Source organism: Ignatzschineria indica, assembly GCF_003121925.1.
Lineage (GTDB): Bacteria > Pseudomonadota > Gammaproteobacteria > Cardiobacteriales > Wohlfahrtiimonadaceae > Ignatzschineria > Ignatzschineria indica.
The window spans coordinates 288,356-377,396 of the sequence record NZ_QEWR01000004.1 but is presented as its reverse complement, the minus strand read 5'-3'; the positions used below and the strand labels follow the sequence as shown (position 1 = coordinate 377,396).

The 89,041-nt window shown below is 41.5% G+C and carries 59 protein-coding genes, 4 tRNA genes, 1 rRNA gene and 1 riboswitch (1 of these 65 only partly in view); of the genes, 19 read left to right on the top strand and 45 right to left on the bottom strand.

All coding sequences use genetic code 11. The annotated features are described in order from the left end of the window. Positions 1 to 343, bottom strand: a 16S ribosomal RNA gene (locus tag DC082_RS09045); the annotation flags it as partial. A gap of 780 nt (positions 344 to 1,123) precedes the next feature. On the opposite strand from DC082_RS09045, the gene DC082_RS09040 reads away from it, so the two are divergent. Next, positions 1,124 to 1,978 carry a DMT family transporter gene (locus tag DC082_RS09040; RefSeq protein WP_109236680.1) on the top strand — a complete coding sequence of 285 codons (855 nt, stop codon included), beginning with the start codon at positions 1,124 to 1,126 and terminating at the stop codon, positions 1,976 to 1,978. Positions 1,979 to 2,176: 198 nt separating this feature from the next. Next, entirely contained in the window at positions 2,177 to 2,566 is a 390-nt protein-coding gene (locus tag DC082_RS09035; protein ID WP_109236679.1) for a hypothetical protein, read from the top strand. Positions 2,567 to 2,698: 132 nt separating this feature from the next. Here the strand turns inward: DC082_RS09035 and rhlE are convergent, their stop codons facing one another. Continuing rightward, positions 2,699 to 4,171 (bottom strand): ATP-dependent RNA helicase RhlE, encoded by a 1,473-nt coding sequence (rhlE, locus tag DC082_RS09030; RefSeq protein WP_109236678.1) that lies wholly within the window; start codon positions 4,169 to 4,171, stop codon positions 2,699 to 2,701. Between the two features lie 194 nt (positions 4,172 to 4,365). Between rhlE and brnQ the strand changes: the two genes are divergently transcribed. Further along, a complete protein-coding gene (gene brnQ / locus DC082_RS09025) occupies positions 4,366 to 5,718 on the top strand; it encodes a branched-chain amino acid transport system II carrier protein (protein WP_109236677.1) in 1,353 nt (450 codons plus the stop codon). Positions 5,719 to 5,720: 2 nt separating this feature from the next. On the opposite strand, the gene DC082_RS09020 is transcribed toward brnQ, so the two are convergent. The 4 genes from DC082_RS09020 to thiC form a co-directional block, all read right to left on the bottom strand. Continuing rightward, positions 5,721 to 6,986 (bottom strand): PIN domain-containing protein, encoded by a 1,266-nt coding sequence (locus tag DC082_RS09020; protein ID WP_109236676.1) that lies wholly within the window; start codon positions 6,984 to 6,986, stop codon positions 5,721 to 5,723. Between the two features lie 87 nt (positions 6,987 to 7,073). Continuing rightward, entirely contained in the window at positions 7,074 to 7,388 is a 315-nt protein-coding gene (locus tag DC082_RS09015; protein ID WP_109236675.1) for a type II toxin-antitoxin system RelE/ParE family toxin, read from the bottom strand. Between the two features lie 5 nt (positions 7,389 to 7,393). After that, positions 7,394 to 7,627 (bottom strand): type II toxin-antitoxin system ParD family antitoxin, encoded by a 234-nt coding sequence (locus tag DC082_RS09010; protein ID WP_109236674.1) that lies wholly within the window; start codon positions 7,625 to 7,627, stop codon positions 7,394 to 7,396. Between the two features lie 217 nt (positions 7,628 to 7,844). Then, positions 7,845 to 9,632 (bottom strand): phosphomethylpyrimidine synthase ThiC, encoded by a 1,788-nt coding sequence (gene thiC, locus DC082_RS09005; protein ID WP_109236673.1) that lies wholly within the window; start codon positions 9,630 to 9,632, stop codon positions 7,845 to 7,847. 208 nt (positions 9,633 to 9,840) lie between these two features. Then, positions 9,841 to 9,953, bottom strand: a riboswitch (TPP riboswitch). Between the two features lie 410 nt (positions 9,954 to 10,363). Here thiC and DC082_RS09000 point away from each other — a divergent pair. Both DC082_RS09000 and DC082_RS08995 read left to right on the top strand, forming a co-directional pair. After that, positions 10,364 to 10,834 carry a RidA family protein gene (locus DC082_RS09000; protein ID WP_109236672.1) on the top strand — a complete coding sequence of 157 codons (471 nt, stop codon included), beginning with the start codon at positions 10,364 to 10,366 and terminating at the stop codon, positions 10,832 to 10,834. 439 nt (positions 10,835 to 11,273) lie between these two features. After that, positions 11,274 to 11,882 carry a VOC family protein gene (locus DC082_RS08995; protein WP_229821702.1) on the top strand — a complete coding sequence of 203 codons (609 nt, stop codon included), beginning with the start codon at positions 11,274 to 11,276 and terminating at the stop codon, positions 11,880 to 11,882. A gap of 470 nt (positions 11,883 to 12,352) precedes the next feature. Here DC082_RS08995 and DC082_RS08990 read toward each other — a convergent pair whose 3' ends face one another. The 3 genes from DC082_RS08990 to DC082_RS08980 form a co-directional block, all read right to left on the bottom strand. Next, entirely contained in the window at positions 12,353 to 13,360 is a 1,008-nt protein-coding gene (locus DC082_RS08990) for a formamidase (RefSeq protein ID WP_109236671.1), read from the bottom strand. A gap of 1,106 nt (positions 13,361 to 14,466) precedes the next feature. Further along, positions 14,467 to 14,778 carry a monooxygenase gene (locus tag DC082_RS08985; RefSeq protein WP_275665823.1) on the bottom strand — a complete coding sequence of 104 codons (312 nt, stop codon included), beginning with the start codon at positions 14,776 to 14,778 and terminating at the stop codon, positions 14,467 to 14,469. A 150-nt stretch (positions 14,779 to 14,928) separates the two neighbouring features. Beyond that, positions 14,929 to 17,763: an FAD-binding and (Fe-S)-binding domain-containing protein gene (locus DC082_RS08980; protein WP_109236669.1), complete on the bottom strand. Its 2,835-nt coding sequence runs from the start codon at positions 17,761 to 17,763 to the stop codon at positions 14,929 to 14,931. Positions 17,764 to 18,755: 992 nt separating this feature from the next. On the opposite strand from DC082_RS08980, the gene lon reads away from it, so the two are divergent. The 4 genes from lon to DC082_RS08960 all read left to right on the top strand — a co-directional run bounded on the left by lon (position 18,756) and on the right by DC082_RS08960 (position 25,991). Further along, positions 18,756 to 21,143, top strand: a complete 2,388-nt coding sequence (gene lon / locus DC082_RS08975; protein WP_109236668.1) for an endopeptidase La — start codon at positions 18,756 to 18,758, stop codon at positions 21,141 to 21,143. A 630-nt stretch (positions 21,144 to 21,773) separates the two neighbouring features. Continuing rightward, entirely contained in the window at positions 21,774 to 23,027 is a 1,254-nt protein-coding gene (locus DC082_RS08970) for a porin (RefSeq protein ID WP_109236667.1), read from the top strand. Between the two features lie 329 nt (positions 23,028 to 23,356). Beyond that, positions 23,357 to 24,580, top strand: coding sequence for a porin (locus DC082_RS08965; protein ID WP_109236666.1), 1,224 nt, complete (start codon positions 23,357 to 23,359; stop codon positions 24,578 to 24,580). Between the two features lie 418 nt (positions 24,581 to 24,998). Beyond that, entirely contained in the window at positions 24,999 to 25,991 is a 993-nt protein-coding gene (locus DC082_RS08960) for an NAD(P)H-dependent glycerol-3-phosphate dehydrogenase (protein WP_109236665.1), read from the top strand. Positions 25,992 to 27,267: 1,276 nt separating this feature from the next. On the opposite strand, the gene DC082_RS08955 is transcribed toward DC082_RS08960, so the two are convergent. Continuing rightward, a complete protein-coding gene (locus DC082_RS08955) occupies positions 27,268 to 27,450 on the bottom strand; it encodes a hypothetical protein (protein WP_094567401.1) in 183 nt (60 codons plus the stop codon). A gap of 283 nt (positions 27,451 to 27,733) precedes the next feature. Here DC082_RS08955 and DC082_RS08950 point away from each other — a divergent pair, with 283 nt between their 5' ends. The 3 genes from DC082_RS08950 (at position 27,734) to DC082_RS08940 (ending at position 32,244) form a co-directional block, all read left to right on the top strand. Then, the gene (locus DC082_RS08950) at positions 27,734 to 29,191 is read left to right on the top strand and encodes a potassium transporter TrkG (RefSeq protein ID WP_094567402.1); all 1,458 of its coding nucleotides are present in this window, start codon (positions 27,734 to 27,736) and stop codon (positions 29,189 to 29,191) included. An 826-nt stretch (positions 29,192 to 30,017) separates the two neighbouring features. Continuing rightward, positions 30,018 to 30,731, top strand: coding sequence for a response regulator (locus DC082_RS08945; protein ID WP_109236664.1), 714 nt, complete (start codon positions 30,018 to 30,020; stop codon positions 30,729 to 30,731). Between the two features lie 202 nt (positions 30,732 to 30,933). Next, entirely contained in the window at positions 30,934 to 32,244 is a 1,311-nt protein-coding gene (locus DC082_RS08940; RefSeq protein ID WP_189363340.1) for an ATP-binding protein, read from the top strand. 72 nt (positions 32,245 to 32,316) lie between these two features. Here the strand turns inward: DC082_RS08940 and DC082_RS08935 are convergent, their stop codons facing one another. From DC082_RS08935 to rsmI, 4 genes are all read right to left on the bottom strand, one after another. Beyond that, positions 32,317 to 33,123: a phosphodiester glycosidase family protein gene (locus tag DC082_RS08935; RefSeq protein ID WP_109236662.1), complete on the bottom strand. Its 807-nt coding sequence runs from the start codon at positions 33,121 to 33,123 to the stop codon at positions 32,317 to 32,319. A gap of 232 nt (positions 33,124 to 33,355) precedes the next feature. Further along, positions 33,356 to 34,126, bottom strand: coding sequence for an inositol monophosphatase family protein (locus tag DC082_RS08930; RefSeq protein ID WP_109236661.1), 771 nt, complete (start codon positions 34,124 to 34,126; stop codon positions 33,356 to 33,358). A gap of 317 nt (positions 34,127 to 34,443) precedes the next feature. Further along, complete coding sequence (locus DC082_RS08925; RefSeq protein ID WP_109236660.1) at positions 34,444 to 35,754, bottom strand: MFS transporter; 1,311 nt, start codon at positions 35,752 to 35,754, stop codon at positions 34,444 to 34,446. Next, positions 35,751 to 36,599, bottom strand: a complete 849-nt coding sequence (gene rsmI / locus DC082_RS08920; protein ID WP_109236659.1) for a 16S rRNA (cytidine(1402)-2'-O)-methyltransferase — start codon at positions 36,597 to 36,599, stop codon at positions 35,751 to 35,753. Before rsmI ends, DC082_RS08925 begins: the two co-directional genes overlap by 4 nt. Before the next feature lie 54 nt (positions 36,600 to 36,653). Here rsmI and DC082_RS08915 point away from each other — a divergent pair, with 54 nt between their 5' ends. After that, positions 36,654 to 37,019 (top strand): YraN family protein, encoded by a 366-nt coding sequence (locus DC082_RS08915; protein ID WP_157957445.1) that lies wholly within the window; start codon positions 36,654 to 36,656, stop codon positions 37,017 to 37,019. Between the two features lie 103 nt (positions 37,020 to 37,122). Here the strand turns inward: DC082_RS08915 and DC082_RS11050 are convergent, their stop codons facing one another. From DC082_RS11050 to DC082_RS08820, 19 genes are all read right to left on the bottom strand, one after another. Continuing rightward, positions 37,123 to 37,254 (bottom strand): hypothetical protein, encoded by a 132-nt coding sequence (locus DC082_RS11050; RefSeq protein WP_268245785.1) that lies wholly within the window; start codon positions 37,252 to 37,254, stop codon positions 37,123 to 37,125. 191 nt (positions 37,255 to 37,445) lie between these two features. Beyond that, positions 37,446 to 38,810, bottom strand: a complete 1,365-nt coding sequence (gene dnaA / locus DC082_RS08910; RefSeq protein WP_229821701.1) for a chromosomal replication initiator protein DnaA — start codon at positions 38,808 to 38,810, stop codon at positions 37,446 to 37,448. Positions 38,811 to 38,918: 108 nt separating this feature from the next. Further along, positions 38,919 to 39,701, bottom strand: coding sequence for an MlaE family lipid ABC transporter permease subunit (locus DC082_RS08905; protein ID WP_275665822.1), 783 nt, complete (start codon positions 39,699 to 39,701; stop codon positions 38,919 to 38,921). Continuing rightward, on the bottom strand, positions 39,698 to 40,501 hold the full coding sequence (locus DC082_RS08900; protein ID WP_109236658.1) for an ABC transporter ATP-binding protein: 804 nt from the start codon (positions 40,499 to 40,501) through the stop codon (positions 39,698 to 39,700). The genes DC082_RS08905 and DC082_RS08900 overlap by 4 nt, the downstream gene beginning before the upstream one ends. Before the next feature lie 105 nt (positions 40,502 to 40,606). Then, positions 40,607 to 41,119, bottom strand: a complete 513-nt coding sequence (locus DC082_RS08895) for a disulfide bond formation protein B (RefSeq protein WP_109236657.1) — start codon at positions 41,117 to 41,119, stop codon at positions 40,607 to 40,609. Between the two features lie 339 nt (positions 41,120 to 41,458). Then, positions 41,459 to 41,534, bottom strand: a tRNA-Glu gene (locus DC082_RS08890). Positions 41,535 to 41,538: 4 nt separating this feature from the next. Next, positions 41,539 to 41,614 (bottom strand) — tRNA-Ala (locus DC082_RS08885). A 379-nt stretch (positions 41,615 to 41,993) separates the two neighbouring features. Then, on the bottom strand, positions 41,994 to 42,416 hold the full coding sequence (dksA, locus tag DC082_RS08880) for an RNA polymerase-binding protein DksA (protein ID WP_109236656.1): 423 nt from the start codon (positions 42,414 to 42,416) through the stop codon (positions 41,994 to 41,996). A 668-nt stretch (positions 42,417 to 43,084) separates the two neighbouring features. After that, positions 43,085 to 43,408 carry an aromatic acid exporter family protein gene (locus DC082_RS08875; protein WP_109236655.1) on the bottom strand — a complete coding sequence of 108 codons (324 nt, stop codon included), beginning with the start codon at positions 43,406 to 43,408 and terminating at the stop codon, positions 43,085 to 43,087. Between the two features lie 381 nt (positions 43,409 to 43,789). Then, a complete protein-coding gene (gene dapB / locus DC082_RS08865; RefSeq protein WP_109236653.1) occupies positions 43,790 to 44,542 on the bottom strand; it encodes a 4-hydroxy-tetrahydrodipicolinate reductase in 753 nt (250 codons plus the stop codon). A gap of 1,088 nt (positions 44,543 to 45,630) precedes the next feature. After that, positions 45,631 to 46,767: a hypothetical protein gene (locus DC082_RS08860; protein WP_109236652.1), complete on the bottom strand. Its 1,137-nt coding sequence runs from the start codon at positions 46,765 to 46,767 to the stop codon at positions 45,631 to 45,633. Between the two features lie 238 nt (positions 46,768 to 47,005). Further along, complete coding sequence (locus DC082_RS08855; RefSeq protein ID WP_109236651.1) at positions 47,006 to 48,052, bottom strand: YheC/YheD family protein; 1,047 nt, start codon at positions 48,050 to 48,052, stop codon at positions 47,006 to 47,008. Positions 48,053 to 48,278: 226 nt separating this feature from the next. Then, a complete protein-coding gene (locus DC082_RS08850) occupies positions 48,279 to 53,123 on the bottom strand; it encodes an autotransporter outer membrane beta-barrel domain-containing protein (protein WP_192875363.1) in 4,845 nt (1,614 codons plus the stop codon). A gap of 516 nt (positions 53,124 to 53,639) precedes the next feature. Continuing rightward, the gene (locus DC082_RS08845; protein WP_109236649.1) at positions 53,640 to 60,467 is read right to left on the bottom strand and encodes an Ig-like domain-containing protein; all 6,828 of its coding nucleotides are present in this window, start codon (positions 60,465 to 60,467) and stop codon (positions 53,640 to 53,642) included. Positions 60,468 to 60,987: 520 nt separating this feature from the next. Continuing rightward, positions 60,988 to 61,078: transfer RNA gene (locus tag DC082_RS08840), tRNA-Ser, on the bottom strand. 71 nt (positions 61,079 to 61,149) lie between these two features. Then, complete coding sequence (locus DC082_RS08835) at positions 61,150 to 61,869, bottom strand: L,D-transpeptidase family protein (protein ID WP_229821698.1); 720 nt, start codon at positions 61,867 to 61,869, stop codon at positions 61,150 to 61,152. A gap of 108 nt (positions 61,870 to 61,977) precedes the next feature. Beyond that, on the bottom strand, positions 61,978 to 62,763 hold the full coding sequence (locus tag DC082_RS08830; protein ID WP_229821697.1) for an inositol monophosphatase family protein: 786 nt from the start codon (positions 62,761 to 62,763) through the stop codon (positions 61,978 to 61,980). Between the two features lie 175 nt (positions 62,764 to 62,938). Continuing rightward, on the bottom strand, positions 62,939 to 63,835 hold the full coding sequence (gene glyQ, locus DC082_RS08825; protein ID WP_094567417.1) for a glycine--tRNA ligase subunit alpha: 897 nt from the start codon (positions 63,833 to 63,835) through the stop codon (positions 62,939 to 62,941). A gap of 107 nt (positions 63,836 to 63,942) precedes the next feature. Then, on the bottom strand, positions 63,943 to 66,228 hold the full coding sequence (locus DC082_RS08820; RefSeq protein ID WP_133243702.1) for a mechanosensitive ion channel domain-containing protein: 2,286 nt from the start codon (positions 66,226 to 66,228) through the stop codon (positions 63,943 to 63,945). Positions 66,229 to 66,418: 190 nt separating this feature from the next. Between DC082_RS08820 and xseB the strand changes: the two genes are divergently transcribed. From xseB to dxs, 3 genes are read left to right on the top strand one after another with little or no spacing between them, the layout of a single operon-like run. Further along, complete coding sequence (gene xseB / locus DC082_RS08815) at positions 66,419 to 66,646, top strand: exodeoxyribonuclease VII small subunit (RefSeq protein WP_229821696.1); 228 nt, start codon at positions 66,419 to 66,421, stop codon at positions 66,644 to 66,646. A gap of 15 nt (positions 66,647 to 66,661) precedes the next feature. Next, the gene (locus DC082_RS08810) at positions 66,662 to 67,537 is read left to right on the top strand and encodes a polyprenyl synthetase family protein (protein WP_109236647.1); all 876 of its coding nucleotides are present in this window, start codon (positions 66,662 to 66,664) and stop codon (positions 67,535 to 67,537) included. 9 nt (positions 67,538 to 67,546) lie between these two features. Then, a complete protein-coding gene (gene dxs / locus DC082_RS08805; RefSeq protein ID WP_109236646.1) occupies positions 67,547 to 69,475 on the top strand; it encodes a 1-deoxy-D-xylulose-5-phosphate synthase in 1,929 nt (642 codons plus the stop codon). A 221-nt stretch (positions 69,476 to 69,696) separates the two neighbouring features. Here the strand turns inward: dxs and rph are convergent, their stop codons facing one another. The 5 genes from rph to DC082_RS08780 all read right to left on the bottom strand — a co-directional run bounded on the left by rph (position 69,697) and on the right by DC082_RS08780 (position 73,548). Further along, on the bottom strand, positions 69,697 to 70,425 hold the full coding sequence (gene rph / locus DC082_RS08800; RefSeq protein ID WP_109236645.1) for a ribonuclease PH: 729 nt from the start codon (positions 70,423 to 70,425) through the stop codon (positions 69,697 to 69,699). Between the two features lie 259 nt (positions 70,426 to 70,684). Next, on the bottom strand, positions 70,685 to 70,903 hold the full coding sequence (gene infA, locus DC082_RS08795; RefSeq protein WP_094567422.1) for a translation initiation factor IF-1: 219 nt from the start codon (positions 70,901 to 70,903) through the stop codon (positions 70,685 to 70,687). Between the two features lie 26 nt (positions 70,904 to 70,929). Further along, positions 70,930 to 71,006 (bottom strand) — tRNA-Pro (locus DC082_RS08790). Between the two features lie 136 nt (positions 71,007 to 71,142). Continuing rightward, on the bottom strand, positions 71,143 to 72,747 hold the full coding sequence (locus tag DC082_RS08785; RefSeq protein WP_109236644.1) for an efflux transporter outer membrane subunit: 1,605 nt from the start codon (positions 72,745 to 72,747) through the stop codon (positions 71,143 to 71,145). 327 nt (positions 72,748 to 73,074) lie between these two features. Beyond that, on the bottom strand, positions 73,075 to 73,548 hold the full coding sequence (locus tag DC082_RS08780; protein ID WP_157957444.1) for a C40 family peptidase: 474 nt from the start codon (positions 73,546 to 73,548) through the stop codon (positions 73,075 to 73,077). A gap of 154 nt (positions 73,549 to 73,702) precedes the next feature. Between DC082_RS08780 and guaA the strand changes: the two genes are divergently transcribed. Beyond that, positions 73,703 to 74,947, top strand: a complete 1,245-nt coding sequence (gene guaA, locus DC082_RS08775) for a glutamine-hydrolyzing GMP synthase (RefSeq protein WP_109236642.1) — start codon at positions 73,703 to 73,705, stop codon at positions 74,945 to 74,947. Positions 74,948 to 75,360: 413 nt separating this feature from the next. Here guaA and DC082_RS08770 read toward each other — a convergent pair whose 3' ends face one another. Next, a complete protein-coding gene (locus tag DC082_RS08770; protein ID WP_109236641.1) occupies positions 75,361 to 75,900 on the bottom strand; it encodes a carboxymuconolactone decarboxylase family protein in 540 nt (179 codons plus the stop codon). 318 nt (positions 75,901 to 76,218) lie between these two features. On the opposite strand from DC082_RS08770, the gene DC082_RS08765 reads away from it, so the two are divergent. Further along, the gene (locus DC082_RS08765; RefSeq protein ID WP_094567427.1) at positions 76,219 to 76,770 is read left to right on the top strand and encodes an adenylate kinase; all 552 of its coding nucleotides are present in this window, start codon (positions 76,219 to 76,221) and stop codon (positions 76,768 to 76,770) included. Between the two features lie 101 nt (positions 76,771 to 76,871). Continuing rightward, positions 76,872 to 77,591 (top strand): hypothetical protein, encoded by a 720-nt coding sequence (locus DC082_RS08760; protein ID WP_109236640.1) that lies wholly within the window; start codon positions 76,872 to 76,874, stop codon positions 77,589 to 77,591. A gap of 81 nt (positions 77,592 to 77,672) precedes the next feature. On the opposite strand, the gene DC082_RS08755 is transcribed toward DC082_RS08760, so the two are convergent. From DC082_RS08755 to rpoB, 6 genes are all read right to left on the bottom strand, one after another. Then, complete coding sequence (locus DC082_RS08755) at positions 77,673 to 78,194, bottom strand: chorismate--pyruvate lyase family protein (protein WP_109236639.1); 522 nt, start codon at positions 78,192 to 78,194, stop codon at positions 77,673 to 77,675. Between the two features lie 165 nt (positions 78,195 to 78,359). Next, positions 78,360 to 79,109, bottom strand: coding sequence for a tRNA threonylcarbamoyladenosine dehydratase (locus DC082_RS08750; RefSeq protein WP_109236638.1), 750 nt, complete (start codon positions 79,107 to 79,109; stop codon positions 78,360 to 78,362). Positions 79,110 to 79,505: 396 nt separating this feature from the next. Beyond that, positions 79,506 to 80,084 carry a superoxide dismutase gene (locus tag DC082_RS08745; protein ID WP_109236637.1) on the bottom strand — a complete coding sequence of 193 codons (579 nt, stop codon included), beginning with the start codon at positions 80,082 to 80,084 and terminating at the stop codon, positions 79,506 to 79,508. A 412-nt stretch (positions 80,085 to 80,496) separates the two neighbouring features. Further along, the gene (nusB, locus tag DC082_RS08740; protein ID WP_094567432.1) at positions 80,497 to 80,943 is read right to left on the bottom strand and encodes a transcription antitermination factor NusB; all 447 of its coding nucleotides are present in this window, start codon (positions 80,941 to 80,943) and stop codon (positions 80,497 to 80,499) included. A gap of 80 nt (positions 80,944 to 81,023) precedes the next feature. Next, positions 81,024 to 85,133, bottom strand: coding sequence for a DNA-directed RNA polymerase subunit beta' (gene rpoC / locus DC082_RS08735; RefSeq protein WP_094567433.1), 4,110 nt, complete (start codon positions 85,131 to 85,133; stop codon positions 81,024 to 81,026). Positions 85,134 to 85,200: 67 nt separating this feature from the next. Next, positions 85,201 to 89,041, bottom strand: the 3' portion of a protein-coding gene (gene rpoB, locus DC082_RS08730) for a DNA-directed RNA polymerase subunit beta (RefSeq protein WP_109236636.1). It continues 290 nt past the right edge of the window; only the last 3,841 of its 4,131 coding nucleotides appear in the window; its start codon lies off the right edge, out of view; its stop codon occupies positions 85,201 to 85,203.

Here is an 89,041-nt window from a genome sequence, read left to right as displayed (position 1 = left end):
GAGTCTGGGCCGTGTCTCAGTCCCAGTGTGGCTGATCATCCTCTCAAACCAGCTAGAGATCGTCGCCTTGGTGAGCCGTTACCTCACCAACTAGCTAATCCCACATAGGCTCATCTCTTAGCGCAAGGTCCGAAGATCCCCTGCTTTAAACCGTAGTCCACATCCAGTATTAGCCACCCTTTCGGGTAGTTATCCTAGACTAAAAGGTAGATTCCTATGCATTACTCACCCGTCCGCCACTCGCCACCGAAGAGAGTAAACTCTCCTCGTGCTGCCGTTCGACTTGCATGTGTTAAGCATACCGCCAGCGTTCAATCTGAGCCAGGATCAAACTCTTCAGTTTAATCTCTATAATGTTTAAATCTTTCGATCTAACCATGTAACTTACGTTACTGCTCAATTACTGCTTCTATTTCCATTATAAAAAAATAGATGCTGGAATTGTTTGGTTAGACTTCTATTCTTTTGCTCACGCAAACAAATACAAGCCCCCATACAAACTTACTTAAGATTAATTTGTTAAAGAACTTTAGGGTTAGGCTAAAGTGAACTCAATCCTGAATCTCTTACCGCCCTAAGCAGACGAACTATATTACAGATGCTTTATCAACTTGTCAAACTTATTTTTAACTATTTTTTTGAGTTTTCCGATTTTGATTTCAGCTTGAATCTCAATTTCGAATCCTACTCAAATCCCCATTAGCAAGATGTTAAAAACTATATTAAAACCTGCTTAAAACTGACTACTAATAGGTTAAAGCTTTGACTGTCTCAGAAGCGCTGTGTCGTCTGAGGTGATGTATCTTACCCCTTTCATTTTTATTTGCAACTCTTTTTGATTCTTTTTTTGAAAAACTCTACCTAAAATGTGATTCTTACACTCTAAAAGTAGATCAACTCATTGAATTATATAAGAGTAAATAGAAGCAGATAAGAATGAATAAGAATCAATTAAAGCAAGTGGGAGATATCTAATTTGGAGCGATCCATTACTACACTATATTGCTATTAAGATAATATCCGTATAATTTGATATCTATATTAATGGATATCAATAATAGGTATCAGGATCATCACTTCATCATGCATTAACCTGCCTTCACTTTATAAATAGAGTCTCTCTATGCGCAATCCGCTACTACTTGGTATCTTCTTTGTCTTTATCTCTCAGATCGCATTTGCCCTAATGGATAGCTCCATCAAATGGTTGAGCAATGATATCTCGACGGCAACTATTATCTTCTTTCGGAATCTAGTCACTCTCTTTTGGGTATTGCCGGCATTCTACTACTCTGGCGAGATGCGAAACTCCATCAAGCGCTTACCTCTTCATGCGATTCGCTCCCTATCGGGCCAGATTGGCATGATCTTAATCTTTATCTCTTTAAAGGTACTTCCACTCTCTGATGCCACGGTTCTACGCTCACTTACACCGCTCTTTGTGCCGATATTAGCTTTTATTTGGCTCAAAGAGCGTCTCAATTGGGTCTTAATCCCGAGCTTTCTTTTAGCACTTGCCGGCGTTTGGATGTTAGCAGATGTGGATAAACCACAATTTACCGTACTCTCTCTTCTTCCGATTATTGCAGGAGTCTTTGTTGCGATGGCGATGGTGGCGATCAAAAGAGTCAGCCGCGTGGCTAAAGGAGAGGAGATTGTCTTCTACTTCTCTTTAACCGGGATAGTTTCCGCTTTAGGCTTAGCACTCTTTACCGAATTCAGCCTTCCCTCATCACTTGCCGTTTGGGGTGTTGTCTTATTGATGGGGCTCTTTGGATCACTCGGGCAAATTTGGGTAACACGCGCTAATACATTGACCGATGCTTCGATTTTAGCGCCCTTCTACTACCTTAATGCCGTATTTGGTGCTCTACTCTCCCATTTTATCTGGAATGAGACATTAGGTTTTTGGGGTTGGTTAGGCGCACTACTTGTTATTTTTGCAGGATTGCTTCTGCTCTTCGTCCCTCGAAAATAACGGGTATATCATACGTTCTATTTCTCTCTCTGAGATGAGAATGAAGATCAGATAGGTAGAAGATGAGATAAAAGATGAGGTAAAAAATAAGATAAAAGATGTAAGGTAGACGATGATGTAGTAATGAAAGATAGTAATATGATCTATTAGAGGCATGACTTAATCGCATGTGATAAAGATACCATTGAGGATATTAAGATGAAAAAATTAATCATGGCACTAACATTGCCGGCACTACTAACCACTCTTGCAATTGCGCAAGAAGATAACTCAGCAGAAGAAGCCATCGGTTATCGTACACCGCTTCAAGCCATCTTGGCAGAAAATAACTTTCTAGATCATGAGGAACTCTCCACAATAACCTTAACTCAAAAACCCAATCGTGTTGAATCTCCCGATGCGGTGATGATTACACTTACGGAATCAGGCTTGTTAGATGATTCTATCTCAGCAATCAGAACCACCTATATCGTTAAGCAATCGATCCAAGATGAGACCCCTATTTGGGGGATCGATGAGAAATTCACAGAGCAGAAGTGTCAAAGAGGTGAAGAGCCTCATACATTTACCAGTGATCTTTGCCCTTAAGAGCCCTTTCGCTCGGACTTATCACTATTATTGATGTTTTTTTGATGTTTTGATAACCTAGATAACAATAAAAAAACAGATCGAATAACATCCGATCTGTTTCCTTGTTTCTTATTAAATAGAGATAGAGAGTTATCTCTCTTCCACCTTCTTCACTCTACGGCGACGTCTTGGCCGATCCGCGGTTGAAGTACTTGATGGTTTGCTCTCACCTCGTCCGCTTCCGGCATTTCCTAAGTGATTACCGGCATTCTCGCCATTAGCTCTTCGGCGAGTTCTGCTTTTTGTGCTCTTTTCACTACTCTCGGTCTTCTCACCACTATTACGACCCTGTGGTGATTGGTCTCGTCCACGCCCTCTACCTGCGCTACGACTATTTCCATGACTGCTTCCCCGACCTCTGCCGCCACGCCTTGTTTCTATCGGCTCTGCTTTAATCGTTGGATCGGGCTCAAAGCCGGCAATAGTCACTTTAGGGATCTCTTTTTTCAGAAGGCGTTCAATATCTTTTAGGAGCTTCTGCTCATCGATGCAAACCAGTGAAACAGCTTTACCGGTTGCCGCTGCTCGCCCTGTTCGCCCAATACGATGCACATAATCTGCCGGCACACTAGGGAGATCAAAATTCACCACAAAAGGGAGCTCAGCAATATCGATACCACGAGCGGCAATATCTGTCGCTACTAAAACCTGAAGAGCATCGGCTTTGAAATCCGCTAAGGCTTTCGTCCTTGCTCCTTGACTCTTATTGCCATGGATCGCAGCCGCCACAATCCCTCTATTATTAAGATATTCTGTTAAACGATTAGCACCATGTTTTGTTCGGCAAAAAACTAAGACCTGTTGCCAATTCTCCCGCTCTATTAGATGGGATAAAAGTTCTCTTTTTCGTGTTTTATCGACAAAATAGAGTTCTTGAGTCACCTGCTCGGATGCCGGCTTCTCTCTTTCAATCTCAACTGTTGCAGGCTGATGCAATAACTTTGTTGCAAGGGTCGTAATCTCTGGAGAAAAGGTAGCTGAAAAGAGTAAAGTCTGTCTCTTTGCCGGTAGTTTAGAGAGAACGCGCCGAATATCATGGATAAAACCCATATCTAACATACGATCTGCTTCGTCTAATACAAGATATTCAACTTGAGAGAGATCGACCGCATTTTGCTGCTCTAGATCGAGAAGACGACCAGGCGTTGCTACTAAGATATCGACACCACCACGAAGTTTCATCATTTGAGGATTGATGCTCACTCCACCAAAGACCACTAGAGAGCGAAGTTTAAGGTGTCGGCTATAGATCACAAGATTCTCATGGATCTGCGCCGCCAACTCCCTTGTAGGAGAGAGGATCAACGCTCGAACAGCTCTTCTATTTTGTCTATTCTGCCCACTTTTCGCTACACCTGTTACGGATGTTTGACTCATTAATTCTAAAATTGGAAGTGTAAACCCGGCGGTTTTACCCGTTCCCGTCTGCGCGCAGGCCATCAGATCACGCCCTTTGAGGATGATCGGAATCGCTTGTTGTTGGATAGGTGTAGGCTCACTATATCCAGCGTCACTAATTGCTGTTAAAAGTTCATCACGTAAACCGAGGGAGTTAAAAGACATAAAGCGTGTACACCTATCTAAAAGAAAGGAGCACTATACACTAATTGGAGAGAATTTATCCGACATTCCATTTTTAACAACTTATAAAAAATTCAACAAGCTCTCGATTTTTTTAGTAAAGTCATCAACGTTTAGGCAAAACCTACAGGTTCATTTTGTCCCCAAAAGGGACGTTTTAAAATTCGAGATAAGATATGAAGAATAACAAACTCTCTCTAGCATCTTACATCACCGTTGGGTCGATGTTATTTGGTCTATTTTTTGGCGCCGGCAACTTAATCTTTCCGGTACATATGGGGCAAGAAGCAGGAGCTTCTACCTTAATGGCAACGATTGGATTTATTCTCACCGGGGTCGGTCTCCCCTTTTTAGGTGTTGTGGCGATTGGATTTTCCAAAAGTAATGGTCTATATGATCTAGCAAGTCGTATCACTCCGGCTTACGGGCTCTTCTTTACGATGGTTCTCTATCTCACGATTGGTCCATTCTTCGCCCTTCCCCGTACAGCAACTGTCTCCTTTGAGATCGGTTTAACCCCATTCCTAGGTGAAGATCAATATACCATTGCCCTCTTAATCTTTACGATTCTCTTCTTTCTACTTGCGTGGATCTTATCGCTCAACCCTAGCAATATTATGATGTGGATTGGCAAGGTTCTCAATCCGCTCTTTCTCCTCTTTCTTGCGTTCTTAATTATTAGCGCCTTTATTAAACCGATGGGGGAGATCGAACCATTAGCTATTCAACCGGCATATCAAGGAAGCCCTTTCTTTAAAGGGTTTACTGAAGGCTATAATACTATGGATGTCTTAGCTTCTCTCGCTTTTGGGATTATTGTGGTTAATGCGATCAAAAGTTTTGGAGTGACAAATACGACCGATATTGCCAAAGATACCTTTAAGTCGGGAATTATCAGCTTAATTTTAATGAGTGTGATCTATGGTTGTCTTGCTTATATCGGCGCGATGAGTCTCAATGCTTATCCGCTCTCTGAAAATGGTGGTATCGCTCTTGCACAGATCGCAACTTACTACTTTGGTGCCTATGGCTCGATTCTTTTAGCGATTATCATTACCGTTGCCTGTCTCAAAACTGCAATCGGCCTGATCTGCGCCTGTGCGGAGATGTTTAATCAGCTCTTTCCTAAGATCTCTTACCGCACTTTTGTTCATCTCTTTAGCTTGATTAGTATGCTGATTGCAAATGTGGGACTAACCGCTATTATCAGTATCTCTATTCCGGTATTGATGTTCCTCTATCCATTAGCGATCACCTTGGTCTTTTTAGCTTTTGCCTCACCCCTTTTTCATCACAAGAAGATTGTCTATCAATTTACAATCGGCTTTACCTTTATAATTGCGGTAGTTGAAGGTTTAAAAGCATCCTCTGAAGTGATTAGCCAAAACCCGATCATTTTTAGCATTACCTCATTTTTCGATAACTTACTCCCACTTTCCGATGTCAATATGGGCTGGATCCTCCCTGCAATTGCCGGCTTCGTGATTGGGTGGATTGTTAGCCTAATAAAAGGCTTACCTTCAAAGTAGAACTACAACCCTTCTTTTAATTCAGAAATTTCAAGATCAATGTTTTTTATTTGATCTTGAATTTCTTCAATATGCTTTTCAAGTTCAAGATATTCATCTAAAGAAATTGAGGCATTAGAGGCAATAAAAAGATCTTTTAAATGCATCTCTAATTGAGATTTTTCTACTATTTTTTTATCAATTTCACCATTCAATGCCTGAGACCTTAAATTATTAACAGTACTTATATGGTGCAGAGTTTTAAACAAGTCATTAGCCATAAGTTTTTTAAGCGGTTGAGGCACTATATTATTCAAATGATTAACTCTTTCATAAAACTCATGCAAATTAAACCTGACATCCTCAACAGAACCTTCAGCTATTTCTAAATCAAATACATTATTGCCATTTTCAATAAATTCATCAGAGCTATACACAGAAAATACTCCAGCCGGTTTTACTTGCGCATATTCATCAATTAGCTCAATTCTTGCGCCAATAACCTTATAACCCTGTGAGTTGACTCGATATACCCAATCTTCTTTTAAATCATCTGTAATGAATACAACATTATCTATATCATCTTGAAATTCCACATACTGTAAAATCTGTTTCCAAATAATAAGGTCACCAAACTTTCTTTTATAAATCAATTTTTTATATTGAAAGCTATCAGTTCCATCTAAGTCTTTATTTTGATCTTTATATCCAGGGGGAATTTCATTTTTATATCGTTCTTCCCCTTCTTTATATAATTCATCTAGCCATGTTTGATTTTCTGGAGCTTTCCCTAAGTTTCCGCCAAAAATTTCTAAAATATCCTCTCTAATACGATCTTGAGCCGTGACATGAAGCTCCTTTCGAGAAATATTTTTAATCTCCTCATCGACCTTAGCTTTCTGCTCATCAAAAGTCTGCAATATTTCTTGAAGCAATTTTGCAAGTGAAGGATGCTTATTAACAGAGCGACTATCTATTAACTTTTTAAACTTTTCATTATCCCAGCATCTTGCCAATTCAGATGAAAGCTTATTAATCTCGCTTCGATTTTCAATAATAGGTTTTAGTCTATTCCGATGATATTCAAGTCCCACATGATAGGGAATAAAAACACGATCCCTCAATGTTTTCACTAATTTAATAAAATCGTCTACTGTTTCTTTTTTATAACGGTACAAATTAATCAGAACATTCGTATCAAATACAAAGATCGTTTTATCATTTTTCCAGAGTTCTTTTACATCAAGCTCATTTTTAGATTGATAATACGCCTTAAATTCATTTTTCATCTTAGTACATATCAAAGTTTATTTATCATTGAATAAAAATATCATAAATCATTTTATTCCAAGGGAAATAATGTATTGCTAATACTATTATTTCATCCAGCTAGGAATATCCGAATGCGCATGCAACACGCGCCAAACATAAATGCTATTATCTTCTTCCATATAAAAAATTAGATAAGGAAAACGTTTTAATTGCCAGCTTCGCAAATTAGGAATGCCCAATTCATAAGCATAACGAGTTGAGCCGCTTGAGGGATGTTCACCAATATGCTGAATCGTTTTTTCTAAATCATCAATAAAAGAGAGCGCAAATCTTGCCGATTCTTCCATATAATAAAGCAGAGCATTTTCAATATCTTGCTCTGCTAATGTTGATTGAGTAATCTGTCTGTTGTCTATCATAAAAACTATTTAGAGAATACTCTGTTTCGTAAGTTCTGAAAATAGTGCTGATCTAAAGCTTGCTCAGAGCAAGGAGATCTTGCCCCTTCTAATAAAATATTTCGAAGCTTTTCACGCTCTAATTCCTTACGAATCAAATCTTTTACATATTCACTATTTGTACTATAAGTTCCATTTTGAACTTTATCTTCGACAAATTCTTTTAATGATTCCGGCAAAGATATATTCATCGTACTCATATTGCCTCCTAATATTTTGGCAAAAATTGCCAATTACTGAATACATTTTAGTCTATTCATAAAATCTTGGGCAATATTTTTTATATAACAATCACAAACCAATCAATAATCAGTCAAGCATGCATGCAAAAAAACTCCCCTGCCGACTCGACAAGAGAGTTTTCTAAAAATATTACTTAATACAGCAATTATCTCAACAAATTATTCCCAAGGGTAATTAACTATAAATCTGCTGCCCTTGCTCTTTAAACTCTTCTGATTTCTGCTTCATGCCTTCAATTGCAACACGTACTTCTTCCGGCGCTTCGGCAAGGTTTTTCGCTTGTGCTTCCCGGCGAATATCTTGAGAGATACGCATTGAACAGAATTTAGGACCACACATTGAGCAAAAATGTGCGACTTTTGCCGCCTCTTGTGGGAGCGTTTCATCATGATATTCACGCGCAAGCTCTGGATCTAAACCGAGATTGAATTGATCTTCCCAGCGGAATTCAAAACGTGCTTTTGAGAGTGCATCATCTCGTTTTTGTGCATTTGGATGCCCTTTTGCTAAGTCGGCCGCATGCGCTGCTAACTTATAGGTGATAACACCGGCACGTACATCTTCACGGTTAGGAAGCCCTAAATGCTCTTTCGGCGTCACATAGCAGAGCATTGCTGTACCATACCAAGCGATCTGCGCCGCACCAATTGCTGAAGTAATATGATCATAGCCCGGTGCAATATCGGTTGTTAATGGGCCTAATGTATAGAAAGGTGCATCATGACAATACTTCTCCTGCATCTCCATATTCTCTTTGATCTTATTCATCGGCACATGTCCTGGGCCTTCAATCATCGTCTGTACATCGTGCTTCCAGGCAATCTCTGTCAATTCACCGAGCGTCTTAAGCTCTGCAAATTGCGCTTCATCATTGGCATCAGCAATCGATCCTGGACGCAGACCATCACCAAGCGAGAAAGAGATATCATACTGCTTCATGATTTCACAGATCTCTTCAAAATGCTCATAGATAAAGTTCTCTTTATGATGTGCTAAACACCACTGCGCCATGATCGATCCACCGCGCGAGACAATACCGGTCACACGATTGGCTGTCATGGGAATATAGCGAAGCAGAACGCCGGCATGAATCGTAAAGTAATCGACCCCCTGCTCTGCCTGCTCAATTAAGGTATCGCGGAAAACTTCCCAGTTGAGATCTTCAGCAATACCATTCACTTTTTCGAGTGCTTGATAGATCGGCACCGTTCCGATCGGTACTGCGGAGTTACGGATAATCCACTCACGTGTTTTATGGATATCCTTTCCTGTTGAGAGATCCATGACATTATCAGCGCCCCAACGGGTTGCCCAAGTCATCTTCTCCACTTCCTCTTCAATATTGGAGGTGATCGCTGAGTTACCGATATTGGCATTGATCTTCACATGGAAATTTTTACCAATAATCATCGGTTCGGCTTCGGGATGATTGATATTTGAGGGAATAATCGCCCGTCCTGCGGCGACTTCATCACGCACAAACTCCGGCGTCATCCCCTCACGAATCGCGATAAACTCCATCTCCGGCGTAATAATTCCTTTACGCGCATAATGCATCTGCGTCACATTCATCCCCGGCTTTGCACGTAGCGGTTTACGCTTTAATCCTGGGAAGACACCTTCATTGATACGTGGATCATCTTCACGCTTGTAGCCATCATCACGCGCACTCTTTACACGCCCCTCATACTCCTCCACATCGCCACGCTCTATCACCCAATCTCTTTTGAGTGCCGGCAATCCTTTTGTAAGATCGACTTGATAATTCTCATCGGTATAAGGACCACTGGTATCATAGACGCGAAATGGTTCATTCTTCTCGATCACTTCCCCTTTTGGGCCAAGCGTATCGCTCAATTCAATCTCACGAAATGGCACTAAGATATCAGGTCGACTTCCTTCAACATAGACTTTGCGACTCTTGGGAAACTGCTTCATTAACGTGATTGATTGTTGTGGCATAAAAACCTCTCCTTTATTATCCTAAAAATAAAAGACGAGATTCTGGCATAGGCGTAAATTGGTACAAAAAAACCTGAGCTTCAACGATCATATCGCGAATAACTCAGGCCTAATCGACACAGTAGATACCTATTCTTCTTTAGCAACAAGCTGATTGATCCTTAATGAATCTCCAATCATCCGCCTATCTCTAACGCTTTACAGATCTACTATAGATTGTTTACTTCCCTACGCTGGTACTAGCCAGATCAGGTCCTGAGGGTTTAAGCATAATTCATGCTAATCTCAGCCCAACTTCATTGGGCACCCCTAGCGAAATCATCTGCACCTTTTATAGATGCAGACCATTACAGTTATAGCTTGTCTCCTCTTTAAAAGCAAATGGAGCAGAAGAAAGAAAAAAATAGTAATCCGAGAGATTCTCTCTGCCGAGATCTCTTTACAGAGAGAGAAAGTAACTGCTAAAAATCTATACGCTTTTCGAAGATTTGCTTTTACTCCCCGCTATTTCCCCCTATAATGCACCGTTCTTGCCGATCGATTTACTTCTCTTTCCAATACTCATAAAAGAGGGGTTCCTATCACTTCTTCGCATCTTTGCAGACGGGTGAGAGCATCGAACGGTACCCTTAAATCGTTATCATCAATAGTCGCTTCAAAAAAGCGATCTTTTATCCACTTCTCATCAAGAAGTGATAAGGTGAATAACATCGATAAAAAAGGAAATAGGAATGAAAAAACTAACAGCAATCCTGCTTGCAGCAGGCATAACAATGGGTGGCGCAATGGCAGATGATATCGTAAGAACAGCAGCTCCGGGTGGATTTCCCATCTCAACTGTCGTTGAAGTTCCAAGCGATGTAACAACTTACTACCTCAGCGGTGCAGTTCCACCAAAATTGGAAGATGGTACTTTTGCTCGTACAACAGAAGAGCAGACTGTCGGCATTCTCAACTCCATCAAAAAGACCTTAGAAGAGCAAGGTTTAACGATGGGTGATATTGTTAAAATGCAAGTCTACTTAGTCGCTGATCCTGATCTTGGTAAAATGGATTTTGCCGGCTTTATGAAAGGTTATGCGCAATTCTTCGGTGAAGGCGCTGAGACAAAAGTTCCAGCACGCTCAGCATTTGAAGTCAAAGGTTTAGCATTCCCAGAATGGTTAATCGAAATTGAAGTAATTGCTGCGAAGAAGAAGTAATCATCAGCGATAATGATTACAACTCACGTTGAACCTGCATCAAAAATGATACAACCCGAAGAAGATTCCTTCGAAAATAGTTCAACTAGCAAAACAAATTAAAGGTTTTAGCCTAAAAAACAGCAGAAAAGAGAATTTTTGCTAAAATAGGTGCAATAAAACCGATAAAACTCCCAAGCGTTATCAGCGTTTGGGAGTTTTTTATTTTAAGCTTGAGATCATTGATAAAATCAAGCTTTTAACAAAAAGAGCATGCGATATTCCATACATAACATTGCCTCTTTATTACTCGATTGATCGCTCATTGTTTGCAGAGTAAGAAAAGATCGTGCTATCTCTATTTGAGGTTTCAAAAAACACCCACTGTCTCACCTTGAGTGATCTCAAGAGACAAAAAATTACAACAAAAGATAACAATAAAAAATCAAAGGGGAAAGAGATGGAACATTCAAACAATAGACAACCGCTTAATAAAAGGGTTCAAAAGCGATTATTGCCGGCGATGGCATTATCCTTATCATTAATAACGGGAGGAGAGATGGTGATGGCAGAAAAAGCACAACTTCAGGTGAATGATCAAGTAGAGAGCCAAAAAGCGCAACGGCTTGCGGCAACTGAGAGTGGCACACCTTGGCTCGCTTCCCGCTTATTAGTTCCCCATCTAACAGTTGTTGATGTTGTGGAGAGTAAACGTTTCTATCAAGAGGCTTTCGGTTTTGAATTACGCTTTGAGGATAGACCGGGTGCTGAGAGTCAGCATGTGGAGATGAATTATTTAGGTGAGCTGATCTTAATGTTTGTTCCGCAAAATGTTCGTGGTTCCGATACTCGTGCGCCGATCGATTTTATGCCACAACAACAATTGACAAGCTACTTCTATCTCTATGTTGATGATGTTGATCAGACTTTCCGCAATGCATTAGATGCCGGCGGAACAGCTATTACAGAGCCTTACGACTCTGCATGGGGAGATCGCTTTGCCATTATCGCCGATCCTAATGGTTACCATTGGGGTTTGGCTAAGAGTCCAAAGTTGAGTTTTGATTAACGATAAAATCACCATCTGCCGGCGCGGGATTTGCGGAAAAACACGATAGTAAGATCCGGCAGCGTTCAGCTTTTTTTGTATCAATCAATAATTCTTAAGAAAATTTGTGGAGGTGCGGGATCCAACCATCTCGCTCTTTTTACCGGTGCATGCCCGCAGGACAGCATCTTTGGTGCCGGAAAATCATCACACTATTTTAGATGTAATTGCCGGCGATTTAATGACCACCAATTGAGATCACCCCTTGCCGGCGCGCAGTTTGCGGAAGCATGCGATAGTAAGATCCGGCAACTCATCAGCCTCTATTTTCAATCAAAAAATAGTAAAAGGCTGAATTCATCGGAACTCAGCCTCTATTACTATCTTACAGTTGAAGATTCTAACTTCATCGAACTTTAATCGATATTTATTCAACCTTTAATCGGTCTTTAAACACCCTTTAAACAATATCGATGAAGCGACTTTGAGAATTACTCCTCCCAATGCTTCTTCCCTTTTTCGGAGTAACCGTAGATCGAACCATCTTTAATCTTGATCTCATCATCCCATGGTAATTTATATTTTCCATTGGCAAGATCATGGATATAGGTTAATTCAGTCTCTGGATCTCCGCCGGGATCGCCTACATATGCACGACTTCCGAGGTTGTAGATATTATTCTCTAAGCCCCAAGTTCTTCGCGCACCATCGGCAAGGATCGGGTAGATCTCCCCGGTAACGATCTCTCCTGGAGAGCGAGTTCCCTGCTGTAATACCGTTCCATCAAAGTTACAGATCTGCCCTTCTCCAAAGTAGTAGAAGGTTCCATCATAACCTGCACAGTTTACAGAGATGGTGTACATCAAGTTATGCCATGCATTAGAACGATTCGTTAAAATCCACTGATCTTGTACCTGCGTACTATAACCGGAGATACGAATATAGACATTTGCCCCTTTATAAGCCGCTTCACGCGCAACTTCTGGAATCATTCCATCATGACAAATACAGATCGCTAACTTACTACCGCCAGGACCATCACAAACCGGCATGCCTAAGTTACCCGGTGACCAAGGCTCAATCGGCGTCCAGGGGAAAAGCTTACGATATTTAAGACAGATCTCCCCCTCTGGATTGATAATGATCGCCGTATCATAAGGGTTTTTAGTAGGATCGGGATTACGTTCAATAATAGAGAAGACGCCATAAACACCGGCCTCTTTACAAGCTTGTGCAAAGATATCGGTCTCTTTTCCGGGAACATCTAGGAGAAACTCCTCAGTTAACCACTTCTCTGTATTTAACCCTTGCGTACTATATTCAGGAAAGATAATCAGCTCTAAGCCCGGATAACCCGCCTTTGTATGATGAATAATGCGAACGATATTTTCGATCTGCTTATCGATATCTGCTCGACTATTCACAATCGGTACAGGATATTGCACCGCAGCTGCGAGAAAGCCTAATTCAGGTTTAGTCATACTACCAATTGAGCCCATAATGTAACTCCTTATAAAAGTTGTTGAGTACTTATTAAGTATCAAATGTACAGCTAACAACGCTCATGCTTTTGGCGTGAGATCATTAATGTACTCTTTCACTTTATAACATTTCACATTATTTTAAAATAATTATATTTAACTTTACAGATGTCAAATCTCTATTAAATTCTCATTAATATATTGTTAATCATTAATAGTGATCTCTCAAATTCCCCATTTTTACAATTGTCGATAAATATCCATTAGAAAAAATTTATGCACCTTGATTCTGAAAGGAATTTTAATCTCTCCCTAAAAATTTTAATTCTTTTTTGATCGAGTACGACAATTAAGAGGCTCTCTTTTAAAATCAGAGGTCATTAATCTTTTGATAATATCTCTATAATATTTCGAAATAAGCTCTAAAATAAACAATCATGTATAAGAAAATTTATGGAGGCGCGGGAGCCAACCATCTCGCTCTTTTCACCGGTGCATGCCCGCAGATCGGCATCTTTGATGCCGGAAAATTATCACTATTTAAAATGTAACTGCCGGCGATTTAATGACCGCCGATTGAGATTTGCTCTTGCCGGCACACGATTTGTGGAAGAACGCGCTAGTAAGATCCGGCACCGTTCAGCTTTTTTTGTATCAATCAATAATTCTTAAGAAGATTTATGGAGGTGCGGGATCCAACCATCTCGCTCTTTTCACCGGTGCATGCCCGCAAGTTGGCATCTTTGATGCCCCATTGCCGGTACATAATCTTTGGAAGAACACGCTAGTAAGATCCGGCACCGTTCAGCTTTTTTATATCAATCAATAATTCTTAAGAAAATTTATGGAGGTGCGGGAACCAACCATTTCGCTCTTTTTACCGGTGCACGCCCGCAGGACGGCATCTTTGATACCGGAAAATTATCACTATTTAAAATGTAACTGCCGGCGATTGAGACCATTATCTGCCGGCACGCGATTTGCGGAAGAACACGCTAGTAAGATCCGGCAGCGTTTAGCCTTTTTTGCCGATACATGCCCGTAATTAAAATCAAAAAAAAGAGTGAAGCTGATCGATCATCTTATCGATAAGATTCACTCTTTCTTCTCTATTGAAATGGAGTCTACTTAGAGGCCACCGTAAATTGATTAATGGCACTTAAAGGCTCATTGACGGAGAAATATTTCACGCTAATATTTTTTGCACCCATCGCTTCAACACGCGCACAATGCATTGCCACATAATTCTCGGCACTTTCACGATCTTTAAAGAGATAGATACCGCCACTCTCCGCTGTTTCACTATTTTCGATCCAGATTTTAGAGAGAAATCCCGGCTCTTGATTGATGCTCTCTGCCAGAGATTTCGCTCCCTCGGTTAATGCGTCCCCCATCATCTCGATGGGGAAATCGAAATTCATCTGTACTAATATCATTATGACTCTTTCCTTCTATTTAAATTCTTAAATCATGGATCACACCGATCACGCTATCGATCAAATCGATAACTGAAGTAGAGCGATAGAGAACGTGGCTGAAGCGATCCGACTTCTCTATCTACTACAATCTACTACCTAATAGAGATATTATAACGCACACTCATCAAGAAGCGCTTCGATACTCTTAAACTGCAATCCGGTATGAGTCGTTAAACCGAGCTGACATGTTTTACTCATCGATGCGCCGATCTCATAATCCTGTTTCACCGTTGCTGGCAGACGTTGAAGACTATTTTGATTGATCTCCGGCACGGTAAAGCCCTTCATTCCCCCAAAACCACAACACTCAATATTGGTGGAGACCACTTCCCTCGCACATTTTTGCGCTAACTTGAGGAGCATCTCTCCACCGCCATCTTTTGCCACAGAACAGGGCGTATGGAGAAGGAGTTTGTCGATCTTCGGCTTCATCGTCAATTTCGGCGCGACCTCTTTTAAGAGAAACTCTACAGAGTGATAGAGAATCAGACGCTCATCGAGCAGACCCCGTTTTTGTAGATCATGTACCTGCAAGGCACACGGCGCATTATCCACATAGATGGGAATCTCCCCATAGCGAGAGGCTTTTAGAAGAACCTCATTAAGATGACGCGCCATCTTATCCGCTTCTAAAGGCGCCTTTGCCGATACAAATGGCTGTCCACAACAGATGCCGGAGATCTTATCGGGGAAGAATGGGGTAAAGCCTGCTTTATGCAGTAGGCTGATCACATGATCAAAGGTATTTTCCGGCGCACCGCCCTTCTCTCGCTTGAGCTCCTGCATATTACGATTGACACAGGTGGTGAAGTAGACAACCGAGTTCTCAATTTTACTCGGCACCGGTAATGCCGGTAAGCTTGAAGAGACCTCCGGCATCGCCTTCGGAACAACAGGAATTCCCTTAAAGATCTTATGAGCCGCCTGCGTTAAATTGTGCGTACGATCGATCCCGATTTTATGCGCCATATTGACCGTAAAGCGCATCCGCTTCTCGGCTAAAGCAAAGTGATTGCCGGCAATACGAAGTAGCGCGCGACTATTAACGGGGCGAATCGATTTGATAAATTTCCCGGTATCGATCCCTAATGGGCAACGAAGCGCACACATTCCCGTCTCGGCACAAGTATCGATGCCGGCATATTGAAAGGCGCGATTCATCTTTGCAAAGAGCTTGCCGCTCTCCCCCGTTCTCGGCAATGCCTGCATATTACGGTAAGCGACAATACGCTGTCTTGGCGTTAAAGAGAGACCATCGGAAGGACATGCCGGCTCACAAAAACCGCACTCAACACAGTCATGAATCAACTTATCCGCCACCGGAATCTGCTTAAGGGAGGTGATATGGAGCTTCTTATTATCGGTAATAATCACATCGGGATTGAAGATCTTATCGGGATCGAAGAGCGCTTTAATATCGCGCATCACCTGATAGATCTCCTCGCCCCACTCCGCTTCAACAAAGGGGGCGATATTACGCCCGGTGCCATGCTCCCCCTTTAATGAACCGTTATATTTAACGGCAACCACCTCAGCAAGCTCATCCATAAAGGCATCGAACTGCTTGATCTTCTTCTTCGATGTCATCGTCGGCGCTAACATAAAGTGGAGATTCCCCTCTAATGCATGCCCCATAATAGTCGCTTCTGGGAAATTATGCTTCTCAAAGAGCTTCGTTAATGCCTGCACTCCCTCAACAAGATGCTCCATCGGAAAGACCACATCTTCCGGGATAATTGCCGCACCACTTTTACGCCCTTTCGCCACAATCGGAAAGAGCCCTTTTCGTGTATTCCAATATTGCGTTGTGATCTCAGGATCGGTCTGAAAGCCTGTGGCCTCCACCACATTGTAATCGGCAAGAACGGATTCGATCTTATCGATCTTTGCTCGCAGCTCAGAAGCGCTCTCCCCCATAGTTTCAATCAAGAGACAAGCACTATCCTTATTGAGAGGACGATAGAAGAAGCCAGGAAGATCGGGGATCTCTTCCCCCACAAGATGAAGCGTTCGGCCATCGAAGAGCTCCACCGCCTCCACCGGCGCATCGGCCCGTAGAGCTTTTACCGCCTCACAACACTCCCTTAAAGAGGTAAAATAGACAAAGGCAGAAGCTTTATGATCATACTCCGGCACCGTGCGATAGACCACTTCACTCACAAAGCCGAGCGTTCCTTCGGAGCCGACAATGAGATGCTTTAAGATATCGATCGGATCTTCATAATCGATCAGCGCATTAACGCCATAACCGGTAGTATTTTTAATACGATATTTTACCGCCACCTTCTCTTTTAAGAGCGGATTTTCAATAATTCGTTGGCGCAATTGAGCGAGATGCGTTAAAAATTTGGCATGACTTTGGCGAAATTGTGCCACATTCTCCGGATCACGCGTATCAAGTACCGTGCCATCATTAAGGACAAGTCGGATATCGGCCAATGTATGGTAGCTATTATGCTTTGTGCCACAACACATGCCGCTACTATTATTGGCCACAATCCCACCCACGCGCGCGACATTGATCGATGCCGGATCGGGCCCGATTTTACGCTGATAAGGTTTTAATGCCTTATTGACCATCGCCCCAATCACCATCGGCCCGACAGTCACAAGATCACCACCCTCGCTAATCTCTAATTTAGTGAAGGCATTTCCCAACATCACTAAGACAGAGCCACTCGATGTCTGTCCGGAGAGTGATGTTCCTGATGCACGGAAAGTGAGCGCCACTTGGCACGCTTTTGCCGCTTTGATCAGCTCGATCACTTCTGCCTCATCTCCTGCACGCACCACCACCTGCGGGATATAGCGGTAGAGACTCGCATCTGTGCCATACGCAAACCGATAGAAGAAGTCGGTATAGACAGCCTTCTCTCCGACAATCTCTTTCGCTCTCTCTGCAAACTTTTGATGCGCGGCATCAACGGGAATCTCTTTTAACATATCGTACTCTCCTACATCTATTTCTATCTCATGACGCTCTCTCAAGCGCACTTAGGGCGGCTCTTTCACGCCTACTATTCTTACTATTCTTACTATTCTTACTATTATTTGTCGTTACTATTATTATCGCGATGACGGATCATCTCTGGCGGATCATTTGTTACAGACCTTCGATTCAATATTGTAGATGATCGATAGCGGTCTTGAGGTGGTTTTGATCCGAGTCTGTTGCCTTATCTATTTTCGCTCTATTGACTCTGTTCCTTCGGTTCGTTCTGTTCTCTTTTTTCAACACTAACCTCTTCAGTCGCTACACTGTCCTCCCCTGACTCTTCGAGCAGGCTTTCGGCCTAGATTCACCGAATGCTAAAGGTTGATGATGAAGCAGTCGGCATCCATTGTTTCATGGGAAACATTTTTAATAGGATCCCGGCAGATCAAGTGATCTCGAAGCTAGATCGATACGGAGTTGATACCGAGAAAAGGAGAGATAAGTGATCACTAAAATCAATGATTCAAATTGATCATCTTGGTGACTGATCATCTTCGTAAAGAGAGAACAACAATTTTAATTCAATCCCTCTTTATGCCATTTTTCGGCAAATATTTCAAAATTATTCCGGCAATACCATTCTAACTTACCTCCTTAACAGAGCTAGTAGAGAACTTTTCCAGAGCTTCTACACAAGGTTATCGAGAGGTTACCCACAAAGTTATCCACAGGATAACTGCATAAGTAGATAATTGTAGATAATTGAGATAAGCGAAAGATGACTAAGAGCAGACTAAGGAAGAAGTAAGAAATGACATAGTATATATAGGGGCCATTACAGATCGATAACATTTCACCCATTATGGAGAAGAATCGAAACCGATAGAAAGCAATTTCTACGCAAAGTAAAATCTTCTCAGGAGGTTGATATCTTCTTTTTAACCCCCATTGTCCATAGCGATAACAGATATAAAAAAGGATTAAGGTATTAAGGAATCTTATGAGTGAAGATAAAAAAACGACACTTCCGGCGATTGACAGCGATGTCAAAGGGCATAACGAGGTCATTATTGAAGGGGATACCGTTTCAAACATTATCCATATCCTTCCGCTCAATGATCGTCCCTTCTTTCCGCCACAGATAGCGCCTCTCCTCTTAAATGAGGAGCCGTGGTTGACGACGCTCGATTCCATTATGGATAACCGCACTCGCGTTGTCGGCTTAGTTTTAACCGATCAAGAAGATCCTTCTACATTAAAGACCGATAACTTCTATGAGTATGGCACGTTAGTACATATTCACCATCCTCATAGAGAAGATGGTCGCGTGCAATTTATTGCCCAAGGTATTCAACGCTTTCGCATTAAGCGCTGGATCTCCAAAGAGATCCCCTTTGTGGCGCAGGTGGAATATTTTGATGAAAGAATGCTCACCAAATCGGAAGAGGTTCGTGCCTATTCGATGGCGGTGATCAATGCATTAAAAGAGTTGATCCCCTTCAACCCGCTCTTCTCTGAGGAGTTGAAACACTTTTTAACCCGTTTTAATAGTAGCGATCCGTCTCCCTTTGCTGATTTTGCCGCGAGTATGACCTCCGGCTCAAAAGAGGAGCTCCAAGAGGTATTAGCCACTGTGCCGCTTGTACCACGCCTTCGGAAGGTGCTCTCCATTATTCAGCAAGAGATTAAGGTAGCGAAACTCCACAGCTCGATCCGAGAAGAGGTAGAAGATCAGCTTACAGATCAGCAGCGTCAATACTTCTTACGTGAGCAACTGAAAGTGATTCAGCAAGAGCTTGGGCTCTCTAAAGATGATAAAGCCGCCGATATCGATAAATTTGTTGAGCGCTTAGCCGATAAGGTGATCCCTGAAGCGGCACAAGAGCGAATCGATGATGAGTTGGAGAAACTGCAAGTATTAGAGACCGGCTCGCCAGAGTATGGCGTTACGCGGAACTATCTCGATATTATTACCGATCTCCCGTGGGGCAATCAGAGTGAAGATAACTTCAATCTCCAGCAGGCGCGCAAGATCTTAGATCGTGATCATTTCGGTTTAGAGGATGTGAAAGATCGCATTATTGAGACCCTTGCCGTAGGGAAACGGAAAGGGGAGATCAAAGGGACCATTATTCTCCTGGTCGGTCCGCCGGGCGTGGGGAAAACTTCCATCGGTCGCTCCGTTGCCGATAGCTTAGGGCGTCAATTTTATCGCTTTAGCTTAGGGGGCGCGCGCGATGAGGCGGAGATTAAAGGCCATCGCCGAACCTATATTGGTGCGATGCCGGGGAAATTGATCCAAGCACTTAAAGAGACCAAGGTGGATAACCCAGTCATTATGCTCGATGAGATCGATAAGATGGGGCAATCCTTCCAAGGTGATCCCGGCTCTGCCCTACTTGAGGTGCTCGATCCGGCACAAAATAGCGACTTTTTAGATCACTATCTCGATGTGCGTTACGATCTCTCAAATGTACTCTTTATCTGTACCGCCAATACGCTCGACTCTATTCCGCCGGCACTCTTAGACCGAATGGATGTGATTCGCCTCTCAGGCTATATTTTAGAAGAGAAGAGTAAGATCGCCCGCCAATATCTCTGGCCAAGACAGCTTGAGAAAGCAGGTTTTGATAAAAAAGAGCTTCGCATTACGCCGGCAGCGGTTGATCGTGTGATTGATGATTATGCGCGCGAAGCGGGAGTGCGTCAGCTTGAGAAGCAGCTAGCTAAAATTGTGCGTAAAGCGGCAGTGAAATTTGAGACAGAGAACCTCGAATCCTTTACCGTTGGCGTCAATGAGATTATCCCCTTCCTCGGCAACCCTCGATTCAATCGGGAAAAGCCGATCCAAAATGTGGGCGTTGTTACCGGCCTTGCGTGGACTTCTCTCGGCGGTGTAACGCTCCCTGTGGAAGCGGTGAAGATTCATGAGTTACAAAGAGGAATTAAGTTAACGGGGCAACTTGGAGAGGTGATGCAAGAATCGGCCAATATTGCTTATAGCTATATTATGGCCAATGCGGCAAAGCTTGGATTACAGGAGAGCTTCTTTGAAAAAGCCTTTATCCATATCCATGCACCGGAAGGCGCAATCCCGAAAGATGGCCCCAGTGCCGGCATTACCCTTGCCTCCTGCTTGATGTCGCTTGCCCTCAATCAGGCTCCGAAAAATATCGCCATGACAGGAGAGCTCACCTTAATCGGCCAAGTTCTCCCGATCGGCGGTGTGAAGGAGAAGTTAATCGCCGCAAAACGCGTCGGCATTAAAGAGATCATCTTCCCGAAAGCGAACCAGAAAGATGCCGATGAGTTGCCGGAGTATCTTAAAGAGGGATTAAAGCTCCACTTTGTCGAGCACTTTACCGAAGTGGCGAAACTGCTCTTCTAGGTGAAAAGGTGCTATCTCACCCAACAAGAGTAATTTAATAAGATCAAGAGCGACCATCATTAAAGTGATGAGTCGCTCTTTTATTATCTCTTTAGATAACGCCTCACGAAACATTCAAGGTTATAATTCAATATTATATTTTGAATATTTAAAGTGATATTGAGAGTGATATTGAGATCTTATATAACGTATATATAGAGACTCTCTTCTTGTATTAAAAAAACAACAAAGAGAGTTCAAACACAATAGAGAACCTATTTAACCTTTAATCTCGATTGTAAACTAAGAACTTTATAATATCTGCCTCAAAATTTTAGCCTTACGAATATAAGCTCATTGAGTAGATTAATTTAAAAACTCTCTTTATAGTGCGACTCGATATAAATACCCTCTCATCTTATCAAAAGAGTAAAATCAAGGAGTTAAAGCTATTTCGATTATTCAATCGATCAAAATTAATTGTTGCAAAAAAACAACAATCGAAATTAAATTATCATTATTACCAAAAAATAGTTGCTTAAATGATAATCCCTCGTTAAAATGCGAATCATAGCGTGACAAAAGTCACTCAGTTTTAATCTGTTTATTGTAAAAGTGGTTCGGCCACCCAATTCCACTGGAGTGTATATTATGATGAAGAAAAGTATTTTCGCAGTAGCAGTCGCTTCTGTTTTAACATTAGGCGCAGCGCAAGCTGAAACAGTTCTCTACGGTTCTATCCGTTACGACTACGAGAGCAAAAAAGTTCAACCAATGAAATCCGTACATGAAGAAGAAGGCAATGCGGTAACTAAACGTGTAAAGCGTTTAACTAGTAACCGTGTTTCAAACCTTAATGACGCAGGTTCACGTATCGGTCTTAAAGGTTCAGAAGATTTAGGTAACAACAACGCTGTTATCTATAACCTTGAGTGGGGCTTCGATGGCATGGTTCAAGACGAAAGTAATGACAGCAAATGGACTACGCGTAAAGCAATCCTCGGTTTAACCGGTGATTGGGGTACAGTAACTGCAGGTCGTCAAGATAACCCATTCAAAGTTACAATCGTTGATGACTCTGTTACAGATGAGTTCAATGGCGGTAACGTGATCTCTTCAGCAGCACAACGTGCGATGACCACATCACTCTTAGCACAAGGCCTCTCTGGTGAGAAGCTTAATGATAAAGGGAAACTTGTTGAAGGTTCTTTTGTCAACACTGTAGACAGTGCTAAATTCTCGCGTGTTGGTAAAGTAATTGCTTATACAACACCTAACTTTGAAGGCTTCCAAGCAAACGCAGCGGTAATGATGGATGATAATCTCTACCCAACTAATAACCGTAAAAACGCTGACCTTTGGACTGTGAATGCACAATATGCATATGATGTAACTGCTGATGGCCAAATCCTTGCAAAATTAGGTTATATCCAAGGTAAAGTAGCAGGAGCTCCATCAGAAGGTTCAAAAAAAGATGGCATCATTGTTCCTAACAATAACGGTCGTTACTCTTCAAAAATCTGGGGTCTCTTCTTAGGTTATGTTTCTGATGAGCTCCGTGTAACTGCAGCATATGCAGATGGCACACATAAAGTACAAGATGTTGCTAATGCAGACTATCAAAATGGTCAAAAACAAAAATCGAAAGGTTGGGATTTAGGTGCGAGCTACTCATTTGGTCCTAACTACTTCAGCACTGTCCGTGCAGCATATGGCGAAAACCATGTGAAAGTTGCTGGTGAGAAAGATAAAGTTAAATCATGGGCGGTTGGTTTCGAGCAAAAACTCTCTACACGTACACGTGCGTGGGTTGAGTATGGCGCAACTGAAACTAAATTTGCTGGCAATAACTCAGATAAGCAAAAAGATAACGTAGTATCTATCGGTATGCGTCACGACTTCTAATTGAGCCTTGCACAGCAAGAATCATTAGAATTTAGACAAATAGTAAAGAGAGAGCCTCTACTCGCAACAGTAGAGGCTCTTTTTTGTTGCTAAATAGATGAATGCTGTAAAATAGTTGTTGTTTTTTTATCCTGATTGGCAACTTAGATCACTATTTTGCGCTTATTCTTTATCAAAAATACAAATATTACTGAAAAGCTGTTGCGTTCAGGATACATTCCCGCTATTATTGTTATCAGCAATGGACACTTCTTCGGAGTGATTCATTTCGAACTTAAATATAGATGAGCGTTGCCAACGGTTGGCACTTTCAGAAAGGATAATTGATTATGATGAAGAAAAGTATTTTCGCAGTAGCAGTAGCTTCTGTTTTAACATTAGGCGCAGCGCAAGCTGAAACTGTTCTCTACGGTTCTATCCGTTACGACTACGAGAGCAAAAAAGTTCAAAAAATGAACCCAGAACAGGATGGTATCAAAAAACTTACTAGCAATCGTGTTTCTAACTTAAACGACGCTGGTTCACGTATCGGTCTTAAAGGTTCAGAAGATTTAGGTAACAACAACGCAGTTATCTATAACCTTGAGTGGGGCTTCGACGGTATGATCCAAGACGAAGGTAAAGACAGCAAGTGGACTACACGTAAAGCAATCCTCGGTTTAACTGGTGATTGGGGTACGGTAACTGCAGGTCGCCAAGACAACCCATTCAAAGTAACGATCGTTGATGACACTGTTACAGATGACTTCAATGGCGGTAATGTGATCTCTTCTGCAGCACAACGTGCAATGACAACTAACTTAATGGGTGCTCATTCTATAGCTGCATATGACAAAGAAGGTAAATTTGACGTAAAGCAAACTGAATTAAATGCTATCGATGCTTTAAGCAGTGCTAAATTTTCTCGCGTTGGTAAAGTGATTGCTTACACAACTCCAGATTTCGCTGGTTTCCAAGCAAATGCAGCAATCATGATGGACGATGCTTTATACATTGGTAAAAATGGAAAAGCAACAAACAACAGCAAAAATGTTGACCTCTGGACTATCAATGCGAAATATGCATATGATTTAGGCGCAAATGGAACGATCCTTGCTAAAGCAGGTTATATCCAAGGTAAAATGGGTGATAACAACAAATCAAAAATGTGGGGTTTAATGCTCGGTTATGGTCAGGATGCATTTAAAGTATCTGCATCATATGCTGATGGTAATCATAGACTTCCTACAGACTTAACTACTGAAGAACGTGGTGTGTCAGTTTGGACTGGAAAAGGTGATAAAGTTAAGTCAAAAGGTTGGGATTTAGGTGCAAGCTTCTCATTTGGCCCTAACTACTTCAGTACTGTTCGCGCAGCTTATGGTGAGAACCATGTAAAAGTTGATGGCGACAAAGATAAAGTTAAATCATGGGCGGTTGGTTTCGAGCAAAAACTCTCTACACGCACACGTGCATGGGTTGAGTATGGTGCAAACGAAACTAAATTTGCTGGTGAAGGCAACGACAAGAAAAAAGACAACGTAGTATCAATCGGTATGCGTCACGACTTCTAATTAAACGCTTGAGCAATCAAGCTTTATTGGAAGAACGTGTAAACGTCTGATAGAAGCCCCACTCTTTTGAGTGGGGTTTCTTTTTGTCTGCGATTTAGAGTGGTATCGATCTAATGAGCTATATTTCTGTTTTTGACTGATGTTATCTATTGATACCTTTCCTCTTCTCATCCCTTCCCTATTCGTGCGATTCCTCCCCACTTTGACCTTTCCCCGCAAGCGATGAGCGCACTATGTTATAATTTTTACAACCTCTTTCATCTAAAAACAGACAAGTCAATGATGAGAGAGCAATCATTAGATTTCGCATGTTGCACAATTTTAATAATTTCAATATGTGGAATCGGCGAATAATTAAGTTTTGAGTAGATCATCACTGTGAGATCAACAACCGTATTGAGAGAATAGGAGAGATTGAATGCGTAGAGAGATTGCCGTAATAGGTGCCGGCTCTTGGGGAACCGCACTTGCCATCCATGTTGCTAATAAATTCCCCGTCAGATTGTGGAGCCACAATCGCGAACATATTGCCGAGATGCAAAAACTGCGTCTTAATGAGCGCTTTTTGCCGGAGATCCCCTTCCCTGATACGATCGCCCTCTTCGATGATTTTGAAGAAGCAATGAGTGGCGCGACCGATATTCTAATCGCCGTCCCCTCTACCGCTTTTAGTGAGATTGTTAACAAGTTAAAAGAGATCCATTTTACAACATTACCGCCGGTGATCTCCGCGACAAAAGGGCTTGATCATGATACTAACGGTTTTTTAAGCGATACTTTCTACCAGGCCTTTCCTAATGGGCATTTCACCGTACTTTCAGGCCCAAGTTTCGCTAAAGAAGTAGCCAAACTCTACCCCACCGCCATTGCCATTGCCGGCAAAAACGAAGCAGAGCTTGCGGAAGTGATTCCCCTTTTTCATCACGGCAATATGCGGGTTTATGGCAACCTCGATATTAAAGGGGTACAAATTGCCGGCGCTTATAAAAATGTGATCGCCATTGCAACCGGAATCTCCGATGGTTTAGGCTTTGGCGCCAATGCAAGAGCAGCACTCATCACCCGAGGATTAGCAGAGATGACGCGCCTCGGTATTGCATTAGAGGGAAATCCAGAGACTTTTAAAGGCTTAACAGGCCTTGGCGATCTAGTTTTAACCGCAACGGACAATCAATCCCGAAATCGCCGATTTGGACTTCTTTTAGGACAAGGGGAAAAAGCTGCCGATGCTTTTAAAACGATTGGGCAAGTGGTAGAAGGTGCCAATATTGTTAAAAATATCTATGAATTGGGAGAGACAATGGGCATTGATCTGCCAATTGCGCAACAAGTCTATAAGATTCTCCATAAAAATGTTCTCCCCAATGCATCCCTTCATCAACTCCTGGCAAGAGAACAAAAAATCGAATAAGAATGAATATTGCCGGCAATGGATATTAACCATCTGCCGGCAATTAAATTTAAGTCCTATACCGGCGATAACAATCTCCCCGTGCCGGCATACTCTTTTGGAAGAACGCGGTAGTAATCTCCGGCACCTCTTTAGCCTGTTTTATTTCAATGAATCATTTTATGATTCTTAAGAAGGTTTATTGAAAGGCGGGAACCCACCATTTCATTCTTATTGCGACTGCATGCCCGCAGGTCGGCATCCTTGATGCCGAGAACTTATCGCAACTTGAGTGAGCAGTATTGCCGGCGATTGAAAGATCGCCCCGTGCCGGCATGCATTTTTTGGAAGAATGCGGTAGTGAGATCCGGCACCTCTTCAACCTGTTTTATTTCAATGAATCATTTTATGATTCTTAAGAAGATTTATTGAGAGGCGGGAACCCACCATTTCATTCTTATTACGACTGCATGCCCGCAGGTCGGCATCCTTGATACTGAGAACTTATCGTTATTTGAGTGAGCCGTATTACCGGCACATGAGTTTTAGAAGTATGCAATAGTATTTTCCGATACCGCATAAATCTTTATATTTCAAGATATCAGTGATAGTTGTTACCGGCGATTGAAAGCTCGCCCTATGCCGGCATGCGCTTTTTGGAAGAACGCGGTAGTAAACTCCGGCACCTCTTCAGCTTGTTTTATTTCAATGAATCATTTTATGATTCTTAAGAAGGTTTGTTGAAAGGCGGGAACCACCACTTCATTCTTATTACGACTGCATGCTCGCAGGGCGGCATCCTTGATGCCGAGAACTTATCGCAACTTGAGTGAATGGTATTCCCGGCACATGAGTTTTAGAAGTATGCAATAGTATTTTCCGATACCGCATAAATCTTTATATTTCAAGATATCAGTGATAGTTATTACCGGTGATTGAAAGATCTCCCCATGCCGGCATGCACTTTTTGGAAGAATGCGGTAGTGAGATCCGGCACTTCATCGGCTTTTGATTGTATATATAATAGAAAAATAGAAAACCCCGCCAAAAAGAGCGGGGTTTTTATAAGGTCTTGACGATTATTGATTAAATATTCTTATTAGATATTTGCGAATGATTTCTTTATTAAATCTATTTTAATATCGATTAACATAGATTAATTGAGATTAACCAGATGTTGAATATCTTAATTGAATAGTTCAATAACCATCGAATAATTACCTACAATATTAAACTCGATTTCACTAAAATGATTAAAATTGATTAATAATTTTAATATTTAGCTGCAATTAAGCGATTATTTGAAACGAGTTTTTGTGAAGTATTTGTCAAATTGTGCTTGTGTTGCAAGTGCGATGCTTTTCGCTTCGTTTGCTGTTTTTAACGCTTCGTCTGCTTTCGCTTCAACGTTTTGTGATGCACAACCAACAGTGATTGCACCAACAACTACTAATGCTGCTACTTTAGCTAAGTTTTTCATATTACTTGTTCCTTAATAAAAATAATATTTAGAAGATATTATACTCCTGTCCATTCAATATTATTTAAATGGCAGTCGCTCATATTTTCTACTGTTTACCAGTAAAAAGCAAGGCTTGCCACGATAAAATGCAGGACAAGAGAGGGCAAATAGCGGTAAAATAAGCGCTTATTTCAATAATCCCCTTTTTGTGGTTAAATCATATAGATGATTCCCTTGGGATTGCATCGATAGAATTATCGCCTATCATTGTTTATCCTATTTTTTTGTGAGTAGAGGCGCCATGCGCAATCAGATTACACCTGTCTTAAAGATCATTGGTATTTTGGTAACGAGCTTTAGCTTTACCTATCTTATTCCAATCATTATCTCCTATATCTATCATGATGGGCAGGCAAAATATTTCTTTATCACCTTCTTGAGCACCTTTGCCCTTGGCTTGATGCTATGGCTTCCTTGCCGAAAGACAGAGGCAAGGCTCAAAACGCGTGATGGATTTCTCATTGTCTCCCTCTTCTGGACGACGTTGAGCTGTATTAGCGCGCTACCCCTTATTATCTCTCCGGCAGTGGATCTTCGCATCACCCATGCCCTCTTTGAAGCGACCTCTGGGTTTACCACAACAGGAGCTACGGTTTTAACCCATATTCAAGATCTCCCCAAATCGATTCTCTGGTATCGAACGCAACTCCACTTCTTCGGCGGAATGGGGATCATTATTCTCGCTGTTGCCATTATGCCTCTTCTAGGAATGGGGGGATTAGCGCTCTTCAAGGTGGAAGTCTCTGGCCCCTTTAAAGAGGATAACTTAACACCGCGTATTGCACAGACGGCACGTAATCTCTGGTCAGTCTACCTTATTTTGTTGGCCGCTTGTATCATCGTCTACTACATTGGCGGAATGGATCTCTTTGATGCGATTACCCACGGTTTTACCACGGTAGCAACCGCTGGATTTTCGAACTATGATGATAGTTTAGGTCACTTTAAGAGTAAGTTTATCGATATGACCGCAATCATCTTTATGTTTATTAGCTCCATTAACTTTACAACCCACTTCTTAGCTTTTAGGCAGAAGAAGCTACGCCTCTATCTCGAAAGTAGCGAACTACGCGCCTTTGCCTTTATCTGCCTTATTGCCATTACCCTCATCGCTATCGGCCTCTATCACTTTGAAGTCTTCGATACCGTTGAGGATATTGTGCTCCAAGCGGCTTTCGCCGTCATCTCTATGATTACCACCACGGGGCTGACGATTACCGACTTTAGTAGTTGGCCGAGTTACCTTCCTATTCTGATCGTCTTTATCAGCTTTATTGGAGGCTGTTCAGGCTCTACTGCTGGCGGGATGAAGGTGATTCGCGTCATTCTCTTAACCAAGCAAGCAATGCGGGAAATTAAGCTTCTGATCCATCCACATGGGAAGTTTCCGATTCGCCTCAATAAGCGGGTCGTTCATAATGATATTCTCGGCAGCGTTTGGGCTTTTTTAGGGATCTATGCCTTCTCTACGGCAATTTTAACCCTGGTTATGACCGCTTTTGGACTCTCACCACTCGATGCTTTCTCGGCAGTAGCGGCATGCCTTAATATTACCGGCCCGGGCTTAGGTGCAGTTTCAAGTACCTATGGTGGCTTACCCGATGGCGCGCTCTCAACCCTAATGTTTACCATGATTCTTGGTCGCTTAGAGATCTTTACCCTCTTTGTTTTAGTAACACCTAGCTTCTGGAAACATTAAAGCAAGTTCCAGCTTTAATAGGAGCGGGAAAGGGCTCTATTAAAAAAATTAATCAGTCAATTAGAATCCCTTCCCTATGACTCTCTTGAGAGTAGAAATCAGCGCAATGTAGATCCGGCAGCCATTAATAGCTGATACGATAATATCCCGACACACAATATTTAATAAATTACAATATAAAATAAAAATAATTATGGGTAAATTATCCTCCTAAATATTTATTCTCATTGCCCTACTTTTTCAATTTCAGTAAGAATCGAGAGATCTATTAGCGAAATCCGGAAACTAACCTCACATAATATTTTAAATTTTCCCTTTAAATTCAATAATCTTTACATTTTAAATTATACTATATAGAGTTATTACAATTATAGACGGAACATTTTCATATTTTTTATTAAAATTAATCTCTTAAGGTCACTCTTTTCATAAAGTATCTGTTCATAAAAGAGAATATTCAATCTTGTCAATATCGGGTATTTCGGGGTTAGTTAATCATTTTATAAAAAAATCTAATGATGTTAACTTCCTCAATCTATTAGCAATAATGACCCAAGATTACAATGTCATACTTTCTTTTATGATCAGGATAATTGCAGGTCTCTTTATGATCACTTTATTGAAAGACCCTTATCTTTAAGCCCGATACTCAATGAGTAGGGAAGCATAATAATACTTATAATTTACCAAGAGTTAATTTATAATATTTTATAATGTATTAGGCACTTTGTTAGTTTTAATTAAATAAATTTAGATCTATTAAGTTTTAATATTTTTATACATTCTAGGTCTTTAATATTGATAATAGAGGATGGAATAAAAAGTAATGACAGCCCAAGCTAAAGTTTTATTTGTTGATGATGACACAGAACTTCAGGCGCTTGTGCCAAAAATCTTAGAGTATGAAGGATTTGAAACAATCGTAAAGAAAGATGGTGTTGAGTGCTTAGAATACTTAGAATATGCGACGCCAGATATTATCATCCTAGATGTGATGATGCCGGAGAAGAATGGATGGGATACCTTAAAAGAGATTCGTAAAGAGCATCCAACATTGCCGGTGATTATCCTCTCAGCAAAAGGAGATAGCTTCGATCGTGTTCTTGGCCTTGAATTAGGGGCTGATGATTATGTCGCTAAACCCTTTGATGATCGTGAATTAATTGCGCGCATTCGTGCTCGATTGAGGCTACAGAGCAAAATTGCAGAGAATATCGAAGGGCCTGGGTATAATGATGCAACCACGCTTGAAGTACATGGCTTGATGCTCAACTCCGCGCAATTTAGAGCAACCTATCGAGAACATCCTATCAATCTAACAACGACAGAGTTTTCAGTTCTCTACTATATGATTCAACATAAAGGAGAGACGGTCAGCCGTGAAGAGTTGAGCCGTAATGTATTGGGTAAACGTCATCAATCTTTCGATCGAGTGATCGATATGCATTTGAGTAATATTCGGAAAAAGTTACCCAAAAGAGATGATGGCCTTCCTTGGTTTAAAACAGTTCATGGTCAGGGATATCTCTTCTTAGAGTAGATTCATCCTAGGAAGGTTGGTCAACACACCATCACAATCATAATCCCCAACGATCTGCTGTTGGGGATTTATCTATTCAAAACGATAGTAGATCACTCTAGCAACGGTATGCTTTATCATGAGAAAATACCTGAAAATATTTCAAACATTTAAAATATTGAATCACTTAAGCATCCGGGTCTTTATTACGATCTGGGTCAGCATGGTATTGATGATCTCATTGACAATCTATCTTCCCCAATTTGATCAACGAAGAGTGCTCCCAACGCCACAGAGTGAATATACCTTCTATACCACTAAAATCGTCTATATGTTGCATAATATCCCGAGCAACCGTTATCTCGATGATGATGAAGGTTCCCGCCTGATTGTAATCCCTGAAAATACTGCCGAACGCTACAATACCCTCCGCCGTATCGATAATGAGGAGATGATGCGCTTTATTGTCAGCACCTTATCGAGTACAACAGTCTACCAACAAGAGATTACCGATTTTGAAATTGTAGGGCCCTTTTACTTTCCTAAGGATAGTAATGCCTACTATCTTCTTATCGATGCACTCCCCCAATCTTACTATCTCTCCCGCATCTATGATGCGCCCCTTCTCCTCCTGACCTTAATGTTAATTATCAGCTTCCCTTTTGCTGCACTTTTGAGTTGGTCCTTAACAATTCCGATGAAAAAATTGATTCAAGCGGTCATTCGAGTCGGAAAAGGGGATTGGCGAGAAGATCGCTACTTAGAGATGCAAGGCCCCACGGAGTATCGACAACTGGCAAAACAGTTTAATCAGATGGTCAATACACTCAATCAGGCACAAAGTGAGCGGACACGCCTCTTTGCCAATCTCTCTCATGAGATGCGTACCCCTATTACCCGTATTCAGTTAGCCAATAGTCTGATTCGCCTTAAAAATATTCCGGAGATTGATGAAGAGGTGGAGAGAATCAATGTCAATTTACGATTATTAGAAGAGCGAATTCAATCGCTACTCTCCCTCTCGAAACAGATGATCTCCACTCCAGATGCCTTTCGAGAGATTTCACTCCAAGATTTCTTGTGGCCACTACTTGAAGATGCTGCATTTGAAGCAGAAGAGAGAGAAAAAACCTTAACCTTTAATAAAATTCCCGATCTTATTATCACCGCCAATATGGAGTTAATTGGTAGCGGTATTGAGAATATTATCCGTAATGCGATCCATTATGCTAAAAGCAAAATTGAAGTCTCAATGTCTTCAACAGAGCGTTACTTTATTATCAATGTCCATGATGATGGGCCGGGCGTCTTAGAGAAGGATCTTCCACAGATTTTCGAGCCCTTCTATCGTGGAGAGCGCCCGACTGATTTTGAGGATTATGGGGGCTCAGGATTAGGTTTAGCGATTGTCTCTCGCTTAGTTGAATCACATCATGGAAAGGTAGAAGCGATCAATGACAATGGCCTCTCCATCACGATCACTCTACCAATTCATCCCATTGCCTATTCTCTTGAAAAGGAGGCGCACTCATAGAGCATGGTGAGTCGCACAGTCGCACAATACCCACCTCCACTACTTACTCTCTACTCGTCCACAACTTGCCCATTATGATGGCCGAATCACCGACCAGATTCCCACCAACGGCTTTGATTGCCAGAAAGAAGCGCCATAGGTACGACCATTAAAGTAGATACGTGCTAAAGTCCCATCGAGATAGAGGGCATTTTGACAATGGAGCTCCTCTTTAAAGAAGCGAGCAAACTCATAAAAGTTAACATTATCTTCCGTCACAACAAAAGTGACTCTTCTTCCCTGATCTTGCGCACAGACACCACTACGAATACGATAACTATCCGACTCCGGAAAGAAGTAGGGGTTAAATTCACCATTGATAATCAACATCGGTCCTGACTGTACTGCCGCCTTAATTCCCTGATAATCGCCCTTAAAACGTTGATGAAAGCGATCCGTATCGAGAATCTCTGCACGATTACGCTCTGTTAAGAAGAAGACCCCATTAGGAAGTAGAGAAAAATTCCCCTGCCCGCGATTGGAGGTGACCAAATTAAGGGGGGAGAGGACCGTACCATCCTCAATGTGGAGCCCTAAGGGCTTATACTCTTTCGTATAGATGCCGGAGTTAATGGCAAAGAGTAGCGCCTCCCCTTTTGTTCGGAGTAGCTGTCTTAGAGCACCGAAGGTTACGTAATTCTTTCCTGTCTTAGGATTGACCATATGATGGGTCAAATCTGCCTGATTGAGATCGATCTCAACAGCGATATAACGATGCCCCTGATAACGCTCACTCTTAAAGCGTAATCCATGATCTTCACCACGCGCCATCGCTCGCCCACACAAAAGCATGGCGATAATGAGTAAAAAATAGAGTTGTAAGCTTAATCTTTTTAGCATCTATCCTTCCTAAGCCCCTTAAGCATTATGGTAATAAGAAGATGGAGAGAATCTCTCAAATAGAATCAATAATCTATCACAATCCTACTTCTTTGAAAAAATGATTTTAAAACGTGGGAGGTTTCAGGCGGATGGTATTCGATAATAAAAAAACCGACATCAATGATGCCGGCTCTCGCTCAACGAGTTGTATGAAGTACGATTCAGACAACCATTGAGATACCCATTAAGATTAGAGACGCAATGATTGCAATAACTCTTTAAGAAGCTTTGGATGAGTTACCACAACATGACCACTCTGCTCAACCTTTTCACCACCTTGATAATCGGTCACTAATAATCCTGCTTCACCGGCAATCAATTGAACTGCTTTCAAAGTACAAAGATCGAAAGTGGGGGCGTAGTAAGCTGAATAATGCCCTTTAATCACTAAAGCGCTATCTTTTGCAAAGTCACCTAAAATACGTTGCGCCTTACACTTAAATTGCATCTGCCCAAAACGCTCTAGATCATCCTCTTTCGTTGTCAATGCCGTCAAGAGAAAAGCATTTTCAATCTTACCATCACTCTTACCTAAGCGAATACGCTGCTCTTCATCTTCTGAGAGAACACCTAAGCCTTTTGATGCTTCTGCGACAATTTTATCGGCAATTGGATCATAGATCACGGCAGATTGCAGCTCTCCATCCATCTCTAAAGCGACAGTAATGGAGAAGTGAGGGGTCATAAGACGGAAGTTTTCTGCACCACTTAAACCCACATACCAAGTAAAACGGGGGCTATTACTTAAGCCGGAATGGTAGTTCGCATAAAAGGTATGATCGGGATAGAGCTTTAAGAGTGCTTCGATCATATCTCCTTCAATCTTTTCATAAAATTGTTGGAAAAGTTGATCATCTGCACGCTGCTCTGGGCTTAAACGATCTAAACGATAATAAATTGAACGAATGCCACGACCTGAATCAATCGCAACCTGTTTTGCAACTTGGGTAAATGAACTCATGAATATCTCTTAATTGTTAAAGAATAAGGGCCACTCACTAAAGTGAGCGCCACAAATAGGGTAAAACGTTCGAAGCTTTTATCGAAGCTTTTATCGAAACTTTTATCGAAATTTTTATTGAAGATTATTATCGGAGTGCCTTATCAAGGCTGATTATGATCTACTGAAATTCTATAGACCTTCTTCCAATAGATCACATCCCCAATAAAAATCGCTGATCGATACACTTCTCATAGGGAGATATTGTACCGCATCAGCGAGCAAAACCGTATCTAAAATCGTCCTCTAAGTAAAAAGAGGTCAATTCATTTTATATTTTATGCCACCGGTATCTCATCCTCTTTCTCATGAGATGCCTCATCTTCTCCCTTTTCGCTCCGCTTTTGTGGATTGCGCATCGGAATAGCAATAATGAACCAGAGCGCCAGAAGCACAGCTCCCACAATCAATACCGGTAAGGCTGTAAAGTAGCCAAAGATTACACTTGCTAAAATCCCGCCGACAGAAGCACCTAAAAATTGGCTCGATGAGAAGAATCCCATCACCATTCCACGATTTTGCGTGGGTGCTAAGCGGCTCATCAAGGAGGGTTGCATCGCTTCCATCATATTAAATCCCCAGAAAAAGAGGGTCATAAAGAAGAGATAGTTACCATATCCAGAGACAAAAGCTAAAGCAATCAGCGCAATAATCAGCGCCGCAATCGAGATTAAGAAGAATAATCTAAATTGACGAAAGCGCTCGGCAACACCTACGCCGGGAAAGATCAATATAATAGCGATCAGAAAGCTTGGCAGATAGATCTTCCATGAATCTTGTGGCAGGAAACCTTCCCCTTCGAGTAACCAAGGAAAGATGGTAAACCCAAGCGTTAAGATAAGATGAAGCATAAAGCCACCGAGATAGAGTCGATTAATATCACCATCAGACCATGCTTCTTTAATCGATTCCATCAATGCTTTGGGATTTTCCCGATTCTCCTTATGCTGCTCACTTGCCGGCAATTGCGCTAATGTAACGTAGATCGCAATCACCCCCAAAATCGCACAGAGAAGAAAGACGCCCATTCCTCCAAAAAAACCATAAATGATGGGGGAGATAAAGATCGCAAGACCAAAGGTAAAGCCGATACTAACACCGATCAGCGCCATCGTTTTACCGCGGATCTCCTCTCTTACCACATCACTTGTAAAGGCTAGTACAACTGCCGAGACGGCGCCAGAACCCTGAACAACGCGCCCCCAGATCGCCATATAGATCGAATCGGTAAAGGCAATCATCAAGCTTCCTATCACAAAGAGTGCCATCCCAATTGTGATCGTCATCTTCCGCCCAAAATAATCAGATACGGTACCGAAGAGCGGTTGTAGAATAATCTGTGTTAAGGCGTAACTACTAATAAAGAGCCCGGCAAGAAGTGGGGTTGTTCCTGAAAGCTCTTTAGTATAGAAGGAGTAGATCGGTAGAATAATAAAGATCCCTAACATCCGAATCGAAAAGAGTCCGGCTAGTTTTGATCCTAAGATCCAATCATATCGACTAAATTTATGGAGCGCCTTCTCTTCCCTTTCAGCTTGAGAAGTTGAAATCGCATCTGCTGCGACCTGCTCTTTCACATTTTCACTCATGATGATGACTCCTCATCTTTCAATGCTAATAATTCTTGATAGAGCTCATTTTTAGCTCTTCCCGTCACTTTGTGTAATATGGTGGAGATCTGTTTTAAAGGGAGCTTCTCTGCCATTAATGTTTCAAGGAGAAGCTTATAAGAGAGATCTCCTGCTTCAGTGACTTGCTTTTCACCGGTCGTCACCACAACAAACTCCCCACGGATCTCACTGCTATGGTGCTCATAATGGTGATAGAGCGACTCTGCCGTACCATAGCGATAATCTTCAAAGCGTTTTGTCATCTCTCGCCCAACAAAGATCTTTCGCTCTGCGCCAAAGGTCGCCACAAGATCTGCCAACATCGCTAAAATTCGATGGCTTGACTCATAAAAGATTAAAGTCTCTGCCGCTTTCGCAAGTTGCGCTAATTCTGATTGTCTCTGCCCTTTCTTAGAGGGGAGAAAACCGATAAAGGTAAAACGATCGGTTGGAATACCGGCAACAGAGAGCGCCGTAATTATCGCACTCACTCCCGGGATAGGAACGACTAGAAATCCCTCTTTTCGTAGATGTTGTACTACAGTAAAACCGGGATCGGAGATCAAAGGGGTGCCGGCATCTGAGATGATCGCCACTGAATCACCGGCGGAGAGATAGTCAGTAATCTTCTCTAATCGACTCATCTCATTATGTTCATGGAGAGAGATCAGTGGAACATTAATGCCAAAATGAAGCAATAATTTTGCCGATACACGCGTATCTTCTGCAAAAATTGCCTTGACACTCTTCAAGGTTTCCACCGCTCTTGGCGTCATATCTTGAAGATTTCCGATCGGGGTTGCAACAACGTAACAAGTTGACATCAATTCACTCTTTATCTATCTCGAAAAAGGTCAGTATATCAAGAGATGCTTAAAATGACGAACAGCAAAATACAGGGAAACAAGGGTGAAAAGATCGCTCAAAACTACCTTCTCAAGCGAGATTGTGAAATTATCAAACAGAACTTCCATTCGCGTTATGGGGAGATCGATATTATTGCCTTAGAAGCAGCAGATCATCCTCAAGAAAAGTGTCTCCTCTTTATTGAGGTAAAGTATCGCCGGAATGAGTACTTCGCCACCGCTGCCGATGCCATTACCCCACAAAAACAGGAGCGCATGCGTCTTACCATTGAGACCTATCTACAACAATATCCGACCGATCTCCCTTTAAGAATCGATCTTATCACCATCGTCGGTGAAGAGCCTTATAAAATTGAGTGGCTCAAGAATATTTTCTAACACGCTAGTAAGATCCGGCAATTCAACAGCCCTCTTTGTTTCTATTAATTTCAATCAACCATTCTTATGATTCTTAAGAAGAGTCGTTGAACGGCGGGAGCAACTATTTCGTTCTTTCAACCATCGCATGCCCGCGGATTGGCACTTTCAGTGCCGAGAAGGTTATCATCATAAAGTTATCATCATTACTTAAAGCTTTCATTACTGGCGATTGAAAATCGCCTTCTGCCGGCATGCACTTTCTGGAAGAGCGCGATAGTAAAATCCGGCAGCGTTCGGCCTATTTCTAATCTCCATCACCAAAACAAAAAAGCTTACAATGAATTAACTCACTGTAAGCTCAGATATATTCTCTTTTACGATCGAGCGATACTCACGGCCTCATCGATCGATCAGAAACTCTTATAAACGCTCTTATCTACGCCTCTATACTAATAAAGAGGCTTTAATTGCATCAAAATCACGCTTTAAACGAATATTGGTCTCTAACTCTTCGGAAATCTTATCATAAGCATGCATCACCGTGGAGTGATCGCGCATAAACTCACGCCCAATCTCCGGCAAACTATGCTCTGTTAACTCTCGCGAGATATACATCGCTAATTGACGTGGCTTGACGATATTCGCCTTTCGACTCTTTCCTAAAATTTCAGAGAGTTCAAGATCGAAATAACTAGCAACTGTTCGCTGAATATTGGCCAATGTGATCTGACGATCTTGAATCTCCACTAAATGTCGAAGAGCTTCTTGAGCAATCTCTAAAGTTAATGGCATTCCTTTAAAAGAGGCCATCGCATTAACCTGCTTTAAAGCCCCTTCTAACTCACGAACGTTTGCCCGAACCGTCTCACCAATAAAGAATTTTGTATCTTTAGGGAGATCAACACCCCACGCTTCCGCTTTCTGCTCTAAGATCGCCACTCGATGCTCAAAATCAGGGGGCTTAATATCAACCGTTAAGCCGGAAGCAAATCGCGATTTAAGACGCTCTTCCATCGCTTCTAACTCTTTCGGATAACGGTCACAGGTCAAAATGACTTGATGTCCGCCATCGAGCAAAGTATTAAAGGTATGGAAGAAGACCTCTTGCGAGCCCCCTTTACCTGAGAGGAGTTGAATATCATCGATCAAAAGTGCATCGAGCGTTCGATAAAAATGGCGCAACTCATTGATCGTATTATTACGCATGCTTCGAACAATATCTTCAATAAATCCATCACAATGTTGATAGATCAGACGCGCATCAGGATATTGCTCCTTAATCGCATTCCCCACAGCATGCATCAAGTGGGTTTTTCCTAATCCTGTATTTCCGTAGATAAAGAGCGGATTATGGGAGGTACCTGGGTTTTTTGAGACCTGCGCACACGCTGCTAATGCAAATTGGTTCGACTTCCCTTCCACAAAGTTATCAAAACTGAAATCAGGGTTGAGGTTACTCGTCTCTATCGATTGCTCACGAATAGAATCCTTTGTAACATTGCGCGCTCGTCCTGTACGGCGAGTTGTTCGTTTACTCTGCTTCTTCACTTGGTGATCTTCATATTCAGATTCGGTCCCTAATCCGTAACGAATCTCAATATCAAAACCACTCTCATCAACAATGGCATTTTCTAATAATGTCTTGAATTTAGTTTGAACACCACGAAGTACAATTTCATTTGCAGCAAGCACCATGACATGGTCATCTTTGAAGACCACCTCAAGTGGTGAAATCCACATGCTATACTCTTCCTCCGACATCTGTAGCGCAAGAATTTCTAAGCAATTTTTCCAACTAAATTTCATCATATGTAAGACTCTAAATTCTAAAAATCGGCAAAAGGAATTGATCTTAAGTTGCGTGTATTGCAATCATAAAATGCTATAGAGCATCACCCTATAGAAGATCAATAATCGCTATACTCCAAAGATCATCGCTGTTAAGAGGAAATCAGCCACTAAGATCAATAGTGACGAAATAACCACTGTATCGGTCGTCGACCGAGCAATTCCGCTAGCGGTTGCTCTCCCTTTTAATCCGATATAAAGCGCAACGAGGTTCGATATTATACCGAAAACAAAACTTTTTAAAACCACCCCAAGCCCGATATCGACACCAAAATCGACACCTGACTTCATTTGGGACCAATAAGCACCCCCATCTACCCCTAAAGAGATGGTCGCAACACCATATCCACCAATAATACCGATCGTACTAAAGAGAAGCGCGAGGATAGGTACCGCAATAACGCCGGCCCAGAAACGGGGCGTTAAGATATATTGCACGGGATTGATCGCCATTAATTCATAACTTGCCCACTGCTCTGTAGCTCGCATTAAGCCAATCTCTGCGGTCAATGAGGAGCTTGCTCTTCCTGTATAGAGGAGCGCCGTTAAAACAGAGCTTAACTCACGAAAGAGCGCTAATGCCACAATGGTTCCAACAGAAGCTTCCGCACCAAAGTTGATCAAGTTTACAAAGGCTTGGAAACAGAGCACCATTCCCACAAAGAGCCCCGATAAGAGAATAATAGGAAGAGAGAGAATCCCTAACTGATAGACCTGTCGAACAAAGAGACGTGGCTTCTTAAAGAGATACCAAGAGTTCATTAAAATATTGACAAGTAGAAGCGTCGCTTCACCGAGATTCTTAACTAATCCCCGACTCTTCTCTCCAGTCATGGTGATAATATTACTCAAAATAGAACCTCCTCTAACGGTTTTGTGGGGATATGGAAAGGAACAGGTCCATCTGACTCTCCATTAATAAATTGTTTGACCCAAGGATCTTGATGATGGCGAATCTCTTCCGGCGAACCATAAGCGATAATTCGCCCCTCCCCTAAAATACAGGCATGATCTGCAATAGAGAGAACTTCCTCAACATCATGCGAGATCACAACACTTGTAATTTTTAAGGCATCATTAAGATTCTTAATAAGACGAATCAAAACCCCCATCGAGATGGGATCTTGTCCAGCAAAGGGCTCGTCATAAAGAAGTAGTGCCGGATCGAGCGCTATAGCCCGTGCTAAAGCTGCTCTACGCGCCTGCCCTCCGGAAAGTTGCCCTGGAAAAGAATCCTTTAACGCACGCAATCCGACCGATTGGAGCTTTAAGAGCACCAAGGTATTGATCATCGACTCATCAAGTTTAGTATGTTCTCTCAAGGCGAAAGCGACATTGTCAAAAACCGTCATATCGGTGAAGAGCGCACCTGATTGGAAGAGAACCCCCATTTTGGTTCTAATCTTATAGAGATTCCGCTCTGAGATTGTACCTACATTCTCCCCCATCAAAGTGACTTTGCCAGAATTAGGCAGGATCTGACCACTTAAAAGGCGAAGCAAAGTTGTCTTTCCGGAGCCAGATGGCCCTAAGATTGCGGTAATCTTTCCTTCTGGAATCGCTAATGAGAGATTTTTAAAGATCTCTCTCGATCCAAAACTGAGGTTGATATCCTCAAGATTAATAATGTTGTTCTGCACTCTGTTCTGCATAGTGATAATCCTTACTAAACCTCTGCCCTAATAACTTAATGATACGACCAATTGCATTCATATCCCCATAGCGCCACCAATAGTAGTGGCGATCACTGATAAATGTTAATAGTAGGGTCGTCGTACAACATTGTGACGCATATAACGATTCATCAATAACCCAATTATCGTCAATAGAAGAAAAAGAACCGCCGTCCACATCGGAATGGTTAAACCTAAGAAAGTCCAATCGATAGTACTACAATCTCCCCCCGTTAAGAGAAGATCTTTCACAATTTGATAATCAAAAACTTCCGTAATCGCCAAAGTTGTTTGGGTGCAGCCTAATGTATCGACGGGATTGAGTTGAAGATAGATATGTTTGCCGGCAATCAAGAGCCCCAGAGCACCCACAATAACAAAAAGAAGTGAAGAGAGGGAGGCGATAAAGCGCGAGCCTCGCTGCACAAAGAGCCCACTCAACCAAAAGAGTGCTGTAAAGAGAAGCAATATTCCCCGTTGTAGCATGCAGTACGGGCATGGCTCTAATAACTGAATATCTTCGAGATAAAACTTAGCATAAGCGATCGCCGCTAAGGGCAGTAGGCCTAAGATAAAATAGATCGTACGGGGAGACATAAGGGGCGATATCCTCTCAAGCGATTAGGACTCAATATATTATCACGTTTTGTGGATAACTTCTTTAGATAAATCATCCCTTTTTAAGAGAGATCTTCGTTAAATAGCGAGCTTCCCCATTTTCTACTCTTTTCAATTATCTAGAAAAAAGATGTGCAAAAAAGTATCAAGGATAAAAATTATCTAAAGTGCGATTCATCAGAACCAAAGAGGCTAAACGCTGCCGGATCTTACTATCGCAACCTTCCAGAAAACGGGTGCCGGTAAATAGCCCTACTTTAGCGATTGATAAGATCAAAACAAAAAAGCCTGCATCACATGATGCAGGCTTCTTAAATATGGCGTCCCTACGGGGATTCGAACCCCGGTTGCCGCCGTGAAAGGGCAGTGTCCTAGGCCTCTAGACGATAGGGACTTTATGGTGGAGCTAGTCGGAATCGAACCGACGGCCTCTTGCATGCCATGCAAGCGCTCTACCAACTGAGCTATAGCCCCAGACAATTTTTGTTGTTTCTGTCTGAGGAGTTGTATAATAGAAAATTCTCTCTTTTCTGTCAAACAAAATATTGCTCAATTAGTAATCAACAGATAATGCATCCCAAAAAATAAAATTTACCCTATGATTATCAATCAATTAAGATGAATGAAGCTTCATTGCCACCACCTGAATGGATAATATCTAGACATAAATTATTATCTTTCCCCAGTAGCTCTTATTGCAACATTGCCCTCTTTTATGAAATAAAAGCATACCTTTTAGACAAACCAAGAGGACAACCCTCATAATCATCCTCTTTTTCACAAGAGTACACGCCCACAAAAAAACCAGCCCCTTTAGGACTGGTCTCTTCTTCGTTCGTTATCTTGTGTAAAACTAATTGATACGTGCTTTCTCTTTCTGCTCTTCAATCTCTTTACAGTCGATGCAGAGTTCTGCCGTTGGTCTAGCTTCTAAACGACGAATACCGATCTCAACACCACACATATCACAATATCCATAATCATCTAAACCGAGGCGACGAAGGGTCTTCTCAATTTTGGAAAGCAGTTTACGCTCACGATCTCTAGTACGCAATTCTAAAGAGAAGCCTTCCTCTTGTGTTGCTCTATCATTAGGATCAGGAAGGTTAAAGGCTTCATCTTGCATATTGTTCACGGTCTTTTCACCCTCTTGAACTAATGCTTCGCGCCAGCCTTCTAAAATTAATTTAAAATGCTCACGTTGCGCCTCATTCATATACTCTTCACCTTCTTTAATCTCATAAGGTGTGAAACCACGAAACTCTTGATTCTTCATCTATCTTCCTCTTCACATCCTAGCTCACAATTGAGGTGAGCTCGGTCTAATCCAACACATACAACGTTAGAGAATACCCTATCGATTAATCCCCATATGGCTCCACTCTCATAATAGATATCGATTAGCTATCGATCCATCTTCCTATTAATTGAGGACCTTAAAAGATCATTCAATAGAGTCACATAAAATTATATAGCTACACAGTCAATCAGTTTTTCGCTTACCATTCAAGCTTTCAATTGAGACTCGCACTTTAATTGTGCAATAAGCTTCACTCATCGACTGTAGGTGATCATAGATCGCATCATTACTAATAGTGCAATACCTTTTCTTCTATCAATATTACAGTTAATCGTTTAATAGTCTTAACTCCGAGCTATTGAATATCTTAATTAATAGATCTTAACTAATAGAGACCATCGATCTAACATCATCAACAAACCTTATTAAATTAACCTATTAAATCAAGTCATTAACCCATTATTCAACTTATTACTCAAAATCTTAATTAATCTCTTAATTAATCCATTAACATTACATAATAAAATAGATCCGATATATCAATGCAATATAATAATTCCGCAAAAATGATACATTAATCCCCGCTAAAAAGATACTGAGAAATCAATTATTTTTAATCATCTTTGATAAACTTCTACAAAAAGTTATAACTCTTTATACTCCCCTTCATAGAGCTCACCTTTTTTAGATTCTTTCTGAGGACGCTGTTGCTGTTGACCATAAAATTGAGAAAAATCAGCATTTCCCTCTTCCTGCATTCGCGCCATACCTTCTCGCACCTGCTTTCTAATTTTTCGTGTTTTCCAAAAAAAGATCACCGCTAACACGGCAGTCACACCTAAGCCGATCACAAAAACAGCGAGCCCAAAAAAAGCAAAGACAATGAGCGCTCCGATACCGATCACAGCAGCTAAGATTCTCTGTAAAAGAGAAGCGGGTTTGCCATTTATATAGAGTTGTTGGCTCATCTTTATCCTTCCTATTACCTATTATTTTAATGATAAGGCTGTCGTATAGATTCTTAGCGCTCATCGAAGTAATCTTAATTAACGAGTTTAGTTAGCTAATCTAGTTAATATATCAATATATGGAGACCTCGATAGCCATTATCAAGATCTATTGCACTTCTATCTATACATATAATCCATACATTAGTATCTATATCTATATCTATATCTATATCTATATCTATATCTATATAGATAGTATAAGGAGACTCTATTCTATTTTTCTTAAAGAAATCTTAAGATCCATCTTTAAAAAGAGAAATATCGCTCACAACTATTCTCTCACAAGTATTAGCAATTAAAGGCAATAGCTAACTAAAGAGAGATCGCTACGATTAAAATCTAATGAAGATTGAGAACATCAAAAATCGTGTAACGTCCTGGTTTTTGCCCCTGACTTAACCACTCAACACATTTAAGGGCACCTTTAGCAAAGAGCGCGCGATCAAATGCGGTATGTTTAATCGAGATCTGCTCCTCTAAACTGGTAAATGTCACCTCATGCTCTCCTACGATCGAGCCGGCACGTGTAACAGAAACTCCTATTTTATCTGCTTCTCGTGCACCATCACCTACTTGATAAGGGCTATATTGCTTATTAAATGCATCTGCTTTAGCTGATACAATATCTTCAAGCAGTGTTGTCGCTGTTCCTGATGGACTATCGACTTTAAAGCGATGATGGCTCTCATGGAGATCAATATCAAAATCTTCACCCAACGCTTTAGCAACAACTTTAACAATATAGCGCTGTATTGCCGCCCCAATACTGGTATTAGTTGCTAAGATAACGGGGACTTTTTGAGCCAATTGATCAATTTGAGGCATCAGTAATGTTTGATCCCATCCCGTAGTACAGATAATTAGAGGTTTCGGATCGTTAAGTGCGGCAGTAATGATCTCCGGCACAAGCGCAGCATTAGAGAAATCTACCACAACATCATTCTCTTTAAACACCGTAGCTAATGTACTGCTTTCTGCTAATTCCTTACTATAGGAAGAACCAAGCTTAAGCATTTCCCGCTTTGTGATCTCTTCACTCAATACCTGCCCCATACGGCCTGTAATCCCTATAATTCCTACCACTGTTTGCATCAAATCTCTCCTCTTATTGCTCTTCACTAAGAAATCTATAATCTATCCCCTTAACCACAGCTCAAATAGCACCAAAGCATTCACGTCAACTCCACTATGAAACTCCACTATAACTATAGTGATCGTCATCACTTTAACGATACACACTTATAGATACCAATACCTTGTCACTCTTAAGCCGCCATTAAGCGATATTTCTACTTGAGGATCTATTTTAAAGGAATGGTGTCAATAAGTCGCTCCCTTCTTTCTTCAATATAAGATTCTGTCTAAATTCCTAAAGATTACTAGCAATAACTATTATTCACCATTTTCTCTAGATATTTACAAGCAACAACAAAACCTTATCTTTAACGCCATCATTTTATAATTTATTATAACCTTTTATCTTTTTTGCATCTTTTATACGTTTTTATACATTTTTTATACATTTCTTAAATATATAGGATTAATCCTCTTCATTAATCACTTTCAATAACCTTTTAAGGATTCCTTATAGCTCAAATAGATAGCTTCTCTTTAATATCTATTTTGTCGACACCTCTTTTTATAAAATAATCCAAAAGAAAAACAAGTAGTTGCAATATTAATAAATCTCATTCAATATGAGAAATGATCGATAGCGTTATCACGTTTAGGGAGATTATCGCAACGCCTATTCCAAATCAATATTTGAAAATATAAGTGGTTTTTAGAAAAATCGTCTTTGTAAATCAAGTATGATTATTTTGCTGATAGTTAATCATGTGAAGTATTAGTGTGATTTTATTTAATTAATAGTTAGGAAACGAAAACTAATAGAAGCTTAGCTTTTAGGCAGATCAAATTACCCCCTTATCTTCCTATAAGAAGTGCTTTTATTGTTTGAGTAGATCATTCTATTAATAAATAGAATCTAACCGATCATTAATGCTTTCACAATTTTCCATCGTGCATAGCGCTATCGATCCTCTCTTTCATAAAACGGTGATAAAACCACTAATAAAAATAGTGTTAAATAAAAAAGAGCCGGAATCACCTTACACTGAAACCGACTCTTTCCTCTCTTAGGTAACGACTACTATCTTTTCATTTTAGATATGGTCCAATCAAACACCAATTTTGATATGATCAACTACAAACTGCCAATAATGCTTTGTACTTAATACGATTTTGGTGACATTAGCCCATTTAGCATCTAACCAAAAAGGTCCTAGTGCTGATAGGGTAAATTCTTCTTTTGTAACATGCTGATCCCCTCTCCAAACCTCTACAGATAATGTTTCCCCCTCCGCGCTACTGAGCCAAGCAACAGAGAAGTAAGCACCATAAAAATCAAACCCCTCTTCTAACTCGATGGTCACCGGATATCCCGAAGTATTGTAACCCACATAACTCCCATCAATACAACCATTATTATATCCTTCACCGTTATATAGCTTATTGTCGCAAACGATTAAGTTATGCCAATTGACGCCTGCAATGCCATTTGGAACTTTCTGGATAGGTGCTACCGTTATATCTTCAAAATCAACAACTGTCACATCACTTTTTTGTAAATCTCGACTAGCTTCACCTAAAATAGTTGCTGAAAGGTTGATAGGATAGATACCAACATCAATCATTCGAGCACATTCACCAAAATCAGACTCAAAAAATAACGTCATTGTCCCTTTATAATTACCAACATCAAAAGAATATCGACCATCTTTTAATTCAACTTTCTCGCTCAATCCATTTTCAAATATAGCTCTTACTATCACTTCTTGATCAACTACCTTCTCAAGATCTCCGCCTACTCTCTTGAAAACTTTACCACTTACTATAACTCTCTGGGCTAATCCTACAGGCGTTGGTGTTTCTAAACAGATAATACCTGGTCGTGTATTTGGGGCTTCGACATAGGTTATTTTTTGAATTGCATTACCACTTGTAACATACCAACCATCGGGAACTTGCACCTCGAAGGTGTATTCTCCCGGCTCTCGCACATCAATTTGATTATAGACTTCTGAATTCGATTGATCGACTATAGTATTAATAAAGTTTACAAACCCATTAATATTAGATCGTCGAATTCTATAGGAACCATCCGGTCTAGTCATTTTTACAGCAACAATCATCATGGGCTTTGCATTTAAATCATAATTACCCTCTCGATTGATGTCGTGATAAATATAGTGTGAGACGTTGGCAACTCCTGGACGAATGACTTCCCATCTGCGCTGCTTCTGATAAAAATTCATTAAATAACCCCTAAAACTCAAATAAAAACTTAATAAACAATACTCTAAAATCAGAAAACGGCTCTTCTAAAGCCCTTCCCTATAAAACGACATATATCAGCAAGTCGTAATGAAGTAAAAGTAACTCAATCACCGCAATCTAAAATATCACAAAATCGACATGATTCTTCTGCAACTCATCTATTTTGACATTTACTTTAAAAACAACAAGTTAAAATACGAAATAAAATCTGCTTTATTACAGATCCCTATTCATAATGTTAAGACCTTCCCGACAAAGATATTCAGCAAAACGGACTTGATTATAGGTACAAAGATCATTATGAGGTCGTGTACCTGGATAATAGTTAATTTCAACCATATACGGTTTTCCATCAGGATCAATCACATAATCAATACCTACAGCATCAATCTCTTCATCTAAGTTTTCCTGATAAGCTTTTACTATCTTGAAACTTAATTCTCGAAGTTTTTTTATAAAAACTTCTCGCGCCTCTGGCTCAAATTGCCTCTCAAGAAAGTTAGGGAAAAACTGTAAAGCGCTACCAATGCTTACATTCACTACACCACCCGTTTGATAATCCATAGCGGCATAGTTAAATAGATTGTGCCACTGTCCATTTATGCCTCGCCCCATATAGGATCGTATAACAAATGGAAAATTAGTACCTTTTAGGTGAGAGATAATTTCTGGTTGTATGTGGTATCTTTTTTCTGGGAGTAATTTCTCTAAAGTAGCGCTCAACTCGGTAACTGTTAATAGCTCTATTTTACCTGTCTCATGAAGTAATTCGTACTTTGTATCGTCGTACTGTCGAATAAACTTAATTCCATACCCTTTGTGGCTACTATTTGGCTTTAAAACAATACGTCGATACTGCTCGAGATGCGCAATTATCTGAGATACTTTATCAACACTAAAGGTCGGTACAAGATGAGGCATAATATCTGGATAATTTTTAAATAGGGAGTTACACCCTGCCTTATCGATTGTTCGATGATGTATTAACAATCGTCGATTACTCACTCTTTCCAATTGCAGATACTTCTGATAAAGCGCATTACTTTGGGGTAAATCATTAAAAAAAATATCAGGAAAGAGAGAGACTGACTCAACCCACATACCATTTTTTAAACGAAGACCTTTTATAATCTTTTTATCAAAATCGACACCTTCAATATTAAAAAAAATAGCATCACCATTAATCTCCTTAGCTGTCATAGCAATTAACCTATCGCTCATGCCTGGGAGTTTATAACTTCTAAGTATTCCTAAAGAAATCATCAGCTTTTTCTCCTTTAAGTAAATACAATATGATATTCGATAGCATACCTCTATTTAAAATAAAATATTAAGTAATTCTTTATAAAAACAGCTAGATTTTAATAAATTAAAATATCAATAATTAAAAAACCCTCAGCAGTCTAAACTACTGAGGGCTATCAATATTCTAAAGCTACCAATAGAAAGCTATTTAATAGGCAATAGCACTTCTACCGGCAGATAGGGATTAAAAATCGTAACGTAAATCAATCTTAAAGCTTGTATTGCGATAAGAAGAACCTCCTTGTGTATAAGAGATCGATCCTGATGCCGTCCAACCATCTTTTGGCTTCGTCGTCATTCCTAGCTCTAACCGATAGAGGTTTTTCGATCCTGCTGCCGTAAACTTGTTCTGATTGAGCTCTCCTTCAAAATTTACATTATATTTCTTGCTGTTATGAATATAGTTCACTTCAGCAAATGGAATATAGTTCTCCCCATCATTGTAGAAACGAACACCGACACGAGATTGAAGGTTATTACTACGACTTTGAACCTTCGTTCCGCGAGAGTCAGCATGAACTTTATCTTTCACTCCCATCCAGATAAACTGTGCTTGAGGTTGAATTCTAAAGGTATCATTCACCTCAAAAGCATAACCCGCTTCAATCGATGCAGTTAAACCTTTTAGGTTATACTTCTGCACCGGGGTATTAAAGCCATAGACCTTATTACGCATAAAGACATATTGCACCCAAGTATCGATATAGCTATTTTCATTAAACTCATAGCTTCCATAAGCACCTAGTGCAAAACCTTGGCTATTATGATCTGCTTTTCGCCCATTATAAGCATTCTGACTCTTACCAGTTGTGTAACCGTAAGCTGCCATCACACCTAATGTTAACTTATCATCATGCCAAAGATCACGTCCTAAATGGAGAGTGAACATATCGATGTTAGCGCTCAAATCATGGTCATTATCGAGCTTGAAGCTAGTAAAGCTTCCTTTCAACCGTGACCAAACACCATCATAACCATCGAGATATTGCTTCTCATGATACTTCAAAGTATACATCTCATTCGCAGCAATTAAGTTTGCAAGATAAGCCGATGCTTCAGGAATATAAACCTCTTTTTTGGGCTTTGGTTCACCCTTATTATCACCTGAGCACCCAGTCACAGAACGCGCATCACAGGTATCTGGGTTGTCATTCTTACCAGGATTTTCGTTGACTTCTGTCTCTTCATTTTCTTCAGGAGTCTCAGATACCTCCGGAGTATTAGGTACTTCTGGTTTCTCAGTTTCTTCTGGCTTATCAGTTTCTCCTGGGTTCTCAGTTTTTCCTGGTTTCTCAGTTTCTTCTGGCTTATCAGTTTCTCCTGGGTTCTCAGTTTCTCCTGGCTTCTCAGTTTCTCCTGGTTTCTCAGTTTCTCCTGGTTTCTCAGTTTCTCCTGGCTTCTCCGTTTCTCCTGGCTTCTCAGTTTCTCCTGGTTTCTCAGTTTCTCCTGGCTTCTCTGTTTCTCCTGGCTTCTCAGTTTCTCCTGGCTTCTCAGTTTCTCCTGGTTTCTCAGTTTCTCCTGGCTTCTCAGTTTCTCCTGGCTTCTCAGTTTCTCCTGGTTTCTCAGTTTCTTCTGGCTTATCAGTTTCTCCTGGGTTCTCAGCTTCTCCTGGTTTCTCAGTCTCTCCTGGCTTCTCAATTTCTCCTGGCTTCTCAGTTTCTCCTGGTTTCTCAGTTTCTCCTGGTTTCTCAGTTTCACCGGGTTTCTCAGTTTCACCGGGAGTTTCAGGTGTTTCTGGAGTCTCAGGTGTTTCTGGAGTCTCAGGTACTTCTGGAGTCACAGGTACTTCTGGAGTCTCAGGTGCTTCTGGAGTCTCAGGTACTTCTGGAGTCTCAGGCACTTCTGGAGTCTCAGGGGTTTCTGGAGTCTCAGGTGTTTCTGGAATTTCAGGTACTTCTGGAGTCTCAGGTACTTCTGGAGTCTCAGGTACTTCTGGAGTCTCAGGTGTTTCTGGGGTCTCTGGTGTTTCTGGGGTCTCAGGTACTTCTGGAGTCTCTGGTGTTTCTGGGGTCTCAGGTACTTCTGGAGTCTCAGGTGTTTCTGGAGACTCAGGTGTTTCTGGARTTTCAGGTACTTCTGGAGTCTCAGGTACTTCTGGAGTCTCAGGTACTTCTGGAGTCTCAGGTACTTCTGGAGTCTCAGGTACTTCTGGAGTCTCAGGTGTTTCTGGAGACTCAGGTGTTTCTGGAATTTCAGGTACTTCTGGTTCACAGAAACTCATAGCAGATCTAGCCTTAGGAAAACACATTTCTGGTTCATCAGGAATGACTATCTCAGGTTCAGTAGGCTTAACAGGTTCTACAGGCTCTAATGGAGTTAGCGGGACATCAGGTTCAATAGGCTCGATCGGCGTTAATGGCAATGTGCCATCAAACTTCTCATTACTGAGGTACCAGCTATTTTTACCCGTATCTAAAGTATCTTGCCCCGCACGCCCCACTAAAGTATATTCCGTTCCACCATCAGTTAAACGTTGATCCTTAGCCATTGATAAATCTAAGTCAGACTTACCATCGATCTGTGCTAACAGAATACCTTTATCTGTAATAAAACCTAAATTACTCAGTTTTGCATTTTGAGTAAAACGAACTTCACTTTTACCATTGGCATTACCTTTCACCCATAAAAGATCCTTATGCCCATAATCCATCGGATTATTATAATTCTCTTTTCTAGCGTCGAGATTACCGAAGTAGAGTACGCTTCCATCTGCGCCAGAGTAGTCTCCTTCTATCGTTAGCATTCCATTTTTGCTACCCTCAACCGCACTACCAATATAGACAGCACCTCTGTTGTCAAGATTAGAGATAGTATTATTGCCAGAAGCTTTAAAAATAGCGCCTTCGCTGATTAAGATGGTACCACTATTAGATGCATCACTAAGCTTACGATCTTTAATAGCGAGCATAGTCCCCGCACCATTAATCGCAAGTGTCCCTAAGATATTACTCTGATCTTGTTCAAAGCCAACAGTTCCACTCTCAAAACTAAAGGTATGACCATTATCGATACCGATCGTTCCTGCAATCTCTGTCCCATTATGGATTTTTGCATCACCTTTATGGACAAAGAAGTTACTAGTTTTATGAAGATTAAGCTCACCCTTAACTTCTACATCCGCATTAGCTTTATAGAGAGCATTTTCTTTTAATAGTGCGTTTCCACCGATTGTTAGAGAACCGATTTTATTGATATCAAATGCTAGATTATCTAACTCATTCTTTGTTAGTTCATTAGGATCATTTGACATCTGACCCGCCATCACATTTAGCATTTCGTCAAACGTTAACCCATGATGTGCATAATCTCCGGGGAAGTGTAAGTATCCGCCCTTTTCGCCATCTGCTGTAGTCGCATCAATAAATTGAGCATCTTTGTCTAAAACAAAATCTTTCTTAACTTTAAGATCGTTTGCTGCTGCTAATACCTTACCACCTTCAGAAACGCTCATTGTGGAAAGATCAAATTCGGTAGCGAGTAAAACCGCATTAGCAGCGGCTTCAAAACTGAGCCCTTTATCACCATTAACGGTTAACTCCCCGCCTAATGTAAAGAAATCCATTCCATCTTTATTAATCGTGAAATTTTCATTGATCTTAAGCTCGGAACCAATCAATGCAAATTCAGACTCTTTGCCTTTTAAAATAATGCTCTTATCGGCAATGACTGTTGAAGGTCTGCTATTTCCCTTGTACCAGCCTGCTACAGGCTGATTCTCTATACCACCATGTATAGGGAGTGCGCTACCATGAGAAAAAGCATTTCCATCATCAATTTTTAAAGCAGTACTATAAAGATCAACTTCATCTTTGAAATGGACTTTCGCTCCAGTAGTAATTGTAAAATCACCTTTACCATCACTATTTTGACTATTTACACTCTCATCTTTCGTAGGAACTTTAGTAACCTTTCCTTCCACAGTTAACTCTGCTGCCCTTACCATTAATCCAGAATAGAGCCCTGTAAAGGTTAAATTTTTATGTGCTGTTGCTTTACTTCCATCAAACACATTTAAGTTACCCCGATCAAAAAGCGCATCTTCCTTAAGGTCAACTACTGCATCAAATGCGGTTAAATCGGTATTGAAACTGCCATTCCCCTTAAAATTAGTTTCTCCATTCACTAATAGTGAAGCACCATTAGTCACCGTAACCGATCCACCTGGTGGCTGATTAGGGATTGCGTAGTAGAGAAAGTCAAAATCTGGATTCTGAGCTCCCTTATAAGTGGCCGCATTTGGGAAGAACCATTTTGTTGTGTCCTCATCATCGCGATACATTCTTTCTGCATCTTTCGCATCAAAGCTTAGGTTATTCACCACTTCATGGCTATAGAGTACTACCTGACTATAATCTTCAATAAGAAGATTATTGTTTTTTCCAAGCAGACCTCGATCACCTTTTTCACCATTATCTGCTTTCGGATTTTCACCTACAGTGAGGTAAGCATTCTCTTTAACGATCGTATCACCATCATACTCATTTGGCTCTCCACTATTTTTTAAGAGAATTTTACGACCATAGCGATCATCATGGCCTGTACTGACAACCGCCCATCCCTCATTAAATTGAACATCATTTTCAGTTACAAGTTTTTGGGATAACTCATAATTTCTTCCAACCTCATAATCGTCACTTCCACCTGATGGCTCAGGTAAATAAACAAGCCCTGAATCAAAATTTTTATTAACTCTTGTCGGATTATACTTAGCATTAGGCGCAGTAAAAACTACATCTTGATCACCTGTAATTTTTTGATCATAAACCACACCTTTTACAAGTGTATCAATACCATTTCCATTCTTCGAATAGGTATCATAACCAAGATAATCTTGATTCTCATTAGAGATATTCAACGATCCTTCCGCTCCACTTGCAACCCCTAGTGTTGCTGATAAGAGAGTCGTTGCGACCGCAATTTTCCCCATCTTCGTACTTTTAGATGCTTTACCTTGGCTCTTACTCTTTTCAGATGTAACAACCCAATCATTTAAGACTCTGCTCCAGATAATTTTATAGACCTTGTTCATGTAATAAACCATTCAGTTAACATAAAGAGGTGACAATATTATATTTTATAGAGTGTAATTTCAAACAATTTCACACATATTTTTTACATTTATTTGCAATTTTTATTATTTATTTAATGACAATAATCAATTCAGCCTGAAAATATGCGACTTTCCATAATTTTAGATTTTCAGTTAAAAGAGAATTTTATTCCATTTATTTTATACTTATTCGCAATACTAGAAGAAAACACAAATAATTTTCACATAAATATCTCAAAAAAACAAAAACGGGAGTAATCCGATATCCTTAAAATAAAAAATGAGTTTTTTACACCTTATAAAAAAATAACAATTAAAAGAAAAGATATCTATATAGAAAGGCTTCATGAATTGTTAAATAATGTTAAATCAATGATTAAAAAAAATTAGCTTTTAATCCATCCTTTAAAACTCAATGCATAAAGAAAAGCAGAAATGAAATATCCATTTCTGCTTTTTATAATGAGCTCTAACACTCAATAATAGTTAATACAATTAAATAATGTTTTTATCAACATCCAGTAAGTCTTCTAGAGGATCAACTACTGGTGGAAGATCAATAACATTATCTGATGTAACTTCAGTTCTATTATTATCAGATATTAATAGATCTTTAGGGATTGTTTCATCACCTTGACTATCCTCTAAAGAAGGAACTAGATCATCAGCTTCAAGCGATAGTAAGTCTTCAAGAGAAGGTAAATCTGTAAGATCTTCCTCTCTAGACTCTTCTTCATCACTAAATTGATCAACCTCATCTAAAAGAGAATCTTCAGTATCCGCCAGAGAGAGAGGGGCCATTGAGGGCTCAATAGATATACCTTCTTTGATCTCAAAACCTAGCTCTTTTGTAACCTCTATCCCTTTCGAATCAGAAACAGTGATCTCAAAGCGATCAGTATGACCGATGTTATTAATATTGCCATTGGGCTTATAAGTATAAGCTCCGTCAGCTTCCATAAATAACGTTCCATACTCTCCTTTAACCCCTTGAGAAGAGATTTTCTGGCCATTAACTTTTGTAACCTTTAAATCATTTTCTCCTATTTCAGAAATAATACTCTCTTTTAAGTAATTTCCTTCTGACTCAAGTGGATCGATAACAGGTTTATAACGAATTAAATTAACAGCACGATAACGATCAACACTAAAACCAGCAGTATAAGTGAACATAAAGTGTGTATTTTCACCAAAAAAAGCATCATTATCTTTCAGTTCTTGGATTTTCTTTGCATCCATAAAGTCTGAGGCAGAAAAGTATACGACTGTATAATCTCCTTTCTCCTCCATTTTTACTCTAGGATCATTGAAATCAATCGTCTCAATTTCAAGGTAACTCCCTTTATTATTAGAAACACTCCAATACTTAAGCGCTATACTACCTTGCTTAAATTCATCGGGAGTAAGACCTTTTGTATATACTTCTAATTCATAATAATCTTTTGTTGGCTCCCCTTCTGGGGTAAAGAGCAGATCCTTACCAGGATAAGCAAAGTTAGTAAAATCATGCCCATCAGCGTTAGTAACATGTTTTTTCCTAGTACCCATCTTTTCAAAAGTCGCTATATAAGCATCTTCATTAACAACATCTGTAATATCCCATGCTTTTATTGGAGCTGTTATAGTCACATCTGAAGAGACTTTATTACCTTCCACTAAATTTACTTTCACCTTTTCACCATCAACAAATGGCTTATCTAAGTTAACTGTAAATTTACCATCAGGATTAACAATACCTTCGCCTACTTTCTGCCCTCCTTCATCTTTAACCACAACCGTAGCTCCCGGCTTGCCTATTCCGGTAATTGCGGAGCCATCACTGCTAAACTCCACATCTTCCGGACCTTCCAATGGAATATTGGGCGCATTAATCGTTGCATTTGGTGAATTTTTACTATCATTAACAAGATTGACTTTTACCTCTTCACCATCAGTTAACGGATTTTCAAGCTCTACCCTAAATTTACCATTGCTATCAACCGTCCCTCGACCAATTTCTTTCCCTGCCTTATCTTTGATAATTACCGTTGACCCTGGTCTACCTTTACCTGTAATTTGAGAGCCATCAGCGTTAAATTCAAGATCTTCCGGTTTTGCTAATGGAAGATTAGGCGCATTAATCACTGTTTCTGGGGATGTTTTGCCACCATTAACAAGATTGACTTTTATCTCTTCACCATCAATCAACGGTTTATCAAGCTCTACCTTGAATTTACCATTGCTATCAACCGTTCCTCGGCCAATTTCTTTCCCGGCCTTATCTTTGATAATCACAGTTGACCCTGGTCTTCCTTTACCGAAGACTTCTGAGCCATCAGCGTTAAATTCAAGATCTTCCGGTTTTGCTAATGGAAGATTAGGTGCATTAATCACTGTTTCTGGGGATGTTTTGCCACCATTAACAAGATTGACTCTTATCTCTTCACCATCAATCAACGGTTTATCAAGCTCTACCTTGAATTTACCATTGCTATCAACCGCTCCTCGACCAATCTCTTTCCCAGCCTTATCTTTGACAATCACCGTTGAACCAGGTCTTCCTTTACCGGAGACTTCTGAGCCATCTGCATTAAATTCAAGATCTTCCGGTTTTGCTAATGGAAGATTAGGTGCATTAATCACTGTTTCTGGAGATGTTTTGCCACCATTAACAAGATTGACTCTTATCTCTTCACCATCAATCAACGGTTTATCAAGCTCTACCTTGAATTTACCATTGCTATCAACCGCTCCTCGACCAATCTCTTTCCCAGCCTTATCTTTGACAATCACCGTTGAACCAGGTCTTCCTTTACCGGAGACTTCTGAGCCATCTGCATTAAATTCAAGATCTTCCGGTTTTGCTAATGGAAGATTAGGTGCATTAATCACTGTTTCTGGAGATGTTTTGCCACCATTAACAAGATTGACTTTTATCTCTTCACCATCAATCAACGGCTTATCAAGCTCTACCTTGAATTTACCATTGCTATCAACCGTTCCTCGACCAATCTCTTTCCCACCCTTATCTTTGATAATCACCGTTGAACCAGGTCTTCCTTTACCGAAGACTTCTGAGCCATCAGCGTTAAATTCAAGATCTTCCGGTTTTGCTAATGGAAGATTAGGTGCCTTAACAACTATTTCTGAAGATTCTCTATCACCATCTTTTAGATTCACCTTGATCTCTTCACCATCTATTAATGACTCTTCAAGATCTATTGTAAATTTACCATCAGGATTAACTATAGTCTCACCAATAACCTTACCGTTTTTATCTTTGACGATCACTTTAGAACCAGGTTTACCTGAACCTGACACTTTTGAGCCATCATCATTAAAGACAACATCTTTAGGCTCTTCAAGAGCAAGTACTGGTGCTGCGACTTGCACTTTTGGTGATTCTTTATTTCCAGAGGTTAAATAGACAAAAACTGTTTCACCATTCGTGAGGGGATCACTATTAGAATCCTCTATATCAAGCTTAAAATATCCATTTTCATTAACAGTACCAAATCCAACAACATACCCATCAGCAAGTCTCGCCCATACCTTTGTATTCGGTTTACCAAAACCCGTAATTTCAGATCCATCATCACTAAACTCTACATATTTAGGTGCCGCCAATGGATGATTAGGCGCAAAAAGATTAACGTCTGGCGAAACTTTATTGCCATCTTCTAAATGAACTTTTACTTCTTCTCCATCTGTTAAAGCTTTATCCAAAGTTACTGTAAATTTACCATCTGCATCAACTGTTGTTTTACCAATAGTTTTACCACCTTTGTCTTTCACGACAACAGTTGCCCCTGGTTTACCAATACCTGAAACTTTAGAGCCATCACTGCTAAACTCAAGATCCTTTGGTTCCTCTAGAGGCAAATTGGGTGCAACAACATCAACTGCTGGAGAGAACTGTATCCCATCCTCTAAGTTAACCTGTACAATTTCACCATCTGTTAATGGCTTGTCCAGGTGAACTGTAAAATTACCATCAGAATCAACAGTACCCTCTTTAATTAACTGACCCGATTCATCTCTTATTATCACATTAGCACCTGGTCTACCTATGCCAGTAATTGCTGAGCCAGCATTATTAAATTCAACGTCTTTGGGTGCTTCTAAAGGCTTTGGATTGCCATTTTCACCGCCGTTAGTACCGCCATTAGTGCCACCGTTAGTACCACCATTGGTTCCACCGTTAGTTCCGCCGTTTACGCCACCGTTAGTACCACCATTGGCTCCGCCATTTGTACCACCATTTGCACCACCATTTGCACCACCATTCGTGCCACCGTTTACGCCACCGTTAGTTCCACCGTTAGTACCACCATTGGCTCCGCCATTTGCACCACCGTTAGTTCCGCCGTTCGCACCGCCATTGGTTCCACCGTTAGTTCCGCCGTTCGCACCGCCATTCGTGCCGCCATTGGTTCCACCGTTCGCACCGCCATTCGCACCACCATTGGTTCCGCCATTTGCACCACCATTGGTTCCGCCATTCGCACCACCATTGGTTCCACCGTTTGTGCCACCGTTAGTTCCGCCGTTCGCACCACCATTCGTGCCGCCATTTGCACCACCGTTGGTTCCACCGTTAGTACCACCATTGGCTCCACCATTAGTGCCGCCGTTTACGCCACCGTTAGTTCCGCCGTTCGTGCCACCGTTGGTTCCGCCGTTAGTACCACCATTGGCTCCGCCATTCGCACCACCGTTGGTTCCGCCATTGGTTCCACCGTTAGTGCCACCATTGRCTCCGCCATTTGCACCACCGTTGGTTCCACCGTTAGTGCCGCCGTTTACGCCACCGTTAGTACCACCATTGGCTCCACCGTTAGTACCGCCATTGGTTCCACCGTTAGTTCCGCCGTTCGCACCGCCATTCGTGCCACCGTTGGTTCCGCCATTCGCACCACCGTTGGTTCCGCCGTTCGCACCGCCATTCGTGCCACCGTTGGTTCCGCCATTCGCACCACCATTGGTGCCGCCGTTTACGCCACCGTTAGTACCACCATTGGTTCCACCGTTAGTACCGCCATTCGCACCACCGTTGGTGCCACCATTAGTTCCGCCGTTTACACCGCCATTCGTACCACCGTTAGTACCGCCATTGGTTCCACCGTTAGTTCCGCCGTTCGTGCCACCGTTAGTTCCGCCGTTCGCACCGCCATTCGCACCACCGTTTGCACCACCATTGGTTCCGCCATTTGCACCACCGTTGGTTCCGCCGTTAGTGCCACCATTGGTTCCACCGTTAGTACCGCCGTTCGTGCCACCGTTGGTTCCACCGTTAGTTCCACCGTTGGTTCCGCCATTCGCACCACCATTGGTTCCACCGTTTGTGCCACCGTTAGTTCCGCCGTTCGTGCCACCGTTAGTTCCGCCGTTCGYACCGCCATTCGTGCCGCCATTCGTGCCACCGTTTGCACCACCATTGGTTCCGCCATTTGCACCACCGTTGGTTCCGCCGTTAGTGCCACCATTGGTTCCACCGTTAGTACCGCCATTAGTGCCACCGTTAGTACCGCCATTCGTACCACCGTTAGTACCACCATTGGTTCCGCCATTCGCACCACCGTTGGTTCCGCCATTGGTTCCACCGTTAGTGCCACCATTGACTCCGCCATTTGCACCACCGTTAGTACCACCATTGGTTCCACCGTTAGTGCCGCCGTTTACGCCACCGTTAGTACCACCATTGGTTCCACCGTTAGTACCGCCATTCGCACCACCGTTGGTGCCACCATTAGTTCCGCCGTTTACACCGCCATTCGTACCACCGTTAGTACCGCCATTGATTCCACCGTTAGTTCCGCCGTTCGCACCGCCATTCGTGCCACCGTTGGTTCCGCCATTCGCACCACCGTTAGTTCCACCATTCGTACCACCATTGGCTCCGCCATTTGCACCACCGTTAGTTCCGCCGTTCGCACCACCATTCGTACCACCATTGGTGCCACCATTCGTGCCGCCGTTTACGCCACCGTTAGTTCCACCATTCGTACCACCGTTAGTACCACCATTGGCTCCGCCATTTGCACCACCGTTGGTTCCACCGTTAGTTCCGCCGTTCGCACCGCCATTCGTGCCACCGTTGGTACCGCCATTCGCACCACCATTCGTACCGCCGTTTACGCCACCGTTAGTTCCACCATTCGTACCACCGTTTGCACCACCGTTAGTACCACCATTGGCTCCGCCATTTGCACCACCGTTGGTTCCGCCGTTAGTACCACCATTGGTTCCACCATTCGTACCACCGTTTGCACCACCGTTAGTACCACCATTGGCTCCGCCATTTGCACCACCGTTGGTTCCGCCGTTAGTACCACCATTGGTTCCACCGTTTGTGCCACCATTGGTTCCACCATTCGCACCGCCATTCGTGCCACCGTTTGCACCACCATTCGTGCCGCCGTTTACGCCACCGTTAGTTCCACCATTCGTACCACCGTTTGCACCACCGTTAGTACCACCATTGGCTCCGCCATTTGCACCACCGTTGGTTCCGCCGTTAGTACCACCATTGGTTCCACCGTTTGTGCCACCATTGGTTCCACCATTCGCACCGCCATTCGCACCACCATTGGTGCCACCATTCGTGCCGCCGTTTACACCACCGTTAGTACCACCATTTGCACCACCATTCGTGCCGCCGTTTACGCCACCGTTAGTACCACCATTGGCTCCACCGTTAGTACCGCCATTCGTGCCACCGTTTGCACCGCCATTGGTTCCACCGTTAGTTCCGCCGTTCGTGCCACCGTTAGTTCCGCCGTTCGTGCCACCGTTAGTACCACCATTGGTTCCACCGTTAGTTCCGCCATTCGTGCCGCCGTTTACGCCACCGTTAGTACCACCATTGGCTCCGCCATTTGAACCATTATCATCTGATGATGTAAAAGAACCAGAATCATTAGATGAAATGCCTGTTGCAACGATAGAAGCGGCCATGGATCCACCTAATAGCCCTAAAACCCAAAAGGGTACACCACCACATTCTTTTGATACACCAGCCGTCGATACTTCACTCATTAAAGAAGGATCGATGTCTATTTTAACAAACTCCCCTTCCCCATTAAGCCAGTAAAACTCACAGTCCTCTTCAAAAATAAGTTCGCTATGATGACCTTCCTCATCTTCATTGTAAAAACCATACAGAACTACTTTTTGTCCAGACTTAAATATTAAGATTAAGTCTTGACCGACTCTTTCGGTACTTTTTAAGTTCTCTAAATCTTCTTTAATTTTTATTAAATTAGGCGATGTAATTACATAATCACTTAATGAGATTTCAAATGGAGATGAAGCACCCGCTCTATCGACGACTATCATGGACATACCTAAACACTCTCTTTAAAAATTAATATTTTTTTAATCCCAAGACGAAATAAAACACCATTATTAACAAATAATATTGCTAATAATGATGCTTATATATTTAGTCACCATGATATTTTAAAAAAACATGGTGTCAATGACCGATGATTTCAATAAATGCTTAAAATAGAGAATTAAATATTTGTAAACCCTTATTGTTTAGAATAGACGCTACATTTGAGGGGAAATATAGAAATATTAAATTAATGTAAATTAATTAAAATTATATTTTAGATATGCTCTATATAAGAGTGATTTTTGCTTAAGAAGAAGTTTACCCTTGTAGGGGGGTATTACAAAAACAAACTATAAGAAAAGAGTAGAATAGATAATTAGAAATAGGGAATTATATTGCAAAGAATTAAAACTAGTAACACTAGCTCCGATTTTGAATCGTTCGCATAAAGATATTTTTTACACAGATACCCATTTTTAAGCATAAAAAAGCTCTTGTATATAAACAAGAGCTTTTCAATAGATCTGGCGGAAAAGGAGGGATTCGAACCCTCGATACGCTACTAACGTATATCCGCTTTCCAGGCGAACGCCTTCAACCACTCGGCCACTTTTCCTAACTGTTTCTCACCTGAATCTTTTTCAGTTGAGGCAGATAAGATACTAAATATTTTCACAATTGACAAGCCTATCCCTTAAATAGATATCTCCCACTGCTCACACTATAATCGAGAGGGCGACGAGAGCGCTCAAATTTTTGATAACCTTCTTGTAAATTATCCCAAAACTCATAGTGTAAAGATTGCTTTTCTCGATTGAGACGTGCTTTCTCCATCTTAAAGGGGTAAGCTTGAACCTCTACGTAAGGTTGCCCATTCTTAAGTGCTAGCTCTACCAACCCGTAGATCTCTTCTATCTGTGGATCTGTCATTGCATAACAACCAACTGAATCACACTTACCATGAACCATCAAATAGCTTCCGGTTCGACCTAATGCTCGATCAAAGCTATTGGGAAAACCGAGATTGAAAGATTTATAGAAACGACTATGAGGATTGAGCGCTCTACGGTCCACCCGATAGAAACCTTCTGGCGCTTGATGATCTCCTTCATAGATCTTAGGTCCTAATGTCCCTGAATAGTTACAAATAGGATAATTTGAGAAGTGGATAAACTCTTTTTTCCCTTTAGGCTTCATCCACACCTCAAGCATCGCTTCCTCTTTAAAAATGCGAATTAAGACCTCATCTCCCGGCTTCAAACCATAATTTTTAAGCCGCTCTGTTAATGGTCCTCCGGATATGTAGGAGGGAGATGGCGTATTAGAATAGGTACTACAAGCAGATAGAATCAGTATAATACCTACCCCTTTGAGAACCGTTTTGATCGCTCTGTTCATTCTATTCATATTTATCCCAACTCTTTATTTCAAATCTTGATCTCAAGTTTTATCTGAACACTTCATTTCAGCAATCATTACAGCTCGACTCTATCCTTAATATTCCGTCTCTCACAATTATGCAGAATATTGCAGAAGATCTAATACTTTTTGATGGAGTGCCGGTGTTGTTGCTAGGATCGTTGTAACATCAAGATCAATTGCGCCTCCATCGAGTGCGGTTATCACTCCCCCTGCTTCATTGACAATAATCGAGAGCGCTGCAATATCTAAGATATTGACATCAGATTCAACAATAATATCGACTTTCCCCGTTGCTAAGAAATGGTATTGTAAGAAATCTCCAAATCCACGCGTAGAATTGACCGCTCCAACTAATTGGCCATAATTTGCCCATTTCTCAGCATCTTGAGTTAAACGCTTGAGATTCCCTGAAGAGAAGACCGCTTGTGATAACTGATCGATATCACTGACGGAGATCTTTTTACCCTCTAAAAAAGCGCCTTGCCCTTTTAGCGCATAGATTCGCTCACCACCGTTAAAGCAAGGGGCTGTTGATACCCCTAAAACAATCTCGCCCTTATACATTAAAGCAATTTGGCAAGAGAAAAAGGGGCGACGGCGAACAAATGCTTTAGTACCATCAATAGGATCAATGAGCCAGATAAAATCAGAACTCATATTCTTCTGCCCACTCTCCTCCCCATAAAACCCATGATCAGGAAAAGCTTTAGAGATATGTTCATAGATCGCCTTCTCCACCGCAATATCCACCTCTGTTACCGGTGTTGCATCCGCTTTTATCTCAATTTTAAAGGCATTTTCATCATAAGCTGTTGCGATCAACTCTCTTGCGATCTCTGATGCTTCTAACGCACAATCTAAATATTTTTGCATATCCATCTCTATCTACTCTTCTCTCTATTGGTTATCAAAATCTACGCGCCCTATCTCGATGCTAAGTCAACTCAGATAGGGGTCATCACATAATACTCTCTCATTGATCATAATGACGAACATGATGGCGAATAAAAAAAGATGATGGGGCAAACCATCATCTCTCTATCACAAATATACTCTATGACTCTCTTTTTAACATAGGAAAGCCTAATCTTTCACGAGATTCATAGTAGCTCTTCGCTACCATTCCCGCCATTTTACGAACTCGTAAAATATAGCCTTGTCGCTCTGTTACGGAGATCGCTTTACGCGCATCTAATAGGTTAAAGGCATGGGAGGCTTTCAGAACCATCTCGTAAGCAGGAAGCGCTAGGTTCTCAGCTAAAAGACGTGACACCTCTTTTTCGTAAAAATTAAAGGAATTTAGGAGGAATTCAACATCAGCGTGAGAGAAGTTATAGTGAGATTGTTCTACCTCATTTTGATGGAAAACATCGCCATAAGTGATCTTACCAAAAGGTCCATCCGACCAGACAAGATCATAAACACTCTCAACTTCCTGAACATACATCGCAAAGCGCTCAAGTCCATAGGTGATCTCTCCCAATACCGGCTTACATTCCAAACCTCCGGCCTGCTGGAAATAGGTAAATTGTGTCACCTCCATCCCATTGAGCCAAACTTCCCAGCCTAAACCCCAAGCACCTAACGTTGGTGACTCCCAATCATCTTCCACAAATCGGATATCATGCTTAGTTACATCGATCCCTAATGCTTCTAATGAACCAAGATAGAGCTCTTGCATATTCTCTGGAGAGGGTTTAATCGCGACTTGAAATTGATAGTAATGTTGTAGACGATTCGGGTTTTCACCATAACGACCATCCGTTGGACGACGGGAGGGTTGAACATAAGCGGCCGCCCATGGCTCAGGACCTAATGCACGAAGGAATGTTGCCGTATGGAATGTTCCTGCTCCCACCTCAATATCATAAGGTTGAAGTAACGCACACCCCTGCTCTGCCCAGTAAGTTTGCAGCGTAAAAATCATCTCTTGAAAAGTCATTTTTTTCATATTCAATATCTTTATTTATATTTTTATTTAAGCTCTATTTATGTGTGATCTTTTGTTGATCGATACTCAATTTAATCTACTGATCTCTGTCCGACATTATACCCCAATTATTGAGGATTGCGCGGCTCACTCTCTGCTTCATCTAGAAACTCCTCATCATTGAGGATCTCCTCTTCTATCCGTTCAATCGGCAGAACCTCCCCCGGACGAAAACGATGTTCACGTTGAGGTACGGGGATCTCAATATTGTTCTCTCTTAATGCCGTATCGATCGCCCACATATAAGCTGCGCGAATACCATTGGGACGTTTCACAGCTCTCGAGGTGAGCCAAACAACTAACTCAAACTCATAGTAGTAATCTTTAAAATCGACTAACCAAACAGCAGGATTACGTCCTGGAATTCCTTTTAAGGTGTGTGGCAACGCCTCTGCAGCGGCAAGAACCACTTCTCGAACAATCTCCTTATCTGTTCCATAGGCAACTCTAAAAGGGTAACGCATACGGCGCTGAGGCTCTTTAAGCGTCCAGTTGAGCATCTTGGTATTGATAAACTCAGAGTTAGGAATCACGATATCGACATTATCATTATCGGTGATAATAGTGGCTCGTACATTGATCTCTTTCACCTCACCCCAGAGAGGTTTCCCACTCTTTTGATCTTGTAGCTCAATAAAATCACCCACCTTAATCGAGCGCTCAAAGAGCAGAATCAGACCCGAGACAAAGTTATTAACGATCGATTGCAATCCAAATCCCAGCCCGATTGCAAGTGCCCCCGCGACAAGCGCAAAGTTGGTAAAGTCAATGCCAACAGCAGTCAAACCATAGAGAAATCCAAAGAGGATAATAGCGTAGTAAGTTAAGCGCCCAGCAAGATAGTAAGCCGGCAATTTATCATCACCTCGCTTATTTCCCATACGATTGAAGACACGATTGAGCCAGAAGGCGATCCACCAACAGACAAGGACAATAAGAAGAAACTGAAAGAAACTGATCGAGGTTACCGGTGTATCACCCACAGTAAAGAGTGGCGTTCTCAAAAGTTGCTTCACATTGCGCCAAGCATAACTGAGCGTGCTTTTCGTACGATTGATGGTATTCATCAATACGCCTTGAAACTGTAATAATTGATTCTCTAAGATGCGCCCCATAAACTGGCTATCGGCAATCTCTGTCTGCAGCTTTTGTAACAGAACAGAGGTCTCTTGAATCAGCGTTAGGCGATCATTAGCGATGCCGGCAAGGAAGCTATTCTCATTGACGCCACCGCGAATTTCAATATCCGCAAGTAACGCATTGGTATTACTTCGCTCCACCTCATTCTGGTTGAACCAATCCTTCGCTTTAAGTGAGATCTCCTCTAAATTACGCTGACGATCGGCATAATTTTTCTGTATTCGCTCAACATCGAGTCCCTCTTCATCCGAGAGAATGGCTAAGATATCGCGCTCATTTTCATACATATCGAGTCGCGCTTCTAAAATCGCAACATTGATCTTCTCTTTTGCCACACGTTGATTACGTAATCTTGCAACAGCTTGATCTTCCACCGTCTCATCAGGAAGAAGTAGAAGTTGTGACTGCTCACGAAGTAATTTTGTATTAGCCTCTTGAAGACGAATAATAGTGTTATCGATCCGATCATTGAGCGCTTCGATCTCATCACTAGTGTAGGTCAATCGAGTAATGGCAACATTCTTAATATCTTGAAGCTCACGAGATTCCGACTCAATGATTGTTAAGTTCTCTCGTAACAGACGTAATCGCTCTGTTAATAATGCTTGTTCCGTCTGAAGTGTAATCACCTGCAGTGCAGCTAAAAATCGAGCATGACTCCCCTCTGTAGTCTCAAGATAGGAGACAAAGCGATTATTAAGATCCCGCGTAATATCACGATACTGCACATCCTGATCACGAATATCTTCCCGCACGCTAACAAGCTCTGTGCTAAGCTCCCGCTCTCGATGGATAATTGTCAAGAGTTCGCCAATACTATAGTGCTCTTTTAGCTCAAATTTAAAACGCTTTTTAGTAACGCTCTTCTCTTTCAGAGCCACATAAGCAAAAAAGTTCGCGCTAATATGAGAGATCTTCGGCAATTCCCGTTTAAGAGCCTCTTCTGGCAATTTTTGTGACTCTTCATCAATACGTTGAATAAAATCGATCACTGCCTGTTTGAGGTCGCCCGACTTCTTATTCTCAAAATAGTTCCACCATGCTGTATTAAGTGACATAGGATCAGGAAGCATAAGCTCCTCTTCTTGACCACTTTCTACAGCACCTAATCCATTTTGCAGTAACGAGCTAATAGGATGAACCTGAGAAAAAGCGACACTTAAACTCATCAACATTATCAATAGTAGCGTTGAAGCTCGCTTTATATTGGTCACAGGCACCTCTTATTTAAATTCTTGCTGAATCAGGGAGAGAAATAATGTTTGAAAGTCCAAAAATAACCGCAAAGTGAGTTGAAATCCCACATCGCAGATTAGATCAGACTTCGGTCTAATATTATTGCATATAGCGCCCACTCAATCTAGAATATGAGACCGAATTATTAATTATTTTAAGGAAATATCTGTGTCCAAAAAAATAAGTCAAGATATCGCTGAGAACTTAAGTATTGAAGCGCAATTAGAGAAGCTCACTAAAATTTTAGAAGCACTCGAAAATGATGAGCTTCCGCTAGAGGAATCTCTTCAAAAGTTTGAAGAGGGAATCAGACTAACAAAAGAGTGCCAAGCACTGCTTGAAGCCTCTGAAAAGAAGATCTCTCAACTCTTATCTAAAGAACAGATTGAATCATAAGGAGCTTAGCAACTCATGCCTACCGCTTGGTTTACAACGCAACTTCACCTCTTTGAAGCCGCTTTCACAAAAGAGCTTGAGAAGATCGAAGCCCCTGAGCGTCTTAAAGAAGCACTGCTCTATAGCACACTCAATGGGGGTAAAAGACTTCGCCCACTCCTAACCATCGCTAGCGGTGAGCTCTGTGATGCTAAGATGGCAGCAATTTTATCCATTGCCTCTGCCATTGAGATGATCCACGCCTACTCTTTAGTCCACGATGACTTACCGGCAATGGATGATGATGAGTATCGACGTGGTAAATTAACCTGTCATAAGGCCTATGATGAAGCGACCGCGATTTTAACTGGCGATGCGCTTTTAACCGCATGTTTTGAAAGCTTAAGTCATATTGAAGAGCTCTCTGCAGAGAAGAGATTACAGCTGATTCAACTCATTAGCCATGCTGCCGGCAGTGCCGGAATGGTCGGTGGGCAATATCTCGATCTCTCTTCTGAAAATAGAACCATCTCTCTTCATGAATTAGAGACACTACACCGTAAAAAGACCGGAGCACTCATCAAGGCTTCTATTTTAGCTGGGGCAATTGCCGGCGATACGGATCAATCAACTTATGATAGACTATCGGTTTATGCCGATAATATTGGGCTTGCGTTTCAGATTAAAGATGACATTTTAGATCTCATCGGAACCCAAGAAGAGCTCGGCAAAAAGCCTGGCAGTGATCTTCTTCAAGAGAAATCCACCTATATCTCACTTTTAGGGTTAGAAGATTCTATTGCAAAGCTTGATGAGCTCACAAATGAAGCTATTGAGCTACTCTCTCCTTTGGGTAAAAAAGCAGAACCACTGATCGATCTTGCCCACTATATTCAAAAGCGCAATCATTAAGGTTTTAGAATGAATCCAACACCACTTCTTGATCAAATCCAGTCACCTGATGACCTCAAATCCCTCTCTCTCAATGATCTTGAGTCACTCTCTATGGAGCTTAGGCAATTTCTGATTGGCTCGGTTCTCGATTCCGGGGGGCATTTTGCATCAGGCCTTGGAGTGGTTGAACTAACAGTGGCATTGCATCATGTTTTTAATACCCCTCACGATAAGATCATCTGGGATGTTGGACATCAAGCCTACCCTCACAAAATATTAACGGGGCGAAAAGATCAGATCCATACCATTCGTAAAAAAGGGGGGCTAGGACCTTTTCCCTCTCTTAATGAGAGCGATTACGATGCTTTTGGTGTAGGTCACTCCTCAACGTCAATTAGTGCTGCTTTAGGTATGGCGATTGGTGCAAAACATCATCATGATGAGAGCCAACAGCTTATTGCCGTCATTGGTGATGGAGCTTTAACCGCAGGGCAAGCCTTTGAGGCCCTCAATCATGCGGGTGATCTTAAGGCGAATCTTTTAGTGATTCTCAATGATAATAATATGTCGATCTCTCCCAATGTGGGGGCGCTCAGTACCATGTTGACGCGTACGCTCTCTAAGCCGGCGATTCAATCTATTCGTGAAAGTGGTGCAAAGTTTTTAGAAAACCTTCCTTTCCCACAAGCGCTTGATCTCGCTAAAAGAGCAGAAACTCGGGTCAAGAGTGCTGTTGCTGAACAGAGCATTATCTTTGAAGAGTTCGGATTTCAATATTTTGGCCCTATCGATGGGCATGATCTTCCGACACTCATCACGACACTGAAAAACTTAAAGCAGAAGAGTGGTCCGCGCTTTCTCCATATCACCACCAAAAAAGGGAAAGGATATGCTAAAGCTGAAGCGGAACCTGTAAAATTCCATGCCGTATCAGCAGCAAAAAGAGAGAGCTCGCCGGCAGATAAAATCAGCGCAACTCAAAGTGAAAGTCATTTAGAGAAAAAATTAGAGAAACAGAAACCGAGCTTAACTTATACCCAAGTCTTCTCCCAATGGCTCTGTGATATGGCAGAGATTGAACCTGATCTGATGGCGATTACGCCGGCAATGTGTGAGGGCTCCGGCCTTGTTGCCTTTAGCCAACGTTTTCCCCATCGTTTCTTTGATACGGCAATTGCGGAGCAACATGCCGTAACATTAGGTGCCGGCATGGCACTTGGAGGCGTCAAACCGGTTGTTGCAATCTACTCTACCTTTCTTCAACGCGCTTATGATCAACTGATCCATGATGTAGCAATTCAAAATCTCAATGTCACCTTTGCAATCGATCGTGCCGGCATTGTGGGACCTGATGGAGCGACTCACGCCGGAACCTTTGATATCGCCTATCTTCGGACAATTCCCAATATGGTAATTATGGCACCTTCAAGCGAAGAGGAGTGCTATAAGATGTTAACCACAGCCTATCACTATCCAGGGCCGGCAGCAGTTCGCTATCCACGCGGAAAAGGGATTGGCACTCAGATCAGTGATGAACCGATAGAAAAGATAGAGATAGGAAAGAGCCAACTCCTACAAGAAGGTGAGTCACTCTTAGTGATCAATATTGGCCCTCTCATTGAGAATGCAGCTACCATTGCCAATCATTTTGGCGGAAGCCTACTCGATCTTCGCTTTGTTAAACCTCTCGATCGAGAGATGCTCTTAAAGCTTGCGCGATCACATCAAGCGATCATCACGATTGAAGATGGTGCGATTATGGGGGGTGCCGGGTCAGCCATCAATGAATTACTTGCCTCTGAAGGAATCTTTATGCCCATTAAACATTTTGGCATTAAAGATTACTATCCTGAACATGGGGAGCGAGAAGAGATCTTAGCAGATTATGGTTTAACGCCGAAGAAGATGATTGAAGAGACGGAAGCTTTTCTTTCGCTTCTTAAACTAGCACAATAGAGATCAAGCCATCTCCACCCCTCGACTAAACACATTGATCGAGAAATAGAAAAAGATGGGGCAGAGAGAGGCAAGCACAAAAATAAAAAGTACAAAGTACAACTAATAAGCCCCTTAACGATAGATCATCGTAAGGGGCTTACTCTTTTACGCCTATCAATCAGCTAATGTTAAGTTGATCTTTCGATCGATCATAAGAGAATCGATTGAATTGATAATTCTTAATTGATCGCTTCAGCTAAAACTGCAACTTGTGCTGCTGTAATTTGGGCGATGCCCTTCTCCGCTAGCGTGATCATCTCTAATAACTCTTTCGTAGAGAAAGGCGCTTGTTCTGCAGTTGCTTGCACCTCAATCATCTGCCCATTGTTATCCATAATCACATTCATATCGGTATCTGCGGCACTATCTTCAAGATAATCAAGATCCAATACTGGAACACCTTGGTAGATTCCTACAGAAATTGCCGCAATTTGACTAACTAACGGTGTCTTCTCTAATAACCCTTGCTCTACAAGCTTATGAAGCGCTAACACTAAAGCAATATAACCGCCTGAAATCGATGCCGTTCTCGTTCCACCATCTGCTTGTATCACATCACAATCGATCGTAATCGTTCGCTCACCTAGCAACTCGAGATCGACCGCAGCACGTAGTGAACGCCCAATCAGACGTTGAATCTCTAAAGTTCGTCCACTCTGCTTACCTCTTGCCGCTTCACGACTTGAGCGTGTGTGAGTCGATCCCGGCAACATGCCATATTCTGCAGTAATCCAGCCCTTTCCTTCTCCGCGTAAAAAAGGGGGAACTCGTTCCTCGATCGAGGCAGTGCATAATACTTTGGTATTGCCAAATACCGCTAAAACAGAGCCGGCAGCATGCATTGTAAAGTTAGGAATAAATTGCAAAGAACGCATCTCATCTGCAGCTCTTTTTGAAGGTCTTACCATCTCTTATCTCTCTTTTTTAGTTGTGTATCTATTTCTACAATATAAAAAAGCCCGTTAAAAACGGGCTTTCTTAATAAAATCTTTAATTTCGATCAACTTGTCCGATTTGACCTGTTTGAACTATTTAATCAATAGTATCAACACCCCATTGGGATCGATTCAAGCATCTCTCTATAAAGAGTTACCGATAGACTTACTATTAATCTACTAGTCAAATTATTAGTTGCATCACTAATAGCGGCTTATCAATAACTAATAATTATTTACCGCGATAAACGATACGACCTTTAGTAAGGTCATAAGGTGTTAATTCTACTTTAACTCTATCTCCCATAAGAATACGGATATAGTTCTTACGCATCTTACCAGAGATATGAGCAGTGATAACATGACCGTTATCTAACTCTACTCTAAATTGTGTATACGGAAGGGTTTCAATAACCGTGCCTTCCATTTCAATATGATCTTCTTTTGACATATAACTCTTTAATAACTTAGTAAGATTGGTCGGGACAGCAGGATTTGAACCTGCGACCCCTTGCACCCCATGCAAGTGCGCTACCAGGCTGCGCCATGCCCCGACGAAATGAGATCTAAATAATAGCAAATAAAAAGTGTTGTGACAAGACCCTTTCCCGATCCTGTCACTTTACCCTCTTTAAAAGTCTCAAAAAGAGGGCGTTTCTCCACTTTTATCTATTATCTCTACTACCCTCTTTACTCATTAACAACCGTTTTAACTTCCTCTAGCTTTAAGCCAGGGAAAAGGGTATCGCTACTTCCACTCTCGGCGTTATAAGGTGCTCTTCGTGTTGCCGCTAACTCTTTAGCAACAGGATTATCTTTTGCCCTTGCATCCATATAGACCGTTCTATGCTCGGCATCGATCGTTCCCATGCTCTGTGCTCCACCACCTAAAGCGGCGTAGAGCATAACATCATTGATATGCTTATTGAAATAGGTCGTTAAGAGTGCTTGACGAGAGCTAAAGAGCGTTCTTTGAGCATCTAATACATCAAGATAGCTCGCAATCCCGTTGGTATAGAGAAGATTTGCTAAACGTAACTGTTCAGAGGTTGTTGCCACAAGATTTTGTTGTGCACGTAATTGATCGCTTAATGGCTTTTTAGAGACTAAAGCATCAGCCACTTCTTGGAAAGCCGTCTGAATTGTCTTCTCATACTTCACTACTTCCACATTCTTACGAACGTAGGCAAGATCTAAGTTCTTCTGGATTTTACCCCAATTGAAGATTGGAATATTGATTTGTGGTGCAAAGGTCCAGCCACTATGGCCCGATTTAAAGAGATCAGAGAGTTCCGAAGATGCATTACCAAAGGTTGAGGTTAAGGTAATACTCGGGAAGAATGCTGCTCTTGCAGCCCCAATATCTGCATTTGCGGCTAACAGTTGATATTCAGCTTCAATAACATCAGGACGAACAAGTAATACCTGTGATGGAAGTCCAACGGGCAACTCTTCTGAGAACTGTTTTGCTCTTAATGAGAGTCCTTTAGGTAGATCCGTTGCCACCGCACCCACTAACGTATAGAGCGCATTACGCGCCTTGCCTAGCTGCCCTTCAATATTAGCCACTTGAGCTTGTGCTGAGAAGACCTGCCCTTTCGCTTGCGCTAAATCGAGATCATTAGCAATTCCCGCTTCAACCTGTTGTTGAACAAGATTATAAGAGGCTCGATTAGAGTTTAAGGTCTCTTTTGCCACGCGTAACTGCTCTTCTGCAAGTACTTCAGTTAAATATGCGCGAGCAACCCCTGAGACAAGGGCGATCTCTGCTGCTCGTTTCCCCTCCTCTGTTGCTAAATATTTTGCAAAAGCGGCATCACTTAAGGAAGCGGCCTTACCAAAGAAGTCGATCTCAAAGCTACTAACGCCGAAGTTAAGTGATGAACGTTCAGATATAGAAGATCTCCCAGTAGATTGTTCTGTAATGGGGTTTACATTATTAGCACTTCCCGTTTTAGTTCGAGAATAACCACCGGCCGCATTAAATCCAGGAAGCTGATCGGCAACAGAGATACCATACGCAATACGTGCCGCTTCTAGATTTAAGGTCGCTAATTGTAGATCCTTATTATTCTCTAATGCTAATGCGATTAACTTCTTCAAGCGTGGATCTTTAAAGTAGTGCTCCCAATTGATCTGATAAGCAAAGGTTTGATCTGCTAATGCACCTGCTTGGGCCCCTGATGAGACAGGGAAGCTATCAATAACAGGAAGTGCAGGACGCTCATAGGTAGGCGCCATGGAACAAGCGGCTAAAATAAAGGGAGCACCGACGAGTAACAGTGATTTTTTCATATCTTTGATCAACCTCTAGTTGAGTTTGGAGCAATACGTTTTAAATATAGGTTTATTCGCAATATACGAACTGCGACAATACGGCAATTAACAGAACTATTAATTATTAAGATGAATATCTAGGGACAACCTCTTGAAAATTAATAATTCGATATCGATAGACTTCATCGATACGATTCATATATTACGCTTCATAATTAACTGAAAGATGGTAGGTATTGTATCAAGTGACAACAATGTTGTCATTATCAAAATGATCTAGCGACTACCTCTCTTTATCGCACGTTTGGTCGATTTCACCATCCGTTTTATAGCTTAAAAACAATATTATAGTTTGCCATAGCCATAAAAGCGTTGTTGCCAATAGGGTGTATCAAACCGAGTAATTTCAACCCGCTTACCGGAGCTAGGAGCATGGATCATCTGGTTATCTCCAATATAGATTCCTGCATGAGAGATACTCTTACCATTTGTGATAAAAAAAACGAGATCTCCCGGCTCAGGTTTATCGGTACGCTTTGCGTAGCGATACTGGCTTCGAGTATCTCGTGGTAGTGAAATGCCGGCATTTTTATAGGCATATTGAATTAAGCCACTACAATCAAATCCTCTATTAGGGTCTGTTCCCCCAAAGAGATAGGGGCGACCTATCTGCCCTTTTGCATGATAAATCGCTGAAAACTTCGCCCCTAATAGATTCTCTTGCTTTAGGTCTGCATCTGCAACCGCAAGAGATATTGGGCTCAATAGCGTCGCTACAAAAAGTAATCGTTTGAGCTGATCGGTTAAACGGTTCTGCATCATCTCTCCCATAAATTAATCGATCTATAAGTTGTTAATAAAATTCTCACACTCTGTGACAGAGTACTCTCGATAAATTGGGGGGTTGATAGACATTTTTGCTATACTTTACCCCTTAATCAATCCCTAGAATTGCATCGAGGATACATATTTTATGCCACAGCACTTAAATAATAGAATATTAATTGTACACGCAAATCAACAAGAAGCTCAAAAAATTGCACGCCTTCTCCGTGATGCGCAATTTTACTCAGAAATTGTCACCCTAAAAGATCTCGCTGAAGCCCTGAAAAGTGGCCCAACAAAAGCGATTTTAAGTGATCAAACATCTGAGATTGAGATGATCTTAAAAAATGAGTCTCTAACAACGCCACTCTTTGCTTTAGCAGAAGATAGCTCTCCTGAAGCTGTCATCGAGTTTATCAAAGGAACGGGCGCTGAAGCGGTCTGGAATGTAGAAGCTTTTATTACACACCATACAAAAGCGATTCAAAATAGCGTACAAAATGATGAGGTTATTTTAGGTCTCTCCGGAGGGGTTGACTCCTCAGTTGTTGCAGCACTCATTCATAAAGCGATTGGTAAACAGTTAACTTGTGTTTTTGTCGATACCGGCCTTCTTCGCCTTAATGAAGGGGATAAAGTGATGCAAACTTTCGCTGATAATATGGGAATTCATATTATTCGTGTCGATGCAGAGGCAAGATTTTTAGAAGCATTAAAAGGTGAAAATGATCCTGAGAAGAAGCGTAAAATTATCGGTGAACTCTTTGTCCGAATCTTTGAAGAAGAGGCACGCAAACTCCCCAATGCTAAGTGGTTAGCACAAGGCACTATCTATCCTGATATCTTAGAATCGATCAATACCAAAGATGGGGTTGCCGTTAAATCTCACCATAATGTTGGCGGATTGCCGGCAGATATGAACCTCAAGCTTCTTGAGCCGATTAGCTCACTCTTCAAACATGAAGTGCGTGAATTAGGCGTTGCTTTAGGACTCCCTAAAGAGATGGTCTATCGTCATCCATTCCCAGGACCTGGCTTAGGCGTGCGTATTTTGGGAGAGATCAAAAAAGAGTATGCTGATATTTTGCGTCTCGCTGATGATATCTTCATTGAAGAGTTGATGAAAGCCGATCTCTACGACAAGGTATCTCAAGCTTTTGCCGTTTTTGTTCCGGTAAAATCGGTGGGTGTCTCTGATGATAAACGTGTCTATGATTATGTGATTGCCCTACGTGCTATTGAAACAATCGACTTTATGACCGCACGTGCAGCCCATCTTCCTTGGGAGTTTATCGAGCATGTCTCTAATCGCATCATCTTAGAAGTCGATGGAGTTTCACGCGTCACTTATGATGTCTCTAACAAACCGCCTGCAACAATTGAGTGGGAATAATAGAAGAGATAAAAGAGCTTTCGAAGAGATATTAAAGATCGAGAAGATATAAAATTTTCGATATCTATCCCTTGATCAGCAAGTCAAGGGGCCTAGATCCCATTGAATCACTTCGAATCTTTCTATAGAGTGCCCAACATCATTAGTGTGTTGGGCCTTTTTTATCATTCCTCTTCTTTCAAGATACAATAAAAAAATCCTTAACCAATATTGGTTAAGGATCTTCATAAACCTCTATTGAAGGATCTATAATCTCTATTAGAACTCATCTTCAAGAGCGCATTTAGGGGATAACTCTCTTTCTAATAAGACTCAAATTTTAATCAATAGCATCCTATATCAACACCTTTTAACGATATTTCGATAATGGTCAAGACTCAATAGAGCTAATTTACTATCGTTTTCCATAGAGATTAAACTAATGGCACTTCTGGAAAGTCGATCTTTGGATCAACGATATTGTTGAGCCAATTGGTAAAGCTATTGAGGGCTGTAAAGAGCGTTAGTTGTACAATATCCGCTTCAGTAAAACCTGCAGCCTTTGCTCGCGCTACTAACGCATCATCTAAGTTACCCTTCTCTTTAAGTACCGCTAAAGCAATATCGATAATCAACTGCTCGCGGGGGTCTTTCGCGCGCCCATGTTGCGCTTCAACACACTCCTCTTCACTCAATCCTGCCATTCTTTTTGCAGTAAAGGTATGAGCACTAACACAGTAGTGACAGCCATTGTAATTGGCAACCGCCAATGCTAATAACTCCTGATCTCTTTTTGAGAACTTAGAGTCTTCCAGTTTTGCTTGTAATGCTAAAAAAGCATCTAAGCTCATTCCATCAATTCCTAATGCACCAAAGAAGTTAGGTAACATTCCAAATTTGCCTTTCAACTGCGTTAAAATTGGTTTTGCAATCTCATCTGCAGTCTCTGGTGTAACTAATGTAAATTGTGTCATTCTTAATGGCTCCTAATTAATTCCTAGAGTTCTCTATTAATATTCTCTATTAACGACCTTTTCATATACTAACTTACATTATATCTTTTTACAATTTGTTATCCCTATTTGCCCAGTTTTTTACCGATTAGATACACGATAACAGGCTTCTATCAACAATTGATGACTTCCCCCTACCTCTTTCCTCCTCTTTTGTCTAATTTATAAGCTAAAATAGCAGTTCATAATTGAGCGCACTCTGCTTAGCGTGTATTATGAAGAGATTATCAAGCAATCTGTTATTGAACAGATTTTTATAATTTAAGGAGAGAGTTATCTATGCGTATTGTTCTGCTTGGCGCACCTGGGTCTGGAAAAGGCACTCAGGCTGAAAATATTGTTAAAAAATTTGGAATCACCCACCTCTCTACAGGGGATATGCTTCGTGCGGAAGTTAGTGAAGGAACGCCTTTAGGTCTTGAAGCTAAAAAAATCATGGATGAAGGCAAACTTGTCTCTGATGAGATCGTCCTTGGCATGGTTAAAAATCATATCCTTAAAGCAGAAAATGGCTTTCTTTTAGATGGTTTTCCACGCAACATCAATCAGGCAGAACAGCTTGATAAGCTCCTCGATGAGATCAATATGCCGATTGATAAGGTGATCTACTTTGATGTCCCTTTTGAAGTCATTAAAGAGCGCCTTAAATCACGTGGCCGTTCTGATGATACCGAAGAGACTATTCTTAAGCGTCGTAAAGTGTTTGAAGAAGAGACTTTCCCATTAGTGGATTACTTTATCCTTCAAGGAAAACTTAAAACGATCAATGGTTATGGCGATGTTAATGAAATTTCACAAGAGATCTTCAAAGTTCTAGATCCATCACTATAAGCTCACTCTGCTAATATGGGCAGTGACGTTGAGCAATGTCATAAAACAGTAATAGGCTACAAGCATCGCTTCGTAGCCTTTTATATCCCTTAAGGTTAAATATGAAACGAAATATCTTCTGGATTTTAGCCACAGTCCTCTTTATTGCAGTTTTTGCATACTTTGCAGCCCCCCTCTTTAAGCCCCCTAAGCAGGGAAATATTGAGACAGAACCTTTTTGGGTTGTAGAGACCTCTCCGCAAAATCCCGATTATCTAAAAGTCTTTGAGATAACGCTCAATGAATCGGAGTTACAAGATCTTATCTATATTCTCGGTAATCGTCTCAGTCTCTCTCTCTTTGTTGAGGGCGATCAGAAGAGCCTAGAGGGATATATTAGAGAGACCCATATCGGCGGATTGACCGCCAGAATTCCTTTTACTCTCCAATTTGATGAAAGCGAACTCAACTCGCTTATGCCCTTTTTAACAGCGAGTAAAATGTCTACCTCAAAACGGCAGATCTATGAGATTCCAGAAGAGTATCATGGACGCTTCATGCAGAATAAAATTGAGAATATCGCCTTTATCCCCATGGCTGTCAATCTCGATGAAACTGTTATTTTAGGGCGATTTGGCGATCATCCCATCAAACTGCAAGAGAAGGATAATGGACCATATCACTATCTCTATCCTGAAAAAGGGGTTGATATCTCGCTTGATGCCAAAGGAGAGTATCGTGCAATTGTCCAATATACAACGCCGGCTGAATTTGATGAGAAAATCCTAAAACCACTTCTTGAAAATGGTGCAGAGGAGCGGCCGCTCCTAAAGACACCATAAAAAATATCTAAAGATAAGAGGATTTAAACTATTGAATCCTCTTTTTTATTTGCCGCTCACCCTTCTCCTAACCTGAGGGCGTCAACAGGACTTAAAATGATTTAATGAAGGCAGATAATACTCAATCAAAGAGAGTTGCTCCTTCTCTCTAAAAAAGAGAGAACGACGCGCTATAATCACCTCATCCTCGTAGAGCTCTTCTTGAGCAAAATCGGGCAACTCTTTAGCTGCAATAAGAGCATACTCAAAAGGTGTACGTTCAATAACATTCTCCCCATTAAAGAGCCGTCGTCCTAGAGATTGCGTTCCACAATTGAGATACTCGCACCAAAATTGAGAATTCTCATCACAAAGACTCTCAGCTGCGATCACTGCCTGCTCTTTTAGCTTTAATTTAACGCGACGACTAAAATATTGTATCTCACCAACTTGAAGAGATCCTAAGTGGAGAAGATCGACACTAAATTCAGGATTAAGTCCCTCTAATCCCCGTGTCAGAGATTGGATCGTTAAAAGAGGGAGATAGAGCTCAAGATCAAAGCCTGCCTCTATAAGAAGCGATCTGAGAGCCGATTGAGGATGCCAACTATCCAAACTATCCATTTGAGAATTCCTTCAATAATTCTTAAACTGCTGCTTTCTAACAGCACTACACTAGCACTACACTACATTAGTATGAGCACGATAAAGACTCTAACCTGAAAGGTAAGCGCTCAAATACAGATTGTATACCCTTTTAGAGGATAAGATTCAAACCGTTAAATACGACTAGATACGCTTTGTAATTTTATTGATGATATATCCCGCAGCCATAATTCCCATCGTTGCTGTAACCGTCATGATAGAACCATACCCCTGACAATTCAGTCCGCCATTTGCACTCTTTTTCGCCTGACTATTTTCGCGACTAAAAACGATCGGCACACCTGCTCGTTTAGTATGATCAGGAAAACCATAATCTTTTCGCAAGATCGATTTTAAACGCGCGCAAAGCGGATCATGGAATGTTGCATTAAGATCATCAATTAAGAGCGCATCCGCTAGACATTTCCCCCCGGCAGCCCCCGTTGAAATGATCTTGTAACGATGTCGCTTAGCATAAGCGATCAATGCCGCCTTTACTCTCACCTCATCAATCGCATCTAAAATCCAAGCCTTTTTACGATCGAGCTCTAAGTAGAGATTGAGATTATCCTCTGTTAAAAAATCTTCAATCACCTCTACCTCACATGCGCTATTGATCTCAACAATCCGACGCTTCATCTCTTCAACTTTCGATGCCCCAATCGTTGAACTTAATGCATGAATCTGCCGATTAATATTACTCTCTGCAATATTATCGAGATCAATTAGCGTTAACTTTCCAACCCCACTTCGAGCCAATGCCTCTACAGCCCAAGAGCCCACTCCACCAATTCCGATAACTACCACATGGCTCTCGGCAAGACGCTTCAAACCTTCTTTCTCATAGAGGCGCTCTAAAGTTGAAAATCGGCGCTGATAATCTTGCTCAATCATAAAAATCCTTAAAATATGGGCCACAGCAAATAAGTGAAAGTCAAAAAATGAATGTCTCTATTTTACATAAAATTTAAAGAGATAGTTGTTTCTAAATAGAGATCGAACAGGCCAGAGTCTTATTCACGCCACTATAGAGATAAGAAAAAGGAGATATCAATTTGATATCTCCTTTCAGAATCAGTCACTCACTATCGCTTCAATATTATAGTTCTTATTTAGAAAATCTTATTCTGTTAACTGAATATGAGGGTCTAGGCTCATAATTGATTCTAATAAAAACCGATAATAGGATAATGAATCACTGATTACTCTCTTTTCTCTACACTCCATACTCTATACTTATCTACGAGCCCAATCTATTAGGCAGTAATAGAAGACGAGTAACGAGTAATATTAGCCTAAACGTTCGTTTACTTTATCCCAGTTTACTAATGCCCAGAAGTTTTCTAAGTAGTTAGGACGGCTATTACGGTAATCGATATAGTATGCATGCTCCCAAACATCACATGTTAAAAGTGGAGTTTGACCTTCTGTTAAAGGAGTTGCTGCATTTGAGGTAGAGACTAACTCAATTGAGCCATCTTTATTCTTAACAAGCCACGCCCAACCTGAACCAAATGTACCAATTGCACACTTGTCGAATGCTTTTTGAAACTCTTCAAAAGAACCCCATTTCTTATTGATCTCTTCAGCAATTTTACCTGTTGCCGCGCCACCACCTTGTGGTTTTAAAGATTCCCAATAGAAGGTATGGTTCCATACTTGCGCTGCGTTATTGAAGATTGGGCCTGATGATTTTAAGATGATCTCTTCTAAAGACGCATTCTCAAACTCAGTACCTTCAATTAAAGTATTTAATGTGTTTACATAAGTTTGATGATGCTTACCATAGTGATACTCTAATGTCTCTTTAGAGATGTGTGGTGCAAGTGCATCTAATGCATAAGGTAATTTTGGTAATTCAAATGCCATTTCTTATTCTCCTTTCTTTCATTTTGATCTGATATTGAGCCTCTCGTCCTAGATACCTCACCATCAACTATGTGATGTTTTTAATTATCTAATTAAGAGAACCCCAATACCCCTTTACATAATAACAGGATTAGAGCCTTTCCGCTTATATCAAACATCTTAAGCGACAGTTGCTATAAAAAAACCCAAAAGCAATAGGCCTTTGGGCTTCAATCTAATCTTAAGGTGCTATCTATTGAGCCACATTAGATCGATCATTAAAGATTCTATCCACAATCTCTTCTGCTCTGATCGATATACACTTATTTATCAACCCAACAAAGCAATTAAGTGATAAAAAGTTGCTGTAGATCAATTTTATGCCTTTTCACCTATTAACTCAAGTTAAAGCATGAAGTTAAAGACGATCAGGCTATTTCTCACCATTTCGTAAGGGAACGGTTTTAGCAATTTTATCTAAAATACCATTCACATAACGATGGCTTCCCTCAGCGCCAAACTGCTTAGCAAGTTCTACCGCCTCATTGATCACTGACTTATAAGGAATATCGAGCTGATATTGCAACTCATAAGTTCCTAACCATAAGATCGCATGTTCAATAGGATCTACCTGCGTTACATCACGATCTAAAAATGGAGCAATAGTATTATCCAGCTCAGATCGCTTTTGAACAATATTTTGTAATAACTCATGGAAGTACTCACTATTTGCTTGAGCAAACTTCTCATTATCGGCTGCTAAATTAGCACTGATCTCATTGAGAGAACTCTGTGCAATTTGCCACTCATAGAGTGCTTGAATTAAAAAGAATCTTGCCGATTTTCTTGAAGCTATTAATTTACGCTTTGAAACAGACACGCGATATTTCCTCTTATATTGTGAATGAGAAAGCGCTCCCCTAAAGGAGCGCTCGATCAATAGTCTAAATCAACCAGTGACTACTTAGCTGCATTGCGACGCTCTTGATGATAGATAAGACCCGTTCCCGCAGGAATTAATCGACCTACGATAACGTTCTCTTTAAGACCACGGAGATGATCTTTCAAGCCGCGAATCGATGCATCAGTTAAGACACGCGTTGTCTCTTGGAACGATGCTGCAGAGATAAAGCTATCTGTTGCAAGCGATGCTTTTGTGATACCAAGAAGAACAGGTTGGTAAGTTGCAGGAACTTTACCCTCTGCCTCTAAGCGATCATTCTCTTCGAGAACTGCCACATATTCTGCCTGCTCACCCTTAATAAAGGAGCTATCATTCGCCTCAAGAATCTCCACTTTACGGAGCATCTGGCGAATAATGACTTCAATATGTTTATCAGAGATCTTAACCCCTTGAAGGCGATAAACATCCTGAATCTCTTTTACTAAATATGCTGCAAGCTCTTTCACCCCTAAGAGGCGAAGAATATCGTGTGCACTTAACTCACCATCAACGATGATCTCACCCTTCTCAACAGTCTCCCCTTCGAAGACGTTGACATGGCGCCATTTAGGAATTAACTCTTCATGAGCCACGCCTGCTGAGTCTGTGATAATAAGACGCTGTTTACTCATTGTCTCACGACCGAAGCTAACAATACCTGTTGTCTCAGCAAGAATCGCAGCTTCCTTCGGACGACGCGCTTCAAAAAGGTCAGCAACTCGTGGGAGACCCCCGGTAATATCACGTGTTTTTGACGACTCTTGTGGAATACGTGCTAACGCATCCCCGATGGAGACAGCATCACCATCATTGAGGTTAAGAATCGCACCAACAGGAAGTGTATACATTGCTGTTACATCTGTTCCAGGGATATTGAGTTCATTGCCTGCTTCATCAACAACATAGATTGATGGTCGTTTTCCGCCGGTATTACGTTGCTTAGAATCGAGAACAATTAAGTTAGAGAGTCCGGTAATATCATCAGTCTGTTTCTGAACGTTGATATTTTCTTCAAAATCAACAAACTTGATAAAACCTGAAACCTCAACAATAACGGGGATTGTATGTGGATCCCATGTTGCAACAACATCACCGATCTCAACACTACCCCCCTCATCAACAACAATCGTCGCACCATAAGGAACTTTATAGCGTTCACGGTTACGGCCAAACTCATCCATAATGATCAGCTCACCTGAACGAGAGATCGAAACAAGGTTATTATCCTTATTACGAACAGTCTTCATACGGACAAGTTTCAATGTTCCTTTAGTCTTCACCTGAACATTAGAAACAGCTGCAGAACCTGATGCCGCACCCCCGATATGGAACGTACGCATCGTCAACTGTGTTCCCGGCTCCCCGATTGACTGAGCTGCGATAACCCCAACGGCTTCACCTGGATTAACAAGATGACCACGACCTAAGTCACGACCATAACATTTTGCACACAATCCATGACGATTTTTACACGTAATAGGTGAACGAGCGATTAACTCATCAACGCCCTTCTCATCGAGAAGCTCAACCGCAGCTTCATCTAAAAGAGTCCCTGCTGAGAAGAGAACCTCATCCGTTCCAGGAATATAGACATCTTCTGCCACAACAAGTCCTAAAACGCGATCACGTAATGGTTCAACAATATCCCCACCTTCAACGATCGGCGTCATTAAGAGACCATCTGTTGTACCACAATCTTCATTGACAATCACAAGGTCTTGAGCAACGTCAACAAGACGACGTGTTAAGTAACCTGAGTTTGCTGTCTTCAATGCCGTATCTGCAAGACCTTTACGAGCACCATGCGTTGAAACGAAGTACTGAAGAACGTCGAGACCTTCACGGAAGTTTGCCGTAATCGGTGTTTCGATGATCGAACCATCCGGTTTTGCCATCAATCCACGCATCCCTGCAAGCTGACGGATCTGTGCCGCACTACCACGCGCTCCAGAGTCTGCCATCATAAAGATCGAGTTAAATGAAGTCTGCTCAACCTTTTCGCCTGTCTTCTCATCAACAACCTCATCTTTACCGAGGTTATTCATCATAGTTTTTGCAACCTCTTCGTTGGTGCGCGACCAGATATCGATCACTTTGTTATAGCGTTCACCATTGGTCACTAAACCTTGTGAGTATTGTAACTGAACCTCTTTAACTTCCGCCTCAGCACGCTCAATAATCTCTTGTTTCTGTGGCGGGATCACCATATCTTCATAGCTGATTGATGAGCCTGAACGCATTGCATAGTAGAAGCCGGTATACATCAATTTATCAGCAAAGATAACGGTATCTTTAAGACCTAAGCGACGATAGCAACTGTTAATTAAGTTGGAGATCTCTCGTTTTGTTAAAACTTTGTCAATTAAAGAGAATGGAAGTCCTTCAGGAAGAAGATCCGTTAAGAGAATACGACCTACTGTCGATTCAACACGGCGATAAGTCTCTCCCTCTTTTGCATCCTCAAACATTGAAATCGGAAGACGAACAGAAACCTTTGCATGAACATCAAGCTCTTTTAAAACATAAGCACGATGAACTTCCGCGGTATCTGTAAAGACTCTTCCTTCCCCTTTCGCATTGATTCGCTCACGCGTCATATAGTAGAGACCTAAAACAACGTCCTGAGAAGGAACGATGATCGGCTCACCATTTGCCGGTGAAAGGATGTTGTTTGAAGACATCATCAATGCACGCGCTTCTAATTGTGACTCAATCGATAGAGGTACGTGAACCGCCATCTGGTCACCATCGAAGTCAGCGTTAAATGCAGTACAGACTAATGGGTGAAGCTGAATTGCTTTACCTTCGATCAATACTGGCTCAAATGCTTGAATCCCTAATCTATGAAGGGTCGGTGCACGGTTAAGAAGAATCGGATGCTCTGTAATAACGTGTTCTAAGATATCCCAAACTTCCGGCACTTCACGCTCAACCATACGCTTTGCAGCTTTAATCGTTGTTGCAATACCACGCTGGATCAATTGTGAGAAGATAAATGGTTTGAAGAGCTCAAGAGCCATCTGCTTCGGTAATCCACACTGATGTAGACGAAGTGTCGGACCAACAACGATTACAGAACGACCAGAGTAGTCAACACGCTTACCAAGAAGGTTTTGACGGAAGCGACCTTGCTTACCTTTGATCATATCGGCAAGTGATTTCAATGGGCGCTTATTCGCTCCAGAGATTGCACGACCACGACGACCATTATCGAGTAGAGAGTCTACTGACTCTTGAAGCATACGCTTCTCATTACGCACAATAATATCGGGCGCTTCTAACTCAAGAAGACGCTGTAGACGATTGTTACGGTTAATGACACGACGATAGAGATCATTGAGATCTGATGTCGCAAAACGGCCACCATCTAGTGGAACGAGTGGGCGAAGATCTGGTGGTAATACCGGAAGGTTTGTTAAGATCATCCACTCAGGTTTATTACCTGATGAGATAAATGACTCAACCAGTTTTAGACGGTTTGAGAGGCGCTTGAACTTCGTCTCTGAACGCGTCTCTTGAAGCTCTTCACGAAGACGTGAAGCTTCCTCTTCAAGATCTAGCGCTTTAAGAAGCTCTAAGATTGCCTCTGCACCCATTCGTGCATCAAACTCATCGCCATACTCTTCGATCGCATCTAAGAATTCTTCATCCGTTAAGACCTGACCATGCTCAAATGGTGTCATGCCCGGCTCAATCACAACAAAAGATTCAAAGTAAAGAATCTTCTCAATATCACGAAGCGTCATATCAAGAAGAAGACCGATACGGCTTGGCAATGATTTTAGATACCAAATATGTGCCACAGGTGATGCAAGGCTAATATGCCCCATACGTTCACGACGAACGTTTGAAAGTGTGACTTCAACGCCACATTTTTCACACACCACACCACGATGTTTTAAACGCTTATACTTTCCACATAAGCACTCATAATCTTTTACAGGTCCGAAAATTTTCGCACAAAAGAGACCATCACGTTCTGGCTTAAAGGTTCGATAATTGATCGTTTCTGGCTTTTTGACTTCACCATAAGACCAGCTAAGAATTTTCTCTGGCGATGCTAAACCGATCTTGATCGCATCAAAACCGCCTTTATCTTCCGTCTTAAATAAATTTAATAAGTTCATTCGTTATCTTCCAATGTATATTTAAAGAAATGTCTCTACGACGCAGTACTTAGAGAAGAGATGATGATTACTCATCATCCCCATCATTGACTGTGTCAATATCGATACCTAGAGAACGGATCTCTTTAATCAGTACGTTAAATGACTCAGGCATTCCCACTTCGATGTTATGCTCACCATTGACGATATTTTTGTAGACCGCTGTACGGCCAGCAACGTCATCTGATTTTACTGTTAACATCTCTTGTAGGGTATATGCAGCACCGTAAGCCTCAAGTGCCCACACTTCCATCTCTCCGAAACGCTGACCACCAAATTGTGCTTTACCACCTAATGGCTGTTGCGTTACAAGTGAGTATGGTCCTGTTGAACGAGCATGCATCTTGTCATCAACCAAGTGGTTAAGTTTGAGCATATACATAAAACCTACAGTTACCGGTCTATCAAAAGCATCCCCTGTACGACCATCATAAAGGGTAATTTGACCAGACTCTGGAAGATCTGCTAAACGAAGCATACGACGCATCTCTTCTTCTGAAGCACCATCAAATACAGGGCTTGCCATCGGAACCCCTTTACGGAGATTTCCACAGAGCTCTAAGATCTCATCATCGCTGAACTTATCAAGATCAATCTGTTGAGCACTCTCATCTTTATTGTAGATCTCGTCTAGGAAGCTACGAAGTTTTTGTACTTCAGCATGAGATTTGAGCATCTTATCGATCTTCAATCCTAATCCATGAGCAGCCCAACCTAAGTGAGTCTCAAGGATCTGACCGATATTCATACGAGAAGGTACCCCAAGTGGGTTAAGACAGATATCAACAGGTGTCCCATCTTCCATATAAGGCATATCTTCTTCTGGAACAATCATGGAGATAACCCCTTTGTTCCCGTGACGACCTGCCATCTTATCTCCAGGTTGAATACGACGTTTAACCGCGAGATAGACCTTCACCATCTTCAAGACACCAGGAGCTAGCTCATCACCTTGGGTCAATTTCGCACGAAGTTCTTCAAACTTCTTATTCGACTCTTTACGCTGCTGATCTAATAGCGCTTTAAGTTTCACCAACTCTTCAGCAAGCTCTTCAGATTTCACTTTAAGATCGAGCCATTTTTCACGCTCTATACCTTGAAGATACCCTTCAGTGATCTTATCACCTGCTTTAATGCCCTTATTGCCCGCAGCAACATCAGCACCAATCAAGCTTTTGCTTACACGCTCAAAGAGGTCATCTTCAAGAATACGAAGTTGGTCATTTAAGTCTTTACGAACACCACGGAGTTCGCGATCTTCAATCTCTTTCGCACGGCTATCTTTCTCAATGCCATCACGGGTGAAGACACGAACATCGATCACCGTTCCATCCATTCCTGAAGGAACACGAAGCGAGTTGTCTTTAACATCAGAAGCTTTCTCACCAAAGATAGCGCGAAGCAGTTTCTCTTCAGGCGTTAAAGTGGTCTCCCCTTTCGGTGATACTTTACCCACTAAGATATCGCCAGATTTAACTTCTGCACCGATATAAGCAATACCTGCTTCATCAAGTTTAGAGAGTGCTGATTCAGAAACATTAGGAATATCGGAGGTGATCTCTTCAGGCCCTAATTTTGTATCACGAGCAACACAGGTTAACTCTTCAATGTGGATCGTTGTAAAGCGCTCTTCTTTAACCACACGCTCCGAGATCAAGATGGAGTCTTCATAGTTGTAACCATTCCATGGCATGAACGCTACTAACATATTTTGACCGAGAGCAAGCTCACCTAAGTCAGTGGAAGGACCATCTGCTAAGATATCTTGACGCGATACAATATCACCCTCTTTTACCAATACTTTTTGGTTAACACAGGTGTTTGCATTCGAGCGCTGATATTTTGTGAGATTATAGATATCAACCCCAGATTGACCTACCACTGTCTCATCATCATTAACACGGATAATGATTCTTGTTGCATCAACATAATCAACAACTCCCCCACGCTTCGCAACAACACAGACCCCTGAGTCGCGCGCAACGATACGCTCCATACCTGTACCCACAAGTGGTTTATCAGCATTGAGTGTTGGAACTGCTTGACGTTGCATGTTTGATCCCATCAGAGCACGGTTCGCATCATCATGCTCAAGGAAGGGAATTAATGCTGCTGCTACAGAAACAATCTGTTTAGGTGAGATATCGATATAGCTAATCTGCTCTTTTGTAAGAAGCGTAAACTCCCCACCTGAACGAGCAGCGATCAACTCTTCAACAAAAGCACCATTTTCATCTAATTTTGCATTTGCCTGCGCAATACCATAATTTGCTTCTTCATAAGCTGAGAGATAATCAACCTGATCTGTCACACGTCCATCAACAACTTTACGATATGGTGTCTCTAAGAAACCATAGCTATTGGTACGTGCATAACTTGCAAGTGAGTTGATAAGACCGATGTTAGGACCTTCCGGTGTTTCGATAGGACAAACACGGCCGTAGTGAGTTACATGAACGTCACGGACTTCAAAGCCTGCACGCTCACGTGTTAAACCACCTGGACCTAATGCAGAGATACGACGCTTATGAGTCACCTCTGATAATGGATTGTTTTGGTCCATAAATTGAGATAACTGCGAAGATCCGAAGAACTCCTTGATTGCCGCACCCACAGGTTTAGCATTGATGAGATCATGTGGTGTTAAACCCTCAGCTTCCGCTAAGAGAAGACGATCTTTAACTGCTCTTTCGATACGTACTAAACCGATACGATAGACATTTTCAACCATCTCACCTACTGAACGAATACGACGGTTACCTAAATGGTCAACATCATCTACCTGTCCATGTCCATTACGAATAGCAACCAACTCTTTTAAGACATCTAAAATATCTTGATTAGAGAGTGTGCCTTCGCCGGTATCGCTATCACGACCAAGACGTCGATTGAACTTCATGCGACCAACTGCAGAGAGATCATAACGATCACTTGTGAAGAAGAGGCTTGCAAAGAGATTCTCAGCAGCTTCTTTTGTAGGTGGTTCACCTGGACGCATCATACGGTAGATTTCGATCTGCGCCTCTAATTGACTCTTCGTTGTATCAGCACGTAGAGTATCTGAGATATAAGCACCGCGATCGACATCATTCGTGAAGAGCACAGGAATCTCATTGATTCCATAAGCAACAAACTTTTCTAATGTCTCAGCTGTAATAACATCATTGGCTAATGCTAAGAGTTCACCGGTAGATTCATCCATAACATCTTGTGATAAGACTTTACCTACAAGATACTCAAATGGTACCTCTAACTCTTCAATACCCGCATCTTCAAGGCGTTTAATATGACGAGCTGTTACACGACGTCCTTTCTCTACCAATACATCGCCATCGAGAATAATATCGAAAGCGGCCATCTCACCACGGAGTCGAGCAGGAACTAGCTCAAGGAAGAGTTTCTTCCCTTTAATTAAGAACTTATTCGTTTCAAAGAACTCAGCTAAGATCTCAGCATCAGAGAGACCTAAAGCTTTTAAGATGATTGTCGCATGTAATTTTCTGCGGCGATCGATACGAGCATAAACGAGATCTTTTGCATCAAACTCAAAATCCATCCAAGAACCACGGTAAGGGATAATTCTTGCGGAGAAGAGTAATTTACCAGATGAGTGTCCTTTCCCTTTATCATGATCGAAGAAGACACCAGGTGAACGATGGAGCTGAGAAACGATAACACGCTCAGTACCATTGATCACAAATGTACCATTTTCAGTCATTAAAGGAATTTCACCTAAATAGACACCACCGCGACCAAATTGATCGATATCCGCTTCACGGATCTCTTTAATTTCGCCGGTTTCTAAATCAGAAATTTTTAATCGCATCCCAATACGCAACGACGCTGCATAGGTCGTTCCACGCATCTGG

Bases quoted from the DNA above. Each gene is read 5' to 3' on its own strand.
- DC082_RS09040 (WP_109236680.1), top strand. From the start codon at position 1,124: ATGCGCAATCCGCTACTACTTGGTATCTTCTTTGTCTTTATCTCTCAG.
- DC082_RS09035 (WP_109236679.1), top strand. From the start codon at position 2,177: ATGAAAAAATTAATCATGGCACTAACATTGCCGGCACTACTAACCACT.
- rhlE (WP_109236678.1), bottom strand. From the start codon at position 4,171: ATGTCTTTTAACTCCCTCGGTTTACGTGATGAACTTTTAACAGCAATT.
- brnQ (WP_109236677.1), top strand. From the start codon at position 4,366: ATGAAGAATAACAAACTCTCTCTAGCATCTTACATCACCGTTGGGTCG.
- DC082_RS09020 (WP_109236676.1), bottom strand. From the start codon at position 6,986: ATGAAAAATGAATTTAAGGCGTATTATCAATCTAAAAATGAGCTTGAT.
- DC082_RS09015 (WP_109236675.1), bottom strand. From the start codon at position 7,388: ATGATAGACAACAGACAGATTACTCAATCAACATTAGCAGAGCAAGAT.
- DC082_RS09010 (WP_109236674.1), bottom strand. From the start codon at position 7,627: ATGAGTACGATGAATATATCTTTGCCGGAATCATTAAAAGAATTTGTC.
- thiC (WP_109236673.1), bottom strand. From the start codon at position 9,632: ATGCCACAACAATCAATCACGTTAATGAAGCAGTTTCCCAAGAGTCGC.
- DC082_RS09000 (WP_109236672.1), top strand. From the start codon at position 10,364: ATGAAAAAACTAACAGCAATCCTGCTTGCAGCAGGCATAACAATGGGT.
- DC082_RS08995 (WP_229821702.1), top strand. From the start codon at position 11,274: ATGGAACATTCAAACAATAGACAACCGCTTAATAAAAGGGTTCAAAAG.
- DC082_RS08990 (WP_109236671.1), bottom strand. From the start codon at position 13,360: ATGGGCTCAATTGGTAGTATGACTAAACCTGAATTAGGCTTTCTCGCA.
- DC082_RS08985 (WP_275665823.1), bottom strand. From the start codon at position 14,778: ATGATATTAGTACAGATGAATTTCGATTTCCCCATCGAGATGATGGGG.
- DC082_RS08980 (WP_109236669.1), bottom strand. From the start codon at position 17,763: ATGTTAAAAGAGATTCCCGTTGATGCCGCGCATCAAAAGTTTGCAGAG.
- lon (WP_109236668.1), top strand. From the start codon at position 18,756: ATGAGTGAAGATAAAAAAACGACACTTCCGGCGATTGACAGCGATGTC.
- DC082_RS08970 (WP_109236667.1), top strand. From the start codon at position 21,774: ATGATGAAGAAAAGTATTTTCGCAGTAGCAGTCGCTTCTGTTTTAACA.
- DC082_RS08965 (WP_109236666.1), top strand. From the start codon at position 23,357: ATGATGAAGAAAAGTATTTTCGCAGTAGCAGTAGCTTCTGTTTTAACA.
- DC082_RS08960 (WP_109236665.1), top strand. From the start codon at position 24,999: ATGCGTAGAGAGATTGCCGTAATAGGTGCCGGCTCTTGGGGAACCGCA.
- DC082_RS08955 (WP_094567401.1), bottom strand. From the start codon at position 27,450: ATGAAAAACTTAGCTAAAGTAGCAGCATTAGTAGTTGTTGGTGCAATC.
- DC082_RS08950 (WP_094567402.1), top strand. From the start codon at position 27,734: ATGCGCAATCAGATTACACCTGTCTTAAAGATCATTGGTATTTTGGTA.
- DC082_RS08945 (WP_109236664.1), top strand. From the start codon at position 30,018: ATGACAGCCCAAGCTAAAGTTTTATTTGTTGATGATGACACAGAACTT.
- DC082_RS08940 (WP_189363340.1), top strand. From the start codon at position 30,934: ATGGTATTGATGATCTCATTGACAATCTATCTTCCCCAATTTGATCAA.
- DC082_RS08935 (WP_109236662.1), bottom strand. From the start codon at position 33,123: ATGCTAAAAAGATTAAGCTTACAACTCTATTTTTTACTCATTATCGCC.
- DC082_RS08930 (WP_109236661.1), bottom strand. From the start codon at position 34,126: ATGAGTTCATTTACCCAAGTTGCAAAACAGGTTGCGATTGATTCAGGT.
- DC082_RS08925 (WP_109236660.1), bottom strand. From the start codon at position 35,754: ATGAGTGAAAATGTGAAAGAGCAGGTCGCAGCAGATGCGATTTCAACT.
- rsmI (WP_109236659.1), bottom strand. From the start codon at position 36,599: ATGTCAACTTGTTACGTTGTTGCAACCCCGATCGGAAATCTTCAAGAT.
- DC082_RS08915 (WP_157957445.1), top strand. From the start codon at position 36,654: ATGACGAACAGCAAAATACAGGGAAACAAGGGTGAAAAGATCGCTCAA.
- DC082_RS11050 (WP_268245785.1), bottom strand. From the start codon at position 37,254: ATGCCGGCAGAAGGCGATTTTCAATCGCCAGTAATGAAAGCTTTAAGT.
- dnaA (WP_229821701.1), bottom strand. From the start codon at position 38,810: ATGATGAAATTTAGTTGGAAAAATTGCTTAGAAATTCTTGCGCTACAG.
- DC082_RS08900 (WP_109236658.1), bottom strand. From the start codon at position 40,501: ATGCAGAACAGAGTGCAGAACAACATTATTAATCTTGAGGATATCAAC.
- DC082_RS08895 (WP_109236657.1), bottom strand. From the start codon at position 41,119: ATGTCTCCCCGTACGATCTATTTTATCTTAGGCCTACTGCCCTTAGCG.
- dksA (WP_109236656.1), bottom strand. From the start codon at position 42,416: ATGAAGAATCAAGAGTTTCGTGGTTTCACACCTTATGAGATTAAAGAA.
- DC082_RS08875 (WP_109236655.1), bottom strand. From the start codon at position 43,408: ATGAGCCAACAACTCTATATAAATGGCAAACCCGCTTCTCTTTTACAG.
- dapB (WP_109236653.1), bottom strand. From the start codon at position 44,542: ATGCAAACAGTGGTAGGAATTATAGGGATTACAGGCCGTATGGGGCAG.
- DC082_RS08860 (WP_109236652.1), bottom strand. From the start codon at position 46,767: ATGAATTTTTATCAGAAGCAGCGCAGATGGGAAGTCATTCGTCCAGGA.
- DC082_RS08855 (WP_109236651.1), bottom strand. From the start codon at position 48,052: ATGATTTCTTTAGGAATACTTAGAAGTTATAAACTCCCAGGCATGAGC.
- DC082_RS08835 (WP_229821698.1), bottom strand. From the start codon at position 61,869: ATGAATAGAATGAACAGAGCGATCAAAACGGTTCTCAAAGGGGTAGGT.
- DC082_RS08830 (WP_229821697.1), bottom strand. From the start codon at position 62,763: ATGGATATGCAAAAATATTTAGATTGTGCGTTAGAAGCATCAGAGATC.
- glyQ (WP_094567417.1), bottom strand. From the start codon at position 63,835: ATGAAAAAAATGACTTTTCAAGAGATGATTTTTACGCTGCAAACTTAC.
- DC082_RS08810 (WP_109236647.1), top strand. From the start codon at position 66,662: ATGCCTACCGCTTGGTTTACAACGCAACTTCACCTCTTTGAAGCCGCT.
- dxs (WP_109236646.1), top strand. From the start codon at position 67,547: ATGAATCCAACACCACTTCTTGATCAAATCCAGTCACCTGATGACCTC.
- rph (WP_109236645.1), bottom strand. From the start codon at position 70,425: ATGGTAAGACCTTCAAAAAGAGCTGCAGATGAGATGCGTTCTTTGCAA.
- infA (WP_094567422.1), bottom strand. From the start codon at position 70,903: ATGTCAAAAGAAGATCATATTGAAATGGAAGGCACGGTTATTGAAACC.
- DC082_RS08785 (WP_109236644.1), bottom strand. From the start codon at position 72,747: ATGAAAAAATCACTGTTACTCGTCGGTGCTCCCTTTATTTTAGCCGCT.
- DC082_RS08780 (WP_157957444.1), bottom strand. From the start codon at position 73,548: ATGCAGAACCGTTTAACCGATCAGCTCAAACGATTACTTTTTGTAGCG.
- guaA (WP_109236642.1), top strand. From the start codon at position 73,703: ATGCCACAGCACTTAAATAATAGAATATTAATTGTACACGCAAATCAA.
- DC082_RS08770 (WP_109236641.1), bottom strand. From the start codon at position 75,900: ATGACACAATTTACATTAGTTACACCAGAGACTGCAGATGAGATTGCA.
- DC082_RS08765 (WP_094567427.1), top strand. From the start codon at position 76,219: ATGCGTATTGTTCTGCTTGGCGCACCTGGGTCTGGAAAAGGCACTCAG.
- DC082_RS08760 (WP_109236640.1), top strand. From the start codon at position 76,872: ATGAAACGAAATATCTTCTGGATTTTAGCCACAGTCCTCTTTATTGCA.
- DC082_RS08755 (WP_109236639.1), bottom strand. From the start codon at position 78,194: ATGGATAGTTTGGATAGTTGGCATCCTCAATCGGCTCTCAGATCGCTT.
- DC082_RS08750 (WP_109236638.1), bottom strand. From the start codon at position 79,109: ATGATTGAGCAAGATTATCAGCGCCGATTTTCAACTTTAGAGCGCCTC.
- DC082_RS08745 (WP_109236637.1), bottom strand. From the start codon at position 80,084: ATGGCATTTGAATTACCAAAATTACCTTATGCATTAGATGCACTTGCA.
- rpoC (WP_094567433.1), bottom strand. From the start codon at position 85,133: ATGAACTTATTAAATTTATTTAAGACGGAAGATAAAGGCGGTTTTGAT.